We start from the raw sequence: 110253 nt of genomic DNA on the forward strand, positions 1-110253 counted from the left end.
GAGGCCGCACGCTGTACGGCGCGACCAGCGTCTTGTTCAGCACGTTCTGCGTGTAGTCGAGCCGGGCGCGGCCGCGGCGCTTGTCCTTGGTCCACGCCCAGCTGACCAGGTCCGGCAGCACCCGCCCGATCGTCCGGGACACCGTTTCCGCCCACGCGCGCGTCTGCTCGTACGTGCAGTGCGGTGCGATCGGCACCCACACCTGGATCCCGCGCTGCCCGGTCACCTTCGGCCGCCCGGTCAGGCCGAAGTGCTCCAGCGCGGTGCGGTGCAGCCGGGCCAGCTCGACGACCTCGGCGAACGACGTCTCCGGACCCGGATCGATGTCGAACAGCACCCACGTCGGGTGGTCGACGTCCGCTGCCCGGGACGTCCATGCGTGCAGCTCGAGCGCGCCGTAGTTCGCCAGCCACGCCAAGGTCGCGACGCTGTCGGCGACGACGTACCGCTGGCTCTCCCCCGGCTCCGCCCGTTCGTTGCGCCAGGTCGTCAGCCACCCGGGCGCGTGCCGCGGGACCTCCTTCTGCCAGAAGCCCGGCTCGGTCACGCCCTGCGGGAAGCGCTGGGTGTTGAGCGGGCGGCCCGCCAGGTACGGCAGCATGACCGGCCCGGCGGTCGCGTAGTACCGGATGAGGTCCCGCTTCGTGAGCGGGCGGCGGGGCGCCGGGAAGAGGACCTTGTCCAGGTTGGTGAGGGCGAGCTCGCGGCCCGCGACCGACCACTTGCCCTTGGCGCCGAGCGCGTCGAGCGCCGCCAGTTCGTCGTCGGTCGCCGCGGCGAACCCCACGGCTTCCTCGGCCTCGCCGGCCGGCCGGTCGCCGTGCCACAGCGCGTCGGGCGCGGCCGCCACCTCGTCGCTGGTGCGGCCGCTCTTGACCGAGCGCGGGTGGTCTTCGGCGTCCCAGCCGGCCCGGGCGTGCTCGTCCTGCTTGTGCAGCAGGAACCACTGGTCCCGCTCCCCGCGGTTCGTGCGGACGAGGACGAACCGGCCGGCCAGCTTCTCGCCGTCGAGGTCGAAGTGCAGCGTCCCGTCCTCGATCGCCTTCGCCGGGTCGGCGTCGACCGGCCGCCACTCGCCGCGGTCCCAGACGATGACGTCCCCGCCGCCGTACTCGCCGTGCGGGATCACCCCTTCGAACCCGGCGTACTCGATCGGGTGATCTTCGACGTGCACAGCGAGCCGGCGGGCTTTCGGATCCAGCGTCGGCCCCTTCGGCACCGCCCAGCTGACCAGGACCCCGCCGAGCTCGAGGCGGAAGTCGTAGTGCAGCCTGCGCGCCCGGTGCCGCTGCACGACGAACCGGTGACCGGCGGGCCCGGCCGGCTCCCCGCCGGCCGGCTCGGCGGTGCGGTCGAAGTCACGCATCTCCTGGTAGCGCCGCAGTTTGCGGGCCGGGACGTCTGCCATGCCGGCGGGGTACCCACTATCCGAGTCTTGCCGAAGTCAGCGCAGCACGGCGCGGATCAGGTCGCGCGCCCGGTCCGCGATCGCCGCCGGCGGGCCCAGCAGCAGGTTGGCCTTGGCGCTTTCGACGCCCGGGTGCGGCCGGGTGGGCGCCACCGCTTCGGCCAGCTTGGCCGTCGCCGCCATCGCGCGCAGCCGCTCCGGCGGCCGGTGGGCGCGCAGCAACGGGAATTCCTCGCGCTCCTCGTGTTCGGCGTGGGCCAGCACGTCTTCGCGCAGCTGCACGAGCAGCGTGTCGAACCCGTCCGCCTCGGGCCCCATCTTCTGCAGCGTCGTCAGCAGCTCCTTGGCCCGGTGCTCCTCCCCGAGCCGCGCGTCGACGACCGGGCCCGCCGCGGGTTCGAGGTCCCGGATCTCCGGGTGGACCACCAGTTCCTCCGTCGTCTCGTGCACCGCGAGCAGCCGCACGAGGTCGTGGAACAGCTCCTCGCGCCGGTCGCCGTCGGCGGTCTCCAGCCCGGCGAACAGCTCACGGATCTCCCGGTGCTGGCGCTGCAGAAACTCGATGACGTCTTCTTCGTTCTCGGGCACGGAAAGCCTCCTCGTTCGGGTGGTGGAGGAGGCTTTCCCCGTCCCGGGCGGGTTACCCGTCCCGCTTCGCCTTTGTGAGCCACACCGCGCCGGCGACGGCCAGCGCGATCCCCGCCGCGGTCCACCACGACCACCACGTGAAGAACGCGACGACCAGCCCGACGGCGAGCAGCACCCCGCCGCCCACCGCGGCGGTGTCGTCGTTGCCCGAGCGCGAGAACCCCCCGGCGACGGCCATCAGCCCACCCGCCGGTCGACCGCGGCCACGACGAGGGCGGCGCAGCGGGCCAGCGGCACCCCACGCTCCCGGGCCATCGACGCCAGGGCCGCGTGCGCGGCCGTCCGGTTCACCCCTTGGGCCGCAAGGACTTCCAGTGCCAGGCCGACGACGTCGGTGACAAGCGGCGTGGCGGTGCGCACGGGCATCGGGGTACCTCCGGGGCGGTCGGGTGCGACGGACGCGACCGGGTACCCCGCCGCGTCCGGTTCCACACCGCTCCAGCGAACCATTCCGGGTGACGGTGGTTCACCTCCCGGCGAGCCACACCGCGCCGTCCGGGGGCACCCGGCCGTCGTCCAGCGGACCGCTCGCGAGGAGCACCCGCGAGCCGTCCGGGAGCTCGTACGGCTCGCCGGACAGGTTGACCACGCACCCGAAGCCCGGCTCGCGCGTGAACGACAGCACGCCGTCCGGGGCGGGCCGCCAGGTCATCGTCCCGTCGCCCAGCGCGGGGTGCTCCCGGCGCGCGGCGAGGGCGGCGCGGTAGAGGTGGAGCATCGAGCCCGGGTCGCCGTCCTGGGCTTCGGCGGTCAGCGCGCGCCAGCGGGCGGGCTGCGGCAGCCACGTCGGCGCGTCGCCCTCGGTGAAGCCGAACGGCGGTTCCGTGCCCGACCACGGCAGCGGCACGCGGCAGCCGTCACGGCCGCGGCGGGTGTGGCCGGAGCGCTCCCACGTCGGGTCGGCGAGCACCTCCTCCGGCAGGTCCTCGACCTCCTCCAGGCCCAGCTCCTCGCCCTGGTACAGGTAGGCGCCGCCGGGCAGGGCGAGCATGAGCAGCGCCGCGGCCCGGGCCCGGCGCGGGTCGCCGAAGCGCGTCACGTGCCGGACGACGTCGTGGTTGGACAGCACCCACGTCGCGGGCGCGCCGACCGCGCCGAGCGCTTCGAGGGTCCGGTCGATCACCGCGCGCAGGGCGGTGGCGTCCCACTCGCAGCGGAGGAAGTCGAAGTTGAACGCGGTGTGCAGCTCGTCCGGGCGGACGTACCGGGCGAGGCGGTCCGGCCGGTCGACCCACGCCTCGGCGACGAACACCCGGTCCGGGCCGAACTCGCCGGCCACCTTCCGCCACGCGCGGTAGATGTCGTGGACGCCGTCGCGGTCCCAGTGCGGGTGCCCGGTGCGGTCGGGCGGCTGCGCGATCTCCTCGTCCTCGGCGCCGAGGTCGGGGAACGCGGGGTCCTTGAGCAGGCCGTGGGCGACGTCGATGCGGACGCCGTCGACGCCGCGGGCGAACCAGAACCGCAGCAGGTCTTCGAATTCGGCCCGGACACCGGGGTTGTCCCAGTTCAGGTCGGGCTGCTCGGGGGCGAACAGGTGCAGGTACCACTCGCCGTCGGCGGCGCGGGTCCAGGCGGGCCCGCCGAAGACGCTGCGCCAGTCGGTCGGCGGCCGCTCGCCGCCGGGGCCGCGGCCCGGCCGGAAGTGGTAGCGCGCGCGTTCGGGCGAGCCGGGCCCGGCGGCGAGCGCGGCCCGGAACCAGCGGTGGTGGTCGGAGGTGTGGTTCGGCACGACGTCGATCAGCACCCGCAGCCCGAGCCGGTGCGCTTCGGCGACCAGCGCCGGCAGGTCGTCGTCGGTGCCGAAGAGCGGCTCGACGGCCCGGTGGTCCTCGACGTCGTACCCGCCGTCGACCATCGGCGAGCGGTACCACGGCGTGGTCCACACCGCGTCGATCCCCAGCTCGGCCAGGTACCCCAGCCGGGAACGCAGCCCGGCGAGATCACCGGTGCCGTCGCCGTCAGAGTCGGCAAAGCTGCGTACGTAGACCTCGTAAACCACGGCGTCCCGCCACCAATTCGCGTCCATGGCACCGAGTATCCGGGACTCGCCGGGCTAGGCTCGGAACGTGACCTGGGAGTGGGACGCGACCCTGTACGCCGGCAGCGCCGCCCACTACGCGCGGGGCCGGCTCCCCTACCCGGCGGCGCTCGGCACGGCCTTCGCCGCCGAGCTGGGGCTGGACGGCACCGGGCGGCTGCTCGACGTCGGCTGCGGGCCGGGTTCCCTGACGCTTTTGCTGGCACCGTACTTCGCCGAAGCGGTCGGGCTCGACGCGGACGCGGACATGCTCCGCGAAGCGGCCCGGCCCGGCATCGGGAACTGCCGGTGGGTGCACCGGCGGGCCGAAGAGCTTCCGGCCGGGCTCGGGCGGTTCCGGCTGATCACCTTCGCCCAGTCCTTCCACTGGCTGGACCGGCCGCGGGTGGCCGCGACGGCCCGCGGGATGCTCGCGCCCGGCGGCGTCCTCGCCCACGTCCACGCGGCGACGCACGAAGGCGCCGAAGGATCCGTGCCGCGGGCCGCGATCGCCGAGCTGGTGCGGAAGCACCTCGGCTCGGTGCGACGCGCGGGCCGGGGCGTCCTGCCCGACGGCACGCCCGGCGGCGAAGCGGAGATCTACCGCGCCGCCGGCTTCGCGGGCCCGCGACGGTTCGAGGTCCCGGGTCCGGTGGTCACCCGGAGCCTGGACGAGGTCGTCGACAGCGTCTTTTCGCTGTCCAGCGCGGCACCTCACCTCTTCGGCGACCGCCGCGGCGAGTTCGAAGGCGAGCTCCGGCAGCTGCTGCGCGAGGCTAGCCCGGCCGGCACGTTCACCGAACGGTTCCGCGAGATCGCCGTCGACCTCTGGACGCCGGTCACCAGGGGTTGTTGAAGTCCTCGTCCTCCTCGGCGGCGGTGCGGGGCCGCCGGGTGGACCGCGGCTCGTCCCGCCCGGGCCGCGCCGGCGGAGCCGGGGCCGGCGGCGCGAACCCGCCGGGCCCGGGGTACTCCTCCGCGGCGAACGCCGAAGCCGGCTCGGCGTGCGACCGGTCGGTGCTCCAGCCGGACTTCGTCTTGCGCTGCGCCATTTCGCGGACGTGCTGGACGTACCGCTCGGCCGCCTGGACCTGCTTGGTCATGTACTCCTGGGAGCGGGCCTTGATCTCCTCGCCCTGCTGTTCGCGCAGGGCACGGCGATCGGCCTGCTCCCGGACCAGGCCGTCCAGCTCCGCCTTCATCCCGGCGATGTCGCTCATGCGCGCCCCTCGCCGACGCTCGGCGCGGCCTGAGCGGCACGCGCGGTGTTCGATGATTCGCTCGCAAGCTCACTCATGCGTCTCCCTCACCAGCTCCGGCGGGCGGTCGGCGGGTCTTCGTCGTCGTTGAGGGAGCCGATGATCCGGCGGCCGGGCTCACCGAGGTTGTCGAAGACAGCGCCTTCGATCCGGTAGGCGGGCGACTTGCGTTCGGTGTCTCCCCCGCCCGCGCCTTGGCCGCCGCCCATGGCACCCATGCCCGCCATCCCGCCGCCCATCGACGAGCCCGGTGCGCCGTTCGCCCCGGCGGCCGCGGGCGCGAACGCCGCGACGGGCTGCGGCTGCGCGCCGCCCGCGCCGGTGTGGGCGCCCCCGGACATCGGCGTCTCGCCGAGCCCCGCGCCGCCCGGGTCGAAGCCCGCGCCGGTGAGGCCGGCCCCGCCGTGCGAACCCCCGCCGATCCCGGCCGGCGACGGGCTGCCCCCGCCGCCGTGCGAGCCGCCGCCGTGGTCCCCGGCTCCGTGGTCTCCACCGCCGTGGTCTCCGGCGCCGAGGTCTCCGGCGCCGTGCGGCTTGAGGTCCTCGAGGGTGCCGCGGTGGGTGGGCAGGTCGTCGTCGAGCTTCTTCGACGGCGTGTCCCCGAGCGCGTCCGACGGCTTGTCGTCTTCGCCGAGGGTGTAGGTCGTCGGCTTCCCGGTGCCGTCGTCGACGGTGACGACGGTCGGGCCGTCCGCGCCGTCGGGCCGTTCGGCGGTGATCTTGAGGTCGCCGTCCTGGATGTGGATCTTGCCGTCCGGGCCCGGGCGGTAGCAGTCGTCGTCCGTCCCTTGTGGACCGTCGGTGGACTTGCCGTCGCCGGACCAGTCGAGCTTGAAGTCCTTGGGGTCGCCGGGTCCGTCGCCGACCTTGATGTCCATCTTGCCGTCGTGGTCCGGCTCGGTCATCTCGAAGGTCTTGTCGCCTTGCTTGACCTTGAGGACGTCGGGGTCGTCGTCGCCCTTGGCGTCGGGCTTGCCGTCGCCGTCCTTGTCGCCGCCGAGCAGGCTGTCCGGCTTGCCGTCGCCGTCCTTGTCCGCGAGCGGGTCGTCGGGCTTGCCGTCGCCGTCGGCGTCCAGGCCGGTTCCGCCCGGCTCGGTCTTGATCGGGTCGCCGTCCAGGCCCTTGAGCGCGTCGGCCGCCTTCTTCTTGGCGTCTTCCACCGCCTGCTGCGCGTCGGCCTTGCCGTCGTCACCGGAACCGGAACCGGAACCGTCACCGGAGCCGGACCCCTCGCCGCCGCCCGAGCCCGAACCGCCGCCGAGGCCGCCGGCGCCGTCGTCGGTCTGGATGCCGGGGCCGCTGAACTCGCTCAGCGCGTCCGCGGCCTTCTTCTTGGCCGCCTCGGCAGCGGCGGCCGCGGCGTCCTGGCCGCTCGAGGACGGGGACGGCGTCGAGGAGGGCGACGTGTCGTCCGGACCCGGACTCCCGCCCGAACCCGAGCCGCCACCCGAACCACTGCCTGAACCACTGCCTGCCCCGCCGCCCGAGTCACCGCCGAGTCCCGCGCCCGCGCCGGAGTCCGTCTGGATGCCGGGGCCGCTGAACTGGCCCAGCGCGTCCGCGGCCTTCTTCTTGGCTTCCTCCGCGGCCTGGGCCGCCTGCTGCTTGGCCGCCTCCGCCTGGGCCGCGCCGTCGTCCTGGCCGCCGCCCGGCGAGCCGGAACCGCCGCCCGCGGGACCGCCGCCTCCGGTGGACCCGTCCGGGATCGGCGGGATCGAGCCGCCGGAGCCGGAGCCCCCACCCGAACCGCTGCCGGAACCACTGCCCGAGCCGCCGCCCGCCCCGCTGGGTGTGTCGGTGCCGGAACCCCCGCCGGAGCCGGAGCCGCCGCCCGGCGCACCGGAGCCCGAGCTCGTGTCGGGGATCGGCGGCACCTGGCCACCGCCCCCACCGGTGCCGGAACCACCGGAACCCGAGCCGGACCCACTGCCCGAACCACCGGAGCCGGACCCGCCGCCCGAGCCGCTACCCGAACCGGATCCGCCGCCCGAGCCACCCGGACCGCCACCGGCGCCGCCGGTCGTGCCGGGACCACCGGGACCGCCCGAGCCCGCGCCGCCGGTGCCGCCGGCGCCCTCGAACTCGTTCTTGACCTTGCCCATCACCTTGTCGAGGGCGTCGTAGGCCTTGTCGACCAGGTCCTTGGTGTCCTTGCAGGTCTTCTCGAAGCCCTTGTACAGCCGGTCCCACATGTCGGGGTTGAACTGGTTCTGGATCCACTGCTTGGCCAGGTCCTGGCCGTGCTTCTTGATCTCGTCGCCGTCGCAGCAGCCCTGGTCGTTGAGGGTCTTGACCAGGTTGGTGCCGAAGTTGAGGTCCATCCAGCCCGCGATCTGGGCGAGGTCCTGCTCGTTGCCGTGCTCGCCGCTGGCGACCGCGACGACCTTCTGCGCCATCGTGTAGTCGGCCTTGCCGACCAGGTCGGTGTACATCCCGATGACGGCGTCGGCCTTGCCCTTGCACAGCTGGAACACCGTCGTGGCGGTGTTCTTCGTCGCCTCGCTCGCGTTGCCGAGCGTCTGCGACAGCTTGGCCGCCTTGGGCTGGATCTTGTCGTTGTAGTTGTCGGACGCCGCGTCGGCACCCGCGCCGCTCCAGGTCTGGTACAGGGTGCCCAGCTGGGAGCCGGTGTCCTGCAACGTCCGGTCCACCGTCTCGGAGCCGCGCTTGAAGTGCGCGGCGTCGGCGACGAAGTCCGCGAAGCTGATGCCGCGCTGCTCGTCGAACGGCGTCCGGATGTCCTTGTCGAGGTCGAGCGCGCGGGTGTTGCCGCGGCAGTCGGCCGGGATCTTGGCCAGCAGCGAACCGAACGTCTCGAACAGCTTCAGCGCGGGCGCGGCGGCGTCGAAGATCTCGTCGGACGTCTTGGTCCCGCTGGTGGTCCCGTCGTCACCGGACGCGGGCGGCTGGCTGCCGTCGAGCTTGGACTTGCCCTCGTCGACGGCCTTCTTTTCCTGGTCTTCGTTGTACGAGTTCTGGTCGCCGCTCTGCTTGGCCTTGTCGAAGGCCTCGTCGACCGACTGCCCGGCGAACAGCGGGTTGGCGTTGTACGCGCCCGCGTACTTCTCGGCTTCCTGCCGCTTCTGCTTGATGTCGTCCGGTTCCTGGTCGGCCAGGAACGGCGGCGGCGGCGGGTTTTCCCGCAGCCAGCTGCTGATCAGCGCGCTCTTCTGCCCGGCGGGGACGCTCGGGTCGTCCAGCAGCGCCTTGACGTCGGACCACTTCTTCTTCTCGCCGGCCATCAGAGACTGCCCCCGGCGTTGGTGATGGCGCCGGACTGGTTGTCTTCGTTGGCGCTGTAGCTCGACCCGGCGGTGCCGAGGTTGGTGCCGAACGACCCCAGCGTGCTGCTGTAGCCGGAGACCGCGGCCCACAGCGCCTGCGCGCCCGCGGTGTACTTCGTCGCGTGGGTGCCGTGCGCCCGGCCGAACTTCTCCGCGGTCACCTGCGAAGTCTCCAGGTCCGGGTTGTCGTCCAGCAGGTTTTCCGCCAGGTCACCGATCGTCTTCGAGGCCGTCGACAACGCCTCGGTCGTCGCGGTGTACCCCCCGCCGCTCATTTCAGCGCCTCTCCCTCAGTTCCGCCAGTTCCCAGGGCTTCCGCGAGCACGGCGGCCACCGAACCCACGTCGGTGAACCGATCGAGCTGGTCCAGGTCGATCGTCACGCCGTAGTAGACCTCCAGCGCCGCCAGCAGCTTGATCCGGCCTTTCGAGTCGATCCCCAGCTCCTCCAGCGGAGCGTCGGGCTCGACGAGGGCCGGGTCGAGCCGGAAGGTCTCGCTGACGACCTTCGTGACTTCGGCGCGGTGATCACCCACGGTCGCCACCATAACGTGCCTTCGCGGCCGACCGGGCGACCTTCCCGCTGGAGGTGCGCGGAAGTCCACCGGAAGGGACCAGATGCACCCTGCGGAGGGTGAGAGCGTGCTCGGCGGACACCGCGCGCAGCACGGCCCGGGTCACTTCCTTGACGTCCGCCTCGGCCCCGCGCGCCCACTCGGCGACCACCACGGCGCCTTCGCCGTCGTCGTCGGTCACGCCGAACGCGGCGACGCGGTCGCGGCGGACGGCCGGATGGGCCTCCGCGGCCGCGGCCTCGATGTCCTGCGGGTGGAAGTTGCGGCCGTCGACGACGATGAGGTCCTTGAGCCGCCCGGTCACGTAGAGGTCGCCGCGGTGCACGACGCCGAGGTCGCCGGTGCGCAGCCAGCCGCCGAGCCCGTCGAGGACGCCGCCGAACGCCGCGGCGTCGCCGCGCCCCCAGTAGCCGGTGGCGACGTTCGGGCCGTGGATCCAGATTTCGCCGACGGTGCCGTCGGGCTGCTCGTGTCCGTCGTGGACGATCCGCACGCGCTGCCCGACCGGCCGCCCGACGGACACCAGTTCCTGCCCGTCGACGATTTCGACCGCCTGCCCCTGCGCGAGGGCTTCGCGGTCGAAAACGGCGCCGCGCGGACCTTCCGGCCCGGCGCTCGCGACGTACACGGTGGCTTCGGCGAGCCCGTAGGACGGCCGGTATGCCTCGCGCCGGAACCCGTGCGGGCCGAAGACCGCCAGGAAGCGTTCCCCCGTGCCCGGGCGGACGGGCTCGGCGCCGTTGAGCGCGACCCGCACGTCCGAGAGGTCGAGGCCGTCTTCCGCGCCGGCCTCGGCCGCGAGGTCGTAGGCGAAGTTCGGGGCCGCGGTGAACACGGCGGGGTAGTCGGCCAGCTGCCGCAGCCACCGCCGCGGCCGGTGCACGAACTCCGCCGGCGCCATGAACACCGCCCGGCCGCCGGCGAAGACCGGCAGGCACAGCAGCTGGATCAGGCCCATGTCGTGGAAGAACGGGATCCAGCCCGCGCAGGTCGTGCCTTCGTCGACGGCGTAAGCCCGGCCGCCCTGCCAGCAGGCGGCGACGATCGCCCGGTGCGGGATCACCGCGCCCGCCGGCTCGCGCGTCGACCCCGAGGTGTACTGCAGGTACGCGGGTGCTTCCGGGTCCGGGAGCACCGGATCGGCGCCCGGGCCGGTCAGCTCGTCGACCACGACGACGTGCTCGTGCGCGGGCAGCCGCGCCGCCGCGGCCGCCGACGTCAGCCACACGCGGGCGCCGGAGTCGGCCAGCACCCCGGCGAGCCGCTCGGCCTGCGCCGCGTTCGACGGCACCATCAGCGGGACCGCGACGAGCCCGGCGGCCAGCGCGCCGAAGAACGCGAGCGGGTAGGCGAGCTCCTGGCCCGCGAGGATCGCGACCCGCTCCCCCGGCTCGGCGGCCCGCCGCAGCTCCCCCGCGACCACCCGGACCCGGGCGGCGAACTCGGCCCAGGTCAGCGTGTGCTCGGCGGCGTGGGAGTGGTCCTGGTGGGTGTAGAGCGGCCGCGGATCGTCCGCGCGGGCGAAGAGCCGCTCCACGATCGAGACGCGCAGCACGTCCTCGGGCACGGTCACCGGCGCGGTCGGACGGGGCACGCTGCGGAACCTACCGGTCGGCCCAGAGGTCCCCGAGCCCGGCCACGTCCACGACCGAGCACGTGCGCGGGAACAGCGTGCCGGTGAGGAAGTCGTGCGTCGCCGCTTCGCGGTCGGCGCAGGCGTCGCGCAGGACGACGACGCGGTAGTCGCGGTCCATCGCTTCGCGGACCGTGCTCAGCACGACGCCGCTGGTGCTGATCCCGGCGAGGACCAGCGTCGTGATCCCGCGCGCACGCAGCCGCGCTTCGAGGCCTGTGGTGGTGAAGGCACCGACGCGGATCTTGCGCACCCGGACGTCCTCGTCCTCGGGCACGAGCCGCGCGTCGATCTGCGTGGCCGGTGCGTCGGCGTGCATCGCGGCCCGGTGGTCCGCGGTCGCCGCGAACACGCTCGTTCCGGGATGGCGTCGAATTCGGCGTCTTCGAACGAGATGCGCACCCAGCCGACGTGCCCGCCGTGCGCGCGGACGCCGTCGATGGCGGCGGTGCAAAGCGGTGCGGTCCGGGTCAAGCGGGGGCATCTTCGTCCTCGGGCCGGGGGGCGCGGCGGGGCAGGGCACGGTCGAACACGGTCAGCAGCAGGAACAGGACGCCGATGCCGACGAGCAGCAGCGCGAACCCGTGCAGGCCGGCGGTTTCGGCGGCGGGGCCGAAGAAAGCGCCTTGCAGCGCGGAAGAGACGATCGCGCCGAGGTAGCCGAAGGTGCGCAGCAGCCCGGCCGACGCGGCGATGTCGGCGGGATTCGCCTGGCGGTACACGGAGTTCTGCAGCGCGAGGCTGTTCAGCCCCTGCGGTACCCCGGCCACGAGCGCGATGACGACGAGCAGCCAGACGGCGGCGGAGGCGTCCAGGGTCAGCAGCAGCGCGCAGCCCGCGAGCTGCCCGAGCGCGGCGACGACCAGCTTGCCGCGCACGGCTTCCCGGCGGCCGCTGACGAGCGAGACGACGATCGCCGTCGCGAACAGCGGCAGTGTCGCGAGCCCCGCCTGGGCCGCCGACAGGCCGCGGGCGTGCTCGAGCCATTGTGTGTAGCCGTAGAGGAAGCTGTACGCGACAACGTAGGCGAGCAACGCGCGGCCGTAGGTGCGCAGCAGCGGGCCGTTGCGGCCGAGCAGCCGCAGGTCGATGAACGGGTGCGCGCAGGTCAGTTCCCGAACGGCGAAGCCGATGGCCCCGGCGGTCGCGAGGACCGGCAGGTACCACTGCCCCGCGGCCGGGTGCATCAGGAACAGCAGCAACGCGACGAGCGTGCCGGCGAACAGCGCCATGCCGGGGAAGTCGAGGTCGAACCCGCCTTTCGACGCGCGTTTCGGCGCCTTCGGGAAGCGGCGGGCGCCGAGGACGAAGGCGACGAGCGCGATCGGGATGTTGATCGCGAAGGTCGCCCGCCAGCCGCCGACGCCGATCAGCAGGCCGCCCAGCGCCGGGCCGATCACCGAGATCGTCTGGGTCGAGACCGCCAGCACCGTGAGGACGGACGCGGGGCTGTCGTGGCCGGTGCGTTCGCTTTCGTCGCGGATCAGCCGCATCGCGGCCGGGTAGCCCGCGCAGGTGCCGAAGCCGAGCACGACCCGGGCGGCGATCAGCACGCCGAGGTTCGGCGCGAACGTGCCGAGCACGCCCGCCACGCCGACCAGCGCCGTGGCCGGGAGGAACAGCCGGCGCGGGCCGTAGCGGTCGATCAGCCGCCCGGCGACCGGCTGCCCGACGGCGGTGGCCAGGTACAGCGCGGAGATCAGCCACGCGGTGGCCGACGCGGGCTGGCCGAACGCCACGCCGATCGGCACCAGCGCGACCGCGATGATCGTGGAGTTGACCGGGTTGAGCACCGCGCCCGAGATGAGCGGGGCCAGCAGCTTCCGGTCGAACCCGGCCCGCGGCCGTTCACGCGTCGTCATGGTTCGACGATGCGGCCGAGCAGGGCGAGCGCCTCGTTGACCACGGCGACTTCGGCTTCGGTGAGCTGCTCCGCGAGCGCACGGGCCAGCCACTCCTCCCGTGACGCGCGGGCTCCCTTGGCGTACGCGCGGCCTTCGGGCGTGAAGAAGATGAGCTGGCGGCGGCCGTCTCCGGGGTCGTCCTCGCGGCGCACCAGGCCGAGCTTTTCCAGCGCGGCCACGGTCGCGGCCATCGACTGCGGGCGCACCCGCTCGGCGCCGGCCAGCACGCTCGCCGTCGTCGGCTCCAGCTTCGCGAGCCGGGCGAGCGCCGAGGCCTGCGCGGACGTCAGGTCGCCGACCGCCGTCGCGTCCATCATCTTCCGCCGCAGCCGTCCCACGAGCACGCGCAACGACTGCGCGGCCGCGATCGCCGGCGCGGGAACCGTTTTCGGAGGCATATCGACAGGGTAAACTGATCAGGCAACCCTGTCGAGTTTCGCCGACGACGGCGCCGGTGATTTCCGGTACCTTCCGGGCCATGGCCTCACCGGAAGCACTGGTCTCCGCGCTCGCGGACCCGGAACGACTGCTGCTGTTCGCCCGCATCTGCGCCGCGCCCGAGGGGCTGCCGGCCGGCGAGGTCCCGGCCAAGCTCGTCAGACGGCTGGCCGACGCGGGTCTCGTGATCGCCGACGGCGACCACTACCGGCCGGTGCCCGGCGTTTTCCGCGAAGCGCTCGCGAAGGGGCCGACGGACCCGCTCGACGGGCTCTTCCGCCACGGCAGGCTCGTCACCATCCCGCATTCCGGCAAGCGGCGGCAGCTGCTGCTCGCCCACCTCGCCGAGCGGTTCGAGCCCGGCCGCCTCTACACCGAGCAGGACGTCCGCGAGAAGCTCGTGATGGTCCACGACGACCACGCGACCCTGCGCCGCTACCTGATCGACGAAGGCCTGCTGCAGCGCAGCAACGACGGCGGTGCCTACGGCCGCCCGTCGGAGGCCCGCGCCGCCGGCTGAGTCGCGGGCAGGTCGAAGGACGCCAGCACGGCGGGGTCGGCGAACACGACGTTGTGCGCCACGCCCGCTTTCGTCACGGTGAACACCTGCAGGGTGTGCAGCCGGTACACCCCGGTGCCGTCGCGGCAGTACGCGACCAGCGCGGGCTGGCCGTTGGCCGTCGCGGGCGTCAGCCGCCAGTCCGGGCCGCGCACGGCGAACAGCCGCTCGAGGAACCGGCCGTAGTCGTCGCGGCCGCGGAACCACAGCGGCACCGGCGGCATCTCCATCACGACGTCGTCGGTCAGCAGCCCGACCAGGCCGGCGACGTCGGCGCGTTCGAACGCCCGCACGTAGCGGTCCAGCACCGCCCGCACCGCCGCGTCGGCCGGCTCGGCGACCTCCTCCACGGACAGCCCGCCGAGGCCGGCCCGGGCCCGCTGCAGCGCGCTGTTGACGGAGGCCGAAGTGGTGTCGAGGAACCCGGCCACCTCCGCGGCGCTGAACTCCAGGACGTCCCGCAGGATCAGCACCGCACGCTGCTTCGGCGGGAGCGTCTGCATCGCCGCCAGCAAGGCCAGCCGGAGCGTGCCCCGGCCGGGGTCGTCCGAGCGCGCGTCCGGGAACGGCTGCAGCCACGGGATTTCGAACGACGGCGTCAGCGGGGCGGCCGGGTCTTCACCCGGCCGGCCGAGCCCGGACGGCAGCGGGCGCCGGGCGCGTCCCTCCAGCGCGGTCAGGCAGACATTGGTCGCGATGCGGTGGAGCCAGGTGCGCACCGAGGCCCGCGCCGGGTCGTAGCCCGGCCATGCCTTCCAGGCGCGGACCAGCGTGTCCTGAACCAGGTCCTCGGCCTCCTGCACCGAGCCGAGCATGCGGTAGCAGTGCGCCAGCAGCTCACGGCGGTGCGGCTCGGTGGCCGCGGCGAAGTCCGGCATCGGCGTCCCTCCCGCCGCGGAATGTACCGGCGTGAGGGGGCGGACCGCTCACAGATCGTCGAAGTCCTCGGGCCGCAGGCCGTCGAGCTCGGCGCGGAAGCGGGCGACCTCGGCCTCGGTGTCGAGCACGTCGGCGGCCGGCCCTTCCGTCTCCTGCTCGACCTCCAGCTGCACGGACGCGACGTCGAGCACCTCTTCGGCGACGCTGATCGGCGCACCCTGGCGCAGGCCGAGGGCGACCGCGTCGCTGGGGCGGGCGGACACGCGGGTGCCGGAGGCGAGCACGAGGTCGGCGTAGAAGATGCCGTCGCGCACCTCGGTCAGCTCGACCGCGGCGACGCCCTGGCCGAACGCCGCGAGCACGTCGCCGAGCAGTTCGATCGTGCCGGGGCGCGGCTGCGCGATCTGTTCCCGGGCTCGCACCAGCGCCTCGGCTTCGCCGTAGCCGATCATGATGGCGAGCCAGCGCCGGGCGCCGTCGGGTTCCCGGAGCAACATCAGGGGCGCTTCCCCCGGCACCGGAACGGCCATCCCCACGACCTCGATCGGGATCACGCTGACCACCGCACCCTCCGTGTCAAGACTCCTCCGCGCGCGAGATACCCAGAATGACCGGATCGCAACCCGGTTCGCGCCACCGGTTTTTGCGGCGCGGCTCTCCTCGGCTGCGGAGTACGCCGGGATACCTTGCCCGGGCGGCGGGCGCGCTGTCACCGTCGTGGGGTGGAACCGACGATTTCGCGCAGCGTCACCGTCCCCGCCGACGCGGGCACGGTGTGGTCGTGGGTCACCGACCTGCCCCGGATGGGCGAGCTGAGCCCCGAGAACGTCGGCGGCCGCTGGCTCGACGGCACCGGCCCGGCCCTCGGCGCGCGGTTCCGCGGCCGCAACGTGAACGGCGCCCTGCAGTGGTGGACGCGGGTGCGGGTGGTCGCGTTCGAGCCGGAGCGCCGGTTCGCCTTCGACGTGCGGACGCCGTTCGGCTCGCGGGTCTCGCGCTGGGAGTACGTGCTGGCGCCGGCGCCGGGCGGCTGCGTGGTGACCGAGAACTGGTACCGGATCGGCAGCTGGATCGTCCGGAAGTTCATGGGCCCGCGGGTCACCGGCCGCGCCGACCGGCCCGGGTACAACGTCGAGTCGATCGAGTACACGCTCGCGGCGCTCAAGGCACGGGCCGAGGAGCAGACCGCCGCCGCGTGAGCTAGGTCGCTCCGAACTGGTCAGTCTCTTGTTGAAACTCACGTTCTCCGGCTAGGTTGCTTTTTCGGACCTAGGAGGGACATGACCGACACCGCGCCGAAGCCCGGCCTCGTGCTGCTGGTCGTCTCGACGGCGGCGTTCCTGGCCAGCCTCGACACGTTCATCGTCACGATCGCCTTCCCCGGCATCCGGGCCGCGTTCCCGGGCGACGACCTGGCGACGCTGTCGTGGGTGCTCAACGGCTACACGGTGCTCTTCGCCGCCTGCCTCGCCCCGGCCGGCCGGCTGGCCGACCGCTACGGCCGGAAACGGCTGTTCCTCGCCGGGGTCGCGGTGTTCACGGTGGCCTCGGCGGCCTGCGCGGTGGCGCCGTCCATCCCGGTCCTCGTGCTCTTCCGCGCGGTGCAGGCGATCGGCGCGGCGCTCGTGATGCCGACGTCGCTGGCACTGCTGCTGACGGCGTTCCCGCCGCACCGGCGCCCGCTGGCGGTGGGCGTCTGGGCCTCGGTGGGCGCTGCCGCAGCGGCCCTCGGCCCGCCGGTCGGCGGCCTGCTCGTCGAGGCGTCCTGGCGCTGGGTGTTCCTGGTGAACCTCCCGATCTGCGCGGCGACGCTGCTGGCCGGCCCGCGGGTGCTGCGCGAGTCGCGCGACACCTCGACCGGCGTTCCGGACCTCCTCGGCGCGGCCGGTCTCCTGGCCGGCGTGGGCGCCCTCGCCTACGCGCTGGTGTCGGCCCCGGACGACGGCTGGGGTTCCGGCGACGTCCTGGCGGCGTTCGCGGTGGCGGCGCTCGCGCTGGCCTGGGTCCCGCTGCGCTCGGCCCGCCACGCGGTCCCGGTGCTGGACCTGCCCGCACTGCGCGTCCCGACGCTGTGGCTGGCGTGCGCGACGACGGGCGCGTTCGCGGCCGGCTTCGCGGCGATGCTGTTCGGCAACGTGCTGTTCCTGACGTCGATCTGGCACGACTCGATCCTGGTCGCGGGCCTGTCACTGGCCCCGGGCCCGCTGATGGTGGTCCCGGTCTCCGTCCTCGGCGGCCGGTTCGTCCACCGCTTCGGCCCCGGCCCGATCGTCGCCCTCGGCGGCGTCTCGTTCGGCGCGGGCGTGCTGATCTGGCTGCTGCGCATGGACGCGACCCCGGACTACGCGGCCGCGATGCTGCCGGGCCAGTTGCTGACGGGCATCGGGGTCGGGCTGATCCTGCCGAGCCTGTCGGGCGTCGTGGGCACGGTCCTGCCGCCGGCGAGGTGGGGCGCGGGTTCGTCGATGGTGACGACGATGCGCCAGATCGGAACGGTGCTGGGAACGGCGGTGCTGGTGGCGGTGTTCGCGGGAACGCCGGACCTGACGGACTTCCGCCGCGGCTGGCTGGTGGTACTGGCCACGGCGGTGGTGACGTGCGCGGGCGGGCTGCTGATCGCGGCCCGGCGGCGGACGGACCACTACGAGGAACCCCAGGCCCCGTCCAGCACTTCGAGTCCGTCGTCGATCCTCTCCACCGGGATCGAGCCGTAGCCCAGCACCAACCCGGGCTGCGGGAAGCCGCCGCACAGGTCGGACAGCGTCTGCACCGCGGCCCCCGAAGCCGCGGCCCGCGAGGCGATCGGCTCCAGGTCCACCTCCGCCAGCGCGCACAAGTGCAGCCCGGCCGCCGACGGAACCACCCGGAGGCGGTCCGCGAACCGGCGGTCCAAAGTAGACACCAGCCGCTCGTGCCGGTCCGCGTACACCTTCGTCGCGCGGCGGAGGTGGCGGGCGAACAGGCCCTCGTCGATGAAGCGGGCCAAAGCCGCCTGCACTGGGAGGTCGCCGTGCCAGTCGGAGAGCTGGCGGGCGTGGCGCAACGCCTCGCGCAGCGACGCCGGGGCGACCAGGAAACCCAGGCGCAGCATCGGGAGCAGCGTCTTCGAGAACGATCCCACGTACGCCACCCGCCCGCCGCGGTCCAGGCTCTGCAACGGCTCCAGCGGCCGGTCCGAGAACCGGAATTCGCTGTCGTAGTCGTCTTCCACGATCACCGCGTCCGCGCGGGCGGCCCACGCCAGCAGCGCCGTCCGCCGGGCCAGGGACATCGGGGTGCCGAGCGGGAACTGGTGGGACGGCGTCACGTACACCAGCTTCGTGCGCGGAGGCAGCGCCGCGACGTCGAGGCCTTCGCCGTCCACCGGTACTCCGACGACGTCGGCGCCGTGCGACGCGAACAGCAGCTTCGCCAGCCGGTAGCCGGGCTCTTCGACGGCGACCCGGTCGCCCGGGGACAGCAGCACGCGGCAGAGGAGGTCCAGTGCCTGCTGCGCGCCTTGGGTGACGAGGACGTCGCCGGTGTCCGCGCGCACCGAACGCGAGACGCCGGCGTGGCGGGCGATCGCCGCGCGCAGAGCCGGGTGGCCGCCCGGGTCGGCGTACTGGGCCACGCCGTCGCGGAGTTCGCGGGAGAGGAAGCGGCGCCAGGTTTCGAGGGGGAACAGCGCCGGGTCCGGGATGCCGACCCGGAAGTCGAAGCGCGGCGCCTGGACGTCGGCGGCGACCGGGGGCGGCAGCGAGCGCCAGACCGGCTTCGGCTGCGGCCCCGCCGCCGAGGGTGCCGAACGCGGTCGCGGCGCAGGCAGCGACGCCGAGACGTACGTGCCCGCGCCGACGCGGCCGGTGAGGAAGCCGTCGGCGGTGAGGCGGTCGTAGGCCACCGCGACCGTGTTGCGCGAGACCGCCAGGCGCCGGGCCAGTTCGCGGGTCGGCGGCAGCCGCTCCCCCGCGCGCAGCCTGCCGTCCAGGACGGCGTCGCGCAGCTGGCGGTAGATCCGGAGGCTGAGGTCGCCACGCCCGGCCAGGCTGACGTGGAAGTCCATCGCGCGAGCCTACATTGGCCCAATCCGAATAGTCAGAATTGGATCTGGGATCAAGCCAAAGCCGGACCTACTGTCATCCTCATGACGAAGACCCCGGACCGCCTGCTCGCCGCCGCTCAGCTGGTGGGCTCGCTCGGCGACGGCGCGTTCCTGACCTGCTCGGTGCTGTTCTTCACCCGGATCGCCGGGCTGACCCCGGCGCAGGTCGGGCTCGGCCTCACCCTCGGCTGGGCGGTCGGCTCGGTCACCGGGGTGCCGCTGGGCCACCTCGCCGACCGGCACGGCGCCCGCGGCTCCGCGGTGCTGCTGGCCCTGGCGACCGGCGCGTCGATCCTGACATTCCTGGTGGTCCGCTCGCCGGTGCTGTTCGTGCTCGCCGCCTGCCTCTACGGCAGCTGCCAGACCGGGCTGGCCGCCGCCCGCCAGGCGCTGCTGGCCGCGCTCGCCGATCCCGAACGCCGGACGCGCATCCGGGCGCAGCTGCAGTCCGCGGGCAACGCCGGGCTCGCGGTCGGCGCCGGCCTGGGCGGGCTCGCGCTTTCGGCCGACACCGCCTCGGCGTACCTCACGGTCTTCGTCCTCGACGCCGGGAGTTTCGCGGTCACCGCGGCGCTGCTGCTCGCGCTCCCCGCCGTGCCGGTGGCGGCGCCGCGCACCGGCGAGCCGAAGCTGGCCGTGCTGCGCGACCGCCCGTACGCGCTGGTGACCCTGCTCAACGCGATCCTGTTGCTGCGCATGCCGTTGCTGAGCGTCGCGATCCCGCTGTGGATCGTCGAACACACCGCCGCGCCGAGCTGGACGGTGTCCGCGCTGTTCGTGCTCAACACGGTCGTGGTGGTGCTGCTGCAGGTGCGGGTCGCCGGACGGCTCGCGGGCACCGGCGCCGCGGCGCGGATGGTCCGCCGGTCCGGGGTGCTGCTGCTCGTCTCCTGCGTGGCCTTCGCGGCCTCGGCGTACGGCAGTTCGCCGTGGATCGCCTTCGCGGTGCTCGTCGTGGGTGCGCTGGTGCAGGTGGCCGGCGAGATGCTGCAGTCGGCGGGCTCGTGGGAGATCGGCTTCGCGCTCGCGCCGGCCGACCAGCAGGGTCAGTACCAGGGCTTCTTCGGCACCGGCGTGTCGGTGGCCCGCGCGCTCGGGCCGGTGCTGCTCAGCACCGTCGTGATCGGCTGGGGCCTGCCGGGCTGGCTGCTGCTGGGCGCGGTCTTCCTGGCCGCGGGCTGGGCGATGGGCCCGGCGGTCCGCTGGGCTCAGGCCGCGAAGCCCGTCAGGATTTCAGTCGCCGCGCGTTGAGCCCGTACTGCGCCAGTTTCCGGTAGAGCGTCGCGCGGCCCATGCCGAGCTTCGCCGCGGCCTGCACGACCGTCGCGCCCGGCTCGGCCAGGCAGCGGACGATCTCGTCGCGTTCCAGCGCCTGCAGCCGGCTCAGCCGGTGCCCGACCCCGGTGAAGACCTCCGCGGGCAGCTGCGGAGTGTCGACCACCTGAGACCGTGAAGCGGCTTCGCGCACAACGCGCCGAAGCTGCTTCGCGTTCTCAGGCCAGTCGTACGCCGTCAGTGCGCGAGCCGCCGCCGGGGTGAACGTGACGTCGCGGCCGCGGTCGCGCCGGGCGAAGTGGCGGGCCAGCGGGAGGACGTCGTCCGGGCGGAACCGCAGCGCCGGGACCTCCACGACCCGGTCGACCAGCGGGCTCAGCGCGACCGGCACCGAAGCGGCGTCCGCGGCGGTGAGGACGAACGGCGGCAGCTCGTCGTGCCGGACCTCGGCGAAGAGCCGGGCCAGCTCCTCCGCCGCCCACGCCGGCAGCGCGTCCACGCCCGAGACGATGACGCAGGTTTCGGCCTTGGCCAGCTCGGGCGTCCACAACGTCAGCCAGCTGCCGACGTCGTCGGGGGCCGGCGGGCGCGCGTTGAGAACGCGTTCGCGGGGCCGCAGCTCCCGCCGCGCCAGCGACGCCAGCGCCGTCTTGCCCGCGCCCGGTTCGCCGACGACCGCGACGACCCGGCCGCCGGCCAGTGCGGTCCGCGCTTCGGCGACCGCGGTGGTCCAGGCGGGCGAGAGCCGCGGCAGGTCGCCGGGGTCGACCCGGTCGGCGTAGACGCGGAAGACCTCGCCCCGCGGGGTCGGGCGGGCGGTGCGGCCGGACGCGCGGGCCAGCATCAGCGCGGCGGTGTTCCCGGCCGCGGCCTGGGCCAGCGCGAGCAGCAGCTCCGAGGACTGCTCCGACCACGTCGTCAGGTTGACGCTGCCGGCCAGCCCGCCGGTCAGCGGGTCCAGCACCGGCACCGCCGCGCACGTGTAGCCGCGCAGGTCGGTGCAGTAGTGCTCGGCCGCGCGCACCAGCGACGGCGCCCGGTCGGCCAGCGCCAGGCCCAGCCCGTTGGTGCCCGCGTTGCTCTCCGCGAAGTAGAAGCCGGGTGCCAGGTGCACCTTGTCGAGCGAGCGGTTGATGCCGGCGTCCGTGCACAGCCGGCTCAGCACGAGGCCTTCGCTGTCGGTGATCATCAGGCTGATCGGCTCGTTGGCCAGCGTCGCCTGCAGGCCGCGCAGCACTTCGGTGCCGCATTCGTAGAGCAGCGAGCCGGTGTCGACCGCACCGGAGAACACCGGCACGACCTCGTCTTCCGGGACGCCGTAGCGCTCGCTGCGCTGCCAGGACGCCCGCAGCCGGGCCGCGTCGAACGAACGCGTGACCTGCATTCGCGGGTACTCCACCTCGGCCTCCCGGGACGCCTCGTCGCGTCGGACTCCCAGCCTACGTCCGCCGTCCGGGCGGCGGCCGCCCCGCGCTGTCTCATATCGAGACACCCGGCGGGTCCCTGACCAGCGCCGACATCCCTAGCGTCCCCCGCATGTACAGCAAAGACGGCGAGACCTACTTCATCGTGGACGCCCACGTGGCGCTCTGGGACGCGCGTCCGGAGAACCAGCGGAACATCCACGGAAAGCAGTTCATCGACTGCTTCTACGACTACCACCGCAACCTCAGCCCCGAAGCCGAGGTCTGGCCCTATGAGGACTACCTCTACCAGGGCGGCGAGCGGCTGATGCGCGACCTGTTCGAGAACGGCTACGTCGACCACGCGATCTTCCAGCCCGCGCACCTCGGCGCGTTCTACGAGAACGGCTTCGGGCAGACCGAAGAAGCCTTCGCGCTGACGCGCAAGCACGAAGGGAAGCTCACCTACAACCACTTCTTCGACCCGCGCTTCGAGCAGGCGGGGATCGACCAGCTGCGCCGCGACGCCGAGCGGTTCGGCCTCAAGGGCGTCAAGCTCTACACCGCCGAGTGGCAGGGCGATTCGCGCGGCTACAAGCTCGACGACAAGTGGACGTACAAGTACTTCGAAGCCTGCCAGGAACTGGGCATCAGGAACATCCACGTCCACAAGGGACCGACGATCCGGCCGCTGGACCGCGACGCCTTCGACGTCGCCGACGTCGACCACGCGGCGACCGACTTCACCGACCTCAACTTCGTGGTCGAGCACTGCGGCCTGCCGCGGCTGGAGGACTTCTGCTGGATCGCGACGCAGGAGCCGAACGTCCACGCGGGACTCGCGGTCGCCATCCCGTTCATCCACACGCGGCCGCGGTACTTCGCGCAGATCATCGGCGAGCTGCTGTACTGGCTGGACGAGGACCGCATCCAGTTCTCCAGCGACTACGCGCTGTGGACGCCGAAGTGGCTGATCGAGCGGTTCGTCGACTTCCAGATCCCGGAGGACCTGCCGGAGTACGCGCCGCTGACCGTCGAGCAAAAGAAGAAGATCCTCGGGCTCAACGCGGCGGCGATGTACGACATCCCGGTACCGGCGGAACTGCGGCTGGCTCCGGTCGAGCCGCAGGCCGTTTCGGTGGCCTGACGTGGATGCCCGCACCGCGCTGGACGCGGTTCTCGACCCGGAGCTCGACGAGCCCATCACCGACCTCGGCTTCGTCAAGTCCCTCGCCGTCGACGGCGGCCGGGTGACCGTCCACTTGCGGCTGCCGACGTCGTTCTGCGCGCCGAACTTCGCCTACCTCATGGCCTCGGACGCGAAGGACGTGCTGACGGCGCTGCCGTGGACCACCGAAGTCGTGGTGGAGCTCGACGACCACCACGACTCCCCGCTGATCAACGCCGGTCTCGCCGCGGACGCGGGGTACCGCGGGACGTTCGGCCAAGAGGCCGACGAAGACCTCGAAGAACTACGGGAAACCTTCCGCCGCAAGGCCCACCAGGCGGCGATGGAACGCGCGCTGACCGTGCTGCTGCGGGAAGACGAGGACGCCGACCTGCACGGCGTCACCCTCGCGGACCTGCCGGACGTGCCCGCTTCAGCGGCTTTGCGCCGCCGCCGCGAGGCCCTCGGGCTGCCGGCCGAGCCGTCGTCGCCGGTGCTGGTCGACCACGACGGAACCCCGTTCCCCCGCGAGGAAATCCCGCTGCGGCTGCGGTTCGCCCGATCGGTCCGCATCTCGATCGAGGGCAACTCGCACTTCTGCCGCGGCCTGCTCCGCACCCGCTACCCCGAGTCCACTGTGGAGGTATCAGCGTGAAAGCCGTCCAGGTCGTCGGGTACGACGAACCGCTGCGGATGACCGACGTCCCGGAGCCGTCGGCGACCGGGCCGTACGACGTCGTCGTGCGGATCGGTGGCGCCGGCGTGTGCCGCACCGACCTCCACATCCTGGAGGGGCAGTGGAAGGAGAAGTCCGGCGTCACGCTGCCCTACACGATCGGGCACGAGAACGCGGGCTGGGTGCACGCGGTCGGCAGCGCGGTCACGAACGTCGCCGAGGGCGACAAGGTGATCGTGCACCCGCTCATCACGTGCGGGCTGTGCCGCGCCTGCCGCTTCGGCGACGACGTCCACTGCGAGCAATCGCAGTTCCCCGGCATCGACACCGCGGGCGGCTACGCGGAGTACCTCAAGACGTCCGCGCGCAGCGTCGTGAAGATCGACGACTCGCTGGAGCCGGCCGACGTCGCGGCGCTCGCGGACGCCGGGCTGACGGCGTACCACGCGGCGGCCAAGGCGGCCCGGCGGCTGCGGCCGGGCGACAAGTGCGTCGTCATCGGCGCGGGCGGGCTCGGCCACATCGGCATCCAGGTGCTCAAGGCGATCTCGGCCGCCGAGCTGATCGTCGTCGACCGCAACCCGGACGCGGTGAAGCTGGCCCTCTCGATCGGCGCCGACCACGGCGTCATCGCCGACGGCTCGCAGGTCTCCGCGGTCCTCGACCTGACCGGCGGCCACGGCGCGGAAGCCGTCATCGACTTCGTCGGCGAAGGCGGGGCGACCCGCGACGGGATCGCGATGCTGCGGCGGGCCGGCGACTACCACGTCGTCGGCTACGGCGAGAACATCGACGTCCCGACGATCGACGTCATCTCGACGGAGATCACTCTGTTCGGCAACCTGGTGGGCTCGTACAACGACCTGTGCGAACTGATGGTGCTGGCCGCGCAGGGCCGCGTGAAGCTGCACACGGCCCGCTACCGGCTGGCCGAGTTCCAGACGGCCCTGGACGACCTCACCGCGGGGCGCATCCGCGGCCGCGCGATCCTCGTCCCGTGACCGAGTAGCGCACTTTCACGTGAAAGTGCGCTACTCGCTCTGCCGGGCCGCCGGGGCCTGGTGCAGGGAGAGGTCCTGACCGGCGGCGGAGTCCTGGGCCCAGGCGCCGGACTCCGCCGTCCACGTCTGCCCGGCGTAGCTCACCTTGTCCACGCCCAGCGCCTCCGCGCGGCCGACCAGCCAGCTCGCGTACGCCCAGCCCTGGGCGGCCGGGTGGGCGCCGCTCAGCGTGGCCGTGCCCAGCTCCGCCGTCGCCTTGGCGGCGAGGTCGCCCGGGGCCGCGAGGGTCAGGTTGCGGCAGGTCAGCGCGGCCGGGAACTGGCCGTTGAACGCCGCGGCCATGGCGCGGGCCTGCGACTCCCACTGCGCGTACGCGTCCGGCACCCCCGAACGCTGGATCTCCTGGGCGGCCTCGGTGATCGGCAGCGTCTCCCAGCCCGGCAGCTTCTCGAGCTTCTCGTAGAACGCCGTCGCCGCGTAGACGGGGTCGCGCAGCTGCGCGATCGTGCCCCAGCCCTGGCTGGGCCGCTGCTGGAACAGCCCGACCGAGTCGCGGTCACCGCCCTCGAGGTTCCGCAGCTTCGACTCCTGCAACGCCGTGGCCAGCGCGACCGTGGCCGCGTGCGCGGGCAGGCCCAGCTTCGTCCCGACCGCCGAGATCGTCGCCGCGTTGTCCATCTGCTCCGGCGTGAACGTGTAGCCGTCCTGCCCCGGCTGCGCGACGGTGCACCCCGGCGTCCGCACCGGACTGCGCGACAGCACCACCGCCACGACGATTCCCGCGGTCAGCACGACGACCGCCCCCAGGAAGATCGCCACCTTCAGGCCACACCCGCGCACCCTGCCTCGCCTTCACCCGTTCGCACCAGTCTGCCAAAACCAGGACGCGGGGCGGCGGGTGGAGGTTCAGTGCCCCGTGCCGAGGAAGATCGGGTTCGACATCGCGACCATCGCGTTCGGCTGGCTCGTGTTCGGGCCGCCCGACGGACGGCGGACCTCGACGCGCACCCAGCGCGAGTAGCGCGGGTACGTCGTCCACGTCACCGTGGCCGCTCCCGAGTCGCCGATCGTCTCCGTGTGCTCCGGCCCCAGCTGGTCCAGGAACGTCACCGTCGTCCCCGGTACCCCGCCGACCACCGCGCGCACCGTCACCGGTGTCCCCGTGCCCACCGGCAGCGACGAGCCGATGCCGGCCGTGCGGCCACCACCGGAGGCCGTGAAGTCCAGCTGGACCGCGGCCGACTCGGCCAGCCACGAACGCCCGGCCTTCAGCCCGGCCAGGAGTTCCTTCCGGCGGAGCCGGTCGGCGAACACGACCGTGTGCGGCAGCCCCACCCGCTGGTCCGGGTTGTGCGCGTCGGAGTCGCCGATCGCCGGGATGAACCGGCCGCCGCGCAGCAGGCCGTCCCAGTGGATGACGCTCGCCTCGTCGTCCTGGGTCCACGGGCCGTTCCAGACCTCGACCAGGTCGGCGATCTCGTACGCGAACTCGTAGGTGCAGCCGAAGCAGTTGGCGAACGGGTGCGCCGCGGTGACCAGGCCGCCCGCGCGGTGCACCTGGTCGGTGAACCGGCGGAAGTCCTGCGGGTCGGCCGCGCGGTAGCGCCAGTCGATCCAGGTGCCGGCGGGCAGGCCGATCGCGGGCCAGTGCCCGGACCGCGTCGTCACCTCTTCGCCGTTGAGGATCAGCAGGTCGTCGGTGGCGTACCGACCCCACACCAGCTGCGAGCTGGACGTGTTGTGGTCGGTCGAGACGATGAAGTCGAGGCCGGCCGCGCGGGCGTCGGCGACCAGCTGGTCCGGCGTGCGGCGGCCGTCGGAGTGGACGGTGTGCAGGTGGCCGTCGCCGCGGTACCAGGCGCGGCCGCGCTCGCGGGCAGGCGCGGACTCCGGCGCGGGCTTCGGGACGAACGGCGCGGCGTCGGGCCCGAAGGTGAGCGTGACGTCCACCTTGTAGTTCAGGCCCTGCGGCGCGACCGTGTACGGGCCGAGGATGACGTGCCAGCGGCCGGGCCTGATCGGGCCGGCGAGGTAGCCGGGCGTGGCCTCGGACGCGCTGATCGAGAACCGGTCGCGGAACCCGCCCGACCAGCCGCGGAAGCCGCGGGCGTTGCCCAGTTCGTGGCCCTCGGGCCCGAACACCCCGATGTCGCAGGCGTTCCCGCGGGTGCCGGCGGGCACCTGGGGCTTGTCGTAGGAGTAGCCGACGTCGATCTGCCGCACCCCGCGCGGGACGTCGACGGGCAGGTAGTACCAGTCCGGGACGTCCGGCTTCAGGGTGCCGGTGACGGTCCGGGTCTGGCTGCCGGTGCCGCCCGGCTGGTCGGCGAACGCGACGCCGGGCAGCATCCCGAAGGCCGCCCCGGCCGCCGCCACCCCGCTCGCGCGCAGCAGCGCCCGGCGGCTCAGGTCCCCAGAACTCATGCGTACCTCCGCATCGAAAGACGTCCCGACGCTAGGCCGCGAACGCGAACGCGGACAAGAACCGGCGGTGAACTTTCGGCGCGTGGCGACCGGTTCCGGTCAGGACCTGGCGCGCCGGGCGAGGATCTTCGCGAGCGCGACCACGGTGACGGCGGCGGCCAGCCCGAGCCGCGTGACGTCGATCGCGGGCACCCAGGTCACGCTGCCGCCCCGGACGACGAACGCGCCGGCGGGCCGGGCGAACACCCCGAACCCGGCGCCCTCCCGCACCGGCAGGGCACCGGTGTCACCGCCGCCCCCGCCCCCGCCGCCGAACACCGTCGCGGCCGGGATGACGACGGCGCCGTCCCGCTCGACGGGCTCGCCGTAGACGAGTTTCGCGGAGAACAGATCCTGGGCCGACGCGGCCAGCTGCCCGAGTTTCATCCCGCCATCCTGGCCGCACCGGCCCGCCGCGCGCACCTCCCGCCGGGCTGTCCACTACGGAATCGGTGCAGCGCTGAAAAAATTGCGCTGAAGGTGTGGCAAAAAGATGTATCCGAAACCTTTCCCCGGGTTCGGCGGTAGCTTCGCACCGCACGAATCCATGCGGGACAGGCGCCTGCTCGATCGAAGACTTCCCGTCAAGCAGTTCACAGCGCCGAACTTCCGATACACCGACGGCGGGGTGCTGTCCTGGCTCTACGGCGTCCGGCTGGCCGGCGGCGCCGGGCCCGCACGGCGTCGTGCTGGGTGCCGAGGAGAGCGGCCCGCGGCTGACCGTCGACCACCGGGGCGTCCGCGAGAGCACGTCCGCCGAGGCGGACGGCACCGGCCGGGACGCGCCGAGCGCTGCCGAAGCGGTCCGGATCGCCCAGGACGCCGTCGAGACGTTCGGCCTGGCCGACCGCGTCGACCTCGTGGCGGACAAGGTGCGGCACTCCTACCACGCGGGTGGCACGCTCGAGGAGGCCGCGGACCCGCGCGTGCGCGAAACCCACGTGGTGTGCGCGCAGCTGGTCGACGGCCACCCGGTCGTCACGCCCGCCTGGGCGAGGTGCGGGTCGCCATCGACGGCACCGGCACCGGCACCGGCACGACGATCGTCGACGTCACCCGCGAGGTCGACCGGCTGACCGGGAGCGCGCCGACGGCACCGCCGGCCACCCGCGAGGCGGCCCGCGAACCGTCCACTGTGGACGAGACACTGGACGCGCCGCTGCAGCGCCTGCTGCGCCGCCTCGCGGCCGGCGGCCGGGTGCCCGCCGAGGTCCGCGCGGTCGCGGATTCGACGGCGGTCGGCTACGCGCTGCGCGGCGACGACGGCACGCAGGTCGTCCGGCGGACGGTCGAGGTGGACTGCGGCGAAGGGCTCGCGAAGCGGTACGTGCTGGAGGCGCCGCCGCGGTGAGTGCGGGGGGCAGGGCGGGCCGGCACGCGGTCGGGGGGTGCCGGCCCGCCGCACATCCGGGGTGTGAACCCGGTGTATCCGGGGCATTAACCAGGCACACCTGTGTCCAAGGGGAGTGCGTACCGAGGGGAGACCGCGATGACCTTCGACTTCGTCGGCCGCTGGCTGGGCCGGCATCGCGAACAGCCGGGCGTCACGGTGGACCTTTCGTGCGGTGGCCGCGTCACGCTGCGCGAGATCGACGGGCGCCCGGTGCTGGCCATCACGACCGCGCCCGGGCCGGACGGGCGGTGCGAAGTCGCCGCCGTGCCGTTGTCGGATGCCGAACGCCGCGAGCTGGGCCAGGTTCTCGGCCCGGCCGTCCTGCTGGCCTCCTGACCGGGGCCCCTACTTTCGCGGATCTGGATGTTTTCCGGCTCGAACCCGCCGTAGGCTGCGCACCGTGCTTTGTGGCAGCCCTCGCGAGAAACGCGGTCCCGGCAGTGTGGCGCGGGTCGCTTTTTGTGGGGTTCCCACAACGCAGCCGCCTCGGCATGCGCCATGGCGGACATTGGTCTACCCCGCGGTAATCCAGCAGGGTGTAGACAGGTGCAGGCGACGCTCCAGGACAGGTGCGTCGCCTTCTGTGCGTGGGTACTTGGGAGGCTCAGCCGGTGTTCAGTCGTGTCGCCATCGTCAACCGCGGAGAGGCCGCGATGCGGCTCATCCACGCCGTCCGGGATCTGTCGGCGGAAACCGGGACGCGGATCGAGACGGTCGCCCTCTACACCGACGCGGACCGCACCGCCACGTTCGTCCGTGAGGCCGACCTGGCCTACGACCTCGGCCCCGCCTCGGCCCGGCCCTACCTCGACCTCGCCAAGCTCGAGCAGGCGCTGATCGAGACGAAGGCCGACGCCGCGTGGGTGGGCTGGGGTTTCGTGGCCGAGGACCCGGCGTTCGCCGAACTGTGCGAGAAGGTCGGCGTCACCTTCGTCGGGCCGAGCGCCGACGCGATGCGCAAGCTCGGCGACAAGATCGGCGCGAAGCTGATCGCCGAAGAGGTCGGCGTGCCGGTCGCGCCGTGGAGCCGCGGCGAGGTCGCGACCCTCGAAGCCGCCCTCGAGGCCGGCGACCGGATCGGCTACCCCCTGATGCTGAAGGCGACCGCCGGCGGCGGCGGGCGCGGCATCCGCATGGTGGCCTCCGGCGAAGACCTCGCCGACGCCTACGAGCGCACCAGCCAGGAAGCGCTGCGCGCGTTCGGCTCCGGCGTCGTGTTCCTGGAGCGCCTGGTCACCGGCGCCCGGCACGTCGAGGTCCAGGTCATCTCCGACGGCACGACGGCGTGGGCGCTCGGCGTCCGCGACTGCTCGGTGCAGCGCCGCAACCAGAAGATCATCGAAGAGTCCGCCTCCCCCGTCCTCGCGCCGGAGCAGACCGCCGAGCTGAAGACGTCGGCGGAGCGGCTCGCGGTCGCGGTCGGCTACCGCGGCGCGTGCACCGTCGAATTCCTGTACCACCCGGGTGAGAAGCTGTTCGCCTTCCTCGAGGTCAACACCCGCCTGCAGGTCGAGCACCCGATCACCGAGATCACCACCGGCACCGACCTGGTCAAGCTGCAGCTGCACGTCGCGGGCGGCGGCAAGCTCGAAGGCACCCAGCCCGCCGAGCTCGGCCACGCGATCGAAGCCCGGCTCAACGCCGAAGACCCCGACCGCGACTTCGCACCCTCCCCCGGCCGCATCGCGCGGCTCGCCCTGCCCGCCGGCCCCGGCATCCGCGTCGACACCGGCGTCAGCGAGGGCGACACCATCCCGGCCGACTTCGACTCGATGATCGCCAAGATCATCGCCTACGGCCGCGACCGCGCCGAGGCGCTCGGGCGCCTGCGCCGCGCGATGGCCGAAACCACCGTCATCATCGAGGGCGGCGCGACCAACAAGAGCTTCGTGCTCGACCTGCTCGACCAGCCCGAGGTGATCGACGCAAGCGCCGACACCGGCTGGATCGACCGCGTCCGCGCCGAAGGCCGCCTGGTCACCCACCGGCACTCCGCGATCGCGCTCGCCGCGGCCGCCATCGAGGCCTACCAGGACGAAGAAGACGTCACCATCCAGCGGCTGCTGGCCACCGCCCACGGCGGGCGCCCGCAGGTACAGCACGAAAGCGGCCGCCCGCTCGACCTCAAGCTCCGCGGCGTCGGCTACCGCGTCAGCGTGGCCCGCGCCGGGCGGAAGCGCTTCCGCGTCGGCGTCTCGGCCGGCACGTCGGACGTGCACCACGCCGAGGTCGAGATCGACCGCTTCGACGCCCACAGCGGCCAGATCCTGGTCAACGGGCGGCGGTTCCGCCTGATCTCGGCCACGCACGGCCCGATCCACCTGGTCGAGGTCGACGGCGTCACCCACCGCGTCAGCCGCGACGAGGGCGGCGTCGTCCGCTCCCCCGCGCCCGCGCTGGTCGTCGCCACCCCGCTGTCCGTCGGCGACGAGGTCGAGGCGAACGCGCCGATCCTCGTGCTGGAGAGCATGAAGATGGAGACGGTGCTGCGCGCGCCGTTCCGCGCCCGCGTCCGCGAGTGCCCGGTTTCCGTCGGCAGCCAGGTCGAGACGGGCGCGCCGCTGATGCGCCTGGAGCCGCTGACCGACGGCGACGAGGCCCAGGCGGCCGAAGAGACCGAGACCGTCGAGATCGAGCTGCCGTCGGTGCCGGACGGCGTGTCCGCGGCCGAGCGCGTCGCCCGCGGCCTGCAGGACCTGCGGAGCCTGCTGCTCGGCTTCGACGTCGATCCGGCCGAGCGCAAGCGGCTCGTCGCGGCCTACCTGGAGGCACGTGCCGAGCTGGGCAACCGGCCGGTCGAGGGTGAGCTGGACCTGCTCACCGTCTTCGCCGACCTGTCCGAGCTGAGCCGCAACACCCCCGGCGGCGAGCTCGACACCGAGCCCAACGGCGCCGTGCACAGCTCGCGCGAGTTCTTCCACAGCTACCTGCAGAGCCTCGACGTCGAACGCGCCGGCGTCACCGAAGGCTTCCAGGCCCGGCTCCGCCAGGTGCTGGCGCACTACGGCGTCGCCGACCTCGACCGCACGCCGGAGCTGGAGGCCGCGGTCTTCCGGATCTTCCTGGCGCAGCAGCGGATGTCGGCCGACATCGCCATCGTTTCGGACCTGCTGCGGCAGTGGCTGACCGGCGCGCCGCCGGCGGAGTCGCTCAGCGAGCGCGCCGGGCTCACCCTGGAGCACCTGGTCGAGGCCACGCAGGTGCGCTTCCCCGCGGTGTCCGACCTCGCCCGCGGCGTCGTGTTCCGCTGGTTCGCCCAGCCGCTGCTGCGCCGCAACCGCGCCGAGGTGTACGCCGCCGTCCGCACCGAGCTGCGCTACCTCGACCAGCACCCGGACGCACCGGACCGCGCCGACCGGATCCAGGCGATGATCACCGGCTCGCAGCCGCTCGTCCGGCTGGTCGGCCAGCGGATCGGGCGCCCGGGCCGCGACCACGCGCCGCTGCTGGAAGTGCTGACCCGCCGCTACTACGGCAACCGGCGGCTGTCCGGGGTGGCCGTGCGCGACGCCGGTGGCTCCCGGTGGCTGACCGCCGGGCTGGAGACCGCCGACGGCGTGCTGCCCCTGGTCACCACCGCCGTCGACATCGCCGCCCTGCCCGACGCCCTCGCCGCGCTCGGCGAGGTGGCCACCGAAGGCGTGGTCGCCGACCTGTACCTGCGCTGGGAGGACCAGCCCGACGTCGACGCCACCGCCGAGCGGCTCGGCGCGCTGCTGGCCGGGCACCCGGTGCCCGCGAGCGTGCGGCGGGTCGTGTTCACCGTGGCCGGCACCGGCGGCGCGGTGATGCACCACCACTTCACGTTCGAGCGCGACGGCGAGGCGTTCGCCGAGGACCGGCTGATCCGCGGCCTGCACCCGCAGATCGCCCAGCGCCTGCAGCTGCAGCGCCTGCGCGAGTTCGACCTCACGCGGCTGCCGTCGGCGGACGAGGAGATCTACCTCTTCAAGGCCGTGGCGAAGACCAACCCGGCCGACGAGCGGCTGATCGCGATGGGCCAGGTTCGCGACCTGACGCCGCTGCGCGAAGCCGACGGCCGCCTGGTCGCGCTGCCCGCGCTCGAGGACGCGGTCACCGCCTGCCTCGACGCGATCCGCAACATCCAGGCGCAGCGGCCGCAGAACAAGCGGTTCGACACCAACCGGATCATGATGTATGTCTGGCCGCCGACCGACCTCACCACCGACGAGCTGAACACGCTGGTCCAGCGCATCCTGCCGACGTCGGTGGGCGCCGGGCTGGAGGAGGTCCAGTTCCTGGCGCGGCGGCGCACGGACGCGGGCAAGCTGACCGAGCTCGCCGTCCGGATCACCTTCGACCCCGGCCACGGCGCACGGCTGCACGTCGACCACCCGTCGACCGAGCCGGTCAAGCCGCTGGACGACTACCGCCTGAAGGTCCTGCGTGCGGCGCGGCGCGGGACGGTGTACCCGTACGAGCTGACCGACCTGCTCGCCGGTCCCGGCGGCACGTTCACCGAGCACGACCTCGACGAGAGCGGTGTCCTGGTCCCGGTGGACCGGCCGAAGGGCAAGAACACCGCCGCGCTCGTGGCGGGCGTCGTCACGACCCCGACCGAGCGGCACCCCGAAGGCGTCACGCGGGTGGTGCTCCTCGGCGACCCGACGAAGTCGCTGGGCGCGCTGTCGGAGCCGGAGTGCTCGCGGGTCATCGCGGCGCTCGACCTGGCCGAGCGGATGCGCGTCCCGCTGGAGTGGCTCGCCCTCTCTTCGGGCGCGCGGATCTCCATGTCCTCGGGCACCGAGAACATGGACTGGGTCGCCGCGGCGCTCAAGCGGATCGTCACGTTCACCCAGGACGGCGGCGAGATCAACATCGTGGTCAACGGCATCAACGTCGGCGCCCAGCCGTACTGGAACGCCGAAGCGACGATGCTCATGCACACCAAGGGCATCCTGGTGATGACGCCGGACTCGGCGATGGTGCTCACCGGCAAGCAGGCGCTGGACTTCTCCGGTGGTGTGTCGGCCGAGGACAACTTCGGCATCGGCGGCTACGACCGCGTGATGGGCCCGAACGGCCAGGCGCAGTACTGGGCGCCGAACCTGCCGGCCGCGCGGGAAGTCCTGATGGCGCACTACGAGCACACCTACATCGCGCCGGGCGAGTCCGGGCCGCGGAAGGTGGCCACGACCGACCCCGCGGGCCGCGACGTCTCGTCGTTCCCGCACGCCGTCGTCGGCAGCGACTTCCGGACCGTCGGGGAGATCTTCTCGGCCGAGCACAACCCGGACCGCAAGAAGCCGTTCGACATCCGCACGGTGATGCGCGCGCTGTCCGACCAGGACCACCCGGTCCTGGAACGCTGGGCGGGCATGGCGGACGCGGAGACCTCCGCGGTGCAGGACGTGCACATCGGCGGCCGCCCGGTCTGCCTGATCGGCATCGAGTCGCGGTCGGTGCCCCGCCGCGGCTTCCCGCCCACCGACGGCCCGGACACCTACACCGCGGGCACGCTGTTCCCGCGTTCGTCGAAGAAGACCGCGCGCGCGATCAACGCGGCGTCGGGCAACCGGCCGCTGGTCGTGCTGGCCAACCTGTCGGGCTTCGACGGCTCGCCGGAGTCCCTGCGCAAGCTGCAGCTGGAGTACGGCGCGGAGATCGGCCGGGCGATCGTCAACTTCGAGGGCCCGATCGTGTTCACCGTGATTTCGCGGTACCACGGCGGCGCGTTCGTGGTGTTCTCCAAGACGCTCAACCCGAACATGACGGTGCTGGCCCTCGATGGCTCGTTCGCGTCGGTGCTCGGCGGCGCCCCGGCGGCCGCGGTGGTGTTCGCCGGCGACGTGAACAACCGCACGGCGAACGACCCGCGGGTGACCGAGCTGCAGGCCCAGGTCGCGGCGGCGGGCGGCGCCGAGCGGGCGGCGCTCAACGCCAAGCTGGCCGAGGTCCAGTCGTCGGTCCGCGCGGAGAAGGTCAGCGAGGTGGCCGCGGAGTTCGACCGCGTGCACAGCATCCAGCGGGCCGTCGAGGTCGGCTCGGTGGACGCGATCATCAGCGCGGCGGAGCTGCGGCCGCGGATCATCGAGGCCATCGAGCACGGCCTGAAGAAGTAGCTCTCCCCAGCCGAACCGGGGCCGGTCACCCACGTGACCGGCCCCGGTTCCGTTTTCCGTAACGGGCCGGGCGGACCCCGCGACTGTCCACTTGCGGCTTCCGCCGCGAGCCGGAGAGGGGACCCGTTGACGCACACCGACTTCGCGCTGGACCCCGACGAAGTACGGGTGCTCCTGGAGCGGCTGAAGGTCGCGAACGACCGCTTGACCGACGCGTGGGCCGACACCGGCCTGCTGACGGGCTCGCGCTCCCCCGCGGGTGATCCGGCGAGCGAGGCCTACACCGCGCGTCTCGCCACGCTGTTCGCGGCCGACCGCGACCACCTCCGGCAGCGGATCGCGTTCCTGCACGACCTGGTCGCGAAGGTCGGCGCGTCGGCCGGGCGGCTGAGCGCGCAGGATGCCGCCGCGGCCGGGGACCTGGCGGGCTGATGCTGTTCCCCTGGTCGAACCCCCGGGTGCGGGCCGCGGCCGACCGCGCCGGCCCGGCGTCCGTGCGTTCGACGGAGGACGCCGAGAAGTGGTCCGCGGGCCTGGCGCACCAGGACGTCGAGGCGCGGGTCGTCTCCCTCGAGGACCTCGTGGACCTGGTGCACGGCGGCAGCGGCACCGGCTGGGCCGAGGCCGCCGAAGCGGCGCAGCGGGTGGGGATGGCGCACCGCGAGGTGGCCGACCTGCTGCATTCGGTGCTCAACCGGCTCGACTCCGCGTGGCGCGGCGACGCGGCCGACGCCGCCGGCGCCACCACCCGCGCGTTCGGCGGCGCCCTCGACACGACCGAGGCGCGGTACGTCCACAATGGACTGAACATCACCGAGGCGGACCACCACTACCGGCAGCTCCGCGCCGAGCTCGCGCACCTGGGGCCGCGTCCGGAGAAGAGCCTCTGGGACCACCTCACGCCGTGGGACACCGACACGGAAAAGGCGATCACCGCCTACAACGAGAACGCGGCGCGGTACCTGGAGCACTACCACGCCTACGCCGCCCAGCTGGACGGCCAGGCCCGCGCCCTGCGGTACGACGAAGGCGACCCGGCCGCCGATCGTGCACGCCCCACCGGCGGTGGTTGCGCCCCCGATCCGGCCTGCGGCGGAAGCACTCCCGCCGTCACCCGGCCGTACTCCGGCTTCCCCGCGACGACCGGCTTCCCGGCTCCCGCCACCCAGGCCCCGGCCGGAGCGGTTCCGCCCCCGGCACCCGCCGTTCCGTCACCGGCGTTCGCCGCACCGCCTGCTCCGGCCGCCTTCTCCCCGGCGCCGGGACCGCTGCCGGACTCGCCGGTCACCGCCGCCCCGCCCGACGCGACGAGCACGACCGGCTTCGTCCCGACCGGACCCCCGGCGTTCGCCACCCCGGCGGCACCGGTTTCCCCACCGGGGGCGGGAGCCGTTCCGCCGGGCTTCGGAGCTGTCCCGCCGGGTTTCACCGGCAATCCCCGCGGCGGCCTCGTCGGCGGAGAACTCCGCACGGCCGGTGAGAGCCTCCGGGGCGCGGGCGGCACCGGTCCGGGTTCCGGAGCCGCCCCGGCTTCCGGCCGGGGTTCGCGGCGCGAGGACGACCGGGACCACGAACGCAAGTACGTCCTCGACGACGGCTCCCTCTTCACCGACGAAGAACGGTACGGCTGGGTCGACCCGGTCACCGGCCGGACCACCGTCGACCCCACCATCGGTGCCTGACCCGGGAGAACCGCATGCCCGTCTTCGACGAACCCGTCGTCCTGCCCCGGCCGGCGTTCCTCACCGCCTGGCGCCTGCTCGACTTCGGCGACGCACCCGCGGCCCTCGGCACCGGCCGCCACCACTGGCTTCGCGATGACGCCGCGGCGGAGCTGGAGAAGCGCACGATGGGCACGCTCACCGGCCTGGGGCTCGCGCGCAACGGCCGCCTCAACGACCTCTGGCGCACGTCCCTGCGGACCCTCGCGCACGCCGACCGCGAGTTCTACTCCTGGACCACCCGCCGCGACGGCGGGCACGGCGCCGTCCTCGTCGCGGCGCGGGGCGAGGACGCGGTCCGGCTGGTCGCCGACGACGTGGCGGTGCTCGTCGAGCCCGTGCGCCCGGCCCGGCTCGCGACCAGCCTCCTCGACGGCCTGCCCGAGCTCGACGGCGCCGACGTCCCGGACCAGGTGCAGACCGCGAGCGCCGCGCCGCTGCGGGAACCGCGGGAAGCGGTCCACCAGCTCTACACCGCACGGCGCGAGCGCGGCGTCCGGATCCGCTCGAACCCGGCCACCGCGCTCGACCTCGACCGCGGCCGCGTGCTGACCTACTCGGTCGGCGAAGACGCCGTCGTCGTCGCGCCGGGCACCCCGCGGCTGATCGTCGCCCTGCTGAACGAGACGCACGCCGGGCTGGTCTGAGCAGGCCGGGTTTCGCGACTTTCGGGGGTGTGCCGGGTTTGCCCGTCCCGACACACTGTGCGTGCCGGTGCGGTGACCAAGGGTTCCCGCCGGACCTCCATCCGTGCGGCGTGAGGAGATCCTCCGATGGCGTCAAGGTCCCTGTCCCGGCTCGCCCTCGCGGCGACCGGGGTCCTGCTCACCACCCTGCTCGGGGGCACGGCCACCGCGCAGCCGGCGGACACCCCCGTCTTCTGGCGGGTGCCGGCCACGGCCACCCAGGCGCGGGCGCTCACCGACGCCGGGTTCGACGTCGAAGAGGGCGATGCCGGCGCGGTGTACGTCGTCGGCGGTCAGGCGGTCGCGAACCAGTTGCGGGCGCGGGGTTTCCGGCCGTCGTTCTTCGACACCGTGTACAAGGACCTGCCCGCGCAGGGGAACGCGCTGGCGGCCGACACGTACTACGGCGGCTACCGGACGGTCACCGCGCACGAGAACCACCTCGCCGCCGTCGCTTCCGCGCACCCGGACCTGGCCACGAAGTACACGATCGGCCAGTCGTGGAAGAAGACGAAGGGCCAGGGCGGCCACGACATCCAGGCCCTCTGCCTGACGAAGAAGCAGGCGGGCGACTGCACGCTGTCGACGACGTCGCCGAAACCCAAGTTCTTCCTGATGGCCCAGATCCACGCGCGCGAGCTGTCCACCGGCGAACTCGCCTGGCGCTGGATCGACTACCTCGCCGACGGCTACGCGACCGACGCCACCGCGAAGTCCATTTTGGACACCACCGAGGTGTGGGTGGTGCCGATCTCGAACCCGGACGGCGTCGACATCGTCGCCTCGGGCGGGAACTCCCCGAAGCTGCAGCGCAAGAACGCGAACAACACCCGCGGCGGCTGCAGCGGCACGAACATCGGCATCGACCTCAACCGCAACTCCACGTTCAAGTGGGGCGGCGACTCGAACTCCGCGTGCTCGGAGACGTACCAGGGCGTGAGCGCGGGGTCCGAGCCCGAGACGCAGGCGCTGGAGAAGCTGGCCCGCGCGATCTTCCCGGACCAGCGCGGCACCGGGAACAACGACCCCGCGCCGGCCACCGCCAAGGGCACGATGATCACGCTGCACAGCTACGGCAACGACATCATCATCCCGTGGGGCTTCACCCAGTCCACCTCGCCGAACGACGCGCAGTACCGCCGCCTCGGCGCGAAGTACGCGGCGTCCAACGGTTATCTCGTCGGCACCAACGAGGAGACCGTCGGCTACGACACCTCCGGCACCACCGACGACTTCACCTACGGCGAACTGGGTGTCGCCAGCGTGACGTTCGAGGTCGGCGGTTCGAGCGGCACCTGCGGCGGCTTCCTCCCCCGCTACACCTGCGTCGACAGCACGTTCTGGCCGAAGAACAAGGGCGCGCTGATCACGGCCGCGAAGGCCGCGGCGGCGCCGTACCAGCAGTAGGTCAGGGCCGGCAGGCGTAGATGCAGTTCTGCGGACGCGGGGACCCGAGCACTTCGACGTGCCGGAACCCCGCGTCCGCGAGCATCGCGGTGGCGGTTTCGGTACCCCACATGGCCCCCAGCGCGGCCCCGCCCTCGGCCAGCGACGTCGTCGTGCAGTACATCAGGCTGATCGAATAGCACAGCGCGGCGAGCGGGTCACCGACGTTTTCGGCGACGTCGCTGGAGAAGTTCGTGTCCACCATGAAGAACAGGCCGTCGGGCGCGAGCGCGCCGCGGATCCGGCCCAGCACGACGTCCGGCCGGTCCTGGTCGTGGACGGCGTCGAAGGCGGTGATCACGTCGTACGGCGGATCGGCCGTCAGCTCGGCGGCGTCCCCCACGGCGAACTCGGCGTTCGGGAGGTCCCGGGTGTTCTCGCGGGCCTGGTCGACGACGCCGGGGTTGATGTCGATCCCGGTGAACCGCGACGCGGGGAAGGCCCGCGCGGCGACGGCGACGGCGTTCCCGGTGCCGCAGCCGAGGTCGAGCACCCGAGCTCCGGCGGCGAGCCGCTCGGTCAGGCCGGGGACGGCGCCGAAGAAGCCGTCGACGAGGTGCTCGCGGTAGATGTGCTTCCAGCTGTCGCCGGTCTTGGCGCCGAGGGTTTCGAGATAGGGCCCGTACGCCGAGCGCGGGACGCCGCCACCTTCGGCGAACGCGCGTTCCAGCTCGGGGAGGATGCCGGTGAAGGCGCTCAGGGTGAGCAGCGAGGGCATGAGGTTCGCCGCGGTCTCGCCGAGCAGGAACTTCGCGTGCTCCGGCGGGAAGGTGTACTCACCGGCGTCGAGGGTGAAGAGGCCGCCGGTGACCATCGCACCGAGCCACTCGCGGACGTACCGCTCCTGAAGGCCGGCGCGTTCGGCCAGCCCGGCACTGGTGGCGGGCCCCCGGGCGGCGGCTTCGAAGAGCCCGGTGCGGTGGCCGACGCCGATCAGCATGGTGAGGGCGCTGCCGGTCATGATCGTCGTGAGGTGGGCGGCGAAGTCCTTTTCCTCCATGGGAGGCGAGCTTACGGTCCGGCCGGGCGGGATCGGCTCGCCACTTTCCCCCGCCCGGCCGAGGCGCCGTCAGGCTTCCTCGTCCTCCAGGCCCGCGTCGGCCAGTACGGCGTAGACCCGCCGCCGGGCGTCGGCGAGGATCTTCTTCACCTCGGCCACCTGGGCTTCGGTGCCGCTGTGCCCGACCTGCGCGGCGGCGCCGGACAGCTCGCCCAGCGCGTGCCACAGCGCGGCGAACCGGTCGGCGTTCGGCTCTTCCTCGGGCTCACCCCACAGCGCGGCGAACTCTTCCTCCCGGCCGGCGACGTGCGCACGGCCCGCATCGGTCAGCTCGGCCACCCGACGGCCGGCGGTCTCGACGGTGTGGACCAGGCCTTCGTCCTCCAGCTGCTGCAGGATCGGGTACACGGAGCCGGGACTGGGCCGCCAGCGGTCGTGGGTCCGGCGGCGGATCTCCTGCATCAGCTGGTAGCCGTGCATCGGTTCCTCGGCCAGCAGCGCCAGGACGGCCGGGCGCACCGGACGCGCCGCGGGCCGCCCGCCGCGGAACTCCCGCACCCGCTGCCACGCACCCCCACTGCCGCCCCAGCCGCCCGGACCACCGAACGAGCCGGGACCGCCGGGGAACCCGGGAAACCCGGGCGGCATCGGCGGCTGGGGCGGGTGCGGCGGGAACCCGCCCGGCGGGCCGCCGCGCGCCAGGTCCGGGCCACCATCCCAATCCTCGTGGCCCGGCACCCCGCGCAGCCCCGGCTCGTGCCCCGGCCCACCGTGACCGCCCAGTCCACCGTGCCCACCCGGCCCGTGGCCGGGCACGTCGTGCATCCCCGGTCCGCCGTGCCCACCTGGCCCGTGGCCGGGCCCGCCATGCATCCCGGGTACGTGGCCGTGCAGTCCCGGCCCGCCGTACTCACCCGGATCGTGGCCGGGCCCACCGTGCGGTCCCGGCCCACCACGGCCGCCGTGGTCATCGTGGTCCGGCCCGCCGTGATCGCCCGGCTCGTACCCGTGCAGACCGTGCAGGCCTGGGCCGCCGTGCCCGTGCATCCCCGGCCCACCGTGCCCACCCGGGCCGTGGCCGAAGGGGCCGCCGAACCCGGCGAAGATCCGTCCTGCTCCCGCTGACCTGTCCATGCGTTCTCCTCCTGGTAGTCGTGTAGCCGTATCGCCGACATTCACACGATATATCGCCGCTCGATCGGCGGCAACCTACCCGAAGGAGAACCTCGAGCCCTGGCGACGGCCGCGTTCACCGGAAATTTCCTTCCCGGCCATGAATAGTTCGTTATACGGCGGGTTGTACGGGTCTTGTACGGACCGCGTCGACGCTGCCGCCGAGACGTAAGACGAACCCGTAGGGAGAACCGTGAACCTCACCCGGATCGCCAGAGGCCTCCTGGCCGGGCTGCTGGGGTGCGCCGCCGTGGCCGTGCCGGCGACCATCGGCACCGCCGCCGCGCAGGCCGACGTCAGCAGCACCCTGGTGTTCGCCAAGAACACCGAAGGCCACGACTGCTACCGCATCCCCACCGTCGTCAAGGCGAACAACGGCGACCTGCTCGCCTTCGCCGAAGGCCGCAACGGCGGCGCCAGTACCTGCAACGACCTCGGCGAAATCGACCTCGTGCTGAAGCGCTCCACCGACGGCGGCAAGACGTGGGGCGCCGTGCAGACGGTCATCAAGGCCAACGGCGACACCAAGGGCAACCCGGCGCCGATCGTCGTCCCGGGCAGCAACCGGGTCGTGCTGCTGTCCACGATGCAGTGCTACACCAACCCCGCCTGCGGCCGCGTCCCGCGCGTGTCCCTCAGCGAGGACAACGGGAAGACGTGGGGCGCGCCGCGCGTGCTGACCACCGAACTCGGGTTCGCGAGCGCGCCGGGCTGGCTCGCCACCGGGCCGTCGCACGGGATCGTGCTCACCCGCGGCGCGCACGCCGGGCGGCTCGTCGCCGGGGTCAGCTGGACCACCGGCGGCAAGGACACCGGCGCGCTGGTCTACAGCGACGACCAGGGCACCACGTGGCACCGCGGGGCGACCGACTCGCCGACGACCGCGATCAACCCGCAGGAGATCAGCGTCACCGAGCTGCTCGACGGCCGCGTCTACGCCGCCGCGCGCAACCAGGCCAACGACGGCGACAAGTGCCTGGCGGGCGGGACGCGCAACCGCGCCTTCGCACTGAGCTCGGACGGCGGCGCGACCTTCAGCTCGAAGTTCGCCTTCGCCACCGACCTCGTCGCGCCGACCGTTCAGGGCTCGACGGCCCGGATGAGCGCCACCGACACCGGCGGCAGGTACAACCGGGTCGTGTTCGCCGCACCGTCCACTTGCGACCGTCGCAAGGAGCTGCGCGTGCACTCTTCGTTCGACGAAGGCGCGAACTGGACCGGCACCGCGGGCAGCCTGCTCGTGTGGGGCCAGGACGCGGCGTACTCCGACATGGTGCAGCTGTCCCCGTCGTCGGTCGGCGTGCTGTTCGAAGCCGGGCCGGAGCTCCACGCGAACGACACGATCCGCTACGCCACGGTGACCGACGCCGCACTGGGCGCCCCGGCCTGCGGGCTCGGGTACGGCGTCATCGATTCGGCGCCGCTCGGCACGGCGGGCACGGCCTACCTGACCTACAACGCCGCCACCGGCAAGAACTGCGTCAGCGCGATGAAGAGCGCCAACGCCGGTAAGGCGACGCAGACGTCGGCCTTCCTGGAAGTGCAGGGCTCGGCGCGGGTCACGGACTCGGGCGCGTTCTCGTACTTCGCCGGCCCGGTCGCCGCGGCCGCGGCGGACAAGTGCGTGAAGTGGGGCGGCGCGGCCGACGGCCAGGCCTACACCAGCGGGTTCGAACACTGCGGCTGACGCGGTGGAGGGGACCCGCGCCGTGGCCGGGTCCCCTCCCCGTGGCCGCCGAACGCGTCACACCCGCGCCCCGGGTGTTGCACCGGGGCCCCCGGGAGCGATGTAACAACCATGGTCCGCCCCGAAGACGAACAGGACCGCGCACTGGCCGCGGCGCTGCGGGAGTGGGCGCGTCAGGTCGACTCTGTCCCCTACCCCGCCCAGCTCGACATCGACGCGCTGCTGGAGCGGCACTACCAGTCCCAGCGAGAACCGCCGCCCGCCGCGTCGCTGGTGGTCACCGCGACCGCCGACGCCACCGTCGTCGCGGTCACCGGGGACATCGACCTGGCCCGCGAGGACCGGCTGCACGGCCGGCTCGCCGAAGAGGTCGCGCTGGCCCCGCGGGGTCTCGTGCTGGACCTGGCCGGCGTGCGCCACTGCTCCGCCCGCGGGGTGGCGCTGCTGCACGAGGTGGCCGGGCGCGCCACCCGCGCCCGGGTCCCGTTCGCCGTCGCCGGGTGTCCCGCGGTGGTCCGGCGGGCGATCGAAACCCTCCGGCTGAGCCCGCCGCTGCCGCTGCACGCCACCGCCGGCGACGCCGTCGAGTGGCTCGGGATCCTGGCCCGGCTGCAGGCGGAGGGGGCTACTTCGCGGCCGCTGGGGCCGTGGCCACCGCCGCCTCGCCGAACTTGATCCCCTTGGCCTCCTTGCCGATCGCGGTCAGCACCGCCACCGCGACCAGGCCGGGGACCACGGTCCACACGAGGGCCGAGGTGTACCCGTGCGACTCCGCGATGGCCTGCTGGATCGGCAGGTTCAGCGCGGCCAGCAGGTTGCCCAGCTGGTAGGTCACGCCCGGGTAGAACCCGCGGATGGCGTCCGGCGACATCTCGGTCAGGTGCGCCGGGATCACGCCCCACGCGCCCTGCACCATGATCTGCATCAGGAACGAGCCGAGCGCGAGCATCCCCGCGCCGTGGTCGAACGCGAAGATCGGGATCACCGGCAGGCCGAGCACCGCCGCCGTGACGATCGTGCGGCGGCGGCCGAGCCGTTCGGACAGCGTGCCGAAGGTCAGGCCGCCGATGATGGCGCCGACGTTGTACAGCACGGCGATCCACGTGCTCGTCGCCGCACTGAGCCCGGCGCCGCCGTTCTCGTGGGCCTTCAGGAAGCTCGGGTAGACGTCCTGGGTGCCGTGGCTCATCCAGTTGAACGCCGTCATCAGCAGGATCAGGTAGCCGAAGCGGCGGATGACCTTCGGGTTCAGCAGGATGTCCTTGACCGACGTCCGGCTCACCCGCAGCTTCTCCCGCGCGACCTCCCAGACCTCCGACTCCTTCACGCGCGCCCGGATCAGCAGGCTGATCAGCGCCGGGAAGATGCTCAGCACGAAGATCCAGCGCCATTCGAGGTCGAGCAGCGAGTGGAACAGCAGGTACGCGAGCGCGGCCAGCAGGTAGCCGATCGAGTAGCCGACCTGCAGCAGGCCGGAGAAGAACCCGCGGCGGGCCACCGGGATCTTCTCCATCGCCAGCGCCGCGCCGAGGCCCCACTCGCCGCCCATGCCGACGCCGTAGACGAACCGCAGGACCAGCAGCACCGTGAAGTTGGGGGCGAACGCGCACAGCAGGCCGGCGACCGAGTACAGCAGGACGTCGGCCATCAGCGGGATCCGGCGTCCCACGCGGTCGGCCCACAGGCCGAACAGCAGCGCGCCGACCGGGCGCATGACCAGCGTGGCCGTGGTGATGAACGCCAGCTGCGTCGCCGTCGCACCGAACGACTTGTCCTTCGCGATGTCCGCGAGGACGAAGACGACGAGGAAGTAGTCGAAGGAGTCCATGCTCCAGCCGAGCAGCGCCGCGAGGAAGGCGTTGCGCTGATCGGATGTAAGCGCTTTCTTCCCCGGAGCCGGTTCCGCCTTGCTTTCCGTCACGTTTGCCCCGTCCCGTCGGTTTTTCACCGGAAGACCGCAGGCACGGTCTAGCACCCACCGCGGGGTACGGGCAAGGGTCAGAGCGTGACGCGGGTGCGGACGCGGCGGCCGACGTCCCGGGCCCAGGCCTTGATCCGGTCCCAGTCGCGGAAGTCGCCGGCACGGCGGCCGGAAGCCAGCAGCCGCGGGATCAGCCCGTGCACGGTCGCCGGGTCGAGGCGGCCGCCGAAGGTCGCGGTGCGCTCGGCGTCGATGCGCGCGGCGAGCAGCGCCACGTTCGGCGGCAGGCTGACCTGCTGACCGGCGGCGCCCGGGCCGCACGGTCCGCTGTGGAACAGCCACACCGGACGCTCGGCCAGCGCCCGGGCGTTGCGCTCCAGCAACCGGACCGCCTCGGGCCGCCACCGGTGGTAGTACAGGGCGCTGCCGACGATGACCGCGCCGTAGCCGTCGACCCCGGCGACGTCGGCGGCGTCGCGCACGTCCGCGGTCAGGCCGCTCCCGCCGAGCTCGGCCGCGATCACCTCGGCGATCTGCCGGGTTCCGCCGTGGCGCCCGGCGTAGGCGACGAGGACTACGGACATGCCTCCATTGTCGGCCCTGGCGGACCGGGCCGCCCCGCGGGCCGCTCACGATCCGCCATACGGGCGCTCTTACGTTGCTCTTCGTGGGTCCGCGAGCCGCCCGTTCACCCTCAAGGGCTCGCGGGCGGCAAAAACGCCGGGCGCAGCGCCGGATCAGGCTCGTCGTAGTAGCGGTGGAACACCGCCGTCTGCCCGCCGGACACGGGCGGCACGATCCAGCTCCAGTCGGCCGGGCAGCGGCGTCCCGCACGCTCTTCGCGCTCCAGGTGGGCCAGGAAGCGCTGCGACTCAGTGTGGTGGTCGGCGATCGTCACGCCGGCGGCGTCGAACGAGTGCTGGACCGCCAGGGTCAGCTCGACCAGCGCCCGGTCGCGCCACAGCGTGCGCTCGGACGCCGTCGGCAGGCCCATCAGCTCGGCGATGACCGGCAGCAGGTCGTAGCGCTGCTCGTCGGCCAGGTTCCGGGCGCCGATCTCGGTGCCGAGGTACCAGCCGTTGAACGGCGCCGCCGGGTAGGTGACGCCGCCGATCTCCAGCGGCATGTTGCTGATCGCCGGCACGGCGTGCCAGCGCAGGCCGAGGCCGGCGAACCAGCGGTGGTCGGGGTGGGTGAGCGGGACCTCCAGCACGGCGTCCGGGGGCAGCGTGAACAGCCGCGGTTCGCCGGGCAGCGCCTCGACCAGCAGCGGGAGGACGTCGAAGGACCCTCTTCGTTCCGGCGGCCGCCAGCCGAGTCTTCGCACCTGCTCGGTGAACCCGGCGTACCGGGGGTCGCCGAGCACGGAGCCGTCGTCGAGGCGGTACCCGGCGTAGCGGATGAGCTGCTCGTTGTGGATGCGCGGGCCCGGCACGTCCGGGGTGTCCGGCGCGAACACGGTGACGGTCGGGCGGATCCGGCCGCCGCGGGTGGCCTGGCGGAGGTGGGCGACGCATTCGCCGGCGATCGCCGCGGGGTCGGTGACCCGCCGCCGGTCGCGGATGCGGAGGCTGCGCCAGTACAGCCTGCCGATGCAGCGGGCCGAGTTGCGCCACGCGACGCGCGCGCCGTACGCCAGCTCGGCCGCGGTGTGGCGGTAGGTTCCCGTTTCGGCGATTTCCGCGCGGACCGCGGCGAGCCGGTTCTCGAACCGCTCCCCCGCTTCGGCGGCGCCCTCGGCGAACATCCGGTCCAGGAATTCTTCCGCTTCGGCGGAATTGACGCTCTGCTCCTCCGATACGCGCTGTGGGTAAAGCGGCAGCGGTGCCGTCACCCGCTCAGGTGTAACGGTCACCGCACTTCCCCACTCTCCGGAATCGTGTTCCGCAGCCCGACGAAAAGGTTCACCGCTCCTCCGATGGTCGCCGACGACAAGCCGGCCTGGAGGTCCTGCCGCCCCCGGCACCTCCGGCCAGGCGGGGGAGAGTACCCGACGATCCGCGCGGCGCACTCCCCCGATCGTGAATTCCACTCCGCCGGTCCCGGAATGCGGCTTCGGCCAGGGAAAACGCCGGCAAAATAACTGTCACCAAGCGTTATTCGGACATGGCGCAGCGCATTTCCCGTCAATCGATCACAGTGGACAGTGCGGCTTTCGTGATCCTTTCCCGGAAAGGACCGTTCGGCTGTTCGTGCGCTTTCGCCGAACGGCCTTTCCGGGGCGCGGTCCCCCGTGTATCAGCGCGCCCGCGCGCGACGTTAGAGTCGCGGGCATGAGCCGGATTCCCGTGGTCCTCGTCGCCGGGTTCCTCGGCGCGGGCAAGACGACGCTGCTCAACCACCTGCTCGCCAACCGCGAGGGCGCCCGGGTCGGCGTCGTAGTCAACGACTTCGGCCAGGTGAACGTCGACGCGCTCGCGGTCGCCGGCCAGGTCGACACGATGGTTTCGCTGGGCAACGGCTGCCTGTGCTGCGCCGTCGACGCCAGCGGCCTCGACGCGATGCTCACCCGGCTCTCTTCGTCCGAAGCGGGCATCGACGTCATCGTCGTCGAGGCCAGCGGAATCGCCGAGCCCCGCGACCTGATCCGGCTGATGATCGCCAGCGAGAACCCGGACATCCGCTACGGCGGGCTGGCCGAGGTCGTGGACGCGGTGGAGTTCGAAGCCGCCCGGGAGCGCCACCCCGAACTGGCCGACCACCTGCGGCTGGCCGACGTCGTGGTGCTGAACAAGGCCGACCGCGTGTCCGCGGAGGACCTCGCCAAGCTCACCGCGGCCGTCGAAGAGCTGGCGCCGGGCCGCCCGCTGCTGGTCACCGAGCACGGCCGCGTCGACCCGCGGCTGTTCTTCGACCCGGAACCCCGCGGCGAGCGCGTCGGCCAGCTGTCGTTCGACGACCTGCGCGAGGAGCACGACCACTCGCGGCACCTGCACGCGAGCTACCAGACGGTCACGTTCACCGCCGGGACGCCGCTGGCGCCCCGCGCGTTCGTGGACTTCCTGGAGCGCCGCCCACCTGGGCTCTACCGCATGAAGGGCCAGGCCGACTTCGGCATCGACGCCCGCTTCCACCTGCACACGGTCGGCGGCTTCGTCGAGCTGGCGCGGTCGCCGTGGCCCGCGCGGGCACCGCACCGCACCGAGCTGGTGCTGATCGGCGCGGGCCTCGACACCGGCGCCGTCCTGGCCGAGCTGGAGAGCTGCGTGGCCCCCGACCCCGAGGTGGTCGACGAACGCGGCCTGCTGCACATCCTGCGTTACCTCCCCGACCAGGCCTGACACGCCGACGACCGGCAAATGCGCTCCCGCCCCACCCACGGCGACGGACACTGTCGCCCATGACGATCACCGCGGTGAGCGCACCCCGCTGGTACCGGGTCGGCGTGCTGCCCGAAGACGTCCCCCTGGCCCACCTGATGACCCGCTCCGGCGACCTCCGCTACCGCCGCTCGGCGTGCGGCGAGCGCGAATCCCGCAGCTGGAAACCGGTCGACTTGACGACGGCGGAGGTGACGCCCTGCCCGGGCTGCGTCGCAACACTGTCGGGAGCATCGGCGACCGAGGGCGAGGACCGCGGCCAGCTGTCGCTGGACCTCGAGGTCTAGCTGTGCTGCCCCGTGCGGTGGGGGACGCGGCCGGCGGTGGTTTGCCGGCGAGTGAGGTGTGTCCTCGGTGCTGGTTGTAGGTGTGCAACCAGCCCGGTAGTGCTGCTCGACGTTCGGTTTCGGTGCGGTAAGGCCGGCTGTAAGCCCATTCCTCGAGCAGCGTCCGGTTGAACCGCTCAACCGGTAGCGGACGAGGACACGGTGCACGGTCGACGGATTCAGGCCGAGCACGGAGGCGATGCGGGCCGGGCCCCACCGACGCGCGAGCCGGACCTTGATGATTCGTCGCTCGGTCCGGGTGGGTGTCCGTGTCGCACCGATCGCAACCTCCCGGACAGAACAACTAGCCGAGCGCCTTCTCGTAGCAGACCGACTCGGGATCGCTTTCGTGCGGCGGGAAGTTCGGCACCCGGCGGTACCCCGCACGCTCGTACAAACGCATCGCCGCCGGCTGGTGGCGGGCCGTTTCCAGGCGGAGGCGGCGTGCGCCCTGGCCGCGGGCGAGGCGCTCGGACTCCGCCACCAGGGCGCCCGGGACGTCGGTGCCGCGGGCGTCCGGGGCGACGAACAGGCGCTTCAGCTCGGACACGCCCGGCTCGACCGGTTCGACCGCGCAGCAGCCGATCGCGCGGGGGCCGTCGTGGGCCAGGAGGTAGCGGCTCGCCGGGTCCAGCGGGTGGGGCCGGGCGTCCGGGGGCAGGTCGTGGACCACGATCAGCTCGGCCGTCATCGCCGTCATCAAAGCGAGCAGCAGCCCGTCGTCGGCCGGGCACTCCGCGACGGTCGCCACCTTCACGCCTTCTTCGCCCGGCTCGGCGCCACGCGCGGCGGCTCGTTGGGCATCTTCGGGTAGACCGGCGGCCACGGCGCGTCCATCAGCCCGTTCGCCAGGTCCGCTTCGGACATCGCCAGCAGCGGCTCGATCGACTGCGGCCGCTCCCCCGCGCCGGCCCACGGATCCCCGCGCTCGGCCACGCGCGCGGGCACCGTGCTCAGCGTGAGCTCGTCCGGCTCCACGGTGTCCAGTTCGTCCCAGCCGATCGGCGTGGACACCTGCCCGCCCACCCGCGGGCGCACGCACCAGGTGCCGAACACGGTCTTGTGCGGCGCGTTCTGGTTGAAGTCGACGAACACGCGCGAGCCGCGTTCCTCCTTCCACCACTGCGCGGTGATCTTCTCCGGGTGACGGCGTTCGAGCGCCCGCGCCAGCGCGACCGCCGCGGCCCGCACCTGGAAGCTGTCCCAGCGCGGTTCGAGCAGCACGTACAGGTGCAGACCCCGCGAACCGGACGTCTTCAGGTGGCCTTCGATGCCGTGCCCGGCCAAGAACTCCCGGGTCAGCACGGCGGCCTCGCGCAGGTCGTCGAAACCGATGCCGGGCGACGGATCCAGGTCGATGCGCAGCTCGTCGGCGACCTCCGGCGTGTCCGCCAGGTACGGCCACACGTGGAAGCCGAGGCAGCCGAGGTTCACCGCCCACAGGATGTGCGCGAGGTCCTTCGCCACCAGCGCGTCGCTCGTCGTGCCGTTCGGCGTCGAGACGACGGTGGTGCTCAGCCACGGCGGCGCGCCCTTCGGCACGCGTTTCTGGAACCAGTTCTTGCCACCGGCACCGTCCGGGTAGCGCTCCAGCAGCAGCGGGCGCCCGCCGAGCCGGGCCAGCAGCGGGCCGGAGATCGCGCGGTAGTACTCGACGAGGTCGAGCTTCGTCTCGCCGCGCTCCGGGAAGTAGACCTTGTCCGGGCTGCTGATCTTGACCTCGACGCCGTCGACGTCCAGCAGCACCGCCTCGCTCATCGCGCCTCCCCGAACAGCTTGGCGAGCTCGGCGGGCGGCGCCTCGTCGAGCTGGGCGTACGTGCACGACTCCGGCGTGCGGTCGGGCCGGAACCGGACCAGCCGCCCGCCGTGGCGGAACCGGCCGCCCTGCAGGTGCTCGTAGCGGACCTCCGCCACCCATTCGGGCCGCAGCGGCTCCCAGGAGAGGTCCTTCTGCGGCGCCCAGCGGCTCATCGCGCCCGGCTGCCGGCCGGGCTCGGGTTCGTACTCGGCCCAGGACCGCCACGGGTGGTTCTCGAGCGCGTTTTCCCGCAGCGGCGCCAGCTCGTCGACCAGCTCGGCCCGCCGCGCCTTGGTGAAGCTGCTGGCCACGCCGACGTGGTGCAGCACACCCTCGCCGTCGAACAGCCCCAGCAGCAGCGAACCGACGCCGGCGCCGTCCTTGTGCCAGCGGAACCCGGTCACGACGCAGTCGGCCGTGCGCTCGTGCTTGACCTTCAGCATCACCCGCTTGTCCTGCTCGTACGGCAGGTCCGCGGGCTTGGCCATGACGCCGTCGAAGCCCGCGCCCTCGAACCGGGTGAACCAGTCCTCGGCCTGCGCCGGGTCGTCGCTCAGCGGGGTCAGGTGGACGCGCTGCAGCCCTTCGGCGTCGGTGCGCAGGATGCTCTCCAGCCGCGCGCGCCGCTCGCGGAACGGCTCGCCGGTGAGGTCGGTGTCGCCGAGGGCGAGCAGGTCGAACGCGACGAAGCTGGCCGGCGTCTCCTCGGCGAGCTTGCGCACGCGCGAGGCCGCCGGGTGCAGCCGCAGCTGCAGCGCCTCGAAGTCCAGCCCCGCGGGGGTGACCAGCACGATCTCGCCGTCCACGACGCAGCGGGGCGGCAGCGCGGCGGCCAGCAGCTCGACCAGCTCGGGGAAGTAGCGGGTCAGCGGGCGGTCGTTGCGCGAACCCAGCTCGATCTCGTCGCCGTCGCGGAACACGACGCAGCGGAAACCGTCCCACTTGGGCTCGAACAGCAGCCCCGGGTCACGAGGCACCTCGTGCACGGCTTTCGCGAGCATCGGCCGCACCGGCGGCATCACGGGCAAGTCCACCGCGCGAGCTTAAAACACAGGTACGACATTTCTGAGCGTGATACACACTGACTCGTGACCACCGAACGCCCAGAACCGCCCCTGACCGGGGGCGAGCGCGAAATGCTGCGCACCTTCCTCGACTTCCACCGCGCCACCCTCGCGATGAAGTGCGACGGACTGTCCGACGAGGACCTCCGCCGCGCCGCCAGCCCACCGTCGACGCTGTCGCTGCTCGGCCTGGTCCGGCACATGGCCGAAGTGGAGCGCACCTGGTTCCGGCGCGTGATCAACGCCGAAGACATCCCGCTGCGGTGGTCGGCCGAAGGCGACTTCCAGGCCGCCTACGACGCGAGCTCCTCGACGCGCGAGGAAGTCTTCGAAGCGTGGCAGACCGAAGTGGAGCACTCCCGCAAGATCGAAGCGGCGGCCGAGTCGCTCGACGTCACCGGGTACCAGGCCCGCTGGGGCGAGGACGTCTCGCTGCGGCTGGTGATGCTGCACATGATCCACGAGTACGCCCGCCACAACGGCCACGCGGACTTCATCCGGGAAGCCGTCGACGGCGTCACGGGAGCCTGATGGACGTGCTCGCGTGGCTGCTCGACTCGGACCCGGCGCTGCGCTGGCAGGTCGAGCGCGACCTCGCGGGCACCCCACCCGAGATCTGGGAGGCGACGCGCGCCCGCGTCGCGACGGAAGGGTTCGGCGCGCGCCTGCTGGCGGCGCAGGACCCCGACGGCCAGTGGGCGGGCGGCGCGTTCTTTCCAGCCGGCTTCCGCGGTGACGAACCGCAACCGTGGACCGCGACGACGTGGTCGCTGAACGCCCTGCGCGAATGGGGTCTCGACGCCGCGGTCCTGAGCGGCACGGCCGGGCTGCTGGCCGCGAACAGCCGCTGGGAGTACGACGACCTGCCGTATTGGGACGGCGAAGTCGACTGCTGCATCAACGCGTGGACGCTGGCCAACGGCGTGTGGCTGGGCGCGGACGTCGCCGGCATCGCCGACTGGTTCGCCCGACACCGGCTGCCGGACGGCGGCTGGAACTGCGAGTGGGTCGAGGGGTCGACGCGCTCGTCCGTCCACTCGACACTCAACTCGCTCAAAGGCCTGCTGGCGCACGAAACCGCGACCGGTGGCACCGCGGAAACCCGCGAAGCCCGCCGCCTCGGCGAGGAGTACCTCCTGGAACGCGGGCTGTTCCGGCGGCGGTCGACGGGTGCGCCGCTCGCGCCGTGGGTGCGCGAATTCGGCTACCCGATGCGCTGGCACTACGACGTCCTCAACGCCGCTTCGTACTTCCGCGACGCGGGGCGCCCGGACGAGCGGCTGGCGGCGGCGATCGAGCTGATCCGCGCGGCCCGTCAGCCGGACGGCACGTGGCTCCAGCAGCGCACCGACGCCGGCCGCGTGTGGTTCCCGGTGGACGTCCCGGCCGGGCAGCCGTCGAAGTGGCTGACGTTCTTCGCGACCCGCGTCCTGGACTGGTGGGACGCCCGCTAGAGCTCCGCGAGCAGGAGCCCGCTGCGCGGCTTCGGCGTGAAGTAGGTGGCCTTGCGCGGCATCCGGCGGCCCGCCGCGTGCACCGCGAGGACGTCGGCGTGGCTCACCGGCGCCAGCAGGACCACCGCGTCGGCGTCCGGCGGCACCGGGCGGCCGTCCGGGAGCGGGTGCGTGCACGGGCCGTCGGGATCGATCCCGAGCGCGTCGGCGAAGAGGATCCGCTCGACGATCTCGTGGTCGATCACCGGTCCCGGCCCGGCGAAGCCCGTCCGCGGCAGCGGGACCCGCAGCACCGCGTTGCCCGCGCGTACGACGGCCTCGCCGGTGACCGGCACGGCGTGCTCGTCGTAGCGGACGTCCAGGCCCGCCGCGGACCAGCGCGACACCAGGTCCTCCGGGCCGAAGCCGGTGCCGGTGAGCACCCGGTGGATCGCGCCGATCCGCAGCGACGGACCCGCGGTGACCAGGGCGAGCAGCCCGCCGTGCCCGGCCGCCGTGGCCGCGGCCACGCGGTGGTTGCCGTCGGCGACCAGCAGTTCGGCGGCACCGGCCGCGCCGAGCAGGCGGCGCTGCAGCGGCCCGGCGGGCACCACCCACAGGTCGTGCCGCCGCCCGGCCGCGTCCGAAGTGGACAGATCGGGCAGGCCGAGCGCGCCGCACGCGCGCGTCACCTCTTCGGTCAGCAGCTCGCCGGCGGCGGCCGGGACGAGCAGCGCCGCGCTGGTCGCGCAGCCCAGCCCGGCGAGCACGGCGGCCCGCTCGGCGACGACGTCGGGGTAGACGTCCTCGGTGTGCCGGACCCGGGCGGTGCCCTCGTCGGTCACCGCGGCCGGGTCGACCAGGCAGAGCAGGCCCAGCGCGACACCGTCCGGCCCTTCGATCCGGTACGGCGCGACGACGTCCCGCACCGGCCGGTAAGCCCGCTTGCGGAGCCGTTCGAGCGCCGCGCGGGCGATCGGCACGGCGGCGGCCAGGTCGAGGCCGCGCGCCAGCGCCGCGGGCGTGCGCGCGGGGTGCTGCACGGCCAGCAGCGTGTCCCCCGCGCCGGGCTTGGCCAGCGCGTAGGCCACCCGGTCGGGCTCGGCGAACTCGTCGACGTCGGGGCCGGGGACCTCGTCGCGGACCACCCAGCCCCGGCCGATCGGCCGGATCCAGTCGTTCATCCCTCCCATCTTCCGCGAAGAGGCCGAAGACGGAAATTCACTGGGTGCGCCGCCCCGTCGATGGAATGCTTAGGACTGCAAAGCAGTTGACCCCGGTCATGACCGTCCCGAGGAGCAGCCCGCCGATGACGACACCCGCCGCCACCAGCGTGAAGGGGGTCGGCTTCCGATCCGAACGCGGCCCGGTGCTGGTCGCCGTCATGCTCAGCACCGCGCTGGTCGCGCTGGACAGCACGATCATCGCGACCGCGGTGCCCTCGGTGGTGCGCGACCTCGGCGGGTTTTCGCAGTTCCCGTGGCTGTTCTCGATCTACCTGCTCACCCAGGCCGTCACGGTGCCGCTCTACGGCAAGTTCGCCGACGTCCTCGGCCGGCGCCCGGTGATGTTCTTCGGGATCGCGGCGTTCCTCGTCGGCTCGGTGCTGTGCGGCGCTGCGTGGAGCATGCCGGTGCTGATCGCCGCCCGCGCGGTGCAGGGAATCGGCGCGGGCGCGATCCAGCCGATGTCGATGACGATCATCGGCGACCTCTACACGGTGGAGGAACGCGCCAGGGTGCAGGGCTACGTCGCCAGCGTCTGGGGCGTCGCGTCAGTGGTCGGCCCGACGCTGGGCGGCGTGTTCGCCGAGTACCTGGACTGGCGGTGGATCTTCTTCGTCAACCTGCCGCTGGGCGCGATCGCCGCGCTGATGCTGCACCGCAACTTCGCCGAGCGGGTGGAGCGCAAGCCGCACAAGGTCGACTACACCGGCGCCGCGCTGCTCACCGTCGGCTGCTCGCTGGTGATCCTGGCCCTGCTCGAAGGCGGCGTCGCGTGGGCGTGGGGTTCGCTGCCGAGCGTGGGGATCTTCGCCGCGGGCGCGGCGCTGCTGGTCGCGTTCGTGCTGGTGGAGAAGCACGCGGCCGAGCCGGTGCTGCCGCTGTGGGTGTTCACCCGGCGGACCCTGGTCGGCGGCAACCTGGTCGCGGTCGTGGTCGGCGCGGTCCTGATGGGCCTGACGTCGTACCTGCCGACGTACGCGCAGGGCGTGCTGGGCGCGGGCGCGCTGGTGGCCGGGTTCGCGGTGGCGGCGCTGACGGTCGGCTGGCCGATCTCGGCGTCCCTGGCCGGCAAGATCTACCTGCGCATCGGCTTCCGCGACACGGCGCTGATCGGCAGCGTGTTCATCATCGCGGGCGGCGTGCTGGTGGCGATGCTCGGCGCGACGTCGTCGATCTGGGCGGCGGCGACCGCGGCGTTCGTCCTCGGCATCGGCCTCGGCCTGGCGGCGAGCCCGACCCTGGTGGCAATTCAGTCGGTGGTCGGCTGGGACCGCCGCGGCGTGGTGACGGCGACGAACCTGTTCAGCCGGTCGTTGGGCAGCGCGGTCGGCGCGGCGGTGTTCGGCGCGATCGCCAACGCGACACTGGCTTTCCGGTTCGCGAACCCGCCGGCGGAAGTGGCGGGCAAGCTGCCGCCGTCGGTGGACGCGACGAGCCTGGTGCTGGGCGGGCACACCGACGACTCCCCGGTGGCGAGGTTCGTCCGGGGCGCGCTGAGCGACGCGACCCACTACGTGTTCGTGGGCCTGCTTGCGGTGGCGGTGCTGTCGGTGGTGGCGCTGCTGCTGATGCCGCGCAAGACCGAGCAGCTGGAGTTCTAGGCGCGCCCGAGCAGCGCGAGGATCCCCTCGATCGCCTGCTCGAACGGCTCGGTGCTGTCGGCGGCCCTGGCAAGGACGTAACCGCCTTGCAGGGTCGCCACGACGGCCGCCGCGGTCGCCGCCGGGTCGAGGCCGCCGTCGTCCTCGGCCACCACCTCGGCGAGCCGGGTGCGCAGCCAGGAGAAGGTCTCTCCGACCGGCTCCCGGAGGGCGGGCGCGGCCATCACGTCCGGGTCCTGCGTCAGGCGGCCGACCGGGCAGCCCTTCAAAACGTCGCGCTCACGGCGGAGGTACGCCGCGATGCGCTCGAGCGGCGCGCCGGGCCCGGACAGCTGCGCTTCGGCGGCGGCGCGCATCTCCTCGGCGGTGCGGTCGATGGCCGCGCGCGCCAGCTCCTCCTTACCGGCGAAGTGGTGGTACATGCTGCCCTGGCCGGCGCCGGCGAGCCGCTGGATGGTCTTCGGGCTGGTCCCGACGTAACCGCGCTCCCACAGCAGCGTGCGGGTGCTTTCGATGAGACGTTCCCTCGTGTCCACGAAACTCAGTGTACCTACCAGTAGGTACATCAGTTCTGCAGCGGCATGAGCTCCGCCTGGAAGTTCGCCAGGAACTCGTCGAAGTCGCCGTGGCCGGGCCGGATGACGAACTTCGACAGCCCGGCCTCGATGTGCTGCTCCACCAGCCGGCGCGCCTCGGGCCAGCTCGTCGCCACCAGGTCGGTGACCGGCACGCCGGGACGCCGCTTGGCCGCCGCGGCGATCAGCTCGTCCGGCAGCCCCTTGTCGGCCACGGCCAGGCTGAGCCCGAAGTGGTCCGCTTCGATCTCCCGGCCCGCCTCCGCCGCGGCTTCCTGGATCGCGATGCGGGCGTCGCGCGCCTGGGCCGGCGTGTGGAAGCTGCCGAGCCACCCGTCGGCGAGCCGTCCCGTGCGGCGCAGGGCGGCCGGCGCCGCTCCCCCGAGCCAGACGTCGAGCCGCTTGGCCGGGCGCGGCCCGAGGTGGACGCCGTCGACGTGGAAGAACTCGCCGTCGAAGGAGACTTCGTCCTCTTCGAGCAGCCGCCGCAGCAGGGTCAGCGACTCGTCGAAGACGGCGGCCCGGCGCCCGGCGGGCACCGGGAAGAGGTCGTGCTCGGCGGCGCGGGCCGGGCGCAGCCCGAAGACCGGCAGCACCCGCTTGGGCGCCAGGCCGGCCAGGGTGAGCAGCTGCTTCGCGACGAGCACCGGGTGCCGGCCCGGCAGGATCGCCACACCGGTGCCGACCTTGAGCTTCGCGGTCGTCGCGAGCGCGTGCGTCATGCCGATGAGGGGGTCGACTTCGGGTGAGTAGACGAGTTCCGACAGCCAGAGCGAGTCGACGCCGGCGTCCTCCAGCCGCCGCGCCAGCCCGGCGAACTCGCCGGGTCCCGTTCCCGCCGCCGGTGCGACGCCCAGCCTGATCTTCAGCACACTGCCCCCTGACGACTCGGCCCCCTCGAATACAACGTCCGTGACGGCACCGCATTCCGGAGACCGGACTTCAGGCCTGCACCGGAACACCCGCAGCCACAACGCTCTCGATCAAGGTACGCGCGGTGTTCTCCCACGTGAGGATCCCGCCGAGTTTCGCCCGCACATCGTGGACGTACGCGAACGCCGCGGGGAGGTCGGCGAACACCCGTTGAATCGCGTCCTTCCACCGATCGACGTCCCTGCCGTCGTCCTTGACTGGCACGATCATCGGTTCCGCAGCCACCTCGAGGTGGCTGCGGAGCGTCTCGGCAACCCCGCTCTTACTGCTGAGCAGCACGGGTGTCCCGTATCCGATGGCCTCCAGCCCCACCAATCCGAAGCCTTCGACGCGCGAAGGCATCAAGCAGAGCGCTGCACGCCGGAAGTCACGGGCGACTTCTTCGGGATCGCAGGTGAACGGCCGAACGTCCAGGAGATCACGGGCAATGCCATACGCCTTGACGAAGTTTTCGCGCACCTCGTCGCAATGCCCGGCTTCGGCACCCCGGATCAGCAGTTCGGGGACGGGGGTACCAGCTGGGACGACGACGTCTTTGATCGCCTTCGCCGCGATGTCCAGGCCCTTCGGGCGCAAGTGGCGTGCTCGGGACAGGACGGCGACCGTTCGGTTCACCGGCACGTTCCGCCTGCGCAGCGGATGCTGCTCGGGGACAGTCATCCCCGGGTCGAGCTGAACCACGTTCGTGCCACCGAAGCCGTCCCCGACGATCCCATCGAGGCGACGTGCCAGCAGCGGGCCCACCGCTGCCACGACATCGGCGTCGGCGGCGATTCGTCGGGTCTGGCGCTCGCATTCTTCGGTTCGAGTCCATGCCGCGTCGGGCCGCTTCTGCGGCTCGTTCTGCGCGTGCGGCGTGTGCATGATGTGGACGAGCTTCGCTCCTGGGAAGAAGTGCTTCGCATAGGTCCACGCGGCCGGGCCGGAGACAAGATCGTGCCCGACGACGACATCGGGCGGCGCCGCGGCGATCGCCGCGGGCAAGAGGAGCAGCTCCGGCCCGCCTGGAGTGACCACCGCGGGCACTAGCTCGACGCCACGAGCGGCGGCGTCCTCGAGTTCCCGGTCCGAAGCCCGGCGGACAAGACAGCGGGTCGGGTGACCTTCCTTGGCCAGCATGATTGCCAGCATGCGGTTGAAGGTCGTGATCCCGCCCCGGGTCGGCGACCACTCGTCACAGATCAGCAAGAAGCTGTCTTTGGCCGCCCGCCCAGCGGGAATCCTGTCCGACATCTCGTCACCCCCGGTCAGATGCCGTGGAGCCGCTGGTACTTGTCGAGGATCTCGTGAGTCTTGCCCTGCATCCGCGTATCGGTGCGAGACCGCACGGCTTCGGCTACCTCGGTCGGATCGAGCCCCATCCAACGGAGGCAATTCAGACCGATGCTGACGACGTCGACCGCCTCTCGCACGGCTGCATCACGATCGCCCGCCGCGAGGTGTTCACGCATTTCCTCGAATTGAATCTCGATCGACCGCTCGAAGTGCCCGAGGGGCTTGGCCTTCAGTTCCTCGTCCACCGCGTCCCACGCCCGCCACATCGCCTGGAACGGCCCGAGCTCGCTCATCCTTGCTTCCACCGATCGTCCGAGGAGAGCCGCCGCAGGGCCTCCAAATCGTGCAGCACAATGCGCCTCCGCGCTGTGCTGAGCAGTTTCTGTTCGCGGAACCGCCGCAGCTCGATGGCCACGGCGTCCCGTGATGCGCCGATGCGGGCAGCCAGATCCGACTGCGACAGCGTCGTTTCGATGACCCAGCCGTCGTCGACGTGCCTGCCGACCTCTTTCGCCAGATGCAACAGCCAATCAGCCAGCCGGCCCTTGACGTCCAGATGAGCCAGCAGGACCTGCTGGCTCATCTGGCGTCGACGCTGCACGACTGTCCGGTACATCAGCGGCCAGAGGTGTTGTTGCTCGACGAACTCGAAGAGTTGCTCGGCGGAGATGTCGACCCCTGAGACGTCTGTAATGGTGGTAACCGTCGCCGAACGTGGCTCGTCCATCAAGGCACCTTCGTCACCCATCACTTCGCCTGGTCCGAAAATGCCGAGAATCACCTCGGCGCCCCCGGCGGCCTTCCGGGTGATCTTGAGGTGCCCTTCCTGGATGATCAGCACCGACCTCGACGGCTGCCCCTCCCAAAAGATCGTCTCTCCGGCCGGGAAGCGGACTGGGCTACCCAGCCCTTCGAGTGCCGCGCGCTGACGGTCGTCCAGGATGCTCATGATCCGGACCGAACTGTCGTCGACAACCATCGGGAGAGTGTACTGGTCTACATTCACTCAGGGGAAGTTCGACAGTACTGTTCCAAACAATTCTCATCCAGAAGCGGAACACTCCACTGGATCGTGGGTAGGACCCGGCAGTCGAGCGAACAATCGTCAAGCAGCCTTCCTCAGGCGGTCGCGCTGATCACCCGGCTCAGCGCGGCGTGCAGCGCCTCCAGCTCCGGCAGGTCCATCCCGAGGGTCTCGACGACCTTGTACGGGATCTTCTCCGCCTCCGCCCGCAACGCGCGCCCCTGCTCCGTCAGCTCGACGGTCAGCTGCCGCTCGTCCGCCCGGCTCCGCGCCCGCGTCACGTACCCCAGTGCCTCCAGCCGCTTCAGCAGCGGGGACAGCGTCGCGGGCTCGTGGCGCAGCGACGCGCCGAGGTCCTTCACCGAGCGCGGCGAGCGTTCCCATAGCGCCAGCATCACCAGGTACTGCGGGTGGGTCAGGCCGTACGGCTCGAGCAGCGGCCGGTAGATCGCGATCACGCTGCGCGAAGCCACCGACAGCGCGAAACACACCTGCCGGTCCAGCTTCAGCGGGTCCTCACCCAGGTCGATCATGTCCCCGATCCTACTGTGTCGCCGATCGCGCTAATGATTAGTGCACTAAGCATTAGTGTACTATGGAACTCATGGAACGACCGAGTGTGCTCCGCTGGTTCGGCTACGCCGTGGGCGTCCGGCTTCCCGCGCGCCTCAACGACTGGGCCCTGCACGACGCGACGTCGAAGCACTGGCGGGCGCGGTACGTCCTGCAGCGGTCGGTCGGCATCCTGCCGCTGTGCGCGGTGTGGCTGCTGCTGCCCGGCTCGATCTGGCTGCGGCTCTCACTGGTCCTCATGGCCGCGCTCGTCGCGTACTTCTACTCCTGCGCGTACATGGAGGAGAGCGTCGAGCACCGGCTCGGCCGGCAGGGCTTCCCGCACAACACCGGACGCCGCCTGCGCGCCGAAGCCGCCGAGGAGAAGAACGCCGAGGCGACCGCCCGCTACCTCGCGCGCTACCGGACCCCCTCGGAGGGTTAGTTAGAGTCCGGGGACCATGAGACGCAAGCTCCGGCCCCCGATCCCGCCGCGCCACGGGCTGGACCCCGCCCGGCTGAAGCTCCCCGACGAGGGCGGGTGGCCGACCCTGCTGGCGCACCTCGTCGACCGGCTGCCCCGGGTCGCGCCCGGCCGCATCGAGGAAATGCTGCGCGAGGAGCGCATCCACGGCCTCGACGGCCCGCTCGGCGTCGACACGCCGTTCGAGCCCGGCTCGTTCATCTGGTTCCACCGCGACCTGCCGGACGAGGTGCCGGTCCCGTTCGAGATCCGTGTCGTGCACCGCGACGAGCACCTGCTGGTCGTCGACAAGCCGCACTTCCTGGCGACCATCCCGCGCGGGCAGCACATCCTGGAGACGGCGCTCGTGCGCTTGCGGCGCGAGCTGGACCTCCCGCAGCTCTCCCCCGCGCACCGGCTCGACCGGGTCACCGCCGGCCTGGTGATGTTCGTGATCACGCCGGAGCTGCGCGGCAAGTACCAGACGCTGTTCCGCGACCGCCGCGTGCACAAGGAGTACGAGGCGATCGCCCCGTACGACGCGACCCTGGAGCTGCCGCGGACGGTCCGGAGCCGGATCGTCAAGGAGCGCGGGGTGCTCGCCGCGCGCGAGGAGCCGGGCGAGCCGAACGCGGAGACGTACGTCGAACTGGCCGAGCACCGCGACGGTCTGGGCCGCTACCGGCTCCGGCCCTCGACCGGCCGCACGCACCAGCTGCGCGTCCACCTCAGCGGCCTCGGCATCCCCATCCTCGGCGACGACTTCTACCCGCAACTGCGGGAAAAGCCCCTCGGCGACTTCACGAAACCGTTGCAGCTGCTGGCGAAGGTGCTCGCGTTCGACGACCCGGTCACCGGGACACCCCACCGCTTCACCAGCGGCCTGCGGCTGTCCGCGTGGGACGACCTCGCCGCGTGGGCGGCACCCCCGGCGTGACCCGGGAGCAATCAGAGCGCCGCCAGACGGACGCATGGCGCGTCCCAATACGCTATTCCGATCATTTTCAATGAGGACTAGCATTCGATGCGGATCGAATATCGAAGGAGGCTTGAGCAGCAATCCGAACGCGAGAATAGATCTCGAACAACCAAGGATTTGTTCGATAGATCACGCTAGCGATCCACATTGATCGGAGGCGCATGCGAAACAAAGGAAGACTGACTTCGGTCGCACCTTCGCTGCACGGTGACGTGTCATTGATGACAGTGACGCCAAGCGTCCGACCGTCGATCGACACATCATCCGACATCATCGTTCGACAAGTGGAACCCGTTGCGGTTCCGGTCATCGACGACTCTCCCCCCTTCATAACGACGATCAAGCCGCCGAGACCGACCCGCGAGAACGAAGGGCCGTTCAACATATTCAAAACAAAGTGAGGACGCAGCGATGCCACGCCCCGACGACGCGCCGGCCAGCGCCAAATCCGCAACCCTGAACTCGTGGGAAGCAGCAACTTTCCCGACGTGGACATTCTGGGGACGGACCACGGTTCACGTCTACAACACCGGTAACACGGGAGACACCGTGAGCTTCCAGGCAGGAGCCGCCCAGCCCGCGTACGTCTACATCGACCAAGGAGAAGATCACCGCGAGTACGGATTCTGGGCCGGGTTCCCGATGACCGTTACGAACGCAACACAGCGAGACGCGGCGAACAGCCAGGAGCCGCAAATCGAGGTATGGGCCTGGTAGCGGTGGTGGCCTTGAACCACAGCCATCCGGTCCCGTTCGATCGACGCTGACCGCGGGACACAGCCGACGGGATCTTCGAACCGCACACGCCGAGAGCGGCACGGCTTGAAGATCCCGCGTCGACCCGATCGACCAACGACAGGTCGGGCTGCGTCTCTCCTACTTGCGCCAGAACTTCACGCCGCTCCACTGCACCGTGATCGGCCCCGCGCCACTGGAGGTGCGGTAGCTGCCGAACTTGTCGTAGTAACTGCCGCTCGCGCTGGCGATCGTCTGCTTCAGCGAGCCGTTGAGGTACACCTTGTGCGAGCTGCCCACCTGGTTGATCGTGTTCACCCGCACCGACGTGCCGACGGTCGCGCCGCTGCCCAGCGTCGCCCCGCCCTCCACCGCGTACATCCGGCCGCCCTTCTCGACGGCCAGCAGGAAGTACGGCCCGGCGTTCGAGCCGTCGCGGAACGTCTGCTTGAGACTGATCCGCGTGCCGCTCATGCCGGTGATCTTGAACGAGCCCTCGAACTGGTGGGTGCCGCCGGTGTAGGTGGTGTAGCGGCGTTCCGCGCGCTGGTCACCGCTGCCGGTCGAGCACGTCAGCTGGAAGGTGAGGCCGGAGATCTGCCCGCAGCCCCGCTCCTGCTCGGTGTAGCCCGGCGAGTCCGGGGTCCACGGACCGGTCCCGACCTGGGCGTCCGCCGTGGGCGTGAGGATCGCGAGTCCTGCCGCGACCGCCATGAGCACGCCCGCACCGTGAATTCTGCGCACCGTCGACCTCCTGGGTCACTCGAGGCGGCGGTGCTGTGACTGTACGAGCCGGAGCCGTCACGGACAAGAGTTTTCCCGGGCGGTGTCGAATCCGCCGGACCTCGTTCGACAGACTCGTGAAGGCACCACCGATCATCCCCGAGGAGCACCCATGCGCACCCTGATCTCCACGTCGTTCGTCTCGCTCGACGGCGTCGTCGAAGCCCCGGGCGGCGAGGCCGGCTACCGCAACGCGGGCTGGACCTTCAAGGACGTCGAGTTCGACCCGGCCGCCTACGAGATGAAGGGCACCGAGCAGGAAGAGGCCACCGCGCTGCTGCTGGGCCGCGTCAGCTACGAGGCGTTCGCGCCGGTCTGGCCGGGCATGACCGTCGAGTTCGCCGGCTACAACGCGATGCCGAAGTACGTCGTGTCGACCACCCTGCAGGACACCGACCTGGTGGACAACTGGGGTGAGACGACGATCCTGCGGTCGCTGGACGACGTCGCCGCGCTCAAGGAGACCGAGGGCGGGCCGATCATCGTCAACGGCAGCGCCACCCTGAACCGCTCGCTCGCCGACGCGGGCCTGCTCGACCGGCTCCACCTGCTGGTGTTCCCGGTGCTGCTCGGGGCGGGCAAGCGGCTGTTCAGCGAGACCGACAAGGACAAGCAGAGCCTGAAACTGATCGACAGCGCGTCGTACGGCAACGGGATCCAGAAGCTGGTCTACGAGTTCGTGCGCTGACCGCCGCGGGTCCGGCCGGGTGTTTCACGTAGAACATCTGTTCGAACGTGGTGTACGGTCGGACCCATGACGACCCCGGCACTGCAGGCTTCGCTGTTCGGCGAATCCGGCCCCGTCACGCTGCACCCGCTGGCACCGCGCCGGACCGAACTCGGCTCCGGCGCGTGGATCGACGTCCAGGCGGGCTGGCTCGACGGCGCCGACGAGGTGTTCACCGACCTCGTCACCGGCGTCCCGTGGCAGGCCGAGCGGCGCCGGATGTACGACCGGCTCGTCGACGTCCCCCGGCTGCTGTGCTTCTACGGCGAAGCGGCACCGCTCCCCCACCCCGTGCTGGCCGAGGCGCGCGCCGCGCTGAGCGAGCACTACGCGGGCGAACTCGGCGAGCCGTTCCGCACGGCGGGCCTCTGCTACTACCGAGACGGCCGCGACAGCGTCGCCTGGCACGGCGACACGATCGGCCGCGGCAGCACGGAGGACACGATGGTGGCGATCATCTCGGTCGGCACGGCCCGCCAGCTGGCCCTGCGCCCCCGCGGCGGCGGCGAGTCCCACCGCTACGCCCTCGGCCACGGCGACCTCATCGTGATGGGCGGCTCGTGCCAGCGCACGTGGGAACACGCGATCCCGAAGACGAGCCGGGCGGTCGGCCCGCGGATCAGCATCCAGTTCCGGCCGCGCGGCGTGCGCTGAGGTCAGTCGACCAGGACCGGCAGCTCGTCCAGTCCGTACACAATGGACACCTGGCGGAACGAAAGGTCCTTCTCCGGCACCGCGAGCCGCAGGTTCGGGAAGCGCTTGATCAGTGCCGGGTACGCCGTGCGCAGTTCCATGCGGGCCAGCTCCGCGCCGATGCAGCGGTGGATGCCGTAGCTGAACGCCAGGTGCGACGTCGGCTCGCGGGTGGCGTCGAAGTCGTCCATGCCCGCGCCCAGCTTCGGGTCGCGGTCCGCGGCCGACAGCGACACCAGCACGATGTCGCCCTCGGCGATGTGGACGCCGGCGATGTCCATGTCCTGCTTGGCGAAGCGCGGGAACGCCATCTGCACCACGGTCAGGTAGCGCAGCAGCTCCTCGACGAAGCGGTGCACGGACTCGTCGTCGCCGCGGACGGCTTCCATCGCCTTCTCGTCGCGCAGCAGCACCAGCGCGCCGAGCGCCAGCATGCTCGCCGTCGTCTCCAGGCCGCCGGTGAGGACGCCGTCGGCGAGACCGGCCAGCTCGCGGTCGTCGATCTCGTCGCCGTGTTCCTTGATCAGCATGCCGAGCAGGCCGTCACCGGGCTCCTCGCGCTGCTTCTTCACGATGTCGAGCAGGTAGGTCAGCGACTCCGACATCGCGCCGAGCGACGCGCCCGCGCCGCCGAAGAGGTCGAAGCGCGCGGTGCTCAGCCGCTGGAACTCGGCGCGGTCCTCATAGGACACCCCGAGCAGTTCGCAGATGGTCAGCGACGGGATCGGCAGCGCGAACGCCTGCCACAGGTCGACCGGGCCGTCGGTCTTGGCCATCGCGTCGAGCTGCTCGGCGACGATCTCGTCGATCCGCGGGGCCAGCCGGCCGAGCCTTCGCATGGTGAATTCGGGCGTGAGCAGCTTGCGCAGCCGCGTGTGCACCGGCGGGTCCGCGAAGCCGAGGCCGCCGGGATTCTGGTCCGCGGTCACCCCGGCGTTGCCGACGAGGTTGCCGAAGTCGCTGGAGAACCCGGTGGCCTTGCCGAGGACGGCCTTCGCCTCGTCGTAACCGGTGACCAGCCAGGCGTTCATCCCGAAGGGCAGGTCGAGCTTGCCGATCGGCGCCTCGGCGCGGCGCTCGGCCATCGCGGCGACCGGGTCGAGCCCGTCGCGCTTGAGCGGCAGCAGCGCCGAATCGGGCAGGAGCGATGACATCTTTTCGAGGTCGAAGCCTTTTTTCGACTGCCGGGCGAGGTACCGGCGGCCGACCCAGCCCAGGACCCGTGAGCGCAGACTCCCCATGTACCCGACAGTACCGCACTAGCCCGATCGGGTGAGCGACGGCGAGACGGGACTCACCCCCGGGGCGGTACCTCCCGGTCCACGGTGATCAGCCCGTGCTCGCTCGCGGCGTAGTGGAAGTACGGGCGCCCCCGGTCGTCCGAGCCGGCGAACGACGTCTGCGAACGCCCGTCGGCTTCGGTGTTGACGCCGTTCGTACGGGCCAGCACGCCCGAGGAGCTCAGCCACTCCCGCGACGCGCGCACCGGCCGCCAGCTCCGGCCGTCGCCGGTGAGGTCGCCGAGGACCTTGGTCATTTCGGCCGCGCCGGAGATCCGCAGGTTCTGATCGTCGGTGACGTTCGCGGTGGCGTCGGTGGTCAGCGGGTAGGACCACGTGTGCCGCGCGGCGGACCGCACCCGTCCGTCCACTGTGGACGTCGACGTCTGCTGCCCCGAATCGGCCTGGACGACGTGCTGGGTGAAGCCGCCGCCGGTGACGTCGTCGCTGTTGCGGTAGTCGCGGATGCGTTCGACGCGCGTGTACACGCGGCCGGCGGAGGTGTCGACGTAGCCCGCGGTCACGTCGTGGCGCTTCGCGGTGACGGTGACGTTCACGCCGCCGTCGATGTCCTTCACCGCGGTCTTGCGCGCGGGTGCGGCGGCGACGTCGTCCTGGACCAGGGCGCCGGACGTGCGCGTCGCGTTTTTGTCGGTGTAGAGCAGTAGCGTCGGGACGACGGTGAACTCGCCGCCGATGTCCGGGAAGGAGAAGGAGAAGTCATGCGCACCGCCGTCCACGAGCCGGCCCGCGAACGGTGTCACGTCGTAGGTTTCGGCGTGCAGGCTGAAGGTGTCGATCGCGACGATCGGCCGCCACAGCTGCGGCACGATCCCGCCGGAGTAGATGTGCGGGAAGGTGAACGCGCTGCCGGCGGCGGTCCCATCGATCGCGAAGTTCGCTTCGCGGTAAGGCCCCTTGCCGCACAACCCGGCGGCCGGGTGCTTCGCGGAGACGTCGTCGGGGACGTCGTCGAACCACTGCTCGTCGCAGGCGTGCCCTTCGAGGGTGACCTCGAGGTAGGCGCGGGTGATGTTGCGCGGCAGGTCTTTCGCGCTGAAGTGCACGGTGGGCGCGGCGGGCGTCGCGTCGGCGTGCCCGAACCCGGCGACGTGGTCGGCGGTCTCGGGCGCGGGGTGCTTGCGGTCGGCCTGGTAGTAGGTGAGCGTCACGGTCTGGGCGTAGACACCGGTGTAGACGGGCGAGTTGTAGTTCTCGATGCCCCCACGGAAAGGCTGCGGCGAGCGCAGCAAGGCGGCGTAGGGCGTGAGATCCTTGTCGAAGTGGTAGGTGATCGCCCGGCGGCCCTCGCCACTGGGCTCTTCGGTCGTGCCCCACCAGACCTCGGTCCCCCCGATCCGCAGATCCCCGATCCGGTCGTACTGCCGCCCGCTCACGGTGACGCTCTGATCCATGACGACCTTCGCCCACGGCCCCGGACAAGCCTTGGGCGGCGCGAGCGTGCCTTCGTAGAACTGCGGCGTCCCATCGGCGGCATTGGACCGGAAGGCATCGGCGAGGGTGACACTGCAGTGCGCGGTGTCCGGCCGGGTCACCGCGGGCGCGGCGGTCACCGGATCATCGGTGTCCCCTTCGACGACGGGCGAGGCCGAGGCGACGGCCCCGGAGAGCACCCACGTCAGCACCAGCGACAGGACGATCGTGAAGATCCGCACCCGGACTCCTCCCAGTGGCAGGCACACGCGCCTGGAGAGCCTAGCGGCGCGATCATGCGACTATCGGCGGTAACCAGCGTCTGAAACGTTTCAGATCGTGGTAGGCTCACGCCTTCTCAGCGAGGGGGTGCGGTGGTCGGCATCAAGGACGTCGCCAAGCGCGCGGGCGTCTCGATCGGCACGGTGTCCAATGTGGTCAACCGGCCGCACGTGGTCGCGACGGCCACCCGGAACCGCGTGCTTTCGGTGATCGAAGAGCTCGGCTACGTCCGGGACGAGTCGGCCCGGCAGCTGCGCGCCGGGCGGAGCCGGATCATGGGGCTGCTCGTGCTCGATCTCGGGAACCCCTTCTTCGTCGACGTCGCCCGCGGGGCCGAGCAGGCCGCGCACGCCGAGGGCCTCAACATCATCACCTGCAACAGCGGCCAGCGTTCCGACCTCGAGGCGTCGTACCTGGCGATGTTCGCCGAGCAGCGGGTGCGCGGGGTGCTGCTGAGCCCGGTCGCGACGTCCGGTGAGGCCCTGCGCGCGTTCCGGCGCAGCGGCACGCCCTACGTCTTCGTCGACCGCAAGGCGCCGGCGTCGGAGGCCAGTTCGGTGGCGGTGGACGACATCGCGGGCGGTGCGCTCGCGGCCCGGCACCTGCTGGAGACCGGGCACCACCGGATCGCGTTCGTCAACGGCCCGGCGATCCTCACCCAGTGCCGCGACCGCGAACAGGGCGTCCGCTCCGCCCTCGCGGGTTCGACGGCCGAGCTGACCATGCTGGAGGCGATCGGCCTGGACGTCAGTTCGGGCCGCGACGCGGGCGCGCGCCTGCTGGGCACGAGCCCCCGCCCGACGGCGGTCTTCTGCGCGAACGACCTGCTCGCCCTCGGCGTGCTGCAGGCCATGGTCGGCGCCGGCATCCGCGTCCCGGAGGAGATGGCGATCGTCGGCTACGACGACATCGAGTTCGCCGGCGCGGCCGCGGTCCCGCTGACGTCGGTCCGCCAGCCGGCCCGCCGTCTCGGCCGCACCGCGGCGGAACTCCTCCTGGCGGAGACGGCGGACACGACGGTGGAGCGCCAGGCGGTGGTCTTCACCCCGGAACTGGTCGTCCGCGAATCGACCCGCGTCCGCCGGTAGCCTCGGGCCATGGTGTTCGACTCCGCCCGGTTCGACCTCCAGCCCTACGCCGGTGTCCCCTGGGAGCGCTACGTCCGGCGGACCTTCTGCAGCTGGGAGCACCTGGACTGGCGGTCGCTGCTGGTCCAGCGGTTCGAGCACGTGCCCGTCGCCGAGGAGGTGCGCCTGCCCGGCACCGCCGACCTGCACCTGGTGCTCCCGGTGTCCGGCCGGGCGGAAACGGCGGCCGGCGCGCCCTGGGTTCCCGGGCGGCTCCAGCTGGGGATCCCGCACCGGCCCGCGCTGCGCCGCTACCGCGGGGGCGCGTCGATGCGCAGCGTCCAGATCCACGTCCCGCGCGACACCGTCGACACGGTCGCGGCCGAACTGGGCGGCGCCGTGGAATTCGACGCCGTGGCCGCCTCGCTGGCCACCGGGGACGCCCTTCTCGAAGAAGCCGTCCGCACGCTCGGATTCCCCGGTGAGGCCGGCGAGCTCTACGCCGAATCCGCCGCCGCCTTCCTGACCACGCACCTGATCACCCGGCACGGGCAGCGGCGCGCCGGGCGGACGCCCGCCCGGGAAGACGCTCGCGTGCGCACCGCCGTGGCGCTCATGCGCGAGCGGCTCGCCGAACCGGTCACCCTCGCCGACCTCGCCGCCGAGGTGCACCTGTCCGTCTTCCACCTCGTGCGGGTGTTCAAGGAGACCACCGGCGAGACGCCGCACCGGTTCCTCACCCGGCTGCGGATCGAGGAGGCGAAGCGGCTGCTGCGCACCACGGACCTCGCGCTCGACCGGATCGCGGCGCGCTGCGGCTTCGCCGGCCCCGGCCCGCTTTCGGCCGCCTTCCTGCGGCACACCGGCACCCGCCCGTCGGCCTACCGCAATTCCTGAGCGGGGCACCGCAATCCCGGACGTGGAGCCGGGACCGGCCGCCGCCCTAGCGTTGCGCCATGACCGCAACGCAGTCCTACGACGTCACGGCCGACTCCACCGCACCGCCCTCGGCCGTGTGGGCCCTTTTGCTCGACGCACCCAGCTGGCCGTCGTGGTCGCGGATCGACGCGCTGGAAAGCGAGCAGCCGGCCGGGGTCGGCGCGGTCCGGGCGTTCCGCACCGGGAAGGTCGTCACGAAGGAGCGGATCACCGCGCTGGAGCCCGGACGCCGCTTCGCCTACGAGGGCGCGGAAAACCCGCAGCTGACGGACTACCGGGCCGCCGTCGAGCTGCTCGGACTCCCCGGTGGCGGGACGCGGATCCGGTGGCACGGCACGTATTCGGCGCGCTGGGGCAGGCGCTGGTTCCTCCGCCGGTACCTCCGCCGCTTCATGCAGGACATGGCCAGCGGACTGGCCGCCCACGCCGCCCGCGTGCGGCAGTGACGGACGGCGACCACTTTCAGAAGGTGACACCGGCGTCGGCGGCCCGGGTGTCGTCGAGGAAGTCCTGCTCGATGCGCGGCGAGGCGTGGATGCACATCATGCGGAGCGGCTCCGGGCCGACCGCGCGGAAAGCGTGCGCGGTGCCCGCGCCGACGACCACGACGTCGCCCTGGTTCGCCGTGACTTCGCCGTCGGACGTGCGGATGAGCGCTTCGCCGGCGAGCACCACCCACGTCTCCGAATACGGGTGGACGTGCGGGCTCGGGCCTTGACCCTCGGTGTTGTGGACGTGGAAGAACGAGACGCCCGAGCCGTAGGCCTCGCCTTCGAACCGGGCGGTGCGCCCGCTGCCGATGCGCAGGTCGTCTTCCTTCGCGATGACCACCATGGGGTGCTCCTTTCGGGGTGTGTGGTCATCCTCGGGCCGGTCGCGGCCCCGTGACATCCGTGGTGACCACGGATTCCGCCACGGAGAACCGGTGCGGCATACTCCGTGGCATGCCTCCCGCGCCGACGATCTCGCCGCGCGAACGCGAGGTCCTGCGGGCGCTCGCGGACCGGCTGACCAACGCCGAGATCGCGGAGCGGCTCTTCGTTTCGGTGCGGACCGTCGAGAGCCACGTGTCCGCGCTGCTGCGCAAACTGGACGCCCGCGACCGCCGCGAACTGGCCGCGAAGGCACCGGAGTTCACGGCCGAAGCGGCGGGGCTCGTGGTCGGCGCGCCGAAGCCGCCGACGAGCTTCGTCGGGCGGATCGCCGAGCGCGACGCCGTCGTGCGGCTGGTCGCCGAGAGCCGGGTGACGACCGTGCTCGGGCCGGGCGGGGTGGGCAAGACCCGGCTGGCCGTGGCCGCGACCGAGGCGGCGTCGGCGGGCTTCCCGGGCGGCGCGACGTTCGTCAGCCTCGTCCCCAGCCGGCCGGGTTCGGTGCTCGAGTCGGTCGCGGCCGGGCTCGGCGTCGTCCCGCGGCCGCAGCAGCCGCTGCCCGACGCCGTCGCCGCGCACCTGGCCGGGCGCGCGCTGCTGGTGCTGGACAACTGCGAGCACGTGGCCGACGACGTCGCCGACGTGATCACCACGCTGACCGCGGCGAACCCGCGCCTGAGCGTGCTGACGACCAGCCGCGAACGGCTCGGCGTCCCCGGCGAGACGGTGCTGCAGCTGGGTTCCCTGCCCGCGGCGGCCGCCCTGTTCACCGAACGCGCGAAGGCGGTCGACCCGGCATTCGAAGCCGACCCGGCGCAGGTGGCCGAGGTGTGTCGCGAGCTGGGCGGCTCCCCGCTGAACATCGAACTGGCCGCCGCGCGGGTCGCCTCGCTCGGCATCGCCGGCCTGCGCGCCGGGTTGGCCGACGACCCGCTGAGGGTGCTGGCCACCGGCCGCGGCGGGGAGCCGCGGCACCGGTCGCTGCGCTCGGTGGTCGAGTGGAGTCACCGCCTGCTGACCGACGAGGAGCGCACGGCACTGGCCCGCGTCTCCCGCTTCCGCCACGGCTTCGACCTCGACGGCGCGACGGCCCTGTCCCCCGACCTGTCGGTCGGCGCCCTCTCGGACCTGCTGGGGCGGCTGGTGGACAAGTCACTGGCGCACCGGACGCCAGGCGGGTGGGCCCTCTTCGACGGCGTCGCCCGGTTCGCGCGCGAGCGGCTGGCGGATTCGGCCGAGGCGCCCGAGATCACGGCCCGCTACCGGCAGTGGGCCACCCGCCGCGCCCGGGAGTTGATCGCCCGCTTGGGCGGCGACTGGCGCGACGAATTCGACCGGCTCGCCGACGACCTGCGTGCGTGCGTGGCGGAGGGGCACGAGCACGACCTTGCCGCCGAGCTCGCGCGGCTGACCTACGCGCGCGGGTTCCTGGCCGAGGCGGCGGCCCACTGGCGCACGGCCGCGGACCGGGCCCCCTCCCCCGCGAGCGCCGCCCTGGACCTGGCCCGCGCGGGCAGCTGCGCGCACCTGCTCAACCACGCCCGCGACCACTTCGACCTGCTGCTCGTCGCCGCCGAGCGCGCCGGCGGCGATCCCGCCACGAGGGCGCTTTGCCTGGCCGACGCCGTCGTGCTGGCCGAACGCTTCCGGGGCGCCGGGTTCATCACCCACCCGGTGCCCGACGGCGAACTGGACCGGATGCTCGCCGAAGCCACGGCGCTGGCGGACGGCGCCGCCTCACCGACGGCGCACGCGCACGTGGCCGTCGCTCGGGCGTGGCTGTCCGGGCCAACCCCGCAGACGGTGACCGCCGAAGCGGCCGGCCTCGCCGTGGCCGCCGCCGGGGATCTGCTGCTTCTCAGTGCCGCACTCGACGCCCGCTGCACCGCCGAAGCCCTCGCCGGACGGCCGGATCTGGCCCACCGCACCACGCAAGAGCGCCTCGAGCTCGTCACCGCCGTGGACCGGAGCGATCCGCGGGCCGCGCTCGAGGTGCTCGACGCCTTCCGGTCCGCGATCGCCTACGCCGTCGCCACCGGGGCGCCGGCCGACGCGCTCCGGGTGAGCAGGCAGGCCGCCGGGGATCCGGCGATCGCCGGGCACCCGTACTGGGGCACGAGCGGGCTGGTCACCGCCCTCGCGCTGACCGGGCGGTTCGCCGAGGTCCGTACGCTCGCCGAAGAGATGTGGCAAGCCACCGCCGGAAACGGGCCGCCGCGCAACGCCACCCTCGGGGTTCCGCTGCTGGCGGCCGCGCTCGCCGCCGGGCTTTCCGGCGACGAACCGGCGATGACGACGTGGCGCGCCCGCGCGGCTGCCGTCGCCGGCGTCGCCACCCCGGCCGGGTCGCCGAACCTCGCGCCGCTGGACGCGTTCGTCCGCGGCCGGGTCGCGCTGCACACCGGTACCGGCCTCGAGAACGCTTTCGCCGACGCCGCAACGGACTTCGCGCCCGGCCGGTTCGATGGGTACGCCGCCGGCGTGGCGGCCGAGCTGGCGGTGGTGCTCGACGTCCCCGACGCCGAGCACCACCTCCGGCGCGCCGGACGGTACGCCAGACACAACAGCTGGACGGCCGCGGCCGCGATCCGCGCCCGAGCCCGCCTTCGGCACGACGCCGGACTGCTGCGGGACGCCGCGGACCACTTCACCGGAATCGGCGCCGCATTCGAAGCGGAAACGACGTCGCGCGAACTCACTTCGTGGACGCGATGAAATAGATCACGATGCCGATCAACGCGAGCACTTCGGTGAGCACGAACGTCGAATAGGCGATCGTCTGCAGTTTCCCCCGCGCTTCCGGCTGCCGCGCGGTACCGTTGATGACGGCGGCGAAAATGAGGCCGACGCCGATTCCGGGGCCGATCGCGCCGAGGCCGTAGCCGATCGCCGCCAAGCCGGGGTTGATGTTGCCTGCCTGGGCCAGAACGTAGTCACTCATGACATTCCCCTTCACATCGAATGCAGAAGAATCGAAGGTTTCGGGAATTCGAGAACCGAGCGGTCCGGACACCACAAGAGTAGCAGAAAACGTCTTGCTCAAGCCATGATCGCGTCGTAGGCCGCCATCACGAGCCCGAGCCCGCGGGCGTACCCGTCCTCCCACCGGACCTGGTTCATCACGTACGCCACCGTCATGCGGAGATCGGCGTCGACGAGCACCACCGAACCACCCCAGCCGCCCCACGAACACGTGCGGCCGTCGAGCCGGTACCCGAGGCCGTAACGGATCGGGGCGCCGATCACGCGGTCCACGCCGTCGTGCTGTTCCTCGAAAACGCGCTCGCTGCCGGCGGCCGAAAGGAGCCGGACGCCGCCGGCCACTCCCCCGCACGCCAGCGCCGACTGCAGCGTGGCCACCGAGCGGGCGTTGCCGTAACCGTTGACGGCGGGCAGTTCCGCGCGTCGCCACGCCGTCGCGTGCGAATCCGACACCCCGAGCAGGAAGCCCGGCGGCTTGTCGCCCCGGGGATCGGCGAGCAGCGGCGCGACCCGGTGGTCGTGCTCGGCGCCCAGCCCGATGTGGAAGTCGGCGCCCACCGGACCGGCGATCTCTTCGGCGAAGAACGTGCCGAGGCTGCGCCCGGTGACGCGGCGGACGACCTCGCCGATCAGGAACCCGAAGGTGACGGAGTGGTAGCCCGCCGCGCTGCCCGGCGGCCACTGCGGCGCCTGCGCGGCCAGCCGCGCCGTCACGGCGGGCCAGTCGTAGAGGTCCTCGACCGTGATCGGCCCGTCGAAGTCCGGCAGGCCCGCGGTGTGCCCGAGCAGGTGCCGCACCAGCACGGTTTCCTTGCCCGCGGCGGCGAATTCGGGCCAGTACGCCGCGACCGGCGCGTCCAGGTCCAGCTGCCCGCGGTCGGCCAGCACCAGCGCGCACAGCGCGGTCATCGTCTTGGTCGTGGACCAGACGGTGGTGATGGTGTCGCGCTCCCACGCCGTGGTGCGCGCCGCGTCGAGGTGCCCGCCCCACAGGTCGGCCACGAGCTCGCCGTCCACGACGACGGCGACCGAAGCGCCCACGTCGCCGGCGTCCAGCGAGGCCGCCAGCGCCTCGCCCACCTTGTCGAACCCGTTGTCACACTTACCGCTGATGTCGGCCACGGCAGCAAGGTAGCCCCGCCGGGCCGGGCCGCACGACCCATTTTCCGCGTCGCACCCGGCGAAAGATCACCGGAAATCCGGGAACGGGAAACTTCGAACGGGCGAAAGCCGGGACGCGGGAAAAGCGGTAACGTCGATCGCCGTTCCACCACTGAGGGGAAGGCCGAACCGTGCCGTACACCCATTTCCGTTACATCGCCTACGAAGTCCCCACGGCCACCCGCCGCACCGACGTGCCGGGGCCGACGCTGGCGGGGCTGCCGCCCGGCAAGCTCTGCGATCCGGTGCCCGACATCGCCGTACCGAAAGCGCCGGAAAGCACCGACTGGTTCATCCGGCTGCGGCGGCTGGCCGCGGTGGTCAACATCGCGCGGGCGAACGTGGGCGACGACGACCCCGGCACGCTGAAGGTGTTCGTGGCACCGGAGTTCTACCTCCGGCCGGCCGACCCGGCGACGAGCCACACCTACTCCACGAACCAGTACTCGCAGGTCTGGGACGCGCTGGAGAAGATGTTCCGGACCCCGCGGTTCAAGAACTGGCTGATCGTGCCGGGTTCGGTGCTCTGGTATTCGGACGTGCTGGTCGCGAACGAGAAGACCTACTTCAACAGCGTGCTGTACCTGCGCGGCGGGGCCGACGGCGGCGAGGCCGGGCGCATCGAAAAGAAACTGGCTTCGTCGATGGACGGGGTGCCGACCCGGTCCGCGGTCGGGAACGCCAGCGAGCCGTTGGTGAAACGGGCGTACTCGGAAGCGGCGTTCCTCCGGGAGCGGCTGTTCGAATTCGACGCGAAAGCGCATTTCGGCCTCGAAATCTGCCTCGACCACCGCCTGAAGGTGCTCAAGCAGACCCTGGCCGACCGCCAGGCCGACGGCGCCGACCCGTGGAAGCGCGGCGGCCCCGCCCTGCACGTGCTGACCGCGGGCGGCATGCCGCTCAACCCGGAGTCGGTCGCCGCCCGGCCCGGCGGCTACGTCCTGCGCAACGACGGTTACGCCGACCCGCCGGCCTCGGAGCTGCGCAAGGTGACCGCGTACCAGCTGCCTTCGAACGCGCCGGGGCAGGCGTGGGACGACAAGGCGGTCGCCACGCTCGAAGCCGATCCCGGCACCGCCGTCGAGATCCCCCTCCGCGGCGACGCGGTGCTCGTGCCCCCGATCGCCGGCCCGGGCACCTACGACATGCCGGCCCAGCGCCTGCGGCTCTACCCGCCCCTGCCGCTGCCCTGAGCCACGCCCGGCCCGCCGAAGCAGGCCTGTTTCGCTGGCGGGGCGGGAAGTGGCGCCGGGACCGGCGTGGTGACCCGGACATGGGCGAAGCCCTCGGCAAGTTCGAGATGCGAGTCAACAACCCGCCGAGGGCTTCGGTTCTCTTTCCCACCAGGTCACCATCCCCTTTCCCGCCAGACCCTGCATCTGGTCGCCGAACCGATCCGGACACGACGGCGGCGGGTGCGGTCACGATGCTGCAAAGCCGCCCCGGGTCGAGCAGGCACTGGTGGTGCTGACGGTGCTGCGCCATGACTCGCGGCTGGCTCACATCGGCGGCGGTCAGGGTGTAGCGGCCTCCACGGTGCGGCGCTGGGTGCTGGAGGTCATCGCCCTGCCGGCCGCTCGTGCTCGCCGGTCGGGGCAGGTGTTGAACCGGCTGGCCCGCTCCGGTGCGTCGGTGGTACTGGTGGACGGGACCTTGATCCGGACCCGCCGCCGCACCCACCGCGCCAACCGGGCCAATTGCAGCGGCAACCGCAAACAGCACGGGTTGGTCGTGCTCGGCGTGACCGACGAGACGGGCCGGCTGATGTGGGTCTCGGCGGTGCTGCCAGGCCGGACCGCCGACATCGCCGCCTCCCGCCGGTTGCGCCTGCGGGAACGGGTGCACACCCACGGTCTGTCCCCGGCCGGGGTCAGAGGGTTCCACGGCTGGCACAAAGACATCCGCGACACGCGTGCTTGCAACCGGTGCGGCGGGGCGTGTGAGCAGATCGTGCTCACGCCCGGCAAAGCCGAAGCGAGCCGGCGGTGGACGCGGGGCAGCGGCAGGCCAACGCGGCTTTCTCGGCGATGCGCCAGGACTGGACAAGCTGCGGTTGCACTCTCGTTATGCCACGACCTTTTTGCGGGCGTTGCTGGTGTTGAGCCAGCACGAGCAACGCGTCCGTGATGCTGACAGGGTGGCAGGAGCCTGACCGTTACCACAGCTGGTCAACCCGGCATGACCAGCACAAACCACGATGAAACAACCCCACTGGGGTGCTCGGCCGGACCGTCGAACACCCCGCGAACTCAATCGAAGTGAACGCGGCCGAGCAGGTCGTCCACCAGTTCGGCCAGTGGGCGTTCGTCCGCGCTTTCCAGCCACAGCACGGCTCCGGTGCGCAACGCGGCGAGGAACGTCGCCGCCATCAGGCGGGCCGTTCCCTCGGCCAGGCCGGGCTCGCGCGTCACCAGCACGGTGGCCAGGTCGCGTTCCAGCGCGATCTGGTCGCCCGCCTGCCGGGCCAGCAGCGACGGATGCCGTCGCAGCAGGCGCAGCTGCGCCACCCACTCGCGGTCGGGCGCGGCCCCCGCGCGGTTCAGGTCGCGGCTCGCCGCGCGCAGCGCCGGCCACGGCTGCTCCCCCGCCGGCCTGCCCTCGACCAGGGACACCAGCTCGCGGGTGCGCTCGCGGTCGGCGTGCAGGACCGCGTCCTCCTTGTTCGCGAAGTAGTTGGAGAACGTCCTCCGCGACACGCCCACGGCGTCGGCGATGTCCTCGACCGTCACGCCGTCGAGCCCGTGCTCCATCGCCAGCCGCAGCGCCGCCTCGTGCAGCGACTGCCGCGTCGCCGCCTTCTTGCGGTCGCGCAGCGAGCCGGGGATGTCCATGCAGGCAGCCTAGCGACGGGAATAAGTTGCTCATTGCGCAAGTTTGCCCAATGAGCAATACTTGCCCGGATCGTGCGAAGGGATGCCATGAAGTCCGAAACAACCGACCCGTCCGGGGCGATGCGGCACCGCGAAGTGCTCGAATCGCTGTCCGGCCTGCTGCTGGCCCTGTTCGTGGCCATGATCAGCTCGACCGTCGTGTCGACGTCGCTGCCGCTGATCATCGGCTCGCTGAACGGCACCCAGACGCAGTACACGTGGGTCGTCACGGCCACGCTGCTCGCGGCGACGGCCACCACCCCGATCTGGGGCAAGCTCGCCGACCTGTTCAACAAGAAGACGCTGGTCCAGGTCGCGATCGTGATCTTCGTGGCCGGCTCGACGATCAGCGGGTTCAGCCAGGACACCGGCCAGCTGATCGCCGCGCGCGCGTTCCAGGGCATCGGCGTCGGCGGCCTGCAGGCGCTGGTCCAGGTCGTGATCGCCGCGATCATCCCGCCGCGCGAGCGCGGCCGGTACAACGGCTACCTCGGCGCCGTCATGGCGGTCGCCACGGTCGGCGGGCCGCTGCTGGGCGGCCTGATCGTGGACGTGCCGTGGCTGGGCTGGCGCTGGTGCTTCTTCGTCGGCGTCCCGATCGCGGTGCTCGCGTTCATCGTGCTGCAGCGCACCCTCAAGCTGGAGACCGTGCGCCGCGACGACGTGAAGGTCGACTACCTCGGCGCCGCGCTGATCGCGGCCGGCGTGAGCGTGCTGCTGATCTGGGTCTCCTTCGTCGGCAACGCCTTCGACTGGCTCTCCTGGCAGACCGGGGTCATGGTCGCGGGCGGGCTCGTGCTGCTCGCGCTCGCCGTGCTGGTGGAGACGAAGGTCCGTGAACCGGTCGTGCCGCTGAAGATCGTCGTCCAGCGCACGCCGGCGCTGGCGATCCTCGCGAGCCTCGCGGTCGGCATGGCGATGTTCGGCGGCGCGGTGTTCCTCGGCCAGTACTTCCAGATCGGCCGCGGCTACACCCCCACCGAAGCCGGCTTGCTGACCATGCCGCTGATGGCGGGCGTGCTCGTGTCCTCGACCGTCTCCGGACGGCTGATCAGCCGCACCGGCAAGATCAAGCCGTACATCGTGGGCGGCACGATCACCCTGGTCGTCGGCTTCCTCGCGCTGGGCACGGTCGACCACGCCACGCCGCTGTGGATCGTCGGGATCGCGATGGCCGTGGTCGGTCTCGGCGTGGGCATGACCATGCAGAACCTCGTGCTGGCCGTGCAGAACGACGTCCCGCTGCGCGACCTCGGCGCGGCGAGCGCGTCGGTGACGTTCTTCCGGTCCCTCGGCGGCACCATCGGCGTGTCGGTGCTCGGCGCCGTCCTCGCCAACCGCGTCTCCGCCGACCTGGCCGCGGCCCTGCACGTGCCGGCGGGCCAGGCGTCGACGGGCGGGGTCAGCGCGCTGAACCTCAAGGCGCTGCCGCCGGAGGTCCAGGCGGTCGTGCACACGGTGTACGGCGACGCGACCGCACACATCTTCCTGATTTCGGCGGCGGTCGCGGTCGTCGGTGTCCTCGCGGCGCTGCTGCTGAAGCCGATCACCCTGCGCACGACGATCGACCTGGACAAGGACGGCGAGCCCGCCGCGCCGGAACCGGCCGCGCGGTAGGGGTGGACCCGATGGAGGGGGCGTTCCAGTCCACTGTGGAGCACTTCGGCCCGCGTCGCGACCCGGCGGCGCGGGCCATCCTGGCGGGGGTGGACGGCTCCGACACGGCCATGCGGGCCGCGGCCTTCGCGTTCGGCATGGCACGGCGGCAGGGCAGCCGGCTGGTCGTCGCGTTCGTCGCCGGCCACGCGCCGCTCATGCCGCTGCGGCCGGCCGTCGCGACGCTGATCGACCACGACACGGCCACCCGCCTCTCGGCGGAACTGCGCGGCCAGATGCGCGAAGCGGCCGAGGAGCTGGGGGTGCCGGTCACGTTCGTGACGTCGTTCGGCGACCCGTACGCGACGCTCCGGGACACCGCGGACCGCTGCCAGGCCGACACGGTGGTGGTCGGTGCCTCCCAGAAGGCCGGGCACCGGTTCGCGGGTTCGGTCGCGACGAAGCTCATCCGGGCGGGTCATTGGCCGGTCCTCGTGGTCCCGTGAGCCACGTCTCCCTCCACATCGGACGGTAGGCTCGGCGGCGACCCGAAGCCGCCCCCCAGCCGTGGAGCCCGATGTTCATCCCCGCACTCCTGGTGCTTTCGGCCGCCTTCCTGCTCCGCTCGCTCGCGGCCGCGCAGCTCGACCGGTGGAACATCGCCGCCCCGGTGCTGATGGTGGTGTGCGGGGCCGCGGCCGCGCTGACCGTGGCGCCGGACGCGCTGGTCGAGGTGTTCAACACCGAGATCGCCCAGCACGTCGCCGAGCTCATCCTCGCGATGCTGCTGTTCGTCGACGCCACCGAGGTCCGCGGCGGACGGCTGTGGGGCCGCTCCCCCGGCCTCGTCGCGCGCGTCCTGCTCATCGCCATGCCGGTGAGCATCGCGCTGGCCGTGCTGCTCGGGGCCGTGCTCCTGCCCGACCTGTCGTGGCCGCTGCTCCTGCTGATCGCGTGCATCGTGATCCCGAGCGACTTCGCCGCGGCCGAGCGCGTGGTCCGCGACCGCAACCTGACGACGCGGGTGCGCGGCGTCCTCAACATCGAAAGCGGCTACAACGACGGGCTCGTCTCGCCGGTGTTCCTGTTCGCGCTGATCCTGGCGCGGACCGACAACCAGCAGAACACCGCGGAAGACGCGCTCGCGACGGCGCTGCCGTTCGCCATCAAGGCGGTCATCATGGGCGCCGCGATCGGCGCGCTGATCGGGCTCCTGCTGTTCCTCGCCGCCCGCGCCGGCTGGACGTCCGCGCAGGGCCGCCGGATCGCCGTGCTGACGACCCCGCTGCTGGCCTACGCGGCGACCGTCGCGATCGGCGGCAACGGCTTCGTCGCCTCGTTCGTGTGCGGCATCGCGTTCCGGTACGTCTTCCGCGGCAGCGCCGCCGCCTACATCCGCAAGGTGCCGGAGCGGGCCCGCGACGTCCTGACCAGCCCGACGGCCGAGCTGCAGCTGCTGGAGGAGGTCACCGGCCTGCTGACCATGGGCATGTGGTTCGTGGTCGGCGCGATCAGCGTGCTGGTGGTCCAGTTCGGGCTGAGCTGGCAGGTCGTGGTGTTCTGCCTCGCCGCGCTGACCGTCCTGCGCATCGGCCCGGTGCTGCTGTCCCTGCTCAAGACGGACCTGCCCGGCCGCGACCGGTTCCTCATCGGCGCACTCGGCCCGCGCGGGACGACGTCGATCGTGTTCGGCCTGCTCGCGCTCAACGGGCTCGCCACCGGCGACGAAGACGTCGTGCTGACGATCACGGTGGTCTGCGTGCTGGGCAGCGTGGTCCTGCACGGGATCGGCTCGGCACCGCTGACGAACCGCCTCGGCGTGGGGCGCCGGCGGCCGTAAATCGGTTGGGCCGTGGGCCGGGCTTGGGCAGGGTGGTGATCATGGCGAGCAGATGGGTGCGGTTGCAGGCTGTCGCGGTGTCCGGTTCGTCCGCCGAAGGGCTGATGCTGGCCGCGTTGCCCCTGCTCGCCGTGTCCGTCACGACCGATCCGCGGGAGATCTCGCTGGTCAACGTCGCCGGGCAGGCGCCGTGGCTGCTGCTGTCGCTGTTCGCCGGGGTGCTCATCGACCGCGTGCGGCGGACCGCCGTGCTGGCCTGGGCCTACGCCGTGCAGGTCGGGGCCGCGCTGGTGCTCGGGGCGGTCGCGTCGGCCGGGTCGCTGAGCCTGCCGGTGCTGCTCGTCGTCGCGTTCGTCGTCACCTCCGCGCAGGTGCTCGGCGACGGCGCCAGCGGCGCGCTCGTGCCCGAGCTGGTCGCCCCGGACCGCCTGGCCCACGCCAACGCGCGGCTGACGGTGATCGACCGGGGCGTGGTGCAGTTCGTCGTGCCGCCGCTGACCGGCTTCCTGGTCGCCGTCACGGCCGGGGCGCCCGCGTGGCTGGCGGCCGCCTGCGCGCTGCTGGCGCTGCTGCTGACCCGCCGCATCCCGTCGACGTCCGTGGTCGCCGCGCGCACCCACCCGCTGCGCGACCTCTCAGCCGGGCTCACCCACCTGGTCCGGACGCCGCTGCTGCGCTCGATCACGCTGAACGTCGCGCTCGGTTCGTTCGCCGCGAGCGCCGGCAACGCGATGTTCGTGCTGTACGCGACGCAGATCCTGCACGTCGGCTCGGTCGGCTACGGCCTGCTGCTCGCGTGCATGGCGGTCGGCTGGGTGGTGTCGTCGTTCGTGGTCCAGCGCATCGTCGACCGCCTCGGCTATTCGTGGTCGATGCGGCTGGCGCAGAGCCTGGGCGCGGTGGCTCCGCTGCTGCTGGCGGTGCTCCCGCCGTGGCCGCCGCTGATCGGCGTGGTGCTGGTGTTCCTGACCTCGACGGTGCTGGTCTGGAACGTCTGCTCGCAGTCCAGCCGCCAGCGCTTCACCCCGGCCCCGCTGCTGGGCCGGGTGCTGACCAGCCACCGGGCGCTGGCCTGGGGGTTGACGCCGCTGGGTGCGTTGACCGGCGGTTTGGTCGCGGCGCACTGGAGCCTGCGGGGCGTGTGGGTGATGGCCGCGGCGGTGCAGGCGCTGAGCGCGGTGCTGGTGTGGTTCCAGCTCTCGCCGGCGGCTTTCGAGCGGACCGAGGAGCCGGCGGCGGCCGGAGCCTAGGCCGGGCGGCCGAGCAGCACCGCCCACTGACCGCGGAGCCGGGCGACGGCCGAGAACGCGGCGAGGGAGGCCAGTGCGAACACGGCCGCGATCCCGAGGAAGCTCCCCTGCCACGCCAGTTCGGGGTACTTCGCGATCGGTGCGCCGCCGAACCAGACGTCGAGGACCAGCTCGATGAAGACCACGAACGCGGTGGTCACCACCAGCACGATCATGGGCAGGTTCGCGATCCACACGCCGAGGTTGCCGATCCACGCCGGCCGCGCCACCGTGAGGGCGAGCAGCACCAGCAGCAGCGGTACGTAGATCGAGCTGAAGAAGCTGTAGCCCAGCCAGTCGATCCGGTACAAGACCTCGTGCGGCGGCAGGCTGAGGAAGTTCTGCTTCGGGTCCGGGAACTCGGCGGGAGCCTTGTAGTAGGCGTAGTAGAGGATGTTGCCCATCACGACGGCGGCGAACGCCCACGCCGCTTCGAGGACGAGCACCAGCGCGGTCACCGCGAGCGCGGCACCCAGCCGGCCGCGCGGCGTGCGGGTGATCCGGTCGCCGAGCTCCTTCGCCGCGAGGGCGGCTTTGATCGCCTTCTTGCCGATGTCCAGCCACGACGTGACGAAGCCGTGCAGCAGGAACAGGGTCAGCACGATGCCGGGGAAGATCGACCAGCCGAGCACGATCTTCACCAGGTCGTCCGGTCCCTTGAGGTACTCCTCGATGAAGTCGTTGATCGCGTCCATGGTTCCCCTCGGGCTGTCCTGCCCGGGAAGGTCGCGAGGAACCCGGCCGCTGTTCCGTGATGCCGGGTGGCGCGCCGGGTCGGGGCACCGGTGCGCCACCCGGACGCCTACCCTCCCAGCGCCAGCGCCACCGCGCCCAGCAGCGCCGCGTCCTGGTCGAACCGGGCCGACACCAGCTCGGGCGGGAACGGGACCGCGTGCGCCAGGCGGTCCGCCAGCGCCGGCAGCAGCACGTCCGCCGAGCGGACCAAGCCCCCGCCGACCGCGATGCGCTGGGGATCCAGGGCGATCGCCAGGTTGGCCACGTGCATCGACAGCTCGTCCAGGGCCGCCGTCACCAGTTCCTTGGCCTCGACGTTCTCCTTGGCCAGTGCGAACAGCTCCCCGGCGGTGACCGGGCGGCCGAGCAACTCACTCGCCCGGCCGCCCAGCCCACGCCCACCGACGGCTTCCTCGAGCGGCGCCGCTCCGCTCGCGAAACCCTCGGTGTCCTGCGGTGAGAGCAGGTTGTACCCGATCTCACCCGCAGCTCCGTTGGCGCCGGTCAGCAACCGGCCGCCGACCAGCACCGCTGCCGCGATGCCGGTGCCCAGGGAGAGGAACACCGCCGGGTCGGCGCCGGCCAGTGCGCCCCAGCGCCATTCCGCCAGTGCCGCCGCCTTCGCGTCCGTGCCCACCGAGATCGGCACGGCCGGGAACTCCGCGGCCACCAGCTCCGCCAGGTGCAGCTGCTCCCAGCCCGGCACGTTCGGTGCCAGCAGGATCTCCTCCGGCAGCACGATCCCCGGGCTGACGACGCCGATGGCCGCCGGCTCGGCACCCGCCTCGGCCAGGAGCGACCGGGCCCCGGCCAGCGCGCGCACCACCACCTGCTCGGCTCCCGCGTGCGCGTCGGTGTCCAGCCGGCGCGTGGCCAGCAGGGTGCCGTCGCGGCCGGCGAGCCCCAGCGCCACCTTCGTGCCGCCGAAGTCGATCCCGAGAATCCGGTCCTCGCTCACGCGCCGCTCCCCCGCACCACGATCCGGCCCGTGTTCAGCCCGTCGACGCTGATCACCGGCGCCGCACCCCGCAGGTCCGACGCTTTGTACGTGACCGTCAGCGTCTGCGACTGGCCCGGCCACAGCGTGATGTCGTTGTCGTCCCAGGTCGCGTTCGCGAGCTGGTTGTCCCCCGCCGCCTCACGGCCGTCCGGCGTGCCACGGCGGACGTCGGCCCGCAGGAAGAACGCGGCACCCGGCGTCTTCGACGTGTTGGTCACGGTCACCGTGGAGACCAGGTCGCCACCGCCGAAGCGGGTCGACGCCACGGCGGCGACCTGCGACTTCGGCAGGTCCTGCAGCGCCTGCAGGTTGCTGTACTGCGACAGCGTCGCCTGCGGGTTGCCGAGCGTCTTGCCCCAGTCGACGACGTCCTTCTGCGTGGACAGCCAGTAGACGTTCCGGTCGACGACCTTCCCGCCCTGCTTGACCTGCAGCTCCACGAAGTAGACCTGCGCCTTCGCCGGCGCCTTCGTCTCGGCGGGGACCTTGGGCTTCAGGACCCCGGTCCGCACGCCCTGCGAACCCAGCGAGAGGCCGGACGCGGTCTGGTCGTCGAGGACCTTCCCCGCGGTGTCGAGCACGCGGGCCTGCACCGAAAGCCCGGACTGCGTCGCCGCGCCGAGGTTGTCGAGCGTCACGGATCCGTTGTCGTAGCCGTAAAGCGCGTGCAGCGGCTGGTTCGCCTTCTTGGCGCCGAAGAACGCGCCCGCCTGGTCGCCGTCGTCGTTGTAGAGCGACCACAGCAGCGTCGGCCAGCCCTTGTTCAGCTGCCAGTAGACGACACCGGTCGACGGGCTGTCCTTGTCCTTCGAGTGGTGCAGGAAGGCTTCGAACTGCGAGCGCGTGTTCTCGTAGTTCGCGATGTTCGCCAGGTCCACATAGGACTTGAGCGAGGTCCACTTCCCGTACCGCTGCCGGATCGACTGGTCGAGCGTGTACAGCGTGCCGAACGCGTAACCGCCGTGACCGGGCTCGAAGTTCGCGTGGTACTGGTTGTACGCCGGGTCCTGCCAGAGCTTCGCCTGCTCGGTCGGCGAGAGGAACCGCTTGATCGAGTCGAGCGTCGGCACGGTGTGCCCGGCGCTCTGCTCGCTCGCGAAGCCCCACGCGCCACCGGCGTTCGTGCGGGAGGAATCCTCGGCGTCGAAGTGCGAGCTGTCGTACCAGTAGGACGGCGGAACCCAGTCGTACGGCCCCTCCTTCTCCCCGGACTGGCCCAGCGTCGGCGTGCTCTTGTACTCCGCCGAAGCGATCACCGGCACCTGGAAGTCGGCTTCCCCGAACGCCTTCAGCGTCTCGGACTCCTGGCGCGGCACCGGCTCGTTGTCGCTCCAGCCGTAGTTGAAGACGCTGGGGTGGTTCCGCTCCATCTGCGCGATCGTGTACGCCGAGTCGTGCATGATCCGGTAGTCGCGCTCGGTCAGCGTCGAGGCGTCCTCGGGCTGCCAGGCGTCACAGCACAGGAACCCGCCGATGACGAGCAGCCCGGCGCGGTCGGCCTGGTCGTAGAAGTCCTGCGGCATGTCGTGGCCCTCGAGCCGGACGCCGGACAGGCCCATGTTCTTGATCAGCGCGATCTGGTGCGCGGTGTCGGCGGAGTCGTAGCGCAGGAACAGGTCCGGCGCGAAGCCGCCGCCGCGGAACACGAAGTCCCTGCCGTTGATCGTGAACTGCCGCGCGCCCTCCGGCAGGGCCGCGGACTTCCCGACCAGGCGCGAGGTCACCGTGCGGATACCGAAGGTGCTCTTCGACGACGTCGAGAGCGTGCCGTCCTGCGAGACCGCGGTGCTCAGCGTGTACAGCGGCTGGTCGCCCATCGAGTACGGCCACCAGACGCGCGGGTGCGCGATCTTCACCGGCGCGAACGCCACGGTCCGCTTGGTGTTCGCGGGGATCGTCACGCGCTGCTTGACGACGACCGGCGCGCCCGAGGGCGGGGTGATCGTCGCGGCGACGTCGCCGGTCTGCGGCGCGGCCGCGTCGTTGGTGACGTCGACCTTCACCGTCAGCTTCGAGCTCGACAGGTCGGCGGCGTTGTCCTGCACGACGTGGGCGTTGTCGCCGGTGAGCGCGTCGGACACCTGCAGGGTCGGCGGGAACTGGATGCCGGTGTTGTTGTCCGGCGGGATCTGGCCCCAGTCGACCTGGTCGAGGGTGTACATCTTCAGCGGGTCGTTCGGGTAGACCTTGATCGCCAGGGTGTTCTTGCCCGGCTTGACCAGCTTCGTGACGTCGAAGGTGTGCCCGGCGAACGCGCCGCTGACGATGTCCTTCGTGGCGACGAGCTTGCCGTTCACCCAGACGTCGCCTTCGCCGACGATGCCCGGGATGGTCAGCTTCGCGTGCTGGCCGGCCTTGAAGCCGGGAGCGAAGTCGGTCCGGTACCACCACGGGTCGGAGAACGGTTTCGTGACGACGGGGCCGAGCTTGTCCACGTACCCGAAGCACTTGCGCATGTTGTCCGAGTAGAAGACGTTCGGGCACTTGCCGTTCTGGACGAGGGCGGTGATCTCGGTGCCGGGCGCGCCGGCGTCGTCCGGCTTCACCGGCAGCCAGCCACGGGTGGCGTACCCCGGCGTGGAGACCTTTTCCCCGCCGTCCTTGACGTTCGCGGTGGTCAGCACCTGCCAGCCCTGCGTGCCGATGGTGGTGAGCCCGTGCGGCTTGGCGAACGCCTGCGTGTCTTGAGCGGCGGCCGGGCCGGCGACCGCGAGCACGCCGGGGACGAGCACCAGTGCGGCCACCGCCGCGAGTTTCCGGGTCATGCCTGGGCCCCTTCCGGGTCGGCGGCGAAAGCTTCCTTGATCTCCTTGGGACCGAACGGCCACGTGTTCTCCGTCTTGGCGTAGACGAGGTACGCGAGCGCGCCGAGGGCGATCCAGCCCAGCGACAGCCCGATGGACAGCGGCGTCGCGGAAACGTAGATGTAGACCCAGCCGACCAGCGCGAGCAGCGTCGGCAGCGGGTAGAGCCACTGCCGGTAGGGCCGCTTCAGCTCCGGCTGGCGGCGGCGCAGCGTCCAGATGGCCGCGACCTGGGCCAGCGACTGGATGATGACCAGGGTGGAGACGGCGGCGTTGATGACGTCGGTCAGCGTGAACAGCGAGCCGATGATCGTGATGGCGCCCATGGTGAGCACGCCCGCGGTCGGCAGGTTCAGCTTGGGGTGCAGCTTGCCGAACATGGACAGGAACACCTTGTCCCGCGCGGCTTCGAACGGCACGCGCGAGCCGCCGAGCAGGCCGGCGAACACCGAGCCGATGGCCGCGACGACGATGAAGACGGTGACGATCTTCGCCGTCACGGTGCCCCACGCCTGCTCCAGCACGGTCGAGGCGACCGAGGTGGCGGTCTTCAGCTCTTCCAGCGGAACCGAGCCGAGGACGCCGACCTGCAGCAGGAAGTACAGGCTCATGATGCCCACGATGGAGAAGAGGATCGACCGCGGGAGCGTCCGTCCCGGGTCGCGGACCTCGCCGCCGAGGTAGGCGCTGGTGTTGTAGCCGAGGTAGTCGTAGATCGCGATGATCAGGCCGGCGCCGAGGCCGCCCCAGAACGTGCCCGTGCCGGCCGAACTGAACGCGCCCGGGGTGAAGGCGAACGCCTGCGCGCCGCTGAAGTGCGTGAACGCGGCGACGACGGTGGTGAGCACCGCGATCAGCATGACCACGAACAGCACCGTCGTGAGCTTGCCGATCTGGCCGATCTTGCGGAACAGCGCGGCGACGATGACGAGCGTGATGCCGACGCCGATGATCTTGCCCAGCGGCGTGGTGCCCGCGTCGTCGGTGACGCCGGGGATCAGGTAGCCGAGGTACTGGACGAGCCCGATGATGCCGGTGGACATGATCAGCGGGATGAACAGCACCGCGCTCCACACGAACAGGAACGGCATCAGCCGTCCGGTGCGGTACTGGAACGCTTCGCGCAGGTACAGGTAGGTGCCGCCGGCGCCCGGCATGGCGGCGCCGAGTTCGGCCCAGATGAGCCCGTCGGCCAGCGCGACGATCGCCCCGATGATCCAGCCGAACATCGCCTGCGGCCCGCCCATGGTGGCGACCATGGCGGGGATCGTGACGAACGGGCCGATACCGCACATCTGCGTCATGTTGATCGCGGTCGCCTGCAGCGGGCCGATCTTGCGCTCAAGGGCCGGTTGCGGCGCCCCTGAACGAGTGGGTGAACTCACGACGTGCCTCCGGCTAGTAGTTAGTAAAGTTTCTTAACATAGAACGGGCGGAGTCGAAAGAGTTCCGTGGATAAACTTGCGGCAACACAGGAGGATTCAGTGGGGCAAAACGGGCCGCAGGTGGGAACCCCGGCGAACATGCGGGCGCTGAACCAGCGCCTGGTCCTGGACCGGCTTCGCGGCCAGGGCGAGGCGACGCGACCGCAGATCGCGGCGGACACGGGACTTTCGAAACCCACGGTCGGACAGGCGCTGCTCGACCTCGAGCAGCACGGACTGGTCCGGACCACTGGGCGCAGCCTGGCCGGGCCGGGGCGCGCGGCGGTCGTCTACCAGGCCGCGCCGGACGCCGGGCACGTCGTCGGCGTCGACATCGGGCGGCGCGCGATCCGGATCGCCGTCGCCGACCTCGAAGGCAGCATCGTCGCCCGGCTCGACGAGCCCAACCGGTGCCGCTCGGCGAGCGCGCTGGTGCGCACGGTGAGCGAATCCGTCGAACGCGCGGTGGCCGCGGCCGGGCTGCGGCCGCACGAGGTCGTGGCGACGGTCGTCGGCACCCCCGGCGTCCCCGACCCGGCGACCGGCACGGTGCACCGCGCACCCAACCTGCCCGGCTGGGAGCGGCGCGGGCTGCTGCACGAACTCGTCGCGGCGCTGGCCGTCGCCGGCTCGGACGTCGTGGTGGAGAACGACGCGAACCTGTGCGCGGTCGGCGAGCACGCCCTCGGCGCGGCGCTCGGCGTCGACGTGCTGGTGTGCCTGACGGTCGGCACCGGCATCGGCATGGGCCTGCTGGTCGACGGCAAGCTGTTCCGCGGCGCGCACGGCGCGGCGGGCGAGATCGCGGACCTGCCCTACGGCCCGCTGCCCGCCGGCGCGGCCGCCCGCCGCCCCGGCCCGGTCGAAACGGCGGCCGCGGGCCAGGCGGTGGTCGACGCGGCCCGCGCGCTGGGCTTGACGAAGGCACGCACGGCGAAGGACGTGTTCCGGCTGGCCCGGTCAGGCGACGCGCGGGCGCTGCGCGTGGTCGAGGAAGAAGCCGAGAAGCTGGCGTACGTGGTCTCGGCGGTGACGGCCGTCCTGGACCCCCGCCTGATCGTGCTGGGCGGCGGCATCGGCGGCAACGCGGACCTGCTGGCCGAGCCGATGCGGCGCGCGCTGGCGGCGACGATCCCCGTCGTCCCGGAGATCGCGGCCGGCCAGCTGGGCGAGGACGCGGTGCTGGCGGGCGCGATCGCGACGGCGCTGGGCACGGCCCGCGAGCTGGTCTTCGACCGCCGCGGCCTGCACCGCACGGCCAGCGGCGCCTGACCGGTCAGCTGGTTCCCTGATCGAACGGGCTCCACAGGTCGATCACGCCGCGCGCCCACTGCTCCAGCAGCACCGCGACCCGCTCGCCGACCCCGACCTGCCTCGCCCAGCCCTCGACCACGCCGCGATCCTCGCTGTAGGTGGACACGGGGTCCAGTCGTTCGTTGAGTTCCATCTGCGCGGCGATCAGGAAGAGCAGGCTGGATCGGCACTCGACCGGGTAGGCGGCGATCCGGGCCAGCACGGCCTCGAAGCCGAAGTCCGCGATCGCGGCGTGTTGAGGGGGCGACAGCTCGTACAACCGGTCGAGGTGCGCGTCGACGGCGGCACCGAAGCTCCGGAGGAAGGCCGCGACCCGGGCGACGGGCATCGCCTCGCGGTGTTCGCTGCGGAAGGAGTCGAACACCCACCGAATGGTGGAACTCGGCCCGACGCCGGGAATCGGAACGGTGTACTGCTCGAAGAGGAACGCGAAGACCTGGCAGAACTGGCTTCCATCCAGCTTGACGAAGTTCTCCGACTCGGTGTTCCCGCTCTGAACGAACATCGCGTACTCGATGTCCAGCACGCCGTCGTACCGCTTCAGGTAGGGACCGATCGCCTTGACGACCCCGTTGAGTGATTCGACGGCCTTGCGCCGGATCGGTACTCCTTGCGCGGCGCCGGCCAGCAGGTAGCGCGCGTGGATGGCGAACCAGACCTGGCGACGGGCAAACGCTTCGCCCCGCAGGGCGCCGACACTGGCGATGAGGTCTTCGACCATCAGTTCGAGGATCGACTCGTGATGCCGGTAGGCGGGATCCAGTAACCTGGCGACCGAAGCGCTGTCACCGAGCGCCGTCTGCTCGAGGGCCAGCCGAACCAGCGAACGGGTCGCCTCCGGGCTGAGCGGGAGGCCATCGGCCATCCCCGCGAGGTACGCGGACCCGACGGACCGCACGCGGTCCACGTGGGCGCGGTCCTGCCCGGTTCCGATGGCCCGCAGGTCCCGGTCGAGCAGCACCGGGTAGTCGGCCTTCAACCGCTCCACGATGGCCGAGATCACCGATGAGGCGCCGGAAAGCCGCCCCTGCTCGAACAGCGCGCAGCAGACCTGCGCGTAGATTTCGGATTTGCCGTCCCTGACCAGCGGGTAGAGGTGGGCCACCACGCTCTCGACATCGGGATGGGTTCGTACGAAGTAGAGCGCTCCGAAGTACTCCCGGAAGCTCGCATGGGTGAAGGTGAACAGGTCACGGTGGTCGTCGCCGGGACCGAAATCCGTGAACATCCACGCCCGGCCGCGGCACCAGGCCAGCATGTCGCGCACAAACCTTTCCGCCCCCCGCTCGGTGGCGAACACCGTCGAGACGAGGAAGGGAACCAGGTCCTCGACGATCTGCGACCGGGTTAGCCCGACCTGGTCCCCGCCCTCCAGTTCGACGGAGGCGATACGGGACAACGCCGTCTTCGTGTCCTCGATGCTCGGAACATTGTCGATGATTCCCTTGTCCCGGTCGCCGAGGAGCAGCTGCACGCACTTGTCGTACAACGACGGGCGATCCGTCGGAAGCGTGCGCAAGCCCCGGTAGAGCACGCACATGAACGCGAGCAGGAGGGGGTTCTGGGTGAGGTCTTGCATTTCCTTGCTGGCGGCGAGGAAGTCGTGGACCGAATACTCGACGTACCGACCGCTCAGCCCGGCCTGGGTGGTGAACCACTTGGTCACGTACTCCCGGGTCTGCCCTCGCGAGAAGGGACCGACCTGGAAGACGCTGAACCGCCGGTCGCTGAGCGCCGCCGTCCGGTACCCCACCTTCCGGCAGGTGACCAGGATCTTGAGGAACGGGTACGCACATGCGACCGTTTCGATCTTCTTCGCCAGGTCCGCCCGCCGGCTGGCGTCCGCTATCTCGTCCAGGCCGTCGAAGACGACCAGGGAACTTCCTTCTCGAAGCAGCTTCTCCAGAGAGTCCGGTGTCACCGCGACTTCGTACTTTCGCAACACGCGGACGAGCAGCTCAGGTAGGTAGAAGCCGGGGTCCGGCACCTCGCGGAGCACGACGACGAACGGCACCACACCGGCGTGGCGGCACAGTTCGATGGCAGCCACGGTGCTGGACGTCGACTTCCCGGCTCCCGGGTCGCCGAGCAGCACGGCTTGGTCGAGGGTTTCCCAAAACCGGCGAAAGGTGGTTTCCGGCCGCTGAGCACCGATGTCGTCAAAGGGTCGCAGGGTCTTCGGGTCGCTCTGCAGCACGGTCGGGCCGACGAACAGGTCCTCGTAGTCGATCGTCTTCCGGTCGTTGACGTCGGGGGAGTTGATCTCGCGGTGGTAGGCGACGAACTGCTCCCGGTACCGCGGAACCCAGTCCAGGCTCGTCCGCTCGCGGACGTCACGGGCGAGGTGGGCCAGCGAGCCTTCGACGGCTTGGAGGATGTCGGTGGCGACCAGGTTGTACGCCCAGGCGTGAGCCACCGCAGGATCTTCCGAACGTTGCTTGATGTCCTCCGCCGCGGCATCGCAGCTGGCACTGAGGTGCTCACAGAACTCCGCGCCGTACTTGCGCAAGGCCGCTTGGTAGCGGGCGATCCGCTGTTCGGGTTCCGAGGGGACTTCCCGATCCGCGACGAAGACCGGCGGGAGGAAGTCGAGCAGGGCGTCCTGAATCGACCCGAACAAGCGCTTCCGGAGTTCCGGGCGACCGTCCAGCATGTGCGCGGCGATCAGCAACCGCGTAAACGCCTGGAGCTCCGGAGTCCGGACAAAGCGGTCGATGTCCCGCTGGGTGCGCCCGGGCGGCAGCAACCGCATGAGCGAAGCCGGCCAGTACCCTTCGTACTGGTTCTCGAGCTTCCGCTCCGTGACCGCGACGGCGGAGTCCTTCACGTAGCCACGACGAGCCGCCATCCGGCGGATCCGCTTGAGGATCGTCTCCGCGGCGACGCCGGCCAGCTTGGCCGTGACCGGATCGACCACTTGCACTCTCCTGCCCCCGAAGCCAGCTGTTCCTGGAACAGTCGCGGCGCCGGAGGCGGTTATTACAGGTGAACTAGGCCGAGGGTCCGCGCAGGGTCAGCACCACCCGCAGGACGTACTCGACCGCCGTCCGGAAGGCCGTGCCGCGCAGTTCGCCGCGGTCGGCCAGGTTGCGGGAGGCGAACTCCAGCTCTCGCTCGGGGCCGCCCCGGCGGACGACCAGTGCCGCGATGTCCTCGAGGTCGAGGTCCGGGTGGTCGAGCCGGGTCAGCGCGAACTCGATCATCAGCTCTTCGGCCGTCATCCCGCTCCTCCCGACTCCTCCAGCGTAGCCACAACCGCCGGGCCGGGACCGGCATTCCGTGGCCGAGCTCACCCGCGTTACTGTACCGTCCAGACGGTATAGTAGTCGGCATGACCACGACCCGCGCCCCGATCCGGCAGACCCTCAGCCCCCGTCGCCGGTGGGCCGCGCTGGGCGTGCTCGTCGGCGCGGTGCTCCTGCTCGCGATCGACGGCACCGTGCTGTACCTCGCCGTGCCGTCCCTGACCCGCGAGCTCGCGCCGACCGCCACCGAAATCCTGTGGATCGGCGACATCTACTCGCTCGCGCTGGCCGGCCTGCTCGTCACGGCGGGCAACCTCGCCGACCGCTTCGGCCGCAAGAAGGTGCTGCTCCTCGGCACGGCCGCGTTCGGCCTCGCCTCCGTGCTGGCCGCCTTCTCCCCCACCGCCGGCGTGCTCGTCCTCGCGCGGCTGCTGCTCGGCGTCGCGGGCGCGACGATCATGCCCTCGACACTCTCGCTGATCCGCACGCTGTTCACCGACCCGCGTGAGCGCACCCGCGCCGTCGCGATCTGGTCGGCCGGGTCCGGCGGCGGCATCGCGCTCGGCCCGCTCGTCGGCGGCACCCTGCTGGAGCACTACTGGTGGGGTTCGGTGTTCCTGATCAACGTGCCGGTCGTCGTGGTCTTCCTGATCGCGGGCGCGTTCCTGCTGCCGGAGTCGCGGGACCCGAACCCGGGCCGCTTCGACCTGCTCTCGGCGGCCCTCTCGATGGTGGCGATCGTGCCGCTGGTGTACGCGGTCAAGCACGCCGTCAGCGAGGGCCTCGACGCCCAGGCGGCCGTGGCCGCTGTGCTCGGCGTCGCCGCCGGCGTGCTGTTCCTCCGCCGTCAGCGGCGGGCGGCCGACCCGCTGATCGACGTCGGGTTGTTCCGCAACGGCGCCTTCAGCGGCGCGGTGCTCGCGAACTTCATCTCGGTCTTCGCGTTGATGGGACTGCTGTTCTTCTTCTCGCAGTACCTGCAGCTGGTTCGCGGCTTCTCGCCGCTGCGGGCCGGGCTCGCCGAGATGCCCGCGACGCTGGCCTCGATCGTCGTCGTGGGCGCCGTCGGCGTGGTCGTCCGGCGGCTCGGGCAGGGCCGGGCGGTCGCCGCGGGCCTGGCCGTCGCCGCGCTCGGGCTGACCCTGGTCGCGGTCGCCGAGCAGGCGCCGCAGTACTGGTGGCTGGGCCTGACGCTGGTACCGGTCGGGCTCGGCGTCGGCCTGGCGCTGACGCTGACCGTCGACTCGGTGCTGTCCGCCGTCCCGCGGGACAAGGCGGGCTCGGCGTCGGCGATCTCCGAAACAGCCTACGAACTCGGTGCGGCGCTGGGCATCGCGCTCCTCGGCTCGCTGGTCACCGTGGTGTACCGCGCTTTCCTGCCCACCGGGGCGCCCGGCGAGGTCCGGGAGTCCCTCGCCTCGGCGGTGTCCGCGCTCGACCCGGCGTCGGACCTCGCCCAGGCGGCCCGGGACGCCTTCACCGGCGCCATGCAGGTCACGTCGCTGGCGGCGGCCGCCGTCACCGCCGTCGCGGCGCTGATCGCCTGGCGTACGATTCCGTCCGGAAAGGACTGAGCATGCCTCGCAAAGCCGGGCGCAGCCCGGAGGAAACGCGCCGGGCGCTGCTCGACGCGGCCGCGACCGCCATCCGCACGCGCGGGATCTCGGCGTCCCTCGACGACATCGCGCGGGTGGCCGGGGTGTCGAAAGGCGGGCTGCTGTACCACTTCCCGGCGAAGGACGCGCTGGTGCGCACGCTCGCCCAGGACATCCTCGACACCTTCCGCACCGAGGTCCACGCGGCGCTCGACCCGGCCGACACCGCCCCGGGCCGGCTCGTGCGCGCCTACGTCCGGGCGTCGCTGGACACGTCGCAGGACGAGGTCGCGATCCGGGAGAACATCGCGCTGATCGCCCAGCTGATCTCGATCCCGGAGATCGCCGGGCTGGCCCGCGCGGACGCCGAGCGGTGGGACCGCGAGCTGCACGACGACGGCCTGCCGGCGGACGTGGTCACGCTGGTGGTCGCGGCGGCCGACGGGGCGAGCACGGCACCGCTGTGGGGCGTCGGCATCGACGTCGCGGCGGCGCGGAGGCTGGAGCGGCAGCTGCTCGACCTGACCCGGGGCACCTGACCAGGGTCGTGTCAACCCGTCGAAGGTGTTGGTAAATCACCACTTCCCGGCCCCTACGTTAGTCGGCTCCGGCGAACGTGTCTTCCGGGTAAATTTTCGACAGCGCGCGCAATTCCGGCAAATCCCCGTCCCCACGAGGAGTTCTCCGATGTCGAGGAAGTTCGCCCTGGTCGGCGCAGCCGCACTCGCCCTGACCATGACCCCGCTCGCCGCGGGGACCGCGTCGGCCGCCACGGACCAGGAAGCCGCGGTCACGACGGTGTACTACAGCACCGCCAGCGCACCGTCGTTCCGCTCGGTGATCAACGCCGGTGCCGCCAACTGGAACAACAGCGTGACCAACGTCAGACTGGTCGAGCGCAACTCCGGCGCCAGCCTGCGCTACACCGAGGGCAACGACCCGCGTGGGTCCTACGCCTCGACCAACGGTCACGGCAGCGGCACCATCTTCATCGACTACACCCAGGCCCGGCAGTACAACCCGACCCGCATTGCGGCGCACGAGACCGGTCACGCCCTCGGGCTGCCGGACCACTACTCGGGCCCGTGCTCGGAGCTGATGTCGGGTGGCGGCCCCGGCCCGTCCTGCACCAACGCGGTGCCGAACTCGGCCGAGCGCAGCCGCGTGAACTCGCTGTGGGCCAACGGCCTCGTGGCGACGAACGCGCAGGAGCGCGTCTACGAAACCGTGTACGGCTACTGAGTTCGCTGAAGGTGGCCCGGGCTCCGGTCCGGGCCACCTTCGTGCGCGGCCCCGAGTTCGGCCGCGAAGCCCGCCGGCACCAGCACGTCCTCCCGGGTGAGTTCGTGGACGCTCTTCTTGCCCAGCGCCAGCACCGTCGAATCGATCCCGTTGCGCAGCACGTCGAGGACGTTTTCCACCCCGGCCTGCCCTCCTGCGGCCAGGCCCCACAGGTACGCGCGGCCGATCAGGACCGCCTTGGCGCCCAGCGCCAGCGCTTTCACGACGTCGCTGCCGCGGCGGATCCCGCCGTCCAGCAGGACTTCCACCTCCGAGCCGACCGCGTCCGCGATCGAGGGCAGGGCGCGGATCGTAGCCGGGGTGCCGTCGAGGTTGTTGCCGCCGTGGTTGGACACCGACAGTGCGCTGACGCCGGCGTCGACCGCGCGGCGGGCCTCGTCGACCCGGATCACACCCTTGAGCAGGAATGGCCCATCCCACTGCGCACGCAGCCAGGCCACGTCCTCCCACGACGGCGGCGGCGTCTGCATCCACTGGCCGTACGCGCCGAAGAACGTCGGTGCTTCTTCGCCCGGCGACGCCATGTTCGGCACGCTCAAGTCGGGCAGCCGCCGCGTTTTGACGTAGTCCAGCAGCCAGCGCGGGCGGGCGATGCCTTCCGGGGCGAACCGCAGCAGCTCGCGCGGGGTCAGCCGCTCGGGGATGTGCGGGCTGCCCCAGTCGCGGCTGTGCGAGAACGACCAGTCGAGCGTCAGGATGATGCCGACGGCCCCCGCGGCGCGGGCCCGGTCCAGCCGCCGCTCGATGTCGTCGCGGGTGCCCGTCCAGTAGACCTGGAAGTACGTGTTCGGGTTCGCGGCGACCACCTCCTCGATCGGCTTGCTGCCGAAGGAGGACAGCCCGATCGACGTCCCGCGCGCGGCGGCCGCCCTGGCCACCGCGACCTCGCCGTCGGGGTGCACGGCCTGCACCCCGGTCGGGGAGATCAGCACCGGGAGGGCGACGTCGCGGCCGAGCACGTGCGTGGCCAGATCGCGCTGCCCGTGGTGGCCGGCCGTGCGCGGCGCGAACCGCAGTTCGTCGAACGCGCCGAGGTTGTCGGCCAGCGTGAGGCCCTTCTCCGAGCCCGCGATGAGGGCGGAGTAGACCGAAGCGGGCAGCCGTTTCTTCGCGCGCCGCTGGGCCTCCGCGACGGATTCGAACCAGGTGGTCATCGGGTTCCCTTCGTGGTGAAGCGCAGCGGGCGCCGGACGAGCGCCGGGCGGACCGGCTCGAGCGTGCGGTGGGCCAGGCAGCCGGCCCAGACGCCGCCGCCGTACGCGACGTCGTCGGCGATCGCCGCCGCGGTGTAGCGGACGGGATCGAGTCCGGGCCGGGTCTTGGCCCACGCGGTCAGCGGCGGGCCGAGCAGCAGCGACGCCACGGCGGCGCGGCGGCCCCACCCCCGCGGGACGAGGAGGGCGGCGAGCAGCGGCGCCGCGAACTGCGTGCCGTAGCGGCCGCAGCCGAGCCACGTCTGGTGCACGGCGGTGGCCATCGCGCGCACGACGCCGTCGGGCGGGACGTCGTGGGCGCGCAGGGTGCCGACCATGCCGCCCACCGCGCCGGCGAACCCGCCCGCGGCGAGCAGCGGACGGCCGGCCAGCAGCGCGCCGACGGTCAGCGCGGGCCACGGGTGCACCCCGAGCGGCGCAAGCGCGCCCGGGTGCCGCTTCGCCAGCGGCGCGGCGGAAGTGCCGTAGCGGGCGCGCCGGCCCAGCAGGGCGCGCCAGGTTTCCGGTTCGTGGTGGCCGACGGTGACGTCGGGGGCGTACCGGACCCGGTACCCGGCCGCGTGCAGCCGCCAGACCAGGTCGACGTCCTCGCCGACGCGCAGCGCGGGGTCGAACGCGCCGGCCTCGACGAGCGCGCTCCGGCGGACGACGAGCGCGGCGGTCGGCACGTACGACGTCCGGGTGCCGGGCGCGACCCGCGCGGGCCGGTCGCCGAGGTCGAGACTGGAGGCGGCGCGCGTGTACCGGCCGGCCGCGGTGTCCGCGGCGAGCGGGCACACCCGGGGCGCGACCGCGGCGACGAGCGGGTCGGCGAAGTGCGCGGCCAGCGGCTCCACCCAGCCGGGCGCGGGCACGCAATCACTGTCCACAAAGGCCACCAGCTCGGTGGGAACGTGGTCCAGCGCGGTGTTGCGCGCGGCGCCGGGGCCGCCGTTGACGTCCCGGCGCACGAGTCCCGCGCCGTGCGCGGCGGCCACCCCGGCGATGGCGGCGGGGTCTTCGGAGCCGTCGTCGACGATGAGGACGGGGTGCCGGTCGCCGAGTCCGGCGAGGCAGCGGGCCAGAGGTCCGGGCCGGCCGAGGACCGGGACGACGACCGTGACGTCCGCGGCGCGGTCCGGTTCGGGCGGCAGCGGGTGGGCGAGCCCGGCGTCGGTGAGGTGCCGGGCAAGCGCGCCGGTGGCCGCGGAAGAGACCGGGCCGTCGGCGAGTTCGCGCAGCGCGGCCTGCCCGGCGGCGGTCAACCGCAGGACCCGGGCCGGGGAGCCGCCGAAGAGGAGGTCGGCGGTCAGCTGCTTGGTGTCGCGGTCGAGGGCGATGCGGAACCCGGGTGGCAACGGCGTCACAGGGCCAGCCCGCCGTCCACGGGCACGACGGCCCCGGTCACGGCCCCGCTGTCCGGCCCGGCGAGGAACGCCAGCACGGCGGCGACTTCGCCGGCGTCGAGCAGGCGGTGCACGGGTTGCTGCGCGGCGAAGGCGGCCGCGTCGGGCAGGGCGTAGAGGCGGGCGCTTTCGGCGAGGATCGGGGTGTCGGTCGAGCCCGGGCTGACGGCGTTGGCGGTCACGCCGGTCTCCCCCAGTTCGGCACCGAGCGCGCGGACGAGCCCGGCGACCCCGGCTTTCGCGGCGCAGTAGGCGGCGAGCATGGGCAACCCCCGCGTGGCGGCGGCCGAAGCGACGGCCAGGAACCGCCCCGATCGCGGTTTTGGCCTGCGGAGCAGTGCGGGCACGGCGGCGCGGGCGAGGTGGACGACGCCGTGGAGGTCGACCTCCAGGACGGCCCGCTCCTGGTCTTCGGGCACCTCCCACAGGGGTACTCCCCCGGCGATGACCCCGGCGGCGGCGATGGCGACGTCGAGGCCACCCCAGCGTCGTTCGGCTTCCCGGACGGCGGCGGCCATGGCCGCGGGATCCCTCACGTCGGCGACGAAAGCGGCGGCGTGCTCACCGGCTTTTTCGACGACGGCGGCGAGGTCGGCTTCGGTCCCCATGGGATAGGGCAGGGCGGGCTCGTCGGCGGCCACGTCGACGGCGAGGACGGCGTAGCCCTGCTGCGCCAGGCGCAGGACGGTGGCGGCCCCGATCCCCCGCGCGGCCCCGGTGACGAGCGCCGTCCGGCGCGTCATACCCGCCTCCATTCGTCCACATGCGACACCAGCGCGGCCGTCAGCCCGGCCAGCAGTTCCTTGCCTTCCACCGCGGTCGCGCCGGTCGGGTCGCCGAGCACGCCGGTCGCCGTTACCGCCCGCACCCCGCCCTCCCGCAGCAACGGCAGCAGCTCCCCGATCGGGCGCCGATCCCCCACGACCGCTCGTTCCATCCGGACGCTGCCCGGCCGCATCGTCAGCTGCAGAGCCGTTTCCGCCCGGCCCGCGTGCGGCTCCCCCGGCCACCGCGGCCGGAACACCGACACGTCCCGCGACTCCGCCCGCAACCGGGCCGCCGCACGCGTCACCGGCCCGGTGTTGCCGCCGTGCGCGGACACGAACAGCAGCCGCCCGAACGTCTCCGCCGCCGAGCGGCCCAGCTCCAGCAGCAGCAACTCCGTCGCCCCCTGGCCGATCGACAGCGTCCCCGCGAACCCCGCGTGCTCGCCGCTCGAGCCGTACGGCACCGCGGGCGCCACCAGGACTTCCGGGCGGGCCGCCGCCAGGCCGTCGCACAGGGCGAGGGCGATGTCGGTGTCCGTCGTCAGCGGCAGGTGCGGGCCGTGCTGCTCGGTCGCGCCGATCGGAACCGCCAGGATCGCGCCCGCCGCCGCGCGGGCGGCGACGCCGGGCGAGGACAGGTCCGCGAGGCGCACCATCAGGCCAGCGGGTTTTCGTCGCAGGGGCGGCGCATCCCGATGGTGACCGGGACCGGACGCCGCCGGTGCGAGTGGTCCAGCGACGGCTTCGGGACGCTGGTGACACCCGCCAGCGCGAGTTCGCCGTGGCCGCGCACGCACTCCGGGTCCGGGCCGTCGAGCGGCAGGCCGGTGAAGAACTTCGCGGCCATGCAGCCGCCGCGGCAGGCGTCGAACGCCGAGCACGACGTGCACGCGCCCGCGCTTTGCGGGCTGCGCAGTTCCGTGAACAGCTCGGATTCGCGCCAGACGCGTGTGAAGCCGCCCTCGGACCGGGTGTTGCCGGCCAGGAAGGTGTCGTGGATGGCGAACGGGCAGGCGTAGACGTCGCCGACCGGGTCGACCAGGCACACCACCCGCCCGGCGCCGCACAGGTTCAGGCCCGGCAGCCCGCCGCCGCCGTAGCCGGCCAGGTGGAAGAACGAGTCGCCGGTGAGCACGTTCTCGCCGTGCGCCACGAGCCAGTCGTAGAGCTCCCGCTGCTGGGCGGCGGTCGGGTGGAGCTCGTCCCAGGTGTCGGCGCCGCGGCCGGACGGGCGCAGCCGCGTGATCCGCAGCTGGGCGCGGTAGCGGTCGGCGATCGCCTTGAACGCGTCGAGCTGGGCGATGTTGTGCCGCGTCATGACGACCGAGATCTTGAAGTTCTCGAAACCGGCGTCGGCGAGGTGCTCCATGGCGCGGATCGCGGTGGCGTAGGAGCCGGGGCCGCGGACGTGGTCGTTGACCTCGGCGGTGGCGCCGTCCAGGGAGATCTGGACGTCGACGTAGTCGCTCCCGGCCAGCCGTCGCGCCACTTCGGGCGTGATCTTGACGCCGTTGGTGGAGAACTTGACGCCGACGTGGTGCCCGGTGGCGTAGTCGACGAGCTCCCAGAAGTCCGGGCGCACGGTCGGCTCGCCGCCGCCGATGTTGACGTAGAAGATCTGCATGCGCTCGAACTCGTCGATCAGCGCCTTGCACTCCACTGTGGACAGTTCGCGCGGGTCGCGCCGCCCGGAGGAGGAAAGGCAGTGCACGCAGGAAAGGTTGCAGGCGTAGGTCAGTTCCCAGGTGAGGCAGATGGGCGCGTCGAGCCCGTACTGGAATTCGTCCACGAGGGACATCAGAGACTCCTCGGCTGGATCATCCGCGACTCGGCCAGTGCGGCGAGCGCGGCGCGGTAGCGCGGCAGCTCGGGGGCCGCGACCCCGGCACCGGCGCAGGCGGCGCGGGCGCTCGGGTGCGCGTCCAGCGACCGGACGACGTCCAGCAGGGCCGGGCTCTTCAGGAACGACAGGCGGCGGGTGCCGAAGTGGTAGAGCAGCGCCCCGAACCGTTCCGGCCGGATCGCGACCCGGCTGTCGAGCCGCCAGGCCGCGTCCAGGTCGAACGGCTCAGTAGACACCGCACATCCCGTCGATCGAGACCTCCTCGACCAGCAGGTCTTCGGCGACGGGGGTCTCTTCGACGGGCTCTTCGGCGATCTTCTCGGTCATCGTGACTCCTTCGGCACGGGACTCCTATTTCGACACACTGTGACGAATATCGAGCAGAGTAATGTCACGCAGTGTCGGAAACAACCCCCGGAAAGGGAACGGCACCCGGATGACCCAACGCACGCCCGCGGCCCGCCGCGGCAGGCCACCCGGCACGAGCGCCCGCGAGCTGGAGGTCATCGCGCTGCGCCTGTTCACCGAACGCGGCTTCCACGAGACGACGGTCGACGAGATCGCCGCGACCGCGGGCGTCAGCCGCCGCACGTTCTTCCGCTACTACGACGCCAAGTCCGACGTCCTGTGGAACGAGTTCGACGCGGAGGTCGCCGCGATCACCGAGCACCTCGCCGCGGCCGACGGCACCCTGCCGGTCCTGGACGCGGTCCGCGAGGCGGTCATCGCGGCCAACCACTACCGCGCCGAGGACGTCACGGAACTCCGCATGCGCATGCACCTGCTCAGTTCGGTCCCGGAACTGGCGGCGAGCGCGACCCGCCACTACGACGCGTGGGAGCGCGCGGTGAGCGCGTACGTCGGCGCGCGCACGGGCCAGCCGGCGGACGCGCTGTACCCGCTGGCGGTCGGCCGCGCGGTGCTGGCCACGTGCCGCGCGGCGTACGAGCGCTGGTCGGCCCGCGCGGACGCGGACCTGACGGTGTACCTGGACGCGGCTCTGCGAGCGTTGGCCACCGGCTTCGCCGACCCGTCCCCCATCGAACCCGGGAACTGAGGGCGGCCGCTGAAAAACAGGGCCGCGCCGATTCGGCTTCCCGCGGTAACAGTTCGGCCGGGGCCGGCGACTTCGGTAGCAACCAGATTGCCCACTGATACCACCGCCCGTAACATATTCACTGCGATCTGCCATATTGAGGCAGGTCCGGCGTTGGTACCCCGAAGTGATCTGATCAGCCGACTGGATGCGGAGGGTGATCGCATGAATGCCTGGAAACCGTGGGCAGCGACATCAACCCCCGATCGGCGTAATGTGGGTAGCGGGGAGTGTTCTTCAACCACTCCTCAAGGCCGCTGTGGCACCCTCCGCACAGAGGTCGTCCGACGCGAAGGGTTGACGCCATGAGCACAGACGCGGCGGCGCGCGAACGGGAAACCCCCAGCGGACGCGGCGAGCCGATCATCGGCCAATCCCCCAAGCGGAAAGTCGGCAACTCGGTCTACGTTTCCGTGCCCGGCCGCGTGCCGGTCATCAAGGCGAAGCGCGCCAAGAAGGACTGACGCCCGCCCTCAGTTCGGGTGGATCGCGTACTGCGCGGCCTTGTCCAGGCTGTCGAGCAGCAGGTTCTTGGCCGCCGAATCCAGCTTGCTGATCAAGGACAGATCCTCGTCCGCCACGCGCTCGCCGTTGGTCCTGATCACGAACGTCGAGTTGAGCGTGATGGCACCCACCGTGAGGACGTCGGCCGGGTCCTCCCCGATCATCTGGTCACTCCCGATCCCGGCCAGCAGGATGGGGGTGGCGAAGATCCCCCGCCAGATCTGGGCGATCGGGGTCGGCGTCAGGTTCGTCGCCTGCACGTTGCCGGTGAAGACCGCTTGCGCGGCCGCGAACTCCGTTTCCCGGCTGATCTTCACGTGGTGGCGCAACGACCAATCTTCACGGTGCGCGTACACCGACGTCCCGACGAGGTTGAGGATGTAGCGGTGCCGCTCGTCTTCGAGTTCCCGGCTGCGCAGCCACAGGAACAGGCCGAAGTTCTCGCCCGCGCCACCGCCGAGCGGATGACCGTACTGCCGGGCGAGTTCCCGCAGGACCTGCAGCGGGCCGTCGTCGATTTCCAGCGCCAGGTGCAATCGGGTCGTGAGTTCTTCGGCGGCCTGGCCGGTGGGGATTTCCGCGCCTTTCCCGCAGCCCACGCCCGTGTAGCAGTCGTCCAGCGCCCGCGTGAGCCGCCGGCGGTAGACGAGCGAGGCGTCGCTCTTCACGGTGGGCCGGTACCGCCGCGGTTCCACGACGGCGAGCGCGAGATCCGAGATGACCTGGTTCAGCTGTGAGTAGGACTTCAGGAAGATCGGCCGGAGCCCCAGCTTGTCCTCGAGGTAGCGCGCCGAACTGATGGCGTAGCGAGCGGCCTCGGTCGTGGTGACTCCGTTGACGCCGGGCGGCACCACCAGGGAGAAGCGCGGCGGCCGCGCCTCCGCGGTCGCGTAGAGCGGGCCGATGAGGTTCGGGTCCGACATGCCCAGCCCGATGAAGATCGTGCAGGCACCCTCGAGCGCGTTCGAGATGACGTCCCGCACCTGCGCACCGTGCTTCAGGAATTGGGACTCGGTCAGGACGATCGGCTCCTCCGGATCGCCGTCCTGGCGGACCAGGCCGTGCAGGTGCATCACGCCGATCCGGCCGAGGCGCCGATCCCAGGCCTTCCACGCGGAACTGCCGCCCGGCTTGAGCGAGAACGATTCCACGTCTTCTTCCTCGAAGTACGCCCTCAGCGCCGCTTCGAGGATCTCGTCGAAGTTCGTCGTCAGCAGCCGCGCCCTCTTGCCGGCGTACTTCCGGTTCGCGCAGACCAGCCGGGCGATCGAATCCGCCAGCACTCCCGGCGTGGCGTGCGAGTCGGAATAGAGCGCTCGCCGGATGATCGTGTGGTCCTCGACGTCCTGCCCGCCGTCCTTCAGGATCTGCAGGACGATTTCGGCCTTCCGCATCAAATCGGAATCATCGCGCAGCGCGATCTTCTTCGTGCTCGCGTTCTTGATCTCGTTGGTCATCTTGTCGATGAGGTCCCGCCAGGACGGCAGGCTGGAGTTCATCGACACCCCGGCGCCGACGACGACGGTCAGCGGCTTCTTCCGCGCCCGCACGGTTTCGAACAGTTCGCCGAGGTAGGGCTGCGCGTCGAAGCAGAAGATGTCGCCCCGGTCGAACAGATCGGGGTCGAGCATTCTCGACGGAGAACCTTCGGCCATGCGCAAACCTCGGTGCATCGTATTCGTTTCGTCCGGATATCGCCTCCGCTAGGTCGTGCAACGCACTGGTCCTGTTACAAGGTTCCCGCACGCACGAGTTGTCAACTATTTGTCCGGGAATCGGAAGTGTGTTCAACCGGTTCGGCCAGCTGCCACCCGCCTCGGCGCCGCAGCACCAGGACGTAATACCCCACCGCCAGCAGGACGATCCCCGCCGTCACGATCAGGCTCGGGCGGCCGACCGCCGGGTCCACGACGTTCTGGTACACCACGAACGCCAGCACCGCCAACGCCAGCACCGGGGCCACCGGGAACCACGGCATCCGGTACTGCGCGTGGGCCGTCACCCCGGTGCGGCGGCCGACGATCGCACCCAGGCAAAGGGCCGCGTACACCGCCACGATCGACGTGCTCGTCACCACCAGCAGCAGCTGCGGGTCCACGAAACACAGCGCCGCGGCGACGATCCCGGTGCCGACCGTCGCCACCCACGGGGTGCCGAAGCGGGGGTGGACCGCCGCCAGGGCTCGGTTGACCGCGCCCGGCCAGGCTCGGTCGCGGCCGCTGCTGAAGACCAGGCGGGAGCTGATCAGGACGATCGCCAGGACCGCGTTCATGATCGCCAGCGCCACCGCCAGGCTGAGCACCGTGTCGAGCGTGCTGCCGCCGCGGGCGGTGATGAACGTCGACAGCATGTTCTCCGAGCCGAACAGCGCGCCCAGGTCGGGCGCGCCCAGCAGGACCGCCGTCACCGGGACCAGCTCGGCGACCACCGTGATCGCCAGCGCCAGGAGGATCGCGCGGGCGATGCCGCGAGGGGCGTCCTGGGTCTCCTCGCCGAAGTACACCGCCGAGCCGTAGCCGTTGTAGGCGAACATCGCCACCGACATCGCGATCGCGATGGCGCCGATCGTCGCGGGGCCGCCGCCGGCCGCCACCGGGTGGGCGACCAGGTCGGTGAGCGGGCGGGCCGGGTGGAGCAGCCCGAGCGCGCTGACCACCACCAGCGCCAGGATCTCGATCGCCAGGAAGACGCCCGTCACCCAGGCGTTCAGCTTGATGTCGAACACCCCGACGACGGCGGCCAGCACGCACGTCACCGCCGCGGCCGCCGGGCCGGGCAGGCCCGGGAACAGCACCCCCAGGTACGTCCCGACGCCGAGCGCGATCACCGCGACGATCAGCACCTGCGTGATGATCATCAGCCCCAGCACGGCGAACCCGGGCAGCCGCCCCAGCGTGCGGGCCACGATCGCGTACTCGCCGCCCGCGACCGGGAACGCCGAGGCGAGCTCGGCGTAGACGAAGGCCATGAACACGCCGACCACCGCAGCGGCCGCGAAGCTGAAGAACGCGCCGGTCCCGGCGCCGGCGAGCACCCCCGGCGCGATGATGAACACCGACGACGCGGGGCTGATCGCCGAGAGCGTGATGAGCAGGGTGCCGAGGGTGCGCAGGCCACGGCGCAGGGCGGGGGTGGTCACGAGCGGGCCTCCAGTTCTTTGAAGCTCCTTCGAACAACCAGGTGACCACGCATCAAAGGCGCTCGTGACAGACAAGTCAAGGTCTTGTTTTTTCCGAAGTTCCTTCGAAGAATGGCCCCATGGCACGACCGAGCAGGGCCCCCGAACGGCGGGCCGAGCTGATCGCGGTGGCGCGCCGCGCCGTCGTCGAACGCGGCATCCTCAACCTGCGGTTGCGGGACATCGCCGACGGCGCCGGCCTGTCCTCGGGCTCGGTCCTCTACTACTTCCCCACCCTGACCGACCTCCTGCGCGAGGTGCAGCAGGAAGCCGTCGAGCGCTTCTGCACCCAGCGCGAGGACGCCGCCCGGGGCGGGACACCGCGCGAACGCCTGCTGGCCACGATCCGCAGCGGCCTGCCCACCGGCCCGTCCGACGAACTGTGCGTGCTGCTCTACGAACTCGGCACGATCGCCCGCCGCGACCCCGCCTACGCCGCCCGGCACGTCGCCCTGTTCGAGCGGCAGGTGCGGATCTACACCGGCATCCTCGAAGCCGGGGCGGCGACCGGCGAATTCACCCTGACCGCCGAGCCGGTCGCGATCGCGCGCAACCTCGTCGCGCTCGAGGACGGCTACGGCCTGCACCTCACCCAGGCGGTGCCCACAGTGGACCGGGCCACCGCCGAAGCGATGCTGCTCTCCTTCGCCCGCACCGCCTGCAGCTTGGAGGACCTGTCATGACCCGTGCCCGCGACCTGGGCATCACCTTGCCCGGCCGGCCCGGCACGCACAACGCGCTCACCGACGTCGCCGGCGTCGAAGTCGGCTACACGACGGTGCTCGAAGGCGATTCGGTGCGCACCGGCGTCACCGCGGTCCTCCCCCGCGGCCGGGCGGACTTCGCCGTGCCGTGCGCGGCCGGGACGTTCTCCCTGAACGGCAACGGCGAGATGACCGGCACCGCGTGGCTCGCCGAGACCGGGTCGCTGGCCCTGCCGGTGCTGATCACCAACACCCACGCCGTCGGGCCGTGCCACCGCGGCGTGATCGACTGGGTGGTGCGCGAGCGCCCCGACGTCGCCGCGGAATGGCTGCTGCCGGTGGTCGCCGAGACGTGGGACGGCTACCTCAACGACATCAACGCCCCGACGATCCACAGTGGATACGCGGGCGCGGCCCTCGACGCCGCCCGGGGCGGAGCGCTCGACGAAGGTTCGGTCGGCGGCGGCACCGGGATGACCTGCTACGGCTTCAAGGGCGGCACCGGCACGGCGTCCCGGCTGGTGCCCTACGGTTCCGACGAGTACACCGTGGGCGTGCTGGTGCAGGCGAACTTCGGCAGCCGCCGCGAGCTCACGGTCGCGGGCGACCACGTGGGACCCCGGCTGGCGGCGGACGACCCGATGGCGCACTGGGCACCGGCCCCGCCCGGCGCGGGTTCGGTCATCGTCGTGGTCGGCACGGACGCGCCGTTGCTGCCGGGGCAGTGCACGGCGCTCGCCCGGCGCGTCCCGCTCGGCCTGGCCCGCACCGGCACGACCGGTTCACACTTCTCGGGCGACCTGTTCCTCGCCTTCAGCACGGCGAACCCCGGCGCGCTGACGAGCGCGTTCCCCCGCACCGCGGAAGCCGAGTACGAGCAACTGCGGTTCGTGCCGTGGGGCCGGATCGACCCGTTCTTCGAGGCGGTCGTGCAGGCGGTGGAGGAAGCGGTGCTCAACGCGCTCGTCGCGAACCGCGAGATGACCGGCCACCGCGGGCACCGCGCGCCCGCATTTCCGGCCGATTTTTCCCGGCGGAACTGACCGGACCAGCCCCCGACGGTGCGCCCGGCGGTCCGGCCGCCTGGGTCACCGCCGGGTCCACTGCTGGTTGGCGCCGCCGCCGCAGGCCCACAGGATGATCTTCGTGCCGTTCCCGGTGGCCGCGCCACTGGCGTCCAGGCAGAGCCCGGACACCGCGTTCGTGATGGTCCCGTTCGCGTTCAGGGTCCACTGCTGGTTGCGCCGGCCGTTGCAGTCCCAGCTGACCACCGCGGTTCCGTTGGCGGTGCCGTTGTCGTAGGCGTCCAGGCACTTCGTGCCGTTGACGACGAGCTGGCCGCGGGCCGGCACCCACGTCTGGTTCGGTCCCCCGGCGCAGTCCCACAGCTGCGCCTGGACGCCGTTGGTGATGCTGTTGTCGTCGATGTCGAGGCACCGGCCCGACTGCGTGCCGGCCACCTGGACGCCGTTCGTCCCGGGCAGCGGCAGGACGGCGACGTCGGTGAGCTGCGGTGGCGTGCCCGAGAACGTGAGGTTGTTGGTGCCCTTGCCCAGGGAGACGACGGCGGAGACGGTCCTGGCCGCTCCCCCGGTCGCCGGGAAGGCGACGACGGTCGGCTGCTGGCCGTTCACCGCGAGGGTCGCGGTCCGGGTGGTGGTCGCGTTGTAGGTGAAGGTCGCGACGGCCGATCCCGTCGCGGCCGCGGTGATCGTGGTGCCGTGCGTGGCCGCGGCGTCGGTGCCCTGGACGGTCAGCAGCACGGAGTCGTCGGCCGGGACGCTCACGCTGTATCCGTTGGCGTAACTGCCTTGGTCGGAAGCGCTCCAGAGGTTCCGGACCTTCGCGGTGGCGGCGGTGAGGCCGAGGTCGGCCCACCGCGCGGTCATGGTCGCCGCCGACGACGTCCGGTTGAGCAGCAGCACCGCGCGTTTCCCGGAGCCGGCCAGGACCTTGCCGTACACCTGGAGCCCGGCGGCGTCCTCGGCGACCTTCACGCCCTGCAGGCCGCGCGGATCCTGGTCGACGGCGATGACTTCGCGGTTCTTGAGGACGTTCGCCGTCTCCGTGCTCATCGTCGCGAGGTTGTTGCCCGCGAGCAGCGGCGCCCCGGAGACCGCCCACATCCCGAACTCGGTCCGCCCCTGCGCGGCGGACAGCCCCGGCATCCCGACGGTCAGCATGTCGGGGTCGTTGACGTACCCGGTGTGCTGCGAAACGGGGTGCTGCGCCTGGTCGAAGTTGGTGAGCGCCTGCGGGAGGGTCGCGGTCTGGCCGTAGTAGATGATGTCCGTGCTGGTCCGCCACATCGGGGCGGTGCCGGCGCCCCAGTTCCACGGGTTCTTCTTGCCCCAGTCGCAGATCGAGAGGGTGAGCGTGCGCCCGGTCTGCGCGGTGGCGGCTGTGTTGGCGTCGCTGATCGCCCGGTAGGTGCTCGCCGGGTCGAGGCCTTCGGCGTCGCCGCCGCACCAGTCGACCTTGACGAAGTCGAAGCCCCAGCGCTGGAACTGCAGCATGTCCTGCAGGTAGTGGCCTTCACTGCCGGACCCGGGCGCCGCGGGCCGCCCGGTCGGGTAGTAGTACCCGCAACCGTCCCGCCCGGCGTCGGTGTAGATGCCCGCCTTCAACCCCTTGCCGTGCAGGTAATCCGCGATGGCTTTCATCCCGCCGGGCCATTCGGCGGTGTCGACGGTGATGTTGCCGGAGCCGTCGCGGGTGCCCTGCCACCAGCCTTCGTCGATGTTGACGTAGGTGTAGCCGGCGTCCTTGAGCCCGGTGGAGACGAGCGCGTCGGCCTGCGCTTTGATGGTGGCGTAGTCGATCTTGGCGGCGAAGGTGTTCCAGGAGGCCCAGCCCATCGCCGGAGCGGGCACCGGCGCCTCAGCGGCGGCGGCGACCCCTGCGCCGGGGACGACTCCGGCGAACGCCAGGAGCACGGACAGCAGAACGCGCAGCTTCATCGCATCGCTCCGACCTCGTCGTCAGGAATGTTAGCGTTAACAAACGGTGCTGGTCCAGCATTCTGAACGGCGGGACGATCGCCCGTCAAGCGGCGAACGGCTGACCTTCGGCAGCACCTACTCGCTGAGCCATTCCGCTTCGAGATCCGCGCACTCGACCAAGAGGGTCCCGCCGGTGAACGCGATCTCGTGCGAACAGCCACCGGCGGTCGGAAGTATCTCGTCCAGCTGAAGATCACCGAGACTCGGAGAGGCCGGCCACACGCGCGTGCCCGGGCCCGACCGGTTCGCATCGAGATCGATGTTCGTGACGCCGTCGTAGCGGACCACCAGACCGGAGAAGTGCTTGAACCGGTTCGGCAGGAACGTCAGCTCGGCCGCCAACTTCGCGAACCCCGCCTCGCGAACGGCCAGCTGCCCCACCCGGAGATCCTTGACGCACCTCGAACCGGTGAAGTCGTAGTGATCGGAGTCCGCGGCGAAGGCACGCGCACCGACCGGGAGGGCAAGTCCCGGTAGCTCACGCAGATAGGGCTCCGGATCCAGGAAATTCACGACATCGGCACCCCCGGTCCGAGTCACCCGCACATAGCGCATCAACGACCACCGGTTCCGGTCACGGCAATCCGGTCGAACACGGCCGAACGCCGCCGCGGAGACCGGCCCAGCACCAGGGCGCGATGCACGAGACGCCCGGCGCCGGCACAGGTGAGTGCAGCGGCTTTCTTCATGATCCCCCCTCGGTCAGCAGATTGATCGACCCACAGCCCGCGGGTATTATCTCTAGCTTGCTAGCATGCTAGGATCGACCACGTGGGCGATGACGACGTCAAACAGTTCAACGTGTACCTGCCGATCGGCCTGATCCGGCAGCTCAAGCACCGAGCCGTCGAAACCGAACAATCGCTGTCGGCGCTCGTCGCCGAAGCGCTGCGCGCCTATCTAGGAACCGAAGAGGAGCACTGAACATGACGACCGAGGGCATCGACGCCGTGTACCTGGAGACGCACAACTGGGGCAAGGCCGCCAAGTTCTTCCAAGCACTGGGCTACGAAATCGACTTCGCGACCGACCACAACTCGGGGCTGCTCCGCAACGGCGACGGACCCCATTTGTTCATCGCCGAGGTACCCGGGAGCCAGGAACCGCGGCAGCAGGTCGTCTTCAAGGTCCCGGACGCCGACGCCTTCCGGGCCGACGACATCGTCGAAGTGATCACCCCGTTCGAAGACACCCACTACGGGACCCGCGAGATGACCGTCCGCGATCCGGACGGGCGGACCTGGACGCTCTCCGCGCCGGCGGCGGGCTGACGATGACCGCGCCGGACAGCACCGCGGCGCGGACCGCCTTGTGGCGGGCGCTGCACGTCGCCGTCGATCCGCCGCCGCACGTGTTCGACGACGAACTCGGGCTGCGGCTGGCCGATCCGGGCGAGGGCTGGCGGGACCGGGACGACATGGACCCGGCCACCGCCGGGCGGTACCGGGCCGGGATGGTCGCGCGGGCGCGGTTCGTCGAAGATCTCGTCGTCGACCAGGCGAGCCGCGGGGTCGGGCAGTACGTCCTCCTCGGGGCCGGGCTGGACACCTTCGCCCAGCGCCGCCCGGAAGTCGCGGCGCGGCTGCGCGTGTTCGAGGTCGACCAGCCCGGCCCGCAGGCCTGGAAACGCGCGCGCCTCGACGAACTCGGCCTCGGCGTCCCCGAGTGGCTGCGGCTGGTGCCGGTCGACTTCGAGACCACGTCGTGGTGGGACCGGCTCACGGACGCGGGTTTCGCGGCGGACGAACCCGCGGTCGTCGCGTCCACCGGCGTCAGCATGTACCTGACCAAGGCGGCGAACGCGGCCACGCTGCGCCGGATCGCCGGGTTCGCCCCGGGTTCCACGCTGGCCATGACGTTCATGCTGCCGCCCGAGCTCCTCGACGACGGCGAGCGCGCCCGGCACCGCGCCACCGCGGGCAAGGCGGAAGCGGCCGGGACGCCGTTCGTCAGCTCCTTCTCCCCCGCCGAAATCCTGGCGCTCGCCAGGGAAGCCGGGTTCGGCGAGGCGGTGCACGTCTCGGGCGACGAGCTGGACGAGCGCTACTTCGCCGGGCGCGCCGACGGGCTGCGGCTCGCCCGTGGCGAGGAGTTCCTCGTCGCTACGGCCGGGGCAGCTGACCGAGGTAGGCCCGCAGCATCGTCTTGACCGGGTCCAGCAGTTCGGGCGCGCCGTCGCCGCGGAACGCCTCCTGGAGCACGGCGTCCGCGGCGAGGAACGCCGTGCGGCACGCCAC

Annotated in this window: 110 protein-coding genes and 2 pseudogenes (2 of these 112 only partly in view); 50 read left to right on the top strand and 62 right to left on the bottom strand. The window is 71.9% G+C overall.

Translation table 11 applies throughout. The features are described 5' to 3' along the window. From ligD (MUY14_RS17870) to MUY14_RS17890, 5 genes are all read right to left on the bottom strand, one after another. Positions 1 to 1408, bottom strand: partial view of a non-homologous end-joining DNA ligase gene (gene ligD, locus MUY14_RS17870; protein ID WP_247024135.1) — the 5' portion only. It extends 170 nt beyond the left edge of the window; the window shows 1408 of its 1578 coding nt (coding positions 1-1408); its start codon is at positions 1406 to 1408; its stop codon lies off the left edge, out of view. Positions 1409 to 1444: 36 nt separating this feature from the next. Then, positions 1445 to 1996 carry a hemerythrin domain-containing protein gene (locus tag MUY14_RS17875; protein WP_247024136.1) on the bottom strand — a complete coding sequence of 184 codons (552 nt, stop codon included), beginning with the start codon at positions 1994 to 1996 and terminating at the stop codon, positions 1445 to 1447. A 52-nt stretch (positions 1997 to 2048) separates the two neighbouring features. Continuing rightward, positions 2049 to 2234, bottom strand: a complete 186-nt coding sequence (locus tag MUY14_RS17880) for a hypothetical protein (protein ID WP_247024137.1) — start codon at positions 2232 to 2234, stop codon at positions 2049 to 2051. After that, positions 2234 to 2422 (bottom strand): hypothetical protein, encoded by a 189-nt coding sequence (locus tag MUY14_RS17885; protein ID WP_247024138.1) that lies wholly within the window; start codon positions 2420 to 2422, stop codon positions 2234 to 2236. Before MUY14_RS17885 ends, MUY14_RS17880 begins: the two co-directional genes overlap by 1 nt. A gap of 100 nt (positions 2423 to 2522) precedes the next feature. After that, the gene (locus tag MUY14_RS17890; RefSeq protein ID WP_247024139.1) at positions 2523 to 4082 is read right to left on the bottom strand and encodes a glycoside hydrolase family 13 protein; all 1560 of its coding nucleotides are present in this window, start codon (positions 4080 to 4082) and stop codon (positions 2523 to 2525) included. A gap of 40 nt (positions 4083 to 4122) precedes the next feature. Here MUY14_RS17890 and MUY14_RS17895 point away from each other — a divergent pair, with 40 nt between their 5' ends. Then, positions 4123 to 4929, top strand: a complete 807-nt coding sequence (locus tag MUY14_RS17895; protein WP_247024140.1) for a trans-aconitate 2-methyltransferase — start codon at positions 4123 to 4125, stop codon at positions 4927 to 4929. On the opposite strand, the gene MUY14_RS17900 is transcribed toward MUY14_RS17895, so the two are convergent. The 8 genes from MUY14_RS17900 to MUY14_RS17940 form a co-directional block, all read right to left on the bottom strand. Next, a complete protein-coding gene (locus MUY14_RS17900; RefSeq protein WP_247024141.1) occupies positions 4913 to 5293 on the bottom strand; it encodes a hypothetical protein in 381 nt (126 codons plus the stop codon). The two genes, MUY14_RS17895 and MUY14_RS17900, sit on opposite strands and share 17 nt — an antisense overlap. 86 nt (positions 5294 to 5379) lie before the next feature. Further along, complete coding sequence (locus MUY14_RS46930) at positions 5380 to 8574, bottom strand: WXG100 family type VII secretion target (protein ID WP_281506314.1); 3195 nt, start codon at positions 8572 to 8574, stop codon at positions 5380 to 5382. After that, on the bottom strand, positions 8574 to 8891 hold the full coding sequence (locus tag MUY14_RS17915) for a hypothetical protein (RefSeq protein ID WP_247024142.1): 318 nt from the start codon (positions 8889 to 8891) through the stop codon (positions 8574 to 8576). The genes MUY14_RS46930 and MUY14_RS17915 overlap by 1 nt, the downstream gene beginning before the upstream one ends. After that, on the bottom strand, positions 8888 to 9151 hold the full coding sequence (locus tag MUY14_RS17920) for an acyl carrier protein (protein ID WP_247024143.1): 264 nt from the start codon (positions 9149 to 9151) through the stop codon (positions 8888 to 8890). The genes MUY14_RS17915 and MUY14_RS17920 overlap by 4 nt, the downstream gene beginning before the upstream one ends. Continuing rightward, on the bottom strand, positions 9144 to 10784 hold the full coding sequence (locus MUY14_RS17925; protein WP_247024144.1) for a fatty acyl-AMP ligase: 1641 nt from the start codon (positions 10782 to 10784) through the stop codon (positions 9144 to 9146). Before MUY14_RS17925 ends, MUY14_RS17920 begins: the two co-directional genes overlap by 8 nt. Before the next feature lie 10 nt (positions 10785 to 10794). Continuing rightward, on the bottom strand, positions 10795 to 11307 hold the full coding sequence (locus tag MUY14_RS17930; RefSeq protein ID WP_396126817.1) for a cysteine hydrolase family protein: 513 nt from the start codon (positions 11305 to 11307) through the stop codon (positions 10795 to 10797). Further along, complete coding sequence (locus MUY14_RS17935) at positions 11294 to 12685, bottom strand: MFS transporter (protein WP_247024146.1); 1392 nt, start codon at positions 12683 to 12685, stop codon at positions 11294 to 11296. The genes MUY14_RS17930 and MUY14_RS17935 overlap by 14 nt, the downstream gene beginning before the upstream one ends. Further along, complete coding sequence (locus tag MUY14_RS17940) at positions 12682 to 13125, bottom strand: MarR family winged helix-turn-helix transcriptional regulator (RefSeq protein WP_247024147.1); 444 nt, start codon at positions 13123 to 13125, stop codon at positions 12682 to 12684. The genes MUY14_RS17935 and MUY14_RS17940 overlap by 4 nt, the downstream gene beginning before the upstream one ends. Before the next feature lie 80 nt (positions 13126 to 13205). On the opposite strand from MUY14_RS17940, the gene MUY14_RS17945 reads away from it, so the two are divergent. Beyond that, a complete protein-coding gene (locus MUY14_RS17945; RefSeq protein WP_247024148.1) occupies positions 13206 to 13685 on the top strand; it encodes a DUF2087 domain-containing protein in 480 nt (159 codons plus the stop codon). On the opposite strand, the gene MUY14_RS17950 is transcribed toward MUY14_RS17945, so the two are convergent. Next, the gene (locus tag MUY14_RS17950) at positions 13649 to 14602 is read right to left on the bottom strand and encodes a sigma-70 family RNA polymerase sigma factor (RefSeq protein ID WP_247024149.1); all 954 of its coding nucleotides are present in this window, start codon (positions 14600 to 14602) and stop codon (positions 13649 to 13651) included. The two genes, MUY14_RS17945 and MUY14_RS17950, sit on opposite strands and share 37 nt — an antisense overlap. A 48-nt stretch (positions 14603 to 14650) precedes the next feature. Further along, positions 14651 to 15166 (bottom strand): bifunctional nuclease family protein, encoded by a 516-nt coding sequence (locus MUY14_RS17955; protein ID WP_247024150.1) that lies wholly within the window; start codon positions 15164 to 15166, stop codon positions 14651 to 14653. Between the two features lie 159 nt (positions 15167 to 15325). Between MUY14_RS17955 and MUY14_RS17960 the strand changes: the two genes are divergently transcribed. Beyond that, positions 15326 to 15802, top strand: a complete 477-nt coding sequence (locus MUY14_RS17960; protein ID WP_247024151.1) for an SRPBCC family protein — start codon at positions 15326 to 15328, stop codon at positions 15800 to 15802. A gap of 81 nt (positions 15803 to 15883) precedes the next feature. Beyond that, positions 15884 to 17317 carry an MFS transporter gene (locus MUY14_RS17965; protein ID WP_247024152.1) on the top strand — a complete coding sequence of 478 codons (1434 nt, stop codon included), beginning with the start codon at positions 15884 to 15886 and terminating at the stop codon, positions 17315 to 17317. Here the strand turns inward: MUY14_RS17965 and MUY14_RS17970 are convergent. Continuing rightward, positions 17245 to 18648, bottom strand: coding sequence for a PLP-dependent aminotransferase family protein (locus MUY14_RS17970; protein WP_247024153.1), 1404 nt, complete (start codon positions 18646 to 18648; stop codon positions 17245 to 17247). The two genes, MUY14_RS17965 and MUY14_RS17970, sit on opposite strands and share 73 nt — an antisense overlap. An 81-nt stretch (positions 18649 to 18729) precedes the next feature. On the opposite strand from MUY14_RS17970, the gene MUY14_RS17975 reads away from it, so the two are divergent. Continuing rightward, on the top strand, positions 18730 to 19938 hold the full coding sequence (locus tag MUY14_RS17975) for an MFS transporter (RefSeq protein WP_247024154.1): 1209 nt from the start codon (positions 18730 to 18732) through the stop codon (positions 19936 to 19938). On the opposite strand, the gene MUY14_RS17980 is transcribed toward MUY14_RS17975, so the two are convergent. Continuing rightward, positions 19913 to 21361 carry a helix-turn-helix domain-containing protein gene (locus MUY14_RS17980; protein WP_247024155.1) on the bottom strand — a complete coding sequence of 483 codons (1449 nt, stop codon included), beginning with the start codon at positions 21359 to 21361 and terminating at the stop codon, positions 19913 to 19915. The two genes, MUY14_RS17975 and MUY14_RS17980, sit on opposite strands and share 26 nt — an antisense overlap. Before the next feature lie 137 nt (positions 21362 to 21498). On the opposite strand from MUY14_RS17980, the gene MUY14_RS17985 reads away from it, so the two are divergent. Genes MUY14_RS17985 through MUY14_RS17995 form a run of 3 tightly spaced genes read left to right on the top strand, consistent with a single transcriptional unit; the run spans position 21499 to position 24210 of the window. Further along, on the top strand, positions 21499 to 22512 hold the full coding sequence (locus MUY14_RS17985; protein ID WP_247024156.1) for an amidohydrolase family protein: 1014 nt from the start codon (positions 21499 to 21501) through the stop codon (positions 22510 to 22512). A gap of 1 nt (position 22513) precedes the next feature. Then, positions 22514 to 23188, top strand: coding sequence for an iron-sulfur cluster assembly protein (locus tag MUY14_RS17990; RefSeq protein ID WP_247024157.1), 675 nt, complete (start codon positions 22514 to 22516; stop codon positions 23186 to 23188). Continuing rightward, the gene (locus tag MUY14_RS17995) at positions 23185 to 24210 is read left to right on the top strand and encodes an NAD(P)-dependent alcohol dehydrogenase (protein ID WP_247024158.1); all 1026 of its coding nucleotides are present in this window, start codon (positions 23185 to 23187) and stop codon (positions 24208 to 24210) included. The genes MUY14_RS17990 and MUY14_RS17995 overlap by 4 nt, the downstream gene beginning before the upstream one ends. 30 nt (positions 24211 to 24240) lie before the next feature. Here MUY14_RS17995 and MUY14_RS18000 read toward each other — a convergent pair whose 3' ends face one another. The 3 genes from MUY14_RS18000 to MUY14_RS18010 all read right to left on the bottom strand — a co-directional run bounded on the left by MUY14_RS18000 (position 24241) and on the right by MUY14_RS18010 (position 27060). Beyond that, the gene (locus MUY14_RS18000; protein WP_396126856.1) at positions 24241 to 25023 is read right to left on the bottom strand and encodes a hypothetical protein; all 783 of its coding nucleotides are present in this window, start codon (positions 25021 to 25023) and stop codon (positions 24241 to 24243) included. 93 nt (positions 25024 to 25116) lie between these two features. Next, on the bottom strand, positions 25117 to 26634 hold the full coding sequence (locus MUY14_RS18005; RefSeq protein ID WP_247024160.1) for a CehA/McbA family metallohydrolase: 1518 nt from the start codon (positions 26632 to 26634) through the stop codon (positions 25117 to 25119). Between the two features lie 99 nt (positions 26635 to 26733). Beyond that, entirely contained in the window at positions 26734 to 27060 is a 327-nt protein-coding gene (locus MUY14_RS18010) for a hypothetical protein (RefSeq protein ID WP_247024161.1), read from the bottom strand. Positions 27061 to 27359: 299 nt separating this feature from the next. On the opposite strand from MUY14_RS18010, the gene MUY14_RS18015 reads away from it, so the two are divergent. The 8 genes from MUY14_RS18015 to MUY14_RS18050 all read left to right on the top strand — a co-directional run bounded on the left by MUY14_RS18015 (position 27360) and on the right by MUY14_RS18050 (position 37963). Then, complete coding sequence (locus tag MUY14_RS18015) at positions 27360 to 27749, top strand: hypothetical protein (RefSeq protein WP_247024162.1); 390 nt, start codon at positions 27360 to 27362, stop codon at positions 27747 to 27749. Further along, a complete protein-coding gene (locus tag MUY14_RS18020) occupies positions 27671 to 28024 on the top strand; it encodes a hypothetical protein (RefSeq protein WP_247024163.1) in 354 nt (117 codons plus the stop codon). Before MUY14_RS18015 ends, MUY14_RS18020 begins: the two co-directional genes overlap by 79 nt. A 138-nt stretch (positions 28025 to 28162) precedes the next feature. After that, positions 28163 to 28402 carry a hypothetical protein gene (locus MUY14_RS18025; RefSeq protein WP_247024164.1) on the top strand — a complete coding sequence of 80 codons (240 nt, stop codon included), beginning with the start codon at positions 28163 to 28165 and terminating at the stop codon, positions 28400 to 28402. 275 nt (positions 28403 to 28677) lie between these two features. Then, positions 28678 to 34149 (top strand): biotin carboxylase N-terminal domain-containing protein, encoded by a 5472-nt coding sequence (locus tag MUY14_RS18030; protein WP_247024165.1) that lies wholly within the window; start codon positions 28678 to 28680, stop codon positions 34147 to 34149. A gap of 126 nt (positions 34150 to 34275) precedes the next feature. Next, positions 34276 to 34581 carry a hypothetical protein gene (locus tag MUY14_RS18035; RefSeq protein ID WP_247024166.1) on the top strand — a complete coding sequence of 102 codons (306 nt, stop codon included), beginning with the start codon at positions 34276 to 34278 and terminating at the stop codon, positions 34579 to 34581. Next, positions 34581 to 35831, top strand: a complete 1251-nt coding sequence (locus MUY14_RS18040; RefSeq protein WP_247024167.1) for a hypothetical protein — start codon at positions 34581 to 34583, stop codon at positions 35829 to 35831. The genes MUY14_RS18035 and MUY14_RS18040 overlap by 1 nt, the downstream gene beginning before the upstream one ends. A gap of 14 nt (positions 35832 to 35845) precedes the next feature. Beyond that, on the top strand, positions 35846 to 36517 hold the full coding sequence (locus MUY14_RS18045) for an ESX secretion-associated protein EspG (protein ID WP_247024168.1): 672 nt from the start codon (positions 35846 to 35848) through the stop codon (positions 36515 to 36517). 126 nt (positions 36518 to 36643) lie between these two features. Beyond that, positions 36644 to 37963, top strand: coding sequence for a M14 family zinc carboxypeptidase (locus MUY14_RS18050; RefSeq protein WP_247024169.1), 1320 nt, complete (start codon positions 36644 to 36646; stop codon positions 37961 to 37963). A 1-nt stretch (position 37964) separates the two neighbouring features. Here MUY14_RS18050 and MUY14_RS18055 read toward each other — a convergent pair whose 3' ends face one another. Together MUY14_RS18055 and MUY14_RS18060 are read right to left on the bottom strand one after the other, a co-directional pair. After that, complete coding sequence (locus tag MUY14_RS18055) at positions 37965 to 39002, bottom strand: trans-aconitate 2-methyltransferase (protein WP_247024170.1); 1038 nt, start codon at positions 39000 to 39002, stop codon at positions 37965 to 37967. Positions 39003 to 39071: 69 nt separating this feature from the next. After that, positions 39072 to 39827, bottom strand: coding sequence for a PadR family transcriptional regulator (locus MUY14_RS18060; protein ID WP_247024171.1), 756 nt, complete (start codon positions 39825 to 39827; stop codon positions 39072 to 39074). 12 nt (positions 39828 to 39839) lie between these two features. Between MUY14_RS18060 and MUY14_RS18065 the strand changes: the two genes are divergently transcribed. The 3 genes from MUY14_RS18065 to MUY14_RS18075 all read left to right on the top strand — a co-directional run bounded on the left by MUY14_RS18065 (position 39840) and on the right by MUY14_RS18075 (position 42537). Then, positions 39840 to 40127 (top strand): hypothetical protein, encoded by a 288-nt coding sequence (locus MUY14_RS18065; protein WP_247024172.1) that lies wholly within the window; start codon positions 39840 to 39842, stop codon positions 40125 to 40127. 241 nt (positions 40128 to 40368) lie between these two features. Continuing rightward, entirely contained in the window at positions 40369 to 41862 is a 1494-nt protein-coding gene (locus MUY14_RS18070) for an exo-alpha-sialidase (RefSeq protein ID WP_247024173.1), read from the top strand. Positions 41863 to 41973: 111 nt separating this feature from the next. After that, entirely contained in the window at positions 41974 to 42537 is a 564-nt protein-coding gene (locus MUY14_RS18075; RefSeq protein WP_247024174.1) for an STAS domain-containing protein, read from the top strand. Here the strand turns inward: MUY14_RS18075 and MUY14_RS18080 are convergent. The 3 genes from MUY14_RS18080 to MUY14_RS18090 all read right to left on the bottom strand — a co-directional run bounded on the left by MUY14_RS18080 (position 42488) and on the right by MUY14_RS18090 (position 45617). After that, positions 42488 to 43783 (bottom strand): MFS transporter, encoded by a 1296-nt coding sequence (locus MUY14_RS18080; RefSeq protein ID WP_247024175.1) that lies wholly within the window; start codon positions 43781 to 43783, stop codon positions 42488 to 42490. The genes MUY14_RS18075 and MUY14_RS18080 overlap by 50 nt on opposite strands. A gap of 77 nt (positions 43784 to 43860) precedes the next feature. Further along, complete coding sequence (locus MUY14_RS18085; protein ID WP_247024176.1) at positions 43861 to 44367, bottom strand: flavodoxin domain-containing protein; 507 nt, start codon at positions 44365 to 44367, stop codon at positions 43861 to 43863. A gap of 110 nt (positions 44368 to 44477) precedes the next feature. Next, on the bottom strand, positions 44478 to 45617 hold the full coding sequence (locus tag MUY14_RS18090; protein ID WP_247024177.1) for a nitric oxide synthase oxygenase: 1140 nt from the start codon (positions 45615 to 45617) through the stop codon (positions 44478 to 44480). A 439-nt stretch (positions 45618 to 46056) separates the two neighbouring features. Here MUY14_RS18090 and MUY14_RS18095 point away from each other — a divergent pair, with 439 nt between their 5' ends. Next, complete coding sequence (locus MUY14_RS18095) at positions 46057 to 47064, top strand: GTP-binding protein (protein ID WP_247024178.1); 1008 nt, start codon at positions 46057 to 46059, stop codon at positions 47062 to 47064. Positions 47065 to 47123: 59 nt separating this feature from the next. Then, positions 47124 to 47390: a hypothetical protein gene (locus tag MUY14_RS18100; protein ID WP_247024179.1), complete on the top strand. Its 267-nt coding sequence runs from the start codon at positions 47124 to 47126 to the stop codon at positions 47388 to 47390. Between the two features lie 28 nt (positions 47391 to 47418). On the opposite strand, the pseudogene MUY14_RS47320 reads toward MUY14_RS18100, so the two are convergent. The 5 genes and pseudogenes from MUY14_RS47320 to MUY14_RS18120 form a co-directional block, all read right to left on the bottom strand. Continuing rightward, positions 47419 to 47571, bottom strand: a pseudogene (locus tag MUY14_RS47320) (integrase core domain-containing protein); the annotation flags it as partial. Then, positions 47565 to 47699, bottom strand: a pseudogene (locus MUY14_RS47325) (helix-turn-helix domain-containing protein); the annotation flags it as partial. The pseudogenes MUY14_RS47320 and MUY14_RS47325, both read right to left, overlap by 7 nt. 34 nt (positions 47700 to 47733) lie before the next feature. After that, positions 47734 to 48180, bottom strand: a complete 447-nt coding sequence (locus MUY14_RS18110; RefSeq protein ID WP_247024180.1) for a GNAT family N-acetyltransferase — start codon at positions 48178 to 48180, stop codon at positions 47734 to 47736. A 2-nt stretch (positions 48181 to 48182) separates the two neighbouring features. Next, entirely contained in the window at positions 48183 to 49187 is a 1005-nt protein-coding gene (ligD, locus tag MUY14_RS18115; protein WP_247024181.1) for a non-homologous end-joining DNA ligase, read from the bottom strand. After that, a complete protein-coding gene (locus MUY14_RS18120; RefSeq protein ID WP_247024182.1) occupies positions 49184 to 50263 on the bottom strand; it encodes an ATP-dependent DNA ligase in 1080 nt (359 codons plus the stop codon). The genes ligD (MUY14_RS18115) and MUY14_RS18120 overlap by 4 nt, the downstream gene beginning before the upstream one ends. 54 nt (positions 50264 to 50317) lie before the next feature. On the opposite strand from MUY14_RS18120, the gene MUY14_RS18125 reads away from it, so the two are divergent. Then, on the top strand, positions 50318 to 50824 hold the full coding sequence (locus MUY14_RS18125; protein WP_247024183.1) for a DinB family protein: 507 nt from the start codon (positions 50318 to 50320) through the stop codon (positions 50822 to 50824). Further along, on the top strand, positions 50824 to 51747 hold the full coding sequence (locus MUY14_RS18130) for a squalene cyclase (RefSeq protein ID WP_247024184.1): 924 nt from the start codon (positions 50824 to 50826) through the stop codon (positions 51745 to 51747). Before MUY14_RS18125 ends, MUY14_RS18130 begins: the two co-directional genes overlap by 1 nt. Here MUY14_RS18130 and MUY14_RS18135 read toward each other — a convergent pair. Further along, positions 51744 to 52910 (bottom strand): DUF1015 family protein, encoded by a 1167-nt coding sequence (locus tag MUY14_RS18135; protein ID WP_247024185.1) that lies wholly within the window; start codon positions 52908 to 52910, stop codon positions 51744 to 51746. The two genes, MUY14_RS18130 and MUY14_RS18135, sit on opposite strands and share 4 nt — an antisense overlap. A 125-nt stretch (positions 52911 to 53035) precedes the next feature. Between MUY14_RS18135 and MUY14_RS18140 the strand changes: the two genes are divergently transcribed. After that, complete coding sequence (locus MUY14_RS18140) at positions 53036 to 54553, top strand: MDR family MFS transporter (protein WP_247024186.1); 1518 nt, start codon at positions 53036 to 53038, stop codon at positions 54551 to 54553. On the opposite strand, the gene MUY14_RS18145 is transcribed toward MUY14_RS18140, so the two are convergent. From MUY14_RS18145 to MUY14_RS18170, 6 genes are all read right to left on the bottom strand, one after another. Continuing rightward, entirely contained in the window at positions 54550 to 55089 is a 540-nt protein-coding gene (locus MUY14_RS18145; protein ID WP_247024187.1) for a TetR/AcrR family transcriptional regulator, read from the bottom strand. The two genes, MUY14_RS18140 and MUY14_RS18145, sit on opposite strands and share 4 nt — an antisense overlap. A gap of 29 nt (positions 55090 to 55118) precedes the next feature. Beyond that, the gene (locus tag MUY14_RS18150; RefSeq protein ID WP_247024188.1) at positions 55119 to 56000 is read right to left on the bottom strand and encodes a TIGR03854 family LLM class F420-dependent oxidoreductase; all 882 of its coding nucleotides are present in this window, start codon (positions 55998 to 56000) and stop codon (positions 55119 to 55121) included. A 70-nt stretch (positions 56001 to 56070) separates the two neighbouring features. Then, a complete protein-coding gene (locus MUY14_RS18155) occupies positions 56071 to 57294 on the bottom strand; it encodes a glycosyltransferase family 4 protein (protein ID WP_247024189.1) in 1224 nt (407 codons plus the stop codon). A gap of 14 nt (positions 57295 to 57308) precedes the next feature. Beyond that, a complete protein-coding gene (locus MUY14_RS18160) occupies positions 57309 to 57629 on the bottom strand; it encodes a hypothetical protein (protein WP_247024190.1) in 321 nt (106 codons plus the stop codon). Next, a complete protein-coding gene (locus tag MUY14_RS18165; RefSeq protein ID WP_247024191.1) occupies positions 57626 to 58315 on the bottom strand; it encodes a Crp/Fnr family transcriptional regulator in 690 nt (229 codons plus the stop codon). Before MUY14_RS18165 ends, MUY14_RS18160 begins: the two co-directional genes overlap by 4 nt. 140 nt (positions 58316 to 58455) lie before the next feature. Next, entirely contained in the window at positions 58456 to 58893 is a 438-nt protein-coding gene (locus MUY14_RS18170) for a MarR family winged helix-turn-helix transcriptional regulator (protein WP_247024192.1), read from the bottom strand. Positions 58894 to 58979: 86 nt separating this feature from the next. Here MUY14_RS18170 and MUY14_RS18175 point away from each other — a divergent pair, with 86 nt between their 5' ends. From MUY14_RS18175 to MUY14_RS18185, 3 genes are all read left to right on the top strand, one after another. Continuing rightward, on the top strand, positions 58980 to 59357 hold the full coding sequence (locus tag MUY14_RS18175; RefSeq protein WP_247025162.1) for a DUF5313 domain-containing protein: 378 nt from the start codon (positions 58980 to 58982) through the stop codon (positions 59355 to 59357). A gap of 16 nt (positions 59358 to 59373) precedes the next feature. Then, positions 59374 to 60312, top strand: a complete 939-nt coding sequence (locus MUY14_RS18180; RefSeq protein WP_247024193.1) for an RluA family pseudouridine synthase — start codon at positions 59374 to 59376, stop codon at positions 60310 to 60312. Positions 60313 to 60765: 453 nt separating this feature from the next. After that, complete coding sequence (locus MUY14_RS18185) at positions 60766 to 61071, top strand: hypothetical protein (protein ID WP_247024194.1); 306 nt, start codon at positions 60766 to 60768, stop codon at positions 61069 to 61071. Between the two features lie 159 nt (positions 61072 to 61230). Here MUY14_RS18185 and MUY14_RS18190 read toward each other — a convergent pair whose 3' ends face one another. Beyond that, positions 61231 to 61803, bottom strand: coding sequence for a hypothetical protein (locus tag MUY14_RS18190; protein WP_247025163.1), 573 nt, complete (start codon positions 61801 to 61803; stop codon positions 61231 to 61233). Positions 61804 to 61984: 181 nt separating this feature from the next. Here MUY14_RS18190 and MUY14_RS18195 point away from each other — a divergent pair, with 181 nt between their 5' ends. Both MUY14_RS18195 and MUY14_RS18200 read left to right on the top strand, forming a co-directional pair. Then, complete coding sequence (locus tag MUY14_RS18195; RefSeq protein ID WP_247024195.1) at positions 61985 to 62560, top strand: dihydrofolate reductase family protein; 576 nt, start codon at positions 61985 to 61987, stop codon at positions 62558 to 62560. Between the two features lie 66 nt (positions 62561 to 62626). Continuing rightward, positions 62627 to 63253 (top strand): alpha-ketoglutarate-dependent dioxygenase AlkB, encoded by a 627-nt coding sequence (locus MUY14_RS18200; protein ID WP_247024196.1) that lies wholly within the window; start codon positions 62627 to 62629, stop codon positions 63251 to 63253. Between the two features lie 2 nt (positions 63254 to 63255). Here MUY14_RS18200 and MUY14_RS18205 read toward each other — a convergent pair whose 3' ends face one another. Together MUY14_RS18205 and MUY14_RS18210 are read right to left on the bottom strand one after the other, a co-directional pair. Continuing rightward, positions 63256 to 64533, bottom strand: coding sequence for a cytochrome P450 (locus MUY14_RS18205; RefSeq protein WP_247024197.1), 1278 nt, complete (start codon positions 64531 to 64533; stop codon positions 63256 to 63258). A 53-nt stretch (positions 64534 to 64586) separates the two neighbouring features. Next, positions 64587 to 66248: a peptide-N4-asparagine amidase gene (locus MUY14_RS18210; RefSeq protein ID WP_247024198.1), complete on the bottom strand. Its 1662-nt coding sequence runs from the start codon at positions 66246 to 66248 to the stop codon at positions 64587 to 64589. Positions 66249 to 66380: 132 nt separating this feature from the next. Here MUY14_RS18210 and MUY14_RS18215 point away from each other — a divergent pair, with 132 nt between their 5' ends. Genes MUY14_RS18215 through MUY14_RS18225 form a run of 3 tightly spaced genes read left to right on the top strand, consistent with a single transcriptional unit; the run spans position 66381 to position 68740 of the window. Beyond that, positions 66381 to 67376 carry a LacI family DNA-binding transcriptional regulator gene (locus MUY14_RS18215; RefSeq protein ID WP_247024199.1) on the top strand — a complete coding sequence of 332 codons (996 nt, stop codon included), beginning with the start codon at positions 66381 to 66383 and terminating at the stop codon, positions 67374 to 67376. A gap of 9 nt (positions 67377 to 67385) precedes the next feature. Beyond that, entirely contained in the window at positions 67386 to 68252 is an 867-nt protein-coding gene (locus tag MUY14_RS18220) for a helix-turn-helix domain-containing protein (RefSeq protein WP_247024200.1), read from the top strand. Between the two features lie 59 nt (positions 68253 to 68311). After that, on the top strand, positions 68312 to 68740 hold the full coding sequence (locus MUY14_RS18225; protein ID WP_247024201.1) for an SRPBCC family protein: 429 nt from the start codon (positions 68312 to 68314) through the stop codon (positions 68738 to 68740). Between the two features lie 16 nt (positions 68741 to 68756). On the opposite strand, the gene MUY14_RS18230 is transcribed toward MUY14_RS18225, so the two are convergent. Beyond that, a complete protein-coding gene (locus MUY14_RS18230; RefSeq protein ID WP_247024202.1) occupies positions 68757 to 69128 on the bottom strand; it encodes a cupin domain-containing protein in 372 nt (123 codons plus the stop codon). A 110-nt stretch (positions 69129 to 69238) separates the two neighbouring features. On the opposite strand from MUY14_RS18230, the gene MUY14_RS18235 reads away from it, so the two are divergent. Next, positions 69239 to 71881: a LuxR C-terminal-related transcriptional regulator gene (locus MUY14_RS18235; RefSeq protein WP_247024203.1), complete on the top strand. Its 2643-nt coding sequence runs from the start codon at positions 69239 to 69241 to the stop codon at positions 71879 to 71881. Here the strand turns inward: MUY14_RS18235 and MUY14_RS18240 are convergent. Together MUY14_RS18240 and MUY14_RS18245 are read right to left on the bottom strand one after the other, a co-directional pair. Beyond that, on the bottom strand, positions 71862 to 72107 hold the full coding sequence (locus MUY14_RS18240; RefSeq protein ID WP_281506331.1) for an ATP F0F1 synthase subunit C: 246 nt from the start codon (positions 72105 to 72107) through the stop codon (positions 71862 to 71864). The genes MUY14_RS18235 and MUY14_RS18240 overlap by 20 nt on opposite strands. Before the next feature lie 98 nt (positions 72108 to 72205). After that, complete coding sequence (locus MUY14_RS18245) at positions 72206 to 73270, bottom strand: serine hydrolase (RefSeq protein ID WP_247024204.1); 1065 nt, start codon at positions 73268 to 73270, stop codon at positions 72206 to 72208. A 170-nt stretch (positions 73271 to 73440) separates the two neighbouring features. On the opposite strand from MUY14_RS18245, the gene MUY14_RS18250 reads away from it, so the two are divergent. Both MUY14_RS18250 and MUY14_RS18255 read left to right on the top strand, forming a co-directional pair. Beyond that, positions 73441 to 74502, top strand: a complete 1062-nt coding sequence (locus MUY14_RS18250; protein WP_247024205.1) for a hypothetical protein — start codon at positions 73441 to 73443, stop codon at positions 74500 to 74502. Positions 74503 to 74770: 268 nt separating this feature from the next. Further along, positions 74771 to 75436: a transposase family protein gene (locus tag MUY14_RS18255; protein ID WP_247024206.1), complete on the top strand. Its 666-nt coding sequence runs from the start codon at positions 74771 to 74773 to the stop codon at positions 75434 to 75436. 122 nt (positions 75437 to 75558) lie between these two features. Here the strand turns inward: MUY14_RS18255 and MUY14_RS18260 are convergent, their stop codons facing one another. After that, positions 75559 to 76140 carry a TetR/AcrR family transcriptional regulator gene (locus MUY14_RS18260; RefSeq protein WP_247024207.1) on the bottom strand — a complete coding sequence of 194 codons (582 nt, stop codon included), beginning with the start codon at positions 76138 to 76140 and terminating at the stop codon, positions 75559 to 75561. 87 nt (positions 76141 to 76227) lie between these two features. On the opposite strand from MUY14_RS18260, the gene MUY14_RS18265 reads away from it, so the two are divergent. From MUY14_RS18265 to MUY14_RS18280, 4 genes are all read left to right on the top strand, one after another. Further along, positions 76228 to 77796 carry an MDR family MFS transporter gene (locus MUY14_RS18265; protein ID WP_247024208.1) on the top strand — a complete coding sequence of 523 codons (1569 nt, stop codon included), beginning with the start codon at positions 76228 to 76230 and terminating at the stop codon, positions 77794 to 77796. Positions 77797 to 77807: 11 nt separating this feature from the next. After that, positions 77808 to 78281, top strand: a complete 474-nt coding sequence (locus MUY14_RS18270) for a universal stress protein (protein WP_247024209.1) — start codon at positions 77808 to 77810, stop codon at positions 78279 to 78281. Between the two features lie 71 nt (positions 78282 to 78352). Next, positions 78353 to 79615, top strand: coding sequence for a cation:proton antiporter (locus tag MUY14_RS18275; protein ID WP_247024210.1), 1263 nt, complete (start codon positions 78353 to 78355; stop codon positions 79613 to 79615). Between the two features lie 41 nt (positions 79616 to 79656). Beyond that, the gene (locus tag MUY14_RS18280; protein WP_247024211.1) at positions 79657 to 80865 is read left to right on the top strand and encodes an MFS transporter; all 1209 of its coding nucleotides are present in this window, start codon (positions 79657 to 79659) and stop codon (positions 80863 to 80865) included. Here the strand turns inward: MUY14_RS18280 and MUY14_RS18285 are convergent. The 4 genes from MUY14_RS18285 to MUY14_RS18300 form a co-directional block, all read right to left on the bottom strand. After that, positions 80862 to 81599 (bottom strand): hypothetical protein, encoded by a 738-nt coding sequence (locus MUY14_RS18285; RefSeq protein WP_247024212.1) that lies wholly within the window; start codon positions 81597 to 81599, stop codon positions 80862 to 80864. The genes MUY14_RS18280 and MUY14_RS18285 overlap by 4 nt on opposite strands. Before the next feature lie 107 nt (positions 81600 to 81706). Continuing rightward, positions 81707 to 82597, bottom strand: a complete 891-nt coding sequence (locus MUY14_RS18290; protein ID WP_247024213.1) for an ROK family protein — start codon at positions 82595 to 82597, stop codon at positions 81707 to 81709. After that, positions 82594 to 85404 (bottom strand): glycosyl hydrolase 2 galactose-binding domain-containing protein, encoded by a 2811-nt coding sequence (locus MUY14_RS18295; RefSeq protein ID WP_247024214.1) that lies wholly within the window; start codon positions 85402 to 85404, stop codon positions 82594 to 82596. Before MUY14_RS18295 ends, MUY14_RS18290 begins: the two co-directional genes overlap by 4 nt. Next, entirely contained in the window at positions 85401 to 86828 is a 1428-nt protein-coding gene (locus MUY14_RS18300; RefSeq protein ID WP_247024215.1) for an APC family permease, read from the bottom strand. Before MUY14_RS18300 ends, MUY14_RS18295 begins: the two co-directional genes overlap by 4 nt. 138 nt (positions 86829 to 86966) lie before the next feature. Here MUY14_RS18300 and MUY14_RS18305 point away from each other — a divergent pair, with 138 nt between their 5' ends. Then, positions 86967 to 88139, top strand: a complete 1173-nt coding sequence (locus tag MUY14_RS18305; protein ID WP_247025165.1) for an ROK family transcriptional regulator — start codon at positions 86967 to 86969, stop codon at positions 88137 to 88139. A 4-nt stretch (positions 88140 to 88143) separates the two neighbouring features. Here MUY14_RS18305 and MUY14_RS18310 read toward each other — a convergent pair whose 3' ends face one another. Both MUY14_RS18310 and MUY14_RS18315 read right to left on the bottom strand, forming a co-directional pair. Continuing rightward, entirely contained in the window at positions 88144 to 91098 is a 2955-nt protein-coding gene (locus MUY14_RS18310; RefSeq protein WP_247024216.1) for an NACHT domain-containing NTPase, read from the bottom strand. A gap of 73 nt (positions 91099 to 91171) precedes the next feature. Beyond that, the gene (locus MUY14_RS18315) at positions 91172 to 91402 is read right to left on the bottom strand and encodes a hypothetical protein (protein WP_247024217.1); all 231 of its coding nucleotides are present in this window, start codon (positions 91400 to 91402) and stop codon (positions 91172 to 91174) included. Between the two features lie 110 nt (positions 91403 to 91512). Between MUY14_RS18315 and MUY14_RS18320 the strand changes: the two genes are divergently transcribed. The 3 genes from MUY14_RS18320 (at position 91513) to MUY14_RS18330 (ending at position 94263) form a co-directional block, all read left to right on the top strand. Further along, on the top strand, positions 91513 to 93000 hold the full coding sequence (locus tag MUY14_RS18320) for an MFS transporter (RefSeq protein ID WP_247024218.1): 1488 nt from the start codon (positions 91513 to 91515) through the stop codon (positions 92998 to 93000). 2 nt (positions 93001 to 93002) lie between these two features. Continuing rightward, positions 93003 to 93560 (top strand): TetR/AcrR family transcriptional regulator, encoded by a 558-nt coding sequence (locus MUY14_RS18325; RefSeq protein ID WP_247024219.1) that lies wholly within the window; start codon positions 93003 to 93005, stop codon positions 93558 to 93560. 148 nt (positions 93561 to 93708) lie between these two features. Further along, positions 93709 to 94263, top strand: a complete 555-nt coding sequence (locus MUY14_RS18330) for a snapalysin family zinc-dependent metalloprotease (protein ID WP_247024220.1) — start codon at positions 93709 to 93711, stop codon at positions 94261 to 94263. On the opposite strand, the gene mftD is transcribed toward MUY14_RS18330, so the two are convergent. The 7 genes from mftD to mftA are packed head-to-tail and all read right to left on the bottom strand — an operon-like array spanning position 94257 to position 99859. Further along, positions 94257 to 95477 (bottom strand): pre-mycofactocin synthase MftD, encoded by a 1221-nt coding sequence (gene mftD / locus MUY14_RS18335; protein WP_247024221.1) that lies wholly within the window; start codon positions 95475 to 95477, stop codon positions 94257 to 94259. The genes MUY14_RS18330 and mftD overlap by 7 nt on opposite strands. Then, positions 95474 to 96883, bottom strand: a complete 1410-nt coding sequence (gene mftF / locus MUY14_RS18340; RefSeq protein WP_247024222.1) for a mycofactocin biosynthesis glycosyltransferase MftF — start codon at positions 96881 to 96883, stop codon at positions 95474 to 95476. Before mftF ends, mftD begins: the two co-directional genes overlap by 4 nt. Further along, positions 96880 to 97665, bottom strand: a complete 786-nt coding sequence (locus MUY14_RS18345) for a mycofactocin-coupled SDR family oxidoreductase (RefSeq protein ID WP_247024223.1) — start codon at positions 97663 to 97665, stop codon at positions 96880 to 96882. Before MUY14_RS18345 ends, mftF begins: the two co-directional genes overlap by 4 nt. Next, positions 97662 to 98345: a mycofactocin biosynthesis peptidyl-dipeptidase MftE gene (gene mftE, locus MUY14_RS18350; protein ID WP_247024224.1), complete on the bottom strand. Its 684-nt coding sequence runs from the start codon at positions 98343 to 98345 to the stop codon at positions 97662 to 97664. The genes MUY14_RS18345 and mftE overlap by 4 nt, the downstream gene beginning before the upstream one ends. Further along, entirely contained in the window at positions 98345 to 99487 is a 1143-nt protein-coding gene (gene mftC, locus MUY14_RS18355) for a mycofactocin radical SAM maturase (protein ID WP_247024225.1), read from the bottom strand. The genes mftE and mftC overlap by 1 nt, the downstream gene beginning before the upstream one ends. Next, complete coding sequence (gene mftB / locus MUY14_RS18360) at positions 99487 to 99768, bottom strand: mycofactocin biosynthesis chaperone MftB (protein ID WP_247024226.1); 282 nt, start codon at positions 99766 to 99768, stop codon at positions 99487 to 99489. The genes mftC and mftB overlap by 1 nt, the downstream gene beginning before the upstream one ends. After that, positions 99758 to 99859: a mycofactocin precursor MftA gene (gene mftA, locus MUY14_RS18365; RefSeq protein WP_125307730.1), complete on the bottom strand. Its 102-nt coding sequence runs from the start codon at positions 99857 to 99859 to the stop codon at positions 99758 to 99760. Before mftA ends, mftB begins: the two co-directional genes overlap by 11 nt. A gap of 109 nt (positions 99860 to 99968) precedes the next feature. Between mftA and mftR the strand changes: the two genes are divergently transcribed. Next, a complete protein-coding gene (gene mftR / locus MUY14_RS18370; protein ID WP_247024227.1) occupies positions 99969 to 100589 on the top strand; it encodes a mycofactocin system transcriptional regulator in 621 nt (206 codons plus the stop codon). A 344-nt stretch (positions 100590 to 100933) separates the two neighbouring features. Then, entirely contained in the window at positions 100934 to 101092 is a 159-nt protein-coding gene (locus MUY14_RS18375; RefSeq protein ID WP_247024228.1) for a hypothetical protein, read from the top strand. A gap of 9 nt (positions 101093 to 101101) precedes the next feature. On the opposite strand, the gene MUY14_RS18380 is transcribed toward MUY14_RS18375, so the two are convergent. Both MUY14_RS18380 and MUY14_RS18385 read right to left on the bottom strand, forming a co-directional pair. Then, complete coding sequence (locus MUY14_RS18380) at positions 101102 to 102787, bottom strand: SIR2 family protein (protein ID WP_247024229.1); 1686 nt, start codon at positions 102785 to 102787, stop codon at positions 101102 to 101104. Between the two features lie 101 nt (positions 102788 to 102888). Beyond that, positions 102889 to 104271 (bottom strand): APC family permease, encoded by a 1383-nt coding sequence (locus tag MUY14_RS18385; RefSeq protein ID WP_247024230.1) that lies wholly within the window; start codon positions 104269 to 104271, stop codon positions 102889 to 102891. Positions 104272 to 104390: 119 nt separating this feature from the next. Between MUY14_RS18385 and MUY14_RS18390 the strand changes: the two genes are divergently transcribed. Both MUY14_RS18390 and MUY14_RS18395 read left to right on the top strand, forming a co-directional pair. Continuing rightward, complete coding sequence (locus tag MUY14_RS18390) at positions 104391 to 104993, top strand: TetR/AcrR family transcriptional regulator (RefSeq protein WP_247024231.1); 603 nt, start codon at positions 104391 to 104393, stop codon at positions 104991 to 104993. Beyond that, the gene (locus MUY14_RS18395; RefSeq protein WP_247024232.1) at positions 104990 to 106057 is read left to right on the top strand and encodes a P1 family peptidase; all 1068 of its coding nucleotides are present in this window, start codon (positions 104990 to 104992) and stop codon (positions 106055 to 106057) included. The genes MUY14_RS18390 and MUY14_RS18395 overlap by 4 nt, the downstream gene beginning before the upstream one ends. Positions 106058 to 106102: 45 nt before the next feature. Here MUY14_RS18395 and MUY14_RS18400 read toward each other — a convergent pair whose 3' ends face one another. Both MUY14_RS18400 and MUY14_RS18405 read right to left on the bottom strand, forming a co-directional pair. After that, the gene (locus MUY14_RS18400; protein ID WP_247024233.1) at positions 106103 to 107974 is read right to left on the bottom strand and encodes an RICIN domain-containing protein; all 1872 of its coding nucleotides are present in this window, start codon (positions 107972 to 107974) and stop codon (positions 106103 to 106105) included. Between the two features lie 117 nt (positions 107975 to 108091). Beyond that, positions 108092 to 108571 (bottom strand): hypothetical protein, encoded by a 480-nt coding sequence (locus MUY14_RS18405; protein WP_247024234.1) that lies wholly within the window; start codon positions 108569 to 108571, stop codon positions 108092 to 108094. Positions 108572 to 108787: 216 nt separating this feature from the next. Between MUY14_RS18405 and MUY14_RS18410 the strand changes: the two genes are divergently transcribed. From MUY14_RS18410 to MUY14_RS18420, 3 genes are read left to right on the top strand one after another with little or no spacing between them, the layout of a single operon-like run. Continuing rightward, entirely contained in the window at positions 108788 to 108940 is a 153-nt protein-coding gene (locus MUY14_RS18410; RefSeq protein ID WP_247024235.1) for a CopG family transcriptional regulator, read from the top strand. 2 nt (positions 108941 to 108942) lie between these two features. Beyond that, a complete protein-coding gene (locus MUY14_RS18415) occupies positions 108943 to 109287 on the top strand; it encodes a glyoxalase/bleomycin resistance/extradiol dioxygenase family protein (RefSeq protein ID WP_247024236.1) in 345 nt (114 codons plus the stop codon). Positions 109288 to 109289: 2 nt separating this feature from the next. Then, positions 109290 to 110165 (top strand): class I SAM-dependent methyltransferase, encoded by an 876-nt coding sequence (locus MUY14_RS18420; protein WP_247024237.1) that lies wholly within the window; start codon positions 109290 to 109292, stop codon positions 110163 to 110165. Here the strand turns inward: MUY14_RS18420 and MUY14_RS18425 are convergent. Further along, a protein-coding gene (locus MUY14_RS18425; protein ID WP_247024238.1) for a TetR/AcrR family transcriptional regulator crosses the window boundary here: on the bottom strand, positions 110119 to 110253 show its 3' end. Its footprint extends 474 nt past the window's final position; only the last 135 of its 609 coding nucleotides appear in the window; its start codon lies off the right edge, out of view; it ends in the stop codon at positions 110119 to 110121. The two genes, MUY14_RS18420 and MUY14_RS18425, sit on opposite strands and share 47 nt — an antisense overlap.

This window comes from Amycolatopsis sp. FBCC-B4732 (assembly GCF_023008405.1).
Taxonomy (GTDB): domain Bacteria; phylum Actinomycetota; class Actinomycetes; order Mycobacteriales; family Pseudonocardiaceae; genus Amycolatopsis; species Amycolatopsis pretoriensis_A.

What these genes read in the sequence shown, in the direction of transcription:
- MUY14_RS17880 (WP_247024137.1), bottom strand. Translation starts at nt 2,234, where the DNA reads ATGGCCGTCGCCGGGGGGTTCTCGCGCTCGGGCAACGACGACACCGCC.
- MUY14_RS17885 (WP_247024138.1), bottom strand. Translation starts at nt 2,422, where the DNA reads ATGCCCGTGCGCACCGCCACGCCGCTTGTCACCGACGTCGTCGGCCTG.
- MUY14_RS17890 (WP_247024139.1), bottom strand. Translation starts at nt 4,082, where the DNA reads ATGGACGCGAATTGGTGGCGGGACGCCGTGGTTTACGAGGTCTACGTA.
- MUY14_RS17900 (WP_247024141.1), bottom strand. Translation starts at nt 5,293, where the DNA reads ATGAGCGACATCGCCGGGATGAAGGCGGAGCTGGACGGCCTGGTCCGG.
- MUY14_RS46930 (WP_281506314.1), bottom strand. Translation starts at nt 8,574, where the DNA reads ATGGCCGGCGAGAAGAAGAAGTGGTCCGACGTCAAGGCGCTGCTGGAC.
- MUY14_RS17915 (WP_247024142.1), bottom strand. Translation starts at nt 8,891, where the DNA reads ATGAGCGGCGGGGGGTACACCGCGACGACCGAGGCGTTGTCGACGGCC.
- MUY14_RS17930 (WP_396126817.1), bottom strand. Translation starts at nt 11,307, where the DNA reads ATGCCCCCGCTTGACCCGGACCGCACCGCTTTGCACCGCCGCCATCGA.
- MUY14_RS17935 (WP_247024146.1), bottom strand. Translation starts at nt 12,685, where the DNA reads ATGACGACGCGTGAACGGCCGCGGGCCGGGTTCGACCGGAAGCTGCTG.
- MUY14_RS17940 (WP_247024147.1), bottom strand. Translation starts at nt 13,125, where the DNA reads ATGCCTCCGAAAACGGTTCCCGCGCCGGCGATCGCGGCCGCGCAGTCG.
- MUY14_RS17945 (WP_247024148.1), top strand. Translation starts at nt 13,206, where the DNA reads ATGGCCTCACCGGAAGCACTGGTCTCCGCGCTCGCGGACCCGGAACGA.
- MUY14_RS17950 (WP_247024149.1), bottom strand. Translation starts at nt 14,602, where the DNA reads ATGCCGGACTTCGCCGCGGCCACCGAGCCGCACCGCCGTGAGCTGCTG.
- MUY14_RS17965 (WP_247024152.1), top strand. Translation starts at nt 15,884, where the DNA reads ATGACCGACACCGCGCCGAAGCCCGGCCTCGTGCTGCTGGTCGTCTCG.
- MUY14_RS17970 (WP_247024153.1), bottom strand. Translation starts at nt 18,648, where the DNA reads ATGGACTTCCACGTCAGCCTGGCCGGGCGTGGCGACCTCAGCCTCCGG.
- MUY14_RS17975 (WP_247024154.1), top strand. Translation starts at nt 18,730, where the DNA reads ATGACGAAGACCCCGGACCGCCTGCTCGCCGCCGCTCAGCTGGTGGGC.
- MUY14_RS17985 (WP_247024156.1), top strand. Translation starts at nt 21,499, where the DNA reads ATGTACAGCAAAGACGGCGAGACCTACTTCATCGTGGACGCCCACGTG.
- MUY14_RS18005 (WP_247024160.1), bottom strand. Translation starts at nt 26,634, where the DNA reads ATGAGTTCTGGGGACCTGAGCCGCCGGGCGCTGCTGCGCGCGAGCGGG.
- MUY14_RS18010 (WP_247024161.1), bottom strand. Translation starts at nt 27,060, where the DNA reads ATGAAACTCGGGCAGCTGGCCGCGTCGGCCCAGGATCTGTTCTCCGCG.
- MUY14_RS18025 (WP_247024164.1), top strand. Translation starts at nt 28,163, where the DNA reads ATGACCTTCGACTTCGTCGGCCGCTGGCTGGGCCGGCATCGCGAACAG.
- MUY14_RS18040 (WP_247024167.1), top strand. Translation starts at nt 34,581, where the DNA reads ATGCTGTTCCCCTGGTCGAACCCCCGGGTGCGGGCCGCGGCCGACCGC.
- MUY14_RS18045 (WP_247024168.1), top strand. Translation starts at nt 35,846, where the DNA reads ATGCCCGTCTTCGACGAACCCGTCGTCCTGCCCCGGCCGGCGTTCCTC.
- MUY14_RS18050 (WP_247024169.1), top strand. Translation starts at nt 36,644, where the DNA reads ATGGCGTCAAGGTCCCTGTCCCGGCTCGCCCTCGCGGCGACCGGGGTC.
- MUY14_RS18055 (WP_247024170.1), bottom strand. Translation starts at nt 39,002, where the DNA reads ATGGAGGAAAAGGACTTCGCCGCCCACCTCACGACGATCATGACCGGC.
- MUY14_RS18060 (WP_247024171.1), bottom strand. Translation starts at nt 39,827, where the DNA reads ATGCACGACGTGCCCGGCCACGGGCCGGGTGGGCACGGTGGACTGGGC.
- MUY14_RS18075 (WP_247024174.1), top strand. Translation starts at nt 41,974, where the DNA reads ATGGTCCGCCCCGAAGACGAACAGGACCGCGCACTGGCCGCGGCGCTG.
- MUY14_RS18085 (WP_247024176.1), bottom strand. Translation starts at nt 44,367, where the DNA reads ATGTCCGTAGTCCTCGTCGCCTACGCCGGGCGCCACGGCGGAACCCGG.
- MUY14_RS18095 (WP_247024178.1), top strand. Translation starts at nt 46,057, where the DNA reads ATGAGCCGGATTCCCGTGGTCCTCGTCGCCGGGTTCCTCGGCGCGGGC.
- MUY14_RS18100 (WP_247024179.1), top strand. Translation starts at nt 47,124, where the DNA reads ATGACGATCACCGCGGTGAGCGCACCCCGCTGGTACCGGGTCGGCGTG.
- ligD (WP_247024181.1), bottom strand. Translation starts at nt 49,187, where the DNA reads ATGAGCGAGGCGGTGCTGCTGGACGTCGACGGCGTCGAGGTCAAGATC.
- MUY14_RS18130 (WP_247024184.1), top strand. Translation starts at nt 50,824, where the DNA reads ATGGACGTGCTCGCGTGGCTGCTCGACTCGGACCCGGCGCTGCGCTGG.
- MUY14_RS18135 (WP_247024185.1), bottom strand. Translation starts at nt 52,910, where the DNA reads ATGAACGACTGGATCCGGCCGATCGGCCGGGGCTGGGTGGTCCGCGAC.
- MUY14_RS18140 (WP_247024186.1), top strand. Translation starts at nt 53,036, where the DNA reads ATGACGACACCCGCCGCCACCAGCGTGAAGGGGGTCGGCTTCCGATCC.
- MUY14_RS18155 (WP_247024189.1), bottom strand. Translation starts at nt 57,294, where the DNA reads ATGTCGGACAGGATTCCCGCTGGGCGGGCGGCCAAAGACAGCTTCTTG.
- MUY14_RS18160 (WP_247024190.1), bottom strand. Translation starts at nt 57,629, where the DNA reads ATGAGCGAGCTCGGGCCGTTCCAGGCGATGTGGCGGGCGTGGGACGCG.
- MUY14_RS18165 (WP_247024191.1), bottom strand. Translation starts at nt 58,315, where the DNA reads ATGGTTGTCGACGACAGTTCGGTCCGGATCATGAGCATCCTGGACGAC.
- MUY14_RS18170 (WP_247024192.1), bottom strand. Translation starts at nt 58,893, where the DNA reads ATGATCGACCTGGGTGAGGACCCGCTGAAGCTGGACCGGCAGGTGTGT.
- MUY14_RS18180 (WP_247024193.1), top strand. Translation starts at nt 59,374, where the DNA reads ATGAGACGCAAGCTCCGGCCCCCGATCCCGCCGCGCCACGGGCTGGAC.
- MUY14_RS18185 (WP_247024194.1), top strand. Translation starts at nt 60,766, where the DNA reads ATGCCACGCCCCGACGACGCGCCGGCCAGCGCCAAATCCGCAACCCTG.
- MUY14_RS18190 (WP_247025163.1), bottom strand. Translation starts at nt 61,803, where the DNA reads ATGGCGGTCGCGGCAGGACTCGCGATCCTCACGCCCACGGCGGACGCC.
- MUY14_RS18195 (WP_247024195.1), top strand. Translation starts at nt 61,985, where the DNA reads ATGCGCACCCTGATCTCCACGTCGTTCGTCTCGCTCGACGGCGTCGTC.
- MUY14_RS18200 (WP_247024196.1), top strand. Translation starts at nt 62,627, where the DNA reads ATGACGACCCCGGCACTGCAGGCTTCGCTGTTCGGCGAATCCGGCCCC.
- MUY14_RS18205 (WP_247024197.1), bottom strand. Translation starts at nt 64,533, where the DNA reads ATGGGGAGTCTGCGCTCACGGGTCCTGGGCTGGGTCGGCCGCCGGTAC.
- MUY14_RS18220 (WP_247024200.1), top strand. Translation starts at nt 67,386, where the DNA reads ATGGTGTTCGACTCCGCCCGGTTCGACCTCCAGCCCTACGCCGGTGTC.
- MUY14_RS18225 (WP_247024201.1), top strand. Translation starts at nt 68,312, where the DNA reads ATGACCGCAACGCAGTCCTACGACGTCACGGCCGACTCCACCGCACCG.
- MUY14_RS18230 (WP_247024202.1), bottom strand. Translation starts at nt 69,128, where the DNA reads ATGGTGGTCATCGCGAAGGAAGACGACCTGCGCATCGGCAGCGGGCGC.
- MUY14_RS18235 (WP_247024203.1), top strand. Translation starts at nt 69,239, where the DNA reads ATGCCTCCCGCGCCGACGATCTCGCCGCGCGAACGCGAGGTCCTGCGG.
- MUY14_RS18240 (WP_281506331.1), bottom strand. Translation starts at nt 72,107, where the DNA reads ATGAGTGACTACGTTCTGGCCCAGGCAGGCAACATCAACCCCGGCTTG.
- MUY14_RS18260 (WP_247024207.1), bottom strand. Translation starts at nt 76,140, where the DNA reads ATGGACATCCCCGGCTCGCTGCGCGACCGCAAGAAGGCGGCGACGCGG.
- MUY14_RS18265 (WP_247024208.1), top strand. Translation starts at nt 76,228, where the DNA reads ATGAAGTCCGAAACAACCGACCCGTCCGGGGCGATGCGGCACCGCGAA.
- MUY14_RS18270 (WP_247024209.1), top strand. Translation starts at nt 77,808, where the DNA reads ATGGAGGGGGCGTTCCAGTCCACTGTGGAGCACTTCGGCCCGCGTCGC.
- MUY14_RS18275 (WP_247024210.1), top strand. Translation starts at nt 78,353, where the DNA reads ATGTTCATCCCCGCACTCCTGGTGCTTTCGGCCGCCTTCCTGCTCCGC.
- MUY14_RS18280 (WP_247024211.1), top strand. Translation starts at nt 79,657, where the DNA reads ATGGCGAGCAGATGGGTGCGGTTGCAGGCTGTCGCGGTGTCCGGTTCG.
- MUY14_RS18285 (WP_247024212.1), bottom strand. Translation starts at nt 81,599, where the DNA reads ATGGACGCGATCAACGACTTCATCGAGGAGTACCTCAAGGGACCGGAC.
- MUY14_RS18295 (WP_247024214.1), bottom strand. Translation starts at nt 85,404, where the DNA reads ATGACCCGGAAACTCGCGGCGGTGGCCGCACTGGTGCTCGTCCCCGGC.
- MUY14_RS18305 (WP_247025165.1), top strand. Translation starts at nt 86,967, where the DNA reads ATGCGGGCGCTGAACCAGCGCCTGGTCCTGGACCGGCTTCGCGGCCAG.
- MUY14_RS18315 (WP_247024217.1), bottom strand. Translation starts at nt 91,402, where the DNA reads ATGACGGCCGAAGAGCTGATGATCGAGTTCGCGCTGACCCGGCTCGAC.
- MUY14_RS18320 (WP_247024218.1), top strand. Translation starts at nt 91,513, where the DNA reads ATGACCACGACCCGCGCCCCGATCCGGCAGACCCTCAGCCCCCGTCGC.
- MUY14_RS18325 (WP_247024219.1), top strand. Translation starts at nt 93,003, where the DNA reads ATGCCTCGCAAAGCCGGGCGCAGCCCGGAGGAAACGCGCCGGGCGCTG.
- MUY14_RS18330 (WP_247024220.1), top strand. Translation starts at nt 93,709, where the DNA reads ATGTCGAGGAAGTTCGCCCTGGTCGGCGCAGCCGCACTCGCCCTGACC.
- mftD (WP_247024221.1), bottom strand. Translation starts at nt 95,477, where the DNA reads ATGACCACCTGGTTCGAATCCGTCGCGGAGGCCCAGCGGCGCGCGAAG.
- MUY14_RS18345 (WP_247024223.1), bottom strand. Translation starts at nt 97,665, where the DNA reads ATGACGCGCCGGACGGCGCTCGTCACCGGGGCCGCGCGGGGGATCGGG.
- mftE (WP_247024224.1), bottom strand. Translation starts at nt 98,345, where the DNA reads ATGGTGCGCCTCGCGGACCTGTCCTCGCCCGGCGTCGCCGCCCGCGCG.
- mftC (WP_247024225.1), bottom strand. Translation starts at nt 99,487, where the DNA reads ATGTCCCTCGTGGACGAATTCCAGTACGGGCTCGACGCGCCCATCTGC.
- mftA (WP_125307730.1), bottom strand. Translation starts at nt 99,859, where the DNA reads ATGACCGAGAAGATCGCCGAAGAGCCCGTCGAAGAGACCCCCGTCGCC.
- mftR (WP_247024227.1), top strand. Translation starts at nt 99,969, where the DNA reads ATGACCCAACGCACGCCCGCGGCCCGCCGCGGCAGGCCACCCGGCACG.
- MUY14_RS18375 (WP_247024228.1), top strand. Translation starts at nt 100,934, where the DNA reads ATGAGCACAGACGCGGCGGCGCGCGAACGGGAAACCCCCAGCGGACGC.
- MUY14_RS18380 (WP_247024229.1), bottom strand. Translation starts at nt 102,787, where the DNA reads ATGGCCGAAGGTTCTCCGTCGAGAATGCTCGACCCCGATCTGTTCGAC.
- MUY14_RS18390 (WP_247024231.1), top strand. Translation starts at nt 104,391, where the DNA reads ATGGCACGACCGAGCAGGGCCCCCGAACGGCGGGCCGAGCTGATCGCG.
- MUY14_RS18395 (WP_247024232.1), top strand. Translation starts at nt 104,990, where the DNA reads ATGACCCGTGCCCGCGACCTGGGCATCACCTTGCCCGGCCGGCCCGGC.
- MUY14_RS18400 (WP_247024233.1), bottom strand. Translation starts at nt 107,974, where the DNA reads ATGAAGCTGCGCGTTCTGCTGTCCGTGCTCCTGGCGTTCGCCGGAGTC.
- MUY14_RS18405 (WP_247024234.1), bottom strand. Translation starts at nt 108,571, where the DNA reads ATGCGCTATGTGCGGGTGACTCGGACCGGGGGTGCCGATGTCGTGAAT.
- MUY14_RS18415 (WP_247024236.1), top strand. Translation starts at nt 108,943, where the DNA reads ATGACGACCGAGGGCATCGACGCCGTGTACCTGGAGACGCACAACTGG.
- MUY14_RS18420 (WP_247024237.1), top strand. Translation starts at nt 109,290, where the DNA reads ATGACCGCGCCGGACAGCACCGCGGCGCGGACCGCCTTGTGGCGGGCG.